Annotated in this window: 86 protein-coding genes and 4 pseudogenes; 48 read left to right on the plus strand and 42 right to left on the minus strand. The window is 53.0% G+C overall.

Annotated elements, in window-relative coordinates; genetic code table 11:
• Positions 1–171 precede the first annotated feature (171 nt).
• Positions 172–1665 carry a CoA-acylating methylmalonate-semialdehyde dehydrogenase gene (gene mmsA / locus ACWKV9_RS23950; RefSeq protein WP_483838587.1) on the minus strand — a complete coding sequence of 498 codons (1494 nt, stop codon included), beginning with the start codon at positions 1663–1665 and terminating at the stop codon, positions 172–174.
• A gap of 69 nt (positions 1666–1734) precedes the next feature.
• On the minus strand, positions 1735–3081 hold the full coding sequence (gene aptA / locus ACWKV9_RS23955) for an omega-aminotransferase AptA (RefSeq protein ID WP_483838588.1): 1347 nt from the start codon (positions 3079–3081) through the stop codon (positions 1735–1737).
• Positions 3082–3220: 139 nt separating this feature from the next.
• On the opposite strand from aptA, the gene ACWKV9_RS23960 reads away from it, so the two are divergent.
• The 9 genes from ACWKV9_RS23960 (at position 3221) to ACWKV9_RS24000 (ending at position 13839) form a co-directional block, all read left to right on the plus strand.
• Positions 3221–4141, plus strand: coding sequence for a LysR family transcriptional regulator (locus tag ACWKV9_RS23960; protein WP_483838589.1), 921 nt, complete (start codon positions 3221–3223; stop codon positions 4139–4141).
• Between the two features lie 234 nt (positions 4142–4375).
• Complete coding sequence (locus ACWKV9_RS23965) at positions 4376–5761, plus strand: uracil-xanthine permease family protein (protein ID WP_483838590.1); 1386 nt, start codon at positions 4376–4378, stop codon at positions 5759–5761.
• Positions 5762–5845: 84 nt separating this feature from the next.
• Positions 5846–6508 carry a TetR/AcrR family transcriptional regulator gene (locus ACWKV9_RS23970; RefSeq protein ID WP_483838591.1) on the plus strand — a complete coding sequence of 221 codons (663 nt, stop codon included), beginning with the start codon at positions 5846–5848 and terminating at the stop codon, positions 6506–6508.
• Between the two features lie 37 nt (positions 6509–6545).
• Complete coding sequence (locus ACWKV9_RS23975; RefSeq protein WP_483838592.1) at positions 6546–7139, plus strand: IMPACT family protein; 594 nt, start codon at positions 6546–6548, stop codon at positions 7137–7139.
• 592 nt (positions 7140–7731) lie between these two features.
• Entirely contained in the window at positions 7732–9300 is a 1569-nt protein-coding gene (locus tag ACWKV9_RS23980) for an ABC transporter ATP-binding protein (RefSeq protein WP_483838593.1), read from the plus strand.
• 11 nt (positions 9301–9311) lie between these two features.
• Positions 9312–10412, plus strand: coding sequence for an ABC transporter permease (locus tag ACWKV9_RS23985; RefSeq protein ID WP_483838594.1), 1101 nt, complete (start codon positions 9312–9314; stop codon positions 10410–10412).
• Complete coding sequence (locus tag ACWKV9_RS23990; protein WP_483838595.1) at positions 10412–11338, plus strand: ABC transporter permease; 927 nt, start codon at positions 10412–10414, stop codon at positions 11336–11338. The genes ACWKV9_RS23985 and ACWKV9_RS23990 overlap by 1 nt, the downstream gene beginning before the upstream one ends.
• A gap of 220 nt (positions 11339–11558) precedes the next feature.
• Entirely contained in the window at positions 11559–12242 is a 684-nt protein-coding gene (locus ACWKV9_RS23995) for an SDR family oxidoreductase (protein ID WP_483838596.1), read from the plus strand.
• 241 nt (positions 12243–12483) lie between these two features.
• Positions 12484–13839 carry an 8-oxoguanine deaminase gene (locus ACWKV9_RS24000; RefSeq protein ID WP_483838597.1) on the plus strand — a complete coding sequence of 452 codons (1356 nt, stop codon included), beginning with the start codon at positions 12484–12486 and terminating at the stop codon, positions 13837–13839.
• A 100-nt stretch (positions 13840–13939) separates the two neighbouring features.
• Here ACWKV9_RS24000 and ACWKV9_RS24005 read toward each other — a convergent pair.
• The 6 genes and pseudogenes from ACWKV9_RS24005 to ACWKV9_RS24030 form a co-directional block, all read right to left on the minus strand.
• Positions 13940–14716: pseudogene (locus tag ACWKV9_RS24005) on the minus strand (calcium:cation antiporter); the annotation flags it as partial.
• A gap of 151 nt (positions 14717–14867) precedes the next feature.
• Positions 14868–16331 (minus strand): hypothetical protein, encoded by a 1464-nt coding sequence (locus ACWKV9_RS24010; RefSeq protein ID WP_483838598.1) that lies wholly within the window; start codon positions 16329–16331, stop codon positions 14868–14870.
• On the minus strand, positions 16324–16887 hold the full coding sequence (locus ACWKV9_RS24015) for a hypothetical protein (RefSeq protein WP_483838599.1): 564 nt from the start codon (positions 16885–16887) through the stop codon (positions 16324–16326). Before ACWKV9_RS24015 ends, ACWKV9_RS24010 begins: the two co-directional genes overlap by 8 nt.
• On the minus strand, positions 16868–19045 hold the full coding sequence (locus ACWKV9_RS24020) for a hypothetical protein (RefSeq protein WP_483838600.1): 2178 nt from the start codon (positions 19043–19045) through the stop codon (positions 16868–16870). The genes ACWKV9_RS24015 and ACWKV9_RS24020 overlap by 20 nt, the downstream gene beginning before the upstream one ends.
• A complete protein-coding gene (locus ACWKV9_RS24025) occupies positions 19045–21168 on the minus strand; it encodes a hypothetical protein (RefSeq protein WP_483838601.1) in 2124 nt (707 codons plus the stop codon). Before ACWKV9_RS24025 ends, ACWKV9_RS24020 begins: the two co-directional genes overlap by 1 nt.
• A 1685-nt stretch (positions 21169–22853) precedes the next feature.
• Positions 22854–23180 carry a hypothetical protein gene (locus tag ACWKV9_RS24030; RefSeq protein WP_483838602.1) on the minus strand — a complete coding sequence of 109 codons (327 nt, stop codon included), beginning with the start codon at positions 23178–23180 and terminating at the stop codon, positions 22854–22856.
• Positions 23181–23374: 194 nt separating this feature from the next.
• Between ACWKV9_RS24030 and ACWKV9_RS24035 the strand changes: the two genes are divergently transcribed.
• Complete coding sequence (locus ACWKV9_RS24035; RefSeq protein WP_483838603.1) at positions 23375–24133, plus strand: histidine phosphatase family protein; 759 nt, start codon at positions 23375–23377, stop codon at positions 24131–24133.
• Between the two features lie 495 nt (positions 24134–24628).
• On the opposite strand, the gene ACWKV9_RS24040 is transcribed toward ACWKV9_RS24035, so the two are convergent.
• Both ACWKV9_RS24040 and ACWKV9_RS24045 read right to left on the minus strand, forming a co-directional pair.
• A complete protein-coding gene (locus tag ACWKV9_RS24040) occupies positions 24629–25294 on the minus strand; it encodes a hypothetical protein (protein ID WP_483838604.1) in 666 nt (221 codons plus the stop codon).
• A 314-nt stretch (positions 25295–25608) separates the two neighbouring features.
• Positions 25609–26169 (minus strand): hypothetical protein, encoded by a 561-nt coding sequence (locus ACWKV9_RS24045; protein WP_483838605.1) that lies wholly within the window; start codon positions 26167–26169, stop codon positions 25609–25611.
• Positions 26170–26621: 452 nt separating this feature from the next.
• Between ACWKV9_RS24045 and ACWKV9_RS24050 the strand changes: the two genes are divergently transcribed.
• Positions 26622–26993, plus strand: coding sequence for a helix-turn-helix domain-containing protein (locus tag ACWKV9_RS24050; protein ID WP_483838606.1), 372 nt, complete (start codon positions 26622–26624; stop codon positions 26991–26993).
• On the opposite strand, the gene ACWKV9_RS24055 is transcribed toward ACWKV9_RS24050, so the two are convergent.
• Entirely contained in the window at positions 26990–27406 is a 417-nt protein-coding gene (locus ACWKV9_RS24055; RefSeq protein WP_483838607.1) for a hypothetical protein, read from the minus strand. The genes ACWKV9_RS24050 and ACWKV9_RS24055 overlap by 4 nt on opposite strands.
• Before the next feature lie 541 nt (positions 27407–27947).
• Positions 27948–28376 carry a hypothetical protein gene (locus ACWKV9_RS24060; RefSeq protein ID WP_483838608.1) on the minus strand — a complete coding sequence of 143 codons (429 nt, stop codon included), beginning with the start codon at positions 28374–28376 and terminating at the stop codon, positions 27948–27950.
• 245 nt (positions 28377–28621) lie between these two features.
• Here ACWKV9_RS24060 and ACWKV9_RS24065 point away from each other — a divergent pair, with 245 nt between their 5' ends.
• From ACWKV9_RS24065 to ACWKV9_RS24105, 9 genes and pseudogenes are all read left to right on the plus strand, one after another.
• Positions 28622–28816 (plus strand): AbrB/MazE/SpoVT family DNA-binding domain-containing protein, encoded by a 195-nt coding sequence (locus ACWKV9_RS24065; RefSeq protein ID WP_483838609.1) that lies wholly within the window; start codon positions 28622–28624, stop codon positions 28814–28816.
• 628 nt (positions 28817–29444) lie between these two features.
• Positions 29445–30065, plus strand: a complete 621-nt coding sequence (locus tag ACWKV9_RS24070) for a hypothetical protein (protein ID WP_483838610.1) — start codon at positions 29445–29447, stop codon at positions 30063–30065.
• Positions 30062–30838 (plus strand): hypothetical protein, encoded by a 777-nt coding sequence (locus ACWKV9_RS24075; RefSeq protein ID WP_483838611.1) that lies wholly within the window; start codon positions 30062–30064, stop codon positions 30836–30838. The genes ACWKV9_RS24070 and ACWKV9_RS24075 overlap by 4 nt, the downstream gene beginning before the upstream one ends.
• A 254-nt stretch (positions 30839–31092) precedes the next feature.
• A complete protein-coding gene (locus ACWKV9_RS24080) occupies positions 31093–31998 on the plus strand; it encodes a DUF6216 family protein (protein ID WP_483838612.1) in 906 nt (301 codons plus the stop codon).
• A 482-nt stretch (positions 31999–32480) separates the two neighbouring features.
• Positions 32481–33407 carry a hypothetical protein gene (locus ACWKV9_RS24085; RefSeq protein ID WP_483838613.1) on the plus strand — a complete coding sequence of 309 codons (927 nt, stop codon included), beginning with the start codon at positions 32481–32483 and terminating at the stop codon, positions 33405–33407.
• Between the two features lie 165 nt (positions 33408–33572).
• Positions 33573–33785: an AbrB/MazE/SpoVT family DNA-binding domain-containing protein gene (locus tag ACWKV9_RS24090; RefSeq protein WP_483838701.1), complete on the plus strand. Its 213-nt coding sequence runs from the start codon at positions 33573–33575 to the stop codon at positions 33783–33785.
• Between the two features lie 58 nt (positions 33786–33843).
• Positions 33844–34638: pseudogene (locus ACWKV9_RS24095) on the plus strand (NYN domain-containing protein).
• Between the two features lie 482 nt (positions 34639–35120).
• Complete coding sequence (locus tag ACWKV9_RS24100; protein WP_483838614.1) at positions 35121–35378, plus strand: HNH endonuclease; 258 nt, start codon at positions 35121–35123, stop codon at positions 35376–35378.
• Between the two features lie 44 nt (positions 35379–35422).
• A complete protein-coding gene (locus ACWKV9_RS24105; RefSeq protein WP_483838615.1) occupies positions 35423–35851 on the plus strand; it encodes a hypothetical protein in 429 nt (142 codons plus the stop codon).
• A gap of 9 nt (positions 35852–35860) precedes the next feature.
• On the opposite strand, the gene ACWKV9_RS24110 is transcribed toward ACWKV9_RS24105, so the two are convergent.
• The gene (locus tag ACWKV9_RS24110; RefSeq protein ID WP_483838616.1) at positions 35861–36061 is read right to left on the minus strand and encodes a hypothetical protein; all 201 of its coding nucleotides are present in this window, start codon (positions 36059–36061) and stop codon (positions 35861–35863) included.
• Between the two features lie 73 nt (positions 36062–36134).
• On the opposite strand from ACWKV9_RS24110, the gene ACWKV9_RS24115 reads away from it, so the two are divergent.
• Entirely contained in the window at positions 36135–36542 is a 408-nt protein-coding gene (locus tag ACWKV9_RS24115) for a hypothetical protein (RefSeq protein ID WP_483838617.1), read from the plus strand.
• Positions 36543–36841: 299 nt separating this feature from the next.
• On the opposite strand, the gene ACWKV9_RS24120 is transcribed toward ACWKV9_RS24115, so the two are convergent.
• Together ACWKV9_RS24120 and ACWKV9_RS24125 are read right to left on the minus strand one after the other, a co-directional pair.
• Positions 36842–38098: a hypothetical protein gene (locus tag ACWKV9_RS24120; protein WP_483838618.1), complete on the minus strand. Its 1257-nt coding sequence runs from the start codon at positions 38096–38098 to the stop codon at positions 36842–36844.
• 425 nt (positions 38099–38523) lie between these two features.
• A complete protein-coding gene (locus tag ACWKV9_RS24125) occupies positions 38524–38910 on the minus strand; it encodes a GFA family protein (RefSeq protein ID WP_483838619.1) in 387 nt (128 codons plus the stop codon).
• Between the two features lie 207 nt (positions 38911–39117).
• Between ACWKV9_RS24125 and ACWKV9_RS24130 the strand changes: the two genes are divergently transcribed.
• Together ACWKV9_RS24130 and ACWKV9_RS24135 are read left to right on the plus strand one after the other, a co-directional pair.
• Positions 39118–40722, plus strand: a complete 1605-nt coding sequence (locus ACWKV9_RS24130) for a hypothetical protein (protein WP_483838620.1) — start codon at positions 39118–39120, stop codon at positions 40720–40722.
• Positions 40719–42245 carry a Dyp-type peroxidase gene (locus ACWKV9_RS24135; protein WP_483838621.1) on the plus strand — a complete coding sequence of 509 codons (1527 nt, stop codon included), beginning with the start codon at positions 40719–40721 and terminating at the stop codon, positions 42243–42245. The genes ACWKV9_RS24130 and ACWKV9_RS24135 overlap by 4 nt, the downstream gene beginning before the upstream one ends.
• A 40-nt stretch (positions 42246–42285) precedes the next feature.
• Here the strand turns inward: ACWKV9_RS24135 and ACWKV9_RS24140 are convergent, their stop codons facing one another.
• The 6 genes from ACWKV9_RS24140 to ACWKV9_RS24165 form a co-directional block, all read right to left on the minus strand.
• Positions 42286–42447, minus strand: a complete 162-nt coding sequence (locus ACWKV9_RS24140; protein WP_483838622.1) for an MbcA/ParS/Xre antitoxin family protein — start codon at positions 42445–42447, stop codon at positions 42286–42288.
• A 188-nt stretch (positions 42448–42635) separates the two neighbouring features.
• The gene (locus ACWKV9_RS24145) at positions 42636–43544 is read right to left on the minus strand and encodes an AraC family transcriptional regulator (protein WP_483838623.1); all 909 of its coding nucleotides are present in this window, start codon (positions 43542–43544) and stop codon (positions 42636–42638) included.
• Between the two features lie 207 nt (positions 43545–43751).
• Positions 43752–43985: a DUF2790 domain-containing protein gene (locus ACWKV9_RS24150; protein ID WP_483838624.1), complete on the minus strand. Its 234-nt coding sequence runs from the start codon at positions 43983–43985 to the stop codon at positions 43752–43754.
• Positions 43985–44590, minus strand: a complete 606-nt coding sequence (gene rclC, locus ACWKV9_RS24155; protein ID WP_483838625.1) for a reactive chlorine resistance membrane protein RclC — start codon at positions 44588–44590, stop codon at positions 43985–43987. Before rclC (ACWKV9_RS24155) ends, ACWKV9_RS24150 begins: the two co-directional genes overlap by 1 nt.
• A 748-nt stretch (positions 44591–45338) precedes the next feature.
• On the minus strand, positions 45339–45950 hold the full coding sequence (gene rclC / locus ACWKV9_RS24160) for a reactive chlorine resistance membrane protein RclC (protein WP_483838626.1): 612 nt from the start codon (positions 45948–45950) through the stop codon (positions 45339–45341).
• A gap of 309 nt (positions 45951–46259) precedes the next feature.
• A complete protein-coding gene (locus tag ACWKV9_RS24165) occupies positions 46260–46979 on the minus strand; it encodes a hypothetical protein (RefSeq protein ID WP_483838627.1) in 720 nt (239 codons plus the stop codon).
• A gap of 591 nt (positions 46980–47570) precedes the next feature.
• Between ACWKV9_RS24165 and ACWKV9_RS24170 the strand changes: the two genes are divergently transcribed.
• Positions 47571–48578: a zinc-binding alcohol dehydrogenase family protein gene (locus tag ACWKV9_RS24170; RefSeq protein WP_483838628.1), complete on the plus strand. Its 1008-nt coding sequence runs from the start codon at positions 47571–47573 to the stop codon at positions 48576–48578.
• A 138-nt stretch (positions 48579–48716) separates the two neighbouring features.
• Here ACWKV9_RS24170 and ACWKV9_RS24175 read toward each other — a convergent pair whose 3' ends face one another.
• From ACWKV9_RS24175 to ACWKV9_RS24200, 6 genes are all read right to left on the minus strand, one after another.
• A complete protein-coding gene (locus tag ACWKV9_RS24175) occupies positions 48717–49088 on the minus strand; it encodes a response regulator transcription factor (RefSeq protein ID WP_483838629.1) in 372 nt (123 codons plus the stop codon).
• 114 nt (positions 49089–49202) lie between these two features.
• Positions 49203–49850, minus strand: coding sequence for a response regulator transcription factor (locus ACWKV9_RS24180; protein WP_483838630.1), 648 nt, complete (start codon positions 49848–49850; stop codon positions 49203–49205).
• Between the two features lie 320 nt (positions 49851–50170).
• The gene (locus tag ACWKV9_RS24185) at positions 50171–50803 is read right to left on the minus strand and encodes a helix-turn-helix domain-containing protein (RefSeq protein ID WP_483838631.1); all 633 of its coding nucleotides are present in this window, start codon (positions 50801–50803) and stop codon (positions 50171–50173) included.
• Positions 50804–50909: 106 nt separating this feature from the next.
• Positions 50910–51551 (minus strand): response regulator transcription factor, encoded by a 642-nt coding sequence (locus ACWKV9_RS24190; RefSeq protein ID WP_483838632.1) that lies wholly within the window; start codon positions 51549–51551, stop codon positions 50910–50912.
• A gap of 91 nt (positions 51552–51642) precedes the next feature.
• Positions 51643–52404 (minus strand): SDR family oxidoreductase, encoded by a 762-nt coding sequence (locus ACWKV9_RS24195; protein ID WP_483838633.1) that lies wholly within the window; start codon positions 52402–52404, stop codon positions 51643–51645.
• A gap of 322 nt (positions 52405–52726) precedes the next feature.
• The gene (locus ACWKV9_RS24200) at positions 52727–53668 is read right to left on the minus strand and encodes a GlxA family transcriptional regulator (RefSeq protein ID WP_483838634.1); all 942 of its coding nucleotides are present in this window, start codon (positions 53666–53668) and stop codon (positions 52727–52729) included.
• Positions 53669–54084: 416 nt separating this feature from the next.
• Between ACWKV9_RS24200 and ACWKV9_RS24205 the strand changes: the two genes are divergently transcribed.
• From ACWKV9_RS24205 to ACWKV9_RS24245, 9 genes are all read left to right on the plus strand, one after another.
• Positions 54085–54939 carry an alpha/beta fold hydrolase gene (locus ACWKV9_RS24205; protein ID WP_483838635.1) on the plus strand — a complete coding sequence of 285 codons (855 nt, stop codon included), beginning with the start codon at positions 54085–54087 and terminating at the stop codon, positions 54937–54939.
• A gap of 275 nt (positions 54940–55214) precedes the next feature.
• On the plus strand, positions 55215–56237 hold the full coding sequence (locus tag ACWKV9_RS24210; RefSeq protein WP_483838636.1) for an alcohol dehydrogenase catalytic domain-containing protein: 1023 nt from the start codon (positions 55215–55217) through the stop codon (positions 56235–56237).
• 177 nt (positions 56238–56414) lie between these two features.
• Positions 56415–56951, plus strand: coding sequence for a carboxymuconolactone decarboxylase family protein (locus tag ACWKV9_RS24215; protein ID WP_483838637.1), 537 nt, complete (start codon positions 56415–56417; stop codon positions 56949–56951).
• Between the two features lie 35 nt (positions 56952–56986).
• Positions 56987–57787: an alpha/beta hydrolase gene (locus ACWKV9_RS24220; RefSeq protein WP_483838638.1), complete on the plus strand. Its 801-nt coding sequence runs from the start codon at positions 56987–56989 to the stop codon at positions 57785–57787.
• 64 nt (positions 57788–57851) lie between these two features.
• Entirely contained in the window at positions 57852–59453 is a 1602-nt protein-coding gene (locus ACWKV9_RS24225; protein ID WP_483838639.1) for a PAS domain-containing sensor histidine kinase, read from the plus strand.
• A gap of 143 nt (positions 59454–59596) precedes the next feature.
• Positions 59597–60049 (plus strand): (2Fe-2S)-binding protein, encoded by a 453-nt coding sequence (locus ACWKV9_RS24230; RefSeq protein WP_483838640.1) that lies wholly within the window; start codon positions 59597–59599, stop codon positions 60047–60049.
• 10 nt (positions 60050–60059) lie between these two features.
• Positions 60060–62258, plus strand: coding sequence for a xanthine dehydrogenase family protein molybdopterin-binding subunit (locus ACWKV9_RS24235; protein WP_483838641.1), 2199 nt, complete (start codon positions 60060–60062; stop codon positions 62256–62258).
• 10 nt (positions 62259–62268) lie between these two features.
• Positions 62269–63486, plus strand: a complete 1218-nt coding sequence (locus tag ACWKV9_RS24240) for a c-type cytochrome (RefSeq protein WP_483838642.1) — start codon at positions 62269–62271, stop codon at positions 63484–63486.
• Positions 63487–63560: 74 nt separating this feature from the next.
• Positions 63561–64535, plus strand: coding sequence for an XdhC family protein (locus ACWKV9_RS24245; RefSeq protein ID WP_483838643.1), 975 nt, complete (start codon positions 63561–63563; stop codon positions 64533–64535).
• A 129-nt stretch (positions 64536–64664) separates the two neighbouring features.
• On the opposite strand, the gene ACWKV9_RS24250 is transcribed toward ACWKV9_RS24245, so the two are convergent.
• From ACWKV9_RS24250 to ACWKV9_RS24265, 4 genes are all read right to left on the minus strand, one after another.
• Positions 64665–65888 (minus strand): MFS transporter, encoded by a 1224-nt coding sequence (locus ACWKV9_RS24250; protein ID WP_483838644.1) that lies wholly within the window; start codon positions 65886–65888, stop codon positions 64665–64667.
• 86 nt (positions 65889–65974) lie between these two features.
• Entirely contained in the window at positions 65975–67378 is a 1404-nt protein-coding gene (locus ACWKV9_RS24255; protein ID WP_483838645.1) for an aldehyde dehydrogenase family protein, read from the minus strand.
• A 230-nt stretch (positions 67379–67608) separates the two neighbouring features.
• Positions 67609–68430 carry an alpha/beta fold hydrolase gene (locus ACWKV9_RS24260; protein ID WP_483838702.1) on the minus strand — a complete coding sequence of 274 codons (822 nt, stop codon included), beginning with the start codon at positions 68428–68430 and terminating at the stop codon, positions 67609–67611.
• Positions 68431–68686: 256 nt separating this feature from the next.
• Positions 68687–69451, minus strand: coding sequence for an alpha/beta fold hydrolase (locus ACWKV9_RS24265; protein WP_483838703.1), 765 nt, complete (start codon positions 69449–69451; stop codon positions 68687–68689).
• A gap of 872 nt (positions 69452–70323) precedes the next feature.
• Between ACWKV9_RS24265 and ACWKV9_RS24270 the strand changes: the two genes are divergently transcribed.
• Positions 70324–70977: a response regulator transcription factor gene (locus tag ACWKV9_RS24270; protein ID WP_483838646.1), complete on the plus strand. Its 654-nt coding sequence runs from the start codon at positions 70324–70326 to the stop codon at positions 70975–70977.
• A gap of 205 nt (positions 70978–71182) precedes the next feature.
• On the plus strand, positions 71183–71767 hold the full coding sequence (locus tag ACWKV9_RS24275) for a hypothetical protein (protein ID WP_483838647.1): 585 nt from the start codon (positions 71183–71185) through the stop codon (positions 71765–71767).
• 212 nt (positions 71768–71979) lie between these two features.
• Here ACWKV9_RS24275 and ACWKV9_RS24280 read toward each other — a convergent pair whose 3' ends face one another.
• Positions 71980–72432: a hypothetical protein gene (locus ACWKV9_RS24280; protein WP_483838648.1), complete on the minus strand. Its 453-nt coding sequence runs from the start codon at positions 72430–72432 to the stop codon at positions 71980–71982.
• 518 nt (positions 72433–72950) lie between these two features.
• Here ACWKV9_RS24280 and ACWKV9_RS24285 point away from each other — a divergent pair.
• Positions 72951–73328, plus strand: a complete 378-nt coding sequence (locus tag ACWKV9_RS24285) for a histone-like nucleoid-structuring protein, MvaT/MvaU family (RefSeq protein ID WP_483838649.1) — start codon at positions 72951–72953, stop codon at positions 73326–73328.
• A gap of 723 nt (positions 73329–74051) precedes the next feature.
• The gene (locus ACWKV9_RS24290) at positions 74052–75347 is read left to right on the plus strand and encodes an OprD family porin (protein ID WP_483838650.1); all 1296 of its coding nucleotides are present in this window, start codon (positions 74052–74054) and stop codon (positions 75345–75347) included.
• Between the two features lie 575 nt (positions 75348–75922).
• Here the strand turns inward: ACWKV9_RS24290 and ACWKV9_RS24295 are convergent.
• Together ACWKV9_RS24295 and ACWKV9_RS24300 are read right to left on the minus strand one after the other, a co-directional pair.
• Complete coding sequence (locus ACWKV9_RS24295) at positions 75923–76999, minus strand: alkene reductase (protein WP_483838651.1); 1077 nt, start codon at positions 76997–76999, stop codon at positions 75923–75925.
• A gap of 27 nt (positions 77000–77026) precedes the next feature.
• Positions 77027–77767: an SDR family oxidoreductase gene (locus tag ACWKV9_RS24300; protein ID WP_483838652.1), complete on the minus strand. Its 741-nt coding sequence runs from the start codon at positions 77765–77767 to the stop codon at positions 77027–77029.
• 49 nt (positions 77768–77816) lie between these two features.
• Here ACWKV9_RS24300 and ACWKV9_RS24305 point away from each other — a divergent pair, with 49 nt between their 5' ends.
• The 7 genes from ACWKV9_RS24305 (at position 77817) to ACWKV9_RS24335 (ending at position 84810) form a co-directional block, all read left to right on the plus strand.
• Positions 77817–78821 (plus strand): LysR family transcriptional regulator, encoded by a 1005-nt coding sequence (locus ACWKV9_RS24305; protein WP_483838653.1) that lies wholly within the window; start codon positions 77817–77819, stop codon positions 78819–78821.
• A 146-nt stretch (positions 78822–78967) separates the two neighbouring features.
• Positions 78968–79228: a hypothetical protein gene (locus tag ACWKV9_RS24310; protein ID WP_483838654.1), complete on the plus strand. Its 261-nt coding sequence runs from the start codon at positions 78968–78970 to the stop codon at positions 79226–79228.
• Positions 79229–79694: 466 nt separating this feature from the next.
• A complete protein-coding gene (locus ACWKV9_RS24315; RefSeq protein WP_483838655.1) occupies positions 79695–79976 on the plus strand; it encodes a hypothetical protein in 282 nt (93 codons plus the stop codon).
• A gap of 575 nt (positions 79977–80551) precedes the next feature.
• The gene (locus tag ACWKV9_RS24320) at positions 80552–82123 is read left to right on the plus strand and encodes a recombinase family protein (RefSeq protein WP_483838656.1); all 1572 of its coding nucleotides are present in this window, start codon (positions 80552–80554) and stop codon (positions 82121–82123) included.
• Positions 82120–83013: a plasmid partitioning protein RepB C-terminal domain-containing protein gene (locus tag ACWKV9_RS24325; protein ID WP_483838657.1), complete on the plus strand. Its 894-nt coding sequence runs from the start codon at positions 82120–82122 to the stop codon at positions 83011–83013. The genes ACWKV9_RS24320 and ACWKV9_RS24325 overlap by 4 nt, the downstream gene beginning before the upstream one ends.
• A gap of 10 nt (positions 83014–83023) precedes the next feature.
• Entirely contained in the window at positions 83024–83998 is a 975-nt protein-coding gene (locus ACWKV9_RS24330; RefSeq protein WP_483838658.1) for a plasmid partitioning protein RepB C-terminal domain-containing protein, read from the plus strand.
• 374 nt (positions 83999–84372) lie between these two features.
• On the plus strand, positions 84373–84810 hold the full coding sequence (locus ACWKV9_RS24335; protein ID WP_483838659.1) for a GFA family protein: 438 nt from the start codon (positions 84373–84375) through the stop codon (positions 84808–84810).
• Positions 84811–84960: 150 nt separating this feature from the next.
• On the opposite strand, the gene ACWKV9_RS24340 is transcribed toward ACWKV9_RS24335, so the two are convergent.
• The 3 genes from ACWKV9_RS24340 to ACWKV9_RS24350 all read right to left on the minus strand — a co-directional run bounded on the left by ACWKV9_RS24340 (position 84961) and on the right by ACWKV9_RS24350 (position 87871).
• Complete coding sequence (locus ACWKV9_RS24340; RefSeq protein WP_483838660.1) at positions 84961–85524, minus strand: TetR/AcrR family transcriptional regulator; 564 nt, start codon at positions 85522–85524, stop codon at positions 84961–84963.
• Positions 85525–85746: 222 nt separating this feature from the next.
• Positions 85747–86448 (minus strand): glutathione S-transferase family protein, encoded by a 702-nt coding sequence (locus tag ACWKV9_RS24345; protein WP_483838661.1) that lies wholly within the window; start codon positions 86446–86448, stop codon positions 85747–85749.
• Positions 86449–86683: 235 nt separating this feature from the next.
• Positions 86684–87871 carry a hypothetical protein gene (locus ACWKV9_RS24350; RefSeq protein WP_483838662.1) on the minus strand — a complete coding sequence of 396 codons (1188 nt, stop codon included), beginning with the start codon at positions 87869–87871 and terminating at the stop codon, positions 86684–86686.
• Positions 87872–88003: 132 nt separating this feature from the next.
• On the opposite strand from ACWKV9_RS24350, the gene ACWKV9_RS24355 reads away from it, so the two are divergent.
• Both ACWKV9_RS24355 and ACWKV9_RS24360 read left to right on the plus strand, forming a co-directional pair.
• On the plus strand, positions 88004–88972 hold the full coding sequence (locus ACWKV9_RS24355; RefSeq protein ID WP_483838663.1) for an endonuclease: 969 nt from the start codon (positions 88004–88006) through the stop codon (positions 88970–88972).
• 144 nt (positions 88973–89116) lie between these two features.
• A complete protein-coding gene (locus ACWKV9_RS24360; RefSeq protein WP_483838664.1) occupies positions 89117–89899 on the plus strand; it encodes a hypothetical protein in 783 nt (260 codons plus the stop codon).
• Between the two features lie 244 nt (positions 89900–90143).
• On the opposite strand, the gene ACWKV9_RS24365 is transcribed toward ACWKV9_RS24360, so the two are convergent.
• Both ACWKV9_RS24365 and ACWKV9_RS24370 read right to left on the minus strand, forming a co-directional pair.
• Positions 90144–90581 (minus strand): methyl-accepting chemotaxis protein, encoded by a 438-nt coding sequence (locus ACWKV9_RS24365; RefSeq protein WP_483838704.1) that lies wholly within the window; start codon positions 90579–90581, stop codon positions 90144–90146.
• A 99-nt stretch (positions 90582–90680) separates the two neighbouring features.
• Positions 90681–91457: pseudogene (locus ACWKV9_RS24370) on the minus strand (PAS domain-containing protein); the annotation flags it as partial.
• Between the two features lie 161 nt (positions 91458–91618).
• On the opposite strand from ACWKV9_RS24370, the gene ACWKV9_RS24375 reads away from it, so the two are divergent.
• Entirely contained in the window at positions 91619–91858 is a 240-nt protein-coding gene (locus tag ACWKV9_RS24375; RefSeq protein ID WP_483838665.1) for a hypothetical protein, read from the plus strand.
• A gap of 452 nt (positions 91859–92310) precedes the next feature.
• On the opposite strand, the gene ACWKV9_RS24380 is transcribed toward ACWKV9_RS24375, so the two are convergent.
• Positions 92311–93591 (minus strand): Y-family DNA polymerase, encoded by a 1281-nt coding sequence (locus ACWKV9_RS24380; protein WP_483838666.1) that lies wholly within the window; start codon positions 93589–93591, stop codon positions 92311–92313.
• Positions 93578–94009, minus strand: a complete 432-nt coding sequence (locus ACWKV9_RS24385) for a LexA family protein (protein WP_483838667.1) — start codon at positions 94007–94009, stop codon at positions 93578–93580. Before ACWKV9_RS24385 ends, ACWKV9_RS24380 begins: the two co-directional genes overlap by 14 nt.
• 98 nt (positions 94010–94107) lie before the next feature.
• Here ACWKV9_RS24385 and ACWKV9_RS24390 point away from each other — a divergent pair, with 98 nt between their 5' ends.
• Positions 94108–94818, plus strand: a complete 711-nt coding sequence (locus tag ACWKV9_RS24390; protein WP_483838668.1) for an SOS response-associated peptidase — start codon at positions 94108–94110, stop codon at positions 94816–94818.
• Between the two features lie 91 nt (positions 94819–94909).
• Here the strand turns inward: ACWKV9_RS24390 and ACWKV9_RS24395 are convergent.
• A pseudogene (locus ACWKV9_RS24395) lies at positions 94910–95181 on the minus strand (hypothetical protein); the annotation flags it as partial.

Raw genomic sequence — 95181 nt, forward strand, 5'->3', positions numbered from 1 at the left:
TCCAACTACTTGATTAACAAGAAGTTTTCCGTTTCGTCTGCGCCGGAAGTGGGGCGAATTATAGACAGATCCTGAGGACCGTCAACAGTTAATTCATTAAATTGTCATATCGGTCAGGAATAGCAATAAAACCGGGGGCCACACTGCACAGTGAGCCCCCCTAGCCACTCTTTATAAACTTGGGAATGCAAACTGCGACGCTTCATGACTCGCCCTTTGCGGCCAGCGCTGGGTAATCGCCTTGCGCCGCGTGTAGAACCGAACTCCATCAGGGCCATAAGCGTGCAGGTCCCCAAACAGGGAGCGCTTCCAACCGCCGAAGCTGTGATATGCCACTGGGACCGGCAGCGGCACGTTTACGCCCACCATCCCGACCTCAATTTCATCGCAGAACAAACGCGCGGACTCGCCGTCACGCGTGAAGATGCACGTACCGTTGCCATACTCATGGTCGTTGATCAGTTGCATCGCCTGCTCAAGGCTGTTGACCCGAACGATGCACAATACCGGTCCGAAGATTTCTTCTTTATAGATACGCATCTCAGCGGTGACGTGATCGAACAGGCAACCGCCAAGGAAGAAGCCGTCTTCATTACCAGGAACGCTAAGCCCGCGCCCGTCCATAACAAGCTTTGCGCCCGCGCTGACGCCATCTTCTATATAGCCGCTGACCTTGTCCCGGTGTTGCCCGGTAACCAGTGGTCCCATGTCCAAACCACATGTGGTGCCCGCGCCAATCTTTAACGCTTTGATTTGCGGGATCAGTTTCGCTACCAAAGCATCAGCAACCTGATCGCCAACACATACTGCGACCGAAATCGCCATGCACCGCTCACCACAGGAACCATAAGCAGCGCCCATCAACGCGCTGACGGCATTATCCAAGTCCGCATCCGGCATCAACACGGCATGATTCTTCGCGCCGCCCAATGCCTGAACACGCTTGCCGCGCGATGTCGCTTCTTTATAGATGTACTCGGCGATGGGCGTGGAGCCGACAAAACTCAGTGCTTTGACTTCCGGCGCCTCGATCAAAGCGTCTACTGCGGCCTTGTCACCATGCACCACGTTCAGCACACCCTTGGGCAAACCCGCTTCGTGCAACAACTGTGCGATCAGCAGGGTGGAGCTTGGGTCACGCTCGGACGGTTTGAGGATGAAGCAGTTTCCACAGGCAATTGCCAGCGGGTACATCCACAACGGCACCATCGCCGGGAAGTTGAACGGGGTAATGCCTGCGACTACGCCCAATGGCTGGAAGTCTGACCATGCATCAATGTTCGGTCCTACATTACGGCTGTATTCGCCCTTCAGGATTTCCGGCGCTGCGCACGCATATTCGACGTTCTCGATTCCGCGCTTCAACTCACCCGCAGCGTCTTCCAGCGTTTTACCGTGCTCTTCGCTGATCAGTTGGGCAATGCGCCCTTCATTCTGCTCAAGCAACTGTTTGAAGCGAAACATCACTTGCGCGCGTTTGGCTGGAGGCGTGTTGCGCCACGCCGGAAACGCCGCTTTTGCGGAGTCGATGGCTTGCTGGATAGTTTCACGACTGGCCAGCGGCACCTTGCGAATCGACTGGCCGGTCGATGGATTGAACACATCGGCGGTGCGACCGTTGTCACTGACTAACTCACCATGAATCAAATGCGGGATGTTGCTCATGAATCAACTCCAAAAAGATGCCAGCAGGCGCGATCAAAGTCGCGCCTGTGTTTAATAAGAAAAGGGGGATCAGTCGACCAGGTTGAGCGCTTCGCCTACAGCATCGAACATGCGGTCCAGATCCTGCGGTTTGCTGTTGAAGGTTGGGCCAAACTGCAGGGTGTCGCCGCCGAAACGTACGTAAAAACCGGCTTTCCACAGTTTCATGGCCGCTTCAAACGGGCGAACAATGGCATCGCCGTCACGGGGAGCAATCTGAATCGCCCCGGCCAAGCCGTAGTTGCGGATATCGATGACGTTCTTGCTGCCCTTCAATCCGTGTAACGAGGCTTCAAAGTGCGGCGACGTTTCCGCCACCTGCTGAACCAAATTTTCACGCTGCAACAGGTCGAGCGCGGCGAGGCCAGCGGCACATGCAACCGGATGCGCCGAGTAGGTGTAACCGTGCGGGAATTCAACCGCGTACTCAGGCGTCGCCTGGTTCATGAACGTGTGATAGATCTCGCTGCTGGCAATCACGGCGCCCATCGGGATCGCGCCATTGGTGACTTGCTTGGCGATACACATCAGGTCCGGCGTCACACCAAAGCTGTCAGCGCCAAACATTGAGCCAGTGCGACCAAAGCCGGTGATAACTTCGTCGAAGATCAACAGAATGTTGTGCTGATCACAGATCTCGCGCAGTCGTTTCAGATAGCCCTGCGGCGGCACAATCACACCGGCCGAACCGGCCATTGGCTCGACGATCACAGCCGCGATGTTGGACGCATCGTGCAGCTCGATCAGCTTGAGCATCTCATCAGCCAACGCAATACCGCCCTGCTCCGGCATGCCACGCGAATAGGCGTTACTGGCCAACAACGTATGCGGCAGATGGTCGACATCCATCAGCTGACCAAACATTTTGCGGTTTCCGTTGACCCCGCCCAGGCTGGTGCCCGCGATGTTTACACCGTGATAACCACGGGCGCGGCCAATCATCTTGGTCTTGGACGCCTGCCCCTTCAAACGCCAGTAAGCGCGGACCATCTTGACCGCGGTATCGGCGCACTCAGAGCCTGAGTCGGTGAAGAACACGTGATTGAGATTGCCCGGCGTCAGATCAGTGATTTTCTCGGCCAGCTGGAACGACAGCGGATGACCGAATTGAAAACCTGGCGAGTAGTCCAGTGTCCCCAACTGCCGTGAGACGGCTTCTTGAATTTCTTTGCGGGTGTGCCCTGCTCCACATGTCCATAACCCGGACAACCCGTCGTAGATCTGCCGGCCCTTATCGTCTGTCAGGTAGCTGCCCGACGCCGCAACGATCAGTCGTGGATCGCGATGAAAATTGCGGTTGGCGGTGTAAGGCATCCAGTGAGCATCGAGCTTCAGCTGGCTGGCCAGGGACATGTCAGAAGTTTCGGGCATATTCATTGGGACTGACCTCACAAAGGGTGTGGGTGGGCTTTCTTTTTAAGATGCAAAAGCAGAGCCGGGTTGCAGCTAAATTGCCACGGGCATAAAGTCTGAAAAATCCTGCTTTTACGATCTTTAGTTGAGTGATGACTAAACTATGAGCACACGCCGTCCCGACCCTCTAGCGCAAGTCAGTGATTTCGATATTCGCCTGCTTCGCATCTTTCGCAGCGTCGTGGAGTCTGGAGGATTCTCGGCTGCCGAAAGCGCCTTGGGCATAGGCCGCTCGGCTATCAGCCAGCAGATGAGCGATCTTGAGCAACGGCTAGGGTTGCGCCTGTGTCAGCGAGGGCGCGCCGGGTTTTCTCTGACAGAAGAAGGTCGTGAGGTTTACCACTCGGCTCTGCAATTGCTCAGTGCATTAGAGAGCTTTCGTACAGAGGTCAACGGCCTGCACCAGCATCTGCGCGGCGAGCTGAACATCGGTCTGACTGACAATCTCGTCACCCTACCCCACATGCGCATTACTCACGCCCTGTCGCAATTGAAAGAACGCGGGCCGGACGTGCATATCAACATCCGCATGATCGCCCCCAATGAAGTCGAGCAAGGCGTGCTCGACGGGCGCCTGCATGTGGGCGTAGTGCCACAGGCCAGCGCGTTGTCGGGGCTTGAATATCAGCCGCTCTACAGCGAACGATCGTTACTGTATTGCGCCGTAGGACACCCGCTTTTTTATGTCGACGATGCGCAATTGGACGACGACCGCTTGGCTGACCAGGAAGCCATCGCGCCGACCTTCCGCTTGCCGACCGAGATTCAAGCCCACTACCAGACTCTCAAATGCACAGCCAGCGCATCCGATCGTGAAGGAATGGCGTTCTTGATTTTGACAGGCCGCTACATCGGCTATCTGCCGGATCATTACGCGACAACCTGGGTGCAGCAAGGCCGACTCCGGGCGTTGAAACCCAAAGATCGATTTTACGACTTGAGCCTGGTGACCGTGACCCGCAAAGGCCGTCGCCCACATTTGGTGCTTGAGAGCTTTTTGGAAACGCTGGCTGCCACGCGATAAGGCTTTATTTCGTATGGCAGGGCTGGTAGCGAAATAAAGAAAACGGCGCAAAAAATATATCTGCATGATTTAAAAAGGGAAATCAGCAATTACAGCGCAACAACCTGATCACTTGGACAGCTTTTTGCAGTACCGATGCTGGATCTAGACTTGCTCAAGCGCTGCGTTGCACACAGCTCAATGCGTAAGGGGCAGTCAGAAGATCCGGCTCACTCCAAAAATCGAGAGTCCACCATGCAGCCCGATCCTTCCAGTAACAGCGAATTGATATACGGCCTCAATGATCGTCCGAAACCATTGCCCGCCACATTGGCCGCTATTCAGCACGTACTTGCGGCTTTCGTTGGCATCATCACGCCGCCGCTGATTATCGGTTCGGCGCTTGGACTTAACGATTACCTGCCGTACCTGATCAGCATGGCGCTGATGGTGTCCGGTGCAGGAACGTTCATCCAGGCGCGCAGGCCGTTTGGCATTGGTGCCGGGATGATTTGTCTGCAGGGCACCAGCTTTGCGTTTCTGGGTGCGGTCTTGTCCGCTGGCTTTATGGTTAAGCAACGCGGTGGCAGCCCGGAAGACATCATGGCGATGATTTTCGGTGTGTGCTTTTTCGGCGCCGTTGTGCAAATCGTGCTCAGCCGATTCATCGGCCAACTGCGTCGGGTCATTACGCCATTGGTGACCGGTATCGTTATTACGCTCATCGGCGTGAGTCTGATCAAAGTTGGGGTGACCGATCTGGGCGGCGGCTTCAATGCACCGGACTTCGGCGAGCCCATCAATCTTGCCCTCGGCGCCTTCGTGCTGGTGGTCATCATCTTGCTCAACCGCTCGAACGCGCCCTGGATTCGCCTTTCGGCGATCATCATCGGGCTGGCAGTGGGATGTCTGGCCGCCTGGTTCAGTGGAAAACTGCTGCCTCAGTCGATCGCGCATGTGGCACTCATCAGCATTCCTACACCGTTCAATTTCGGATTCGCCTTCGACTGGACCGCTTTCTTGCCTGTCGCGCTTATTTATCTGATCAGCAGCATCGAAACTGTGGGCGACCTCACGGCCAACTGCATGCTGTCCCGCGAACCCATTAAAGGACCCGGCTATATCGCGCGCCTAAAAGGCGGCATTCTCGGTGACGGCGTCAGTTGCATGATCGCCGCCACGTTCAGCGCGTTCCCCAACACCACGTTCGCCCAGAACAACGGGGTGATTCAGCTGACTGGCGTCGCCAGTCGCTACGTCGGGCTGTACATCGGCGTGATCCTGTTCATGCTCGGTCTCTTCCCCGTCATCGGCGCGATCCTGCAACAGATCCCTAAACCCGTATTGGGCGGCGCGACATTGGTGATGTTTGGCAGTGTCGCGGCGGCAGGCGTACGGATTCTTGCGCAGTCGCCGCTGGACCGTCGGGGCATGTTGATAATCGCCACCTCGTTTGGCGTTGGCCTGGGAATCGCAGCGCAACCTGCCCTGCTGCATCACCTGCCACAACTCGTACAGAACCTTTTTGATTCGGCCATCACAAGCGGCGGCCTTACTGCCATCGTCATGAGCGTGCTGTTGCCTGAAGCCAAACAGGCCGCGCGCGAAGAAAAGTCTGAGATAGAGGCGTTCGAGCACTAATTTTCCGTCGCGAACGCTTGTCGGATCGTCGCGGGTGCGTTATCTGTTCACACCGTCGCACCCCATGATCCCCTGGAATCGCACATGACCCTCGAAGTCCCTGCACACAATCCCGGCGTCACGAAGCCTGCGAGTCGCATTCGTCAGAAAAACGAAGAAGCGATCATGAAAGCGGCCGAGGACGAATTTGCGCGTCACGGCTTCAAAGGCACCAGCATGAACACCATCGCGCAGAACGCCGGGCTGCCGAAGGCGAATTTGCACTATTACTTCACCAATAAGCTGGGCCTGTACATCGCAGTGCTGAGCAACATCATTGAGCTGTGGGACAGCACGTTCAACAACCTCAAGGTCGAGGACGATCCTGCTCTGGCGTTGACCCACTACATACGCGCCAAGATGGAATTTTCTCGCCGACAACCCCAGGCATCGCGCATCTTTGCGATGGAGATCATCAGTGGCGGGGAGTGTTTGAACGAGTATTTCAGTCAGGACTATCGCGCCTGGTTTCAGGGGCGCGCCGCCGTGTTTCAAGCCTGGATCGATGCGGGAAAGATGGACCCGGTCGACCCGGTTCACCTGATTTTTCTGCTGTGGGGCAGCACTCAGCACTACGCTGACTTCGCCACCCAGATCTGCCAGGTCACAGGCCGCACACGCCTGACTAAGCAGGACATGGAAGCGGCAGGTGACAACCTGATTCGCATCATTCTCAAGGGTTGCGGCCTCACACCTCCTGCGGTTTGAATGCTCAAAAACCTTCGCCTTCAGCCTGGATTTATTAATGCCCTCTACCTTGGTCGGCCCTTGTGAATGGCGAGAAGACATTCGCAAGAGTCGCTTCATCACCCTCGCCGCCCCCATCAATACGCCCGCTGAGGCCCAAGCCTTCATTGAGCAAAACAGCGACCTCAATGCCACGCACAATTGCTGGGCCTGGAAGCTGGGCGATCAATACCGCAGCACGGACGACGGCGAGCCCGGCGGCACCGCAGGGCGCCCGATTCTGGCGGCCATTGAGGCCCAGGATTTTGATCAAGTGGTGGTGTTGGTCATTCGCTGGTACGGCGGCATTCAACTGGGCACCGGCGGCCTGGCGCGCGCTTACGGGGGTGGCGCCAACAAATGTCTGCAACAGGCAGAACGGCTGCCGTTGATCCATCGCGTGGCATTGCATTTTGACTGCAGCTTCAGCGAATTGGCTGTGGTGAAGGTCAGACTTGCCGACATCAGTGCGTTGATTCAGGAAGAGTCTTTCACCGCTAACGGCGTAGAGCTGTCAGTGGCTATAGGCCCGGAGCACATCGACGCCTTGCAGCGACAGCTTGCCGATATCAGTCGCGGCCGAATCGTTGTGCATCGTGATCCAGTCGTTTAACACCATCATCCGACTGTCACACTTGCCCACATCTGCTGTGCATCCGCCTGTGGACAAGCTGAGCACATCCGTCTGCGGGCCTTGTCCTGTATGGCGTTGAGACAGCTGATCAACATTTGATCACTTATGTTATCCACCGGTTAAAAATGCCGAAAAACAGTGAGTTAGCGAGCCTTATCGCCACTTGATACTAACGGTTCTTTAGTTATGCCCATTAATTGGGCTTGCGCACATTAACTGTGGACCAACCTGTGGATAACCCGTGCAAGCCTCCCCGTGGAGCTTGGGATGTCTCGCGCGCCAAGGGCTGGTTGTTTTTTGTACAACGTCAGCGGGTCAAATAAAGTCGTTCTGAACCCGAAGTGCCCTGAACTGGTGCCTGGACCGTACGGCTGCGCTCCTGTAGGAGCGAATTCATTCGGCCAGCATTGTTTCATTCGATACAGCAGTGCCAATTCTCCATCTCTCGCGAATGAATTCGCTCCTACAGGTGACGAGATAGAAGGTCGATCCCTGGAAATCTGGAAAACCTGACCACCTGGCCAAGAAATTGCTAAGTAATCAGGCGATCCAATTCCAATTCGAGTCAGTCATGTCCCCTCCGACCCCCTCTACCCGTCTGCACTTGCGTCACATCACCAAGCGCTACCCCGGCTGCGTCGCGAACGATGCCATCGATCTGATGATTGAGCCCGGTGAAATTCACGCGCTGCTCGGTGAGAACGGCGCAGGCAAAAGCACGCTGATGAAGATCATCTACGGCGTTGTACAGCCCGACGCGGGAGAGATTAGCTGGCAGGGCGAGCGAATCATCATGCGCAATCCCGCCCAAGCCCGGGCGCTGGGCATCGGCATGGTCTTTCAGCATTTCTCGCTGTTCGAAACCCTGACAGTCGCGCAGAACATTGCCTTGGCCCTGGGCGCATCGGCAGGTACGCCAAAGCAGCTTGAGCCGAAAATCCGCGAAGTCTCCCAGCGTTACGGGATGGCCGTGGAACCGCATCGACTGGTGCACAGCTTATCTATCGGGGAGCGGCAAAAAGTCGAGATCATTCGCTGTCTGATGCAGGACATTCGGCTGCTGATCCTCGACGAACCCACCTCAGTACTGACTCCGCAGGAAGCAGACGACCTGTTCGTGACCCTGAGACGACTCGCCGCAGAAGGCTGCAGCATTCTGTTCATCAGCCACAAACTGGGAGAGGTCCGTGCGCTGTGTCACAGCGCAACGGTGCTGCGAGGCGGCAAAGTGTCAGGCCATTGCATCCCTGCGCAGTGCAGCGATCTTCAATTGGCGCAACTGATGGTCGGCGACGCCGAGGGACTGGTGGCGCAGTACCCGAAGGCCAATGGCGGCGCTGCGTTTCTGCGCGTCGAACAGTTGGCCTGGCGTAATCCCGATCCGTTTGGCAGCTCGCTCAAGGACATCAATCTTGAGGTGCGCAGCGGCGAGATCGTTGGCATCGCAGGCGTCGCGGGCAACGGCCAGGATGAGTTGCTGGCCCTGCTCAGTGGCGAGCAAACCTTGAACAAAACCGAGTCCCGGCGCATTCGTTTTGCGGAATTGAATGTGGGCCATCTGCGCCCTGATGCTCGTCGCAAGCAAGGCTTGGCATTTGTCCCGGCTGAGCGGCTAGGGCACGGCGCTGTGCCAGAGATGAGCCTGGCCGATAACGCGCTGCTGACTGCATTTCAGCAAGGACTGGTCAGCAAAGGGCTGATCCAGCGGAGCAAAGTCCAAGCGCTGGCTGAAACCATTATCGAACGCTTCGCCGTGAAGACCCCAAATGCTCAAACGCCCGCCCGCAGCCTGTCGGGAGGCAATCTGCAGAAATTCATCCTTGGTCGAGAAATCCTGCAGGCGCCGAAGTTGTTGGTGGCTGCGCACCCTACCTGGGGCGTGGATGTCGGCGCAGCGGCAGCGATCCATCGCGCGCTCATTGCTCTGCGCGACGCTGGCGCAGCGATTCTGGTGATTTCCGAAGACCTCGATGAGTTGTTCCAGATCAGCGATCGGCTGGGGGCCTTGTGCAGCGGCGAGCTTTCACCGTTGGCACCTACAGCGAGCGTGACTCAGGCGCAAGTCGGCGGCTGGATGGCCGGGCAATTCGAGGGCCAACGCGCCCGCTCCTTTCAACCTGATGCGTCGTCCCACGACTGACGGAGATTTCGATGCTGCTTTCCCTGGAACCGCGCGGACAACAATCGCGCCCTATGTTGTGGTTTTCCCCTTTGCTGGCCGCAGCGCTGACATTGATCTGCGGCTCGCTGTTGTTTTTGCTGTTGGGTCTGGACCCGCTGCTGACACTTCACACTCTATTGATCGCGCCGGTCAGCGACCTTTATGGCGTGTCGGAATTACTGGTGAAAACCCTGCCGATTCTGCTTTGCGCACTGGGGCTGGCGGTGGTGTATCAAGCGCGCATCTGGAACATTGGCGCCGAGGGGCAATTGCTAATGGGCGCCCTGGCGGGGAGCGCCGTGGCGGTCAACATTATCGATATGGAAAGTCGCTGGGCGTTGGTGCTGATTCTGCTGGTGGGAGTGCTGGCGGGCGCAGCATGGGCCGGGCTGACCGCATGGCTGCGCACTCACTTCAACGCCAACGAAATCCTCACCAGCATCATGCTCAATTACATTGCGCTGAACCTGCTGCTGTATTTCGTACATGGCCCGCTGAAAGACCCTGCTGGCATGAACTTCCCTGAGTCAGCCACGTTCGGCGACGCAAGCCGTTTGCCGCTGTTGATGGAAGACGGCCGCGCCCACGTGGGGGTGTATTTCGCGCTGCTTGCGCTGGTTGCGGTCTGGGTGCTGCTGCAACGCAGTTTTGTTGGTTTCCAGATCAAGGTGCTGGGCCTGGATAAACGCGCGGCAGGCTTCGTCGGTTTTCGCGAGAAACGCCTGGTCTGGCTCGCCCTGCTGATCAGCGGGGGCCTTGCGGGGTTGGCTGGCGTGTGCGAAGTCACCGGCCCCATTGGCCAACTGGTGCCGCAGGTGTCGCCCGGCTACGGCTATGCGGCGATCACCGTGGCATTTCTTGGGCGCCTGAACCCCATCGGCATCTTGTTCTCCAGCCTGTTGATGGCGCTGCTTTATCTGGGCGGTGAAAGCGCACAAATGACGTTGAATCTTCCTCAAGCCATCACTCAGTTGTTCCAGGGAATGATGCTGTTCTTCCTGCTGGCTTGCGATGTGCTGATTCTCTACCGCCCGCGCCTCAAGGTGCGCTGGGCTCGTCGCCAAACGGCGCCAATCGCGGGAGCCGTGTGATGGATATCGATCTGTTGAGTAATATTTTCTTCGCCACGGTGCGGTGTGGCACGCCGTTGTTGTTGGTAGCGCTTGGTGAGTTGATGTGTGAGAAGACCGGCGTTCTCAATCTTGGCCAGGAAGGCATGATGCTGTTTGGCGCTGTGATTGGTTTCATCGTCGCCCTGAGTACCGGCAATTTATGGCTGGGCGTGTTGCTGGCTATGCTTGCGGGCATGCTGTTGTCTTCGCTGTTCGCTCTGGTTGCGCTGGTGTTTAACGCTAACCAGGTGGCCACCGGCCTGGCGCTGACGATCTTTGGCGTCGGGCTTTCGAGCTTTATCGGCGCAGCCTGGGTCGGCAAGCCGCTGCAAGGTTTTGAGCCGCTGGCGATTCCTTACTTGAGCGAGATCCCGCTGATAGGTCGGATGCTCTTTGCTCAGGATGTTCTGGTGTATCTGTCCTTCGCCTTGTTCGCTCTGGTGGCGTGGACGCTTCTGAAAAGTCGTGTCGGTTTGATCATTCAGGCTGTGGGAGAAAACCCTGATGCCGCCAGCGCGATGGGTTTGCCCGTGCTGTGGGTGCGCACGCTGGCAGTGTTGTTCGGGGGCGCGATGGCAGGTTTGGCCGGGGCGTATCTGTCGCTGGCCTACACCCCAATGTGGGCCGAGAACATGAGCGCCGGGCGTGGCTGGATAGCATTGGCGCTGGTGGTGTTTGCCAGTTGGCGTGTGTGGCGCTTGCTGCTGGGGGCTTACCTGTTCGGTTTTGCCAGCATTGTGTATCTGGTGGCGCAGGGCATTGGTCTGGCGATCCCCTCCAACCTGCTGGCGATGCTGCCGTATGTCGCGACTATCGTGGTGTTGGTGATGCTTTCACGCAATGCCCTGCGCACACGTTTGTACGCGCCGGTTTCGTTGGGGCAGCCTTGGCAGGCGGGCCATTGATCGCGCCGTTGCCATTGTTACGTGGGAGGGGGCCTGCTCGCGAAGGGGGGCCACATTCGTTACATTGTGTCGCTCGTATTAGCTCCATCGCGAGCAAGCTTCCTTTTACAGCTTCTTCTTAACGCCGACGACCGTTGCGCAGGCCGATCAAATTCCTGCCGATGTGCGCGGTCCACCTCTTAGAAGCTGCATTTCGTTTTCTGCACAGGAGTCACCCTTCATGCCTGCCAACAAAACTGCCCTGATCATTGGCGCGTCCCGAGGCTTGGGTCTGGGTTTGGTGCAACGCTTGACCGAACAAGGCTGGAACGTCATCGCCACGGTTCGTGATCAACAAAAAGCCGAAGAGCTGAAAAAGGTCCCTGGCGTGCGTATCGAGACGCTGGACCTGGATGAACAATCCTCCCTGGAAGTGCTCACCCTCAATTTGAAGGATATGCGGTTCGACCTGTTGTTCGTAAACGCTGGCATCATGGGCCCAGCCCACCAGAGCGCGGCGAAATCCACCGCTGCTGAGCTGGGCCAATTGTTTCTGACCAACGCCGTCGCACCTATTCGTCTGGCCGAGCGCTTCGTCGGACAGATTTCAGAAACCGGCACCATCGCCTTCATGAGCTCGGCGCTTGGCAGCGTCGCCATCCCGGATGCACCGGAAATGGCGCTGTACAAAGCCAGCAAGGCTGCGCTGAATTCGATGACCAATACGTTCTTCACGCAACTGGGCGACAGCAAAATCACCGTGCTGTCGATGCATCCGGGCTGGGTCAGAACTGCCATGGGCGGCGAAGGCGCCGATATCGACGTTCAAACCAGCACCAGCGGGTTAGTCGAACAGCTGGGCGCGTACACAGGCAAGGGCGGGCTTCACTTCATCAACTACCGTGGCGAGACGATTGCCTGGTAGGTCCCCACCGCGTTCTGTGTAGGAGCGCGCTTGCCCGCGATTGCGGCGGGCCAGACCCCACTGATGTTGGATTTGCTGACGTCATCGCGGGCAAGCGCGCTCCTACAGTTGATCCGATTACCATGCGCACTTAATATCCGCACCATCGCCCGGCCTCACTCGATGCCTCGCGACCCTGGATCAGCAGACAGGGCAACACTGAGCTGGCGAACCTGAACCCATTTTTCAGAGGAGCCGGCCAATGCCCGCTATCCGTATCTGGTTAAAAAACCCGCTTGCCGTTTTCACTGCCAATGAACTGGACGCCCGAGGCGGACTGGTCATCGAGGGCGGCATCATCACCGAACTGCTAGCCAGCGGCGAGCAACCCTCAAAGCCCTGCGATCAAACATTCGATGCCCGCGAGCATGTGCTGCTGCCGGGACTGATCAACACGCACCATCATTTCTATCAAACCCTGACCCGTGCCTGGGCACCCGTGGTGAATCAGCCGTTGTTCCCGTGGCTGAAAACTCTGTATCCAGTATGGGCGCGCCTGACTCCGGAAAAGCTCGCGCTGGCCAGCAAAGTTGCGCTCACCGAATTACTGCTGTCGGGCTGCACCACCGCGGCCGACCATCACTATTTATTCCCGGACGGGCTCGAAAACGCCATCGATGTACAGGTGCAAAGCGTGCGCGAACTCGGCATGCGAGCGATGCTCACCCGGGGCTCGATGAGTCTGGGCGAGGACGACGGGGGCTTGCCGCCGCAACAAACAGTGCAGCAGGGCGAGGTCATTCTGGAAGACAGTCAGCGCCTGATCAGCACCTATCACGAGCGCGGCGACGGCGCGCAGATTCAGATTGCACTGGCACCCTGCTCGCCGTTTTCGGTCACGCCCCAGATCATGAAAGAGAGCGCCGATCTGGCCGAGAAACTCGATGTCCGCCTGCACACGCATCTGGCCGAAACTCTGGACGAGGAGGATTTCTGCGTCCAACGCTTCGGTCTGCGCACAGTGGATTATCTGGACAGCGTCGGCTGGCTCGGACCGCGGACCTGGCTGGCCCATGGCATTCACTTCAATCCGGATGAAATTAGCCGATTGGGTCAGGCCGGCACGGGCGTGTGTCATTGCCCCAGTTCTAACATGCGCCTGGCGTCCGGGATCTGCCCGACGCTGGACTTGATTGCGGCGGGCGCGCCGATTGGGCTAGGCGTGGACGGCTCGGCGTCAAATGACGCATCGAACATGATGCTGGAAGCCAAACAAGCGCTGTACCTACAACGCTTGCGCTATGGCGCTGAAAAAATCACGCCTGAGCTGGTTTTGGGATGGGCAACCAAGAGCTCGGCGAAGTTGTTGGGTCGCAGCGACATTGGTGAACTGGCGGTGGGCAAACAGGCGGATCTGGCGATGTTCAAACTGGATGAACTGAGGTTTTCAGGAAGCCATGATCCACTGTCGGCGTTGCTGCTGTGCGGCGCAGACCGCGCGGATCGAGTGATGATCGGCGGTCAGTGGCGGGTGATTGATGGGCAGGTCGAGGGGTTGGATTTGCAGGGGTTGATTGCTGATCATCGGCAGGCTGCGAAGGAATTGATCAGCGGGTAAGGCATTCTGTAGGAGCCAACTTGTTGGCGAGCCAGCATACGATAGCGGTGAGTCAGTCACACCGCATCGCGAACAAGTTCGCTCCTACAGGGGTTCTACGTCACAACCCCAAACACGACAACATGATGAACGTCGCGAACAGCACGAAGTGGGTCATCCCTTCTATCGCGTTGGTTTCGCCGTCGTTCAGGTTGATCGCGCTGACGAGTAAGGTGATGAAAATCATCACCGTTTGCACCGGGGTCATCGCCATTTGAAACGGTTGGCCGGTGTACAGCGCCATGGCTTCCATGACGGGTACGGTCAGAATCACTGTGGACAACGAGGCGCCCAACGCGATGTTAACCACCGACTGCATGCGGTTAGCCAAGGCTGCGCGTAATGCGGTCAGAATCTCCGGCGCCGCTGAAATAGCGGCCACCAGAATTGCCGTCATCACGGGCGGCGCACCGCTCCCCTCCAGACCCAAGTCGACGGTTTTGGACATCACCTCGGCCAGCGCGCCAATCACCACCACACCAAACATCAGGATGCCAATGGACAGCGTGAGATTGACCGGTTTGGCCTCTTGCTCTGGCTGGTCTTTGCGGCGCTTCTTGTCGGGGTAGCTGTAGCTGAAGAAGTAACTGTGGGGGCCGACCTGCATCCGCAGAAACAGGGTATACAACACCACCATCGCGCCGATGGTGAACGCCGAATAGATCTTCCAGTCACCTTCCGGAATGAACTCCGGCACCACCATCGAGACACCCATGGCCGTCAGGATCATCACGCTGTAGGTACGCGCGGAATCATCGTTGTAGGACTGTTCCCCATGCTTGAGCCCGCCCATCAGCGCGGCAAGGCCCAGAATGCCGTTGATGTCGAGCATAATGCTTTTCTAGACACACCAAATTATAGTTTTGCTAAAACGTATGTCTTTCAGTTGGTTACCAAATTTATTGACACTAATGACTTGACACCGAAACGACCGGGATAATCGTGCGGGGCTGTTTAGTACGATGGGGCCATGCGGGTGACTAGAGCAATTATCCTCCGGCCGAAAGGATTTCCGTCCAAAGCCGGTCGATCTCCATCTCGAGTTCAGAAATTTTTGAAGCTAGGTTAAGGTATGGCCTAGCGCGTTCTGCGTAGCGCATGTCAGTCAGGTCTTCGCGAAGAGACTCTAGCTTTGCCTTTGCGTGTAGCTTCTCGCTATAAGGAGACGACGAAGTTATTAAATCGTATTCAGCATTGAAATAATGCCATAAAGAGTTTATGTGAGCATGTCCTGTTAGTGGGATAACCTCCCTGCAAACGTCATCCCGAAGTTCTGGCGTAATGCCGTTACGCGCCCCTGGGTTCTGGGCGAATCTAATAAGCAATCGGGAATGAATCTCACGAGTAATGAACCGATGACGAAACATTGACAAACACGATCTGGTATCGACAAAACCTGCGTCTTGGCACAGCCTATCGAATTCTTTTGTAAGTGATGCTTTCTTGAGATCAGTTCCATCAGCGCCTAAAAAGAACTGATCTGGCTTAGTATAGAAAACACCTCTGGCGGCCAAAAAAATCTGATACTGCTGACGAGCATTAATGTATTTTGAGATAAGCCTTGCATCCCGTAAGTCAACTTTGAATCGTCTAGGGCTGACTGCAAACCGCCTTTTCTTAGTGGGCAAGACCATTTCCTTTGTGGTAAGAATCCCAGAGTTCTCGGCCAAAGGCAAATCATACAGTTCCTCGGTGCGAGCCCCAGTTAACTTAAATGCGCGAACCAGAAACATCCTACGCTCGTAAAGATACCTGTTAGTAGCCGAAAACAATTCAGGATCAGCTAGATACTTGAGCTTGGATGCAGCAGGAAGATTATCCACGTCAGAGCGGCGAAATATCTCGTCCCTAATATCCTGAATCATAGACTCTGAAATAGGCGCCTTATCATTTTGAAATGGCTCTGACACGACAAGCAGCGGATGATACATATATATCCTATTAGTAATAGGATCAATCTTATACTGTATGACAATATTAGCGCCACTACCTTCGATGCCAACGATAGGATTAGGACAAACGACAGAATGCCGTAGGTGCAGCCATTCAAGAAAAAACAATGCGCAGCGCTGGATCCGCCCCACTTGATTCCGATCACGTGCATTCCTTTCTCCCTGTTTATTCTCTGTTTTAGAAACCAAGAGCAAGTCTCTAAAGCGTTCAAACGCGTCAAGATCAAACATATAAAAATCAAGATCTGACATGTAGCAGAAGCGGACAAGGTGAGTAACCAGGGAGGCATCCGTGTTGGATGAGTCTCGGGCTGTGGTTTTAGATGCACGCTCAAGCAACCATGCACTTACCAAATGACAGGGTCGCCCATCAGGCCAACGCATAAGGGAAAAATTGTTGATTCTCATAGGATTTCCGATATGCCCTTCGCCTTGCCATGCCGGCAGAGCGTGCCCTGGAAAAAGCTCACTCTCGTACAACGTATATAATTGCTTAGACAAGATCCTTCCCTCCATCAACAATGGAAAGCAAGGGCTTAGGCGGCACAGCTTTGAAGCCAACTAGAAACATCTGATACTTCGCCCTGGACTCCGACAGCTTATTCTCAAGTTTCAGCTTAAGCTCAGGAGGGAAATCAGGATCTTCACGCAGAAAACCATGCAGAAAATAAAAAATATCTAAATATGCTGTGGTAGCAATATGAGCGTCTAAAAGTGTCCGCCTGGCCTTGTCCTCCCATGACATGATAGGGACTGGTGACAAAACTTTTCTATGGTACAAAGCCTTTCCATAAGCTAGTTCACGCAAGTGCTTTATTGAAGCCCATAGATCCATCGAGGCAGGAATACTCAATGCGCGCCAATCTGGGGAAAGAGCAACAGCCTTTAAAGTGTTATATGAAACTATCTCAAATACTCCTTCCACCTCCAAACTGCAAAACTTGCGCATACTGGCCAAGAAATCCAGTTGTAAAGGAGTGGCTGATACACTTCCATTAGAAAGATCTTCAAGCCATTTATACCTCGATTCAAAATTTCTAACGCTGGAATTTCGCATCAGACACGTCTCCAAACCTAAGCGCGAAATCTATGGCAAGAACTTCACCATCATAGTCATCTAAGCGAACGGTATATGTCGAAATTTCCACCTGATCGCCTCCCAGCATTCCCGACAGATAGTCCATAAACTCATCTTTGGGTATCGTGGAAACGCTAGAAACCTTAAAGCGCTTAAGAACAAATTGATGGACTGCAACAAGCCCACGGTTATCATCCGGAGCAAGTTGGCCTGCTTCAAATGCAATTAACTTATCATCTACACACTCGGCCTCATATCGAACAACTTCAGAGTCAGAAATGTGGTAATCAACGTATTCGTAAACGTGCTCACGGCCAAAATGACCTGCTGCGTATGCAAGCAGATCATGTGTATCAATAATCTCATGCCTATTGAACGTGAGCATGAAAAACTTCCGCATTTCATGGATGCGGACGTACCAAGAACGGCCATGCTTATCCTTCGGTAGACCTATTGCTTCGCAGAACTGATCGAGGCAGGAGTTGACCTTTTGAGACTTAGCTTTACAACCTGGGATCTTGAATCCGGAGCCAAATATGTAAAACAAATCATCCTGATGATCGCTCGTATCGCCATAAAGTGCAGACAACTGACTACCCATTACCTGCAGAAGCTGAATCGCCCTAGCAACCACGCTAGGAATTGGACGGTCGATCATTGGATTGACCCCTAATACGCCAGCTTTGCCATTTTCATGTTCGAGAAATGCTCCGCCTAGAGCAGTATCTGTCGACAGGCAATCTCGCTTGATAGTAGTTAACTCGTTGTCCCGGATTGGCTTTAGCATCGCAATAATCAACGCGCACGCACCGACGAATACATGAACCACCCCCCGATAATGCTTTTGGTGCTGAGGAAAAGTGCTCGGTTTTTTTGCTTGCAACGACACTATATTCAACGCTTTGTCCAAACGACGGGACGGCAGTTCAGGAAATGCCTTTGTCTTCCACAAATGTTGCGTGCTTTCAAAAAACTGCTGCTTATAATGAGCAGAGTTAGAAGTTTTGTATCGCGTGTCAATTTTTAGAAACTCATCCACATAAAAGACAACTGATGAAACTATAGCTTCTCCATACACCAGCACCCATTCCAACGCTTTATCTATGGCCATTAAACCAATTGTGATAGGAATTAGTTTGGTATGCCCTTTAGGTTTGAGCAATGGCATATTTACATTCATCAGCGCCTTAGCATTCAAAGTGATATCAGGCACATCCGAAGGAATTTTCTTATGAGATTGTAGAAAGTTAAGTAGGAGCGCCACAAAGCTGCTGAAATAACCCTTACCAATACCTGACGCGCCAGCATGTTCTATTAACTGGGCATTCTGACTAAAATTACGAGTCGTCCGAGAGCCGCTTACCAAGATAGATGAGTGATATAACGCAGGCTCAAACTGCCGAAGAAATACTCTGAGATTGATAGAGCGAAAACCTGACGCATGAGCCCCCAGTACAGATGCTAGATACTTTCTTGAAATCATGACATCTCCTTCATTGGACACACCTTGAAAGGGTGAATACAAATTTTGAGACTTCAAATAGGCAACCACGTCGTCAACGAACTCTATCGGGAGATCATCCACGTTTAGCAATAAGGAATCAATTGAATAAGGGCCACTTACAAATGTATTAAAATGCAAAACGAGCCTCTGCTTGTATTTCAAAGCCACAGGCCAACTGCCCTCTCCCAGCTCAGCAAGCAGCGCTTCACAGGAACTCATGGTGAGTTGGCGAAACCCATACAGCTGAGGTTCATAAACGGTTTTGTGTAATATCAGCCACGCCGCAAAATTGATCATGAAATAGATGTGTGACACCCACTGAGTAAACCCCATAAAGCGTTCAGTCAAACTACCCATCCGCAGATGAAATGCAGCCTTCTGAATAGTAACTAGAAGAAGTTTGTTTTCCCCGTCACTTAGCCGGCTACCGTCGGGCATATTCCTATCGAACTCAATGGTGACCAGATCTTTTTTTTTCGGGACACTCACTCTCCACTGAGCGCTACCTATCTCACCTTCAACCAGCCAATTCGCAATGTAACACTTGTTGGTTTCATTAGCCTTGAGATTAGAGCGGGCCTGAGCCAGCAACGCTTGAATGTGGGCACTACGATTTTCATCCTTATAACTCATCACATAGTCCCCTTATCATTGGTCTTCTGCGATTCAATTAACCGACGAAACTTAACCGACTCCGCAAGCCCCTGAGTGTAGATACTCTTGTACTGACGAATCGAATCACCAGAAACCCTATCAACAATTACTTGTTCTGCGGAGTTCGCGGCACGCAGGTCTATATTTGCGGTATCAGCCAGCAAATCAGAAAGAGCGCGAAAATCACCTAGACGCAGGCCGGTCTCGCGTTCAATTTTCTCAGCCAAGCCAACTGGGAACTCATCTGCACACTCGCTGATGGCGCTTATTACCCCTATAGACTTAGGGCATGCGAGCACCAAAAGCTCAGACTCCACCAACGCTTCAAGTATGGAAGTTTGATCAGCTACGTAGTGTTTGAATTTTTTCCTAACCACTTCACTAAAGGCATCACCATTTTTTGTATCCCTCAACATTTTTTTAATGAAGTACGTCATCTCTTCATCTGTCGCAAAATCACAACTTTCGCGCATCCATGGACTCTCCGATGTGGAGGTTAGGATTAGCTTCTGATGTAGAATTCTCAGGCGGCGATTTCCCCAACGTCGCAACAGAAACTTTGGCACGTACGACTTACCAGCTGTTTGAACACTATTACCAAGCTTACTTGCCACAGCTTGGATGGTACCTTTTCTCAGGAACTCGAGAATTCCCTGCGTACATCTGATCTTATAAAGACTGAACATTTCGCGACTAACTCCCACCGACGTTAGCCTTTCCGCAAACACATCATACAAAGTAGTACCATAATTTATGGCCATGGTTTTACTGAAATCTCTGCGTGCTCCGATGTATCCTCGAGTAGACATAAGAAATAACTTTCGCCAAGATCCATTTTTACGCTGCTGCAGAAGCTTCCTAATTTTGGAAGTGCAACGAATCACGTCCGTTATAATTTTTGCGCTTAAGGTTGGCAGAGATGCAACCTTTCGAACCCCTGCCCTGGCCTTTCCGACACTGAATATTACTCTTCGAGTATCGGTGTCAGCCCTCAAATAAAACCGCCCTTTTTGTGTGTACAGCATTGCGCTGGTGATCGAAGAGGCATTGAACACCGGATTTTCACTGACAAGAATACTCGCTGCCGCACAGCAGTCTCTTGGTGATAGCACGCCAAGCAAACGCGCAAGTGTTTCACTCGACGTTATTTGCTTGACGGCAAGGTTACCTGCCACATCCCTGATTCTCTCAGTCACTTTCGGATACAGATAGCCGTTACCCAACACGTCCTTAAAAAAAGGCAAGCTCTCTAAGTAGCTAAACGTCACAGTCTCAAACGTCACATCATGTTCGACGCAATATTTAGCGACTGCTATAAACCAGGTTAGCCCTTGCTCTTGGCGCGGATCGGCCAAATGAACACCTTCTATATAAAACTCACCACTGGACAAAACGCGTTCAATTTCTGTCAGCGGTATAGAGTCAGCTAACCGCTGACCAACCGCATGACACTCAAGCATGGTTTCCCAGTATTCTACACAGCACTCGACAACGGTTGACGCGGCAAGCTCGAGATCTTTTTTTAGCTCAAGCAGGTATACATCATCATCCAAATGAAGCCCTTTCTCTATTAAGAACCTCTTAGGCAGCACGTCCTCTACCTGAGTTGGGATGGCAACGCTTTCATTCCTATGCCCTAATGGCGCGGCGTCCTCACTGAAAAAGAACGCACTGGACTTAAGTGAGCATTGCGGAATGAAAGCGTCGCTAGGAACAAACCCATCAGCTTTAAGCTTTACATAGATCGCTCTTATCCGCCCCCATGTTTCTTTGCGGTAAGACCACTTAAAAGCCTCGTTGCTGATGAGAGTTTCATAATGGCTATAGAAAAAGTTTTCCCATTGATCAACTGAGGGAGGAAAGTCCTTGACGCCACTATCTTTAATATATTTGAATATTGACCTCAAACCAGCAAAACGCCCTCCATAGGAATTAACTGCTCCGTTGCGACATAAGCTCCTGATAGCCCTCGCCATTGGTTCGACTGCATTCTCATGCACATATGGGGGGACATTGACTTCGCTGTGTCGCCCGCCGACGATAGTAGCTTCGTCCTCCCAAAAAAAACGGATAACATCTTTATCCAATTCGAAATCGATCATTATAGCTCCAGGCCAGGCACACAGAGTCGCGCGCCACTCAGATAATAGACGCGCCCCCTTCTATTAACGCCTAATAGAAGGTCAGCTGTTATTAAGATATTTACGAAGATGAGAAATCAATCTAGTCGCAGAGCGTTCAACGCAGGCGGTAGCGTAGAGCTAAAAAGTATTTGCTTGTTACAAACCACGTCAGTTTTGCGATACCATTCTAGGATGAGCTTTTGGAGCTCCACCTGTTGGCTGAAATATTTACCATGACGTGGCGCACCCATCAAGCTTCCCCAACGGTATAATCTACAGGTTCTTTAGCCCTTACCAATTGCGAGGCTTTGATTTTATACACATCAGAAGTGCCATTCGGATGGTACCTGCATATTGCATCGGTATTAAGATTAATCGCGCGCATCTCCAGTCATCGAACCAAAGCGTTCGTTTATGATTTCGAATTGGCGATTGCAATACCACGCTAATTGAAAGATCAGCTTTGACTTCCACATTATTACTCATGGCATGAGCCTAGCTCTTGCTGACTCGTCTTCACTCAGTCCGTAACGTTCTTGCAGCTCAGCTTGCATCCACCGGGAAGGGCTTTCATTTAGTTTCCCTGCTTGACACCAATGCATTATGCCCTACCTGATCGTGTTTCTATTTAGACTGACCTTGTCAGGTCACCCCGTCAACAGAGCGTTCAATACTAAAGTGGGAGTGGCCCCTCCAACGCAGGTGGTTATGTTCAGTCCGGCATGGTGTCAATTTATTATTAATTATTGAAGGCCGCTGTTTTCCTCGCTCTTAGCAAATCCCTCGATTCGATGGATTCAAAAAATGCATAGGCAATCTTGTCAAAACCGGGGGTTGGCACCTCCACTGGCGTTGGTCGGACGCCGGCATCTCACGCCGTCAGCGTAAGTGCCCCAACCACCTAGAGTGATAATCTCGCCTCTAGCCCATAAGAACCTGCCATCCGCCTCAAGCTTTCCGTGGGCGAACCATTTTGTATTCTATGTATCCAGCGTAATTAAATATCGAGCCCTTTCAACAGATGTCTTGGGATATTTGATGCGCTACTTAGGTAGCAGCGTGCGGACAGTTGGTAGATGAACAGTTTCAAATTCCTTGAGACACAGATTTCCGCGACTGTTGGGCGTGGGGCACTCCGCGTCCTTTTAAGTTTTCCGCGCTGTGCAGAATTTCCCTTTCAATGACTAAACCTATGTCTCATATATTCCAATGCTACACCGACGACGAAACACATGGCTTGTGCATCCGACTGCCACGCCGAACTCTGACCTCAACCATCAGCCACTACCTGAGTGATGTATTAATATGCCACTTGGAGAGGTATCTAGTCCCCCTCCTCCGCTCGCGATAGGTTTCCGTGGGCTGAGCGGTTTGTCATAGGCTTGCCCGTACCAACCTGGTCGCGTGAAGTGCAATGGAACGTCGGCCAGCAGGCTCGCTTCATTCCCGCTGTTTGGTCAGGCACGGATCTGGGAAGCTACCTTACAAACGAATGGTGCGAGCCGGCGAGCACTGGCAAGGCATTAGTGAAAAACAGCCAGTTTCTCATTGATGGCCATCAACGGCTTCCCGCCTCTAATGCCTCAATCTATGCCGAGATCACGTCTCGCAGCCCTGCGCATTGCTAGGTGTCGCATCTCCACTTCCCTTTCGCTCAGAAACTTTTACCAGTCGCGGGCATATGGCCCATCTGAAAGCCGAGTGGGTACGATGCTTGCGTGAAAAAAGCGCTCTCGCCATGGCTCAGGGATATCAAGCTCTAAAACTATGTTGATACCAGAGTGATGGCGTTTTATCGGGACAGCATCACGAATCGCATTGAGCTCAAGCGGCTTGTCAGTACCGGACGCGCTGTGACGCTCTTGGGGGTCGAGGTCATCTAGGACGGCAAGGAAGTCGAACGCTTTAGGATCAGAGGGAGGGGTGTTGGCAAGCGCCCAGAGTGATCTTCGCCTTTCGCTCTCGAGCTCGTGGAGGTCATTGCGGGTCATTTTAGCTCCCTATGGGTTGGTTTGAAGACGCTGCAGTCATGGCGTGACGCCTTCGGCGTATGGCTGTCGTAAACCAAGCCATCGCAGGCGTCTTGGCCCTGCGGGCTAGCATCCTGCACGCCTGCGCGCTCCGCTTGCCTTGCTGAGTCAGTATGCTATTCCCAGAGACATTTAAGTCCTGCTTTGAGAAGAATATGACCAAGGTCGTCAGGCTCATCAGACATGCACAGAGTGCCGCGAACGCCGGCCTACCTACTAAAGATCCCGACTCCATCCCATTAACGTCAACCGGGCTACTCCAGGCTCAAGCACTTGCGCGCACTATCACCTCAGAGCCAGACCTGATCGTGTCGTCGCCCTTTGAGCGAGCTAAGGCCACAGCGCTGCCAACGGCCACCCTCTTCCCCAATACGCGATTTGAGATCTGGCCTGTCCACGAATTCACCTATCTGAGCCCTGACCGTTTGGTGGGCACGACACAGTCCGACCGTAAACCAAAGGCCGATGCCTATTGGCAGTTGGGTGATATGAAGTTCATCGACGGCCCTGGTGCAGAATCCTTTCTCGATTTGCTGCTCAGGGCGAAAGCAATGCTAGGTCAGCTGGCCACCTCCGAAGCGAGAAATGCATTGGTCTTTAGTCACGGACAGTTCATACGCGCGGTGGCTTGGTTCATCCGCCACGGAGAAGCTGCCGGCACACCAGACAACATGAGGCTATTCCGTGAGCTCGATACCAAGGAGCCATTGCCTAATTGCGCGAGCTACGAGCTGGAGCTGCGGGATGGTCGGTGGAAAGTGGCACACCAGGTCGGTCAGGATGTAAACGTAAAGTTCATCGACCAGTTCTGCACTGAGCAGAGGATGACCTCGGTACCTCCTACGGCCTTGACCAGGGAGCAGCGGGATTCACTTAAGGCCATTCGTGCTGATCGGGATGATAAAGATGAGTAGCGCTTCAGTGCTTCGTGGGTAGCCAGTCATCCCAGCGTGGGGGATTCTCGACGATATCTATCGACATGGTGAGCTCGTCTTCTATTCGCGTGAGGACGGCATCCAAGCCAGGATGCCCTTTTGACGCTCGCAGCTCACTGATCACTCTCAGGAGCTCTTTGCCGCTCGCCAGGCGCATCTGAATGCTGCAGTAAACGGTGTCATCGTCGCCTGATCCCATCTTAGATTCCTCAGTATGACCAAAGCGGGCTTGGCCTTATTGATCAATATCGGAAAGCCTTTTATGGCATGCCCTTGCCAGGGCCGGCTGTCGTGAACCGAGCTTCGGCCTGCGGCCGAAATCTCGGCCCTCCGGGCGTCCATCCGTCATGCCTAGCACGCTCCGCTTGCAGTCAGCCCTTCCTCCCTTGCTCGACATGTCACGCTTGTCACTCGAGCTTGTTGCACAACCGCCATATCAACCGATTGTCCAATGTTGATGCATTGATCGAGTGACTATCGATGCCTTGGTTTTTCACGCCTCACTCGCTTGGAGTAGCCCTCGAGGAGTTTGAAAAGAGCACGCTCTTTTGATGTCGGCTCACTTGTCGACCGTTCACCTGGCTTGCGCCACTCTATCAATCTGTCCCAAATCCGCCATCTCCGCTGCTCAAGCGAATTCGCCGAATCCGTGAGGCTGACGCAAAGCTCGTGTGCCTGCTCAAATGTCAGAAGGCGTGTCTCATTTCCCTTATTGAACAGAATCGCACCGTCGTGAAGCCCCTGAATGCACATTGCATTTGCAGGATAATTAGGGTCTTCACCAGTACCCTCGTATAGCCAACATACACCTACAAAGGCGAATGTCGGGTTCGCGCCATACCATGTATCGTCCGAGAACATCAGCGGAAGACGGGCACCATCATAACGCGTGACTTTTTCAAGCCCCCCGGCCCAAGGCGTTTGAGTCATCTCGAGACCTGTACGTAACAGCGCCATTAGCAGTCCTTGAGCGATAGCATCAGCCTGCCTTGCACTCAATGGGTAATCAGAGCCATCGAACCTCATCATTACAGAGCTGCCATCCTCAGTGAACGCCGAAGCGTTGCTCACTGCCTGGTGCGCATAATGGTCGCGGTGCGGGACGTCGACGTCTGTTACTGGTGTAGCAACTGCTCTCATCGGAAAACTCTCATTAGGTTTCTATACCTAACGGTTTTTCAGTAGGCAAACCTTTAGCGGGAATGAAAATATTTTTATCGCTCCTCGGATTTAGCCAATTCCGAGCCACTTCCACTTCTCAAGGAAGATCCAGCATGCCCAAAGCGATCACCCCGTCAGACACAGCCCAAAGGTTCGCAATGCTCGGTCTGGGCGATTTGCCCGACTACAACGTCATCTCTGTCACGCTGAACATCTAAGTCGAATTGTCCCTTATCGGGAGCCTTCGATCGTGCTGTGGCAGGCTCATTCATATTTGGGTTAACTAGACGATTTCATTTGTGGAATTTTGAGAAACGATTCGATAGTAGTGCCGGCTGCATTGACTGCCAGCTTTCCGGGTCATTCGTCACGCTGATTAACGCCAATGCTTTCCAGAGAAAAAATGCAGCTGCCAGGGCACCTTCTACAAGTGCAAAAACAACTGAATGGTGAATAAACTCACCAGGACTCGTTCTACCAAAAATGTAAGCCACAGGTATCCATGAGACAAAGAAGCCGATCGCAAAGACAAGACAAAATGCAATGGCTGCGTATACCGCAAGCATCATCGGAGCAAGCAGCCGGAGGCTAGTTGCAAACATCTTTTCTCCGCTTTGCTTTTGCAGGCCGTAGATAACACCTATGTTCTTTTCTTTACTTTTTGAGTTTTTGAAAATCCCGTAAAGGGTGATGTTGTCCCCTTCCTCAAGCTCTTCGTAAATTTTGTTAGTGAGCTGGACGTTAGGGATTCTCACACTGTCAATGCTTAGGGTTGCCTTGTATCCGCCGTTCATGGGACAAATAACGTGAACAGAATCGAGCTTTCCAGAAACTTTCAAACAATCAAATTTCATCAATACATTTCCTTTGCGTTTGCACTCAAATTGAGCGCACACAGATCCCAAGTGCGAATCGAACCATCAGCACTATGTGTTTGTTAGATACGTATCGGGCCGGCATGCCCTGATCATTACGAGTTTTGCTACGTCGGGCATATCTCAGCTACGTCAGGCCCGCCGACTGCTGCTACCTCTCCTCGATGAACCCATCAGGGGCCAGATAAACCTGTCTAGATCGCGGTGGCCCGTCGCTGACATCAGCCAGCGACACAATATCAAAAAGCCACGACAGATCAACCACATTTGGGAATATATTCCGTGGAGTGACCTTTAGCGTTGTGGCTTTATCCTCGGCTTTGGGGATTTTTATGCTGACGCGGGATTCACTGGGCGCTGTTCTTCGAATACTTCGAAGTGCTCGCAAGCTGAAAGTCGATGACTTCGCAGACTGCATTGACCCTAAACACGTGAACAACCTCGAAAATGGAAAATCCGGTGTCACGCTGGAAACACTCGAGTCCGTGGCGCACGTTCTCAGCATCAATCCTCTCTCCCTGCTTATCCTCTCCACCAGCCTTAGGGACGGCAGAACTCCCGAAGAGCTATTGACCGAGATAAAGGAGGGCGTCCGCGAGCTAAGGGCGTTAGGCGTAAACGATGGCTTCAGCGGGCAGTTTGAGGATGGCAAGCTTTCGGTACGGCAGCCCGGAACGCAGATTAACCAGCAGAAACTAAAAGCAATAATGGCCTGCAAAGTCGATGGGATGACTCAAAGTGAAGCAGCCAAAAAATTGGGAATTCCCCTATCGACTATCCGCCGGTACTGGGTCAAAGGCTAAAGAGGGTTCACTTCCTGGGGATCCAAAGTTCGAGCCGTTCTGTGTGCCTCAAGGTGCTCAATTTCACGCTTCCACATTGCGATAAACTTTTGAAAGTCGTGTAGGTACGGCCCATCCACAAGCCGCGTGGAGCCAACGCTTGCCTGATTGAAGCGTTCCCGCCATGGTTCAGGAATGCTGGTTTCGCGGATAATCTGCAAGCCATCAGCTCGTGCTTCGACTTCTACAATGCCAGGTAGGTCGCCCACCTCCTCAGCTGTCGTAAGCGTCGCGTTGAGATCGTCCCGATGGTCAATGTCGTCAAGCACATCGAGCACTGGATTTGCTTTTGGATCACCAGGGTTCAACTGGGTTAGCGTCCAAAGAGCCTTTCTTCTCGCTGCCTCACGATCCTTTAGACTGTGCTCGTGCATATGGTTTGCTCTGATTCAGGACGGCCAATGGCAGGTTGAGAATCAGTTAAGTCGAATCCGATTCGGTTGGACAACTCGTGAATACTGCTGGCCGACATTGGAGGCAAATTTTGGATTTCATAAGCTTGCGAATACGCTTCTTGGTATTAGCTTACTCACTAGCTTACTCACTGGCGAGTGGCGGGCAGTGACAGCTGAAGCGTTGAAATCTAGGCACGACGGCGCACTGGTCGAGGGTTTACTGACCAAACTGTTAAGCTGATTTTGGGTCGGGAGTTTCGGATCTAGATCCAATCTTCTTCGCGATGCATGTTCGTTTCCCCTTCTTCGGCTTGACTGAATGCCGTTTCAATTTATTCCTCGCCGTTGTGGACGTCAATCACCTTGGCTGCGCGCGCCTTCCGGGCCGGCTGTCGTGAACCAAGCCGCCTCGCCGAGGCGTCTTGGCCCTGCGGCATCCATCCTTCGCGCCTGCGCGCTCCGCTCGCCATGAGCACAGCCGCGTTCATCAGCGCCTTTGGACAGTTGTATTTCTCAAGGCCTACGTCACATGCCCGACTTCAAATCCGTTGGCCGCGTATCTCTTATGCCACTTCTCGCATGCGCTTACGGCGATGGCATGGCCGTCGATTGCCGTCTCGCCGAACTCCCCAACGTATTCTTCGGGTGCCATATTCCTTAGCCGGGTGAGTTCATCAAAATTCGCTTGAGCGGCTGCGCGGCGCCTGATGATGATCGTCTCGGCGATATCATTGGACGATGGATTGGTGCCGTGCTCCCACATCCACTGCTTCAGCGCAGTGTAGATCTGGAGGTGGCGATGATCGAACCCACCAATATGCTCGTCGATGTCGAAGGGATACCGGTCACTATCGTATTGGTAAAGAATGAAATCCTGCAGCCTGCGGGCTGTTCCGTAGCTGTCGTCGAGAAGAATGTGTCTGTACTGATCATAGGGTGACTGTGACATGCCTGGCTTCCTCTGAGGTCTTACCCGAGTCTAGACAAAGTTGGTGGCACACAAGTCTCATCAACCACGTCAAAAGACTACAAGCCTGCACAATGCAATGCCGGAGGGATCTTTATGGCAATCCCTGCGCAGATGCCACTGGTTCTGTCACCAGCTCAAGAACAAGCGTAGCTGTGAACGCCACACCCCTATCAGGTTGCGCTTAAGATGGAGCGCCTAGCGGACTACTCATTGGAGCCACGAAAATGACTGACGCCCAACGATGGGTTGTGAAATGCCAAGATCCAGGAGACGGTAGCGGGGACGTGATCGTGGACTTGCCGCCAGACCTACTCAACGAGCTAGGTCTAAGCGAGGGCGACGTACTGGCCATTGAAAAGATCGGTGACTCAATAATTCTGAAGCCAGTGTCAGCGTCAGGCCCATCACTCAGGCCGTAGACCAGCTCTGCGCGGTTGGGCCATCCTGTCGATTGCGGCCTGACTCTCCGGTCTGCCTTCGCTGGATCAAAGAAGCACACCACCCTCATTTAGCCCGTGCCTAGACTGGACTCAGATCCTATAACTGCGGCTGTCAGCCTCTATCTCCGCGCACTCGCTAGGTCGAAATCACTCCACACCCAAGTTGACCAAGGTCAGTGATACGTGGCTTCGTCGCGCAAGATTTCGTTGACGGCGTTGGTATGGACGGATCTGTCGCATGGCCACAGAACGGTCTGACAGATAGCCTATTCGATGCTGAGGACGCAATAGCTCAGGATGGCTGGACGCCGCTTATAGAAGCCATCAAGTGGTGTCGGGAGAATCATCCAACTCAAACGCTTCGGCGATATGACTGCGGCAGTTGGCGCGAGGCCATTCACAAATCCAGACTGTTCCAAATTCGTAAGAGCATGGATGCCGGAACTGGAATGACGCTCATCCATTTCCGGAGCCATCCAATCGACGCAGATGATAGTACGATCAAGGTATCGATCTGAGAATTGATGAAGCCGACCCTCAGCAACTCGTTGTTTATTTTTGGACTACGACGTCGTGCTTTCAAGCACTCCTATGAAAGGACTCACTTATGACCAGCCTCTTCGAAGGCCCTTTTTACGATCAGTTGTTAAACCAACATCCTCTGCGATCAGCCACATACTTCAAGCATGGCTCCTCCACGACGCTGTTCCGTGAAAATGACCGCCTCTACAGGCTCACGCGTCAAGGTTGCGGGCACAACTTCATCTCCCAGCAATCAGCTTTGGGCAACCCGCATGTGCCTCATGTAATCGAAGATTTTGGGGCTGTAGCGCCGTCGGATGAAGGTGAGGGGGAGCTTTACTGGTTGGCAGAGATCGAATGGCTGCAAGATCTAGATCCAGCACAACCGCTAACCCAATCGTTGAATGCCATCATTACTGACCTCACTGAAGACGAACCTCAGCTCTACGGTGGAGAACTTGAAGATTTCACCTCCCGCTGTTCTGATCTTGCAAAGACGAGAACCGATCTGCATGGGCTGCTCAGCACATTGATGGCTGCGGCAGCTTTTGCTATGGCGCATCAAGCGATGGCAGATATCAAGCTGGACAATATTATGCTTCGTGCCGCATCGAACGAATTAGTGGTCGCCGATCCAATCTGCGACCATTTTTTTGAGATAAGCGATGTCCAGCGCGCGCAAATGATGATGAGGACTTCAAGTTGAGCCTAGAAACCTTCGGCGAATTGATCGCCGCCGCAACCTATGACTTCTCCACGCTACCCGCTGAGCTGCTTCTGTCGTCTGAAGGTAATTTGCAGACCTTTTATGCGCCCTTTGACCATGTGAACACTGCGGCGAAAATAGCAATTTGTGGCATCACGCCAGGCCTTCAACAGGCTTCTCGTGCATTGGAAAAAGCCAGAGAGCTACTGCTCCAGGGCTCTTCGATTGCTGAAGCTAAGAGGGCCGCCAAAGAGACCGCCAGCTTCGCAGGCCCTATGCGATCTAACCTGATCAATATGCTCGATCACATAGGCGTACATATGTTTTTGGGTATCGACAGCAGCGCCCGCTTGTTTGATACCCATACACAACTGGTGCATTACACTTCTGCACTTCGATATCCCGTCTTTGTGGACGGCAAGAATTATAGTGGAAGCCCCCCGATGCTCAGCCGCGCGAGTTTGCGGCACCAGGTAGAAACCCATCTAGCCCAAGAAATTCAATCCTTGGGCCCACAGTGCCTAATTGTCCCTCTCGGCCCAAAAGTCACCGAAGTCTTTCAGCATCTGCAGGCCAAAGGCTTGGTGAAACCAGAACAATTGTTGGATGGATTGCCACATCCATCGGGTGCGAACGCGGAGCGGATCAGCTACTTTTTGGGAGGAAAGGCACGTGAGAATTTGTCGAGCAAAACCAATCCAGTGATGCTCGACGTCGCCAAACAGCGAATCCTTGCCAAGCTTGCCACCCTCAAGAAAGGTCTACAGAAATAAGGAGTATCCATGCACCTCAGTGCAGAGAATGCTGAATACGGACTGATGGAGCAGTGAGGGCTCCTCGAGCAGGACGGATGGCATAGACGCCATGCTAGCTGGACTTAAGAACTACTGCCCATTAGGGGCAGGCCTGTAATCGGCCAATAGCCACACTCCACAATCTTGAAGCGAGGTAGTCGACCGGCTAGATGCTGTGGAAGCAGTCAGGTCGCGGTAGGATGCCTAGCTTTGCCCTCAAGGAGCGAGCGACTTTGACTGAGCAAACATTTACGTCAGTAATGCATTTCCTTGACGTGCTTTACAAACTTTGGCCTATCGTCGCTGGGGTGGCGGTCGTAGGGATCGTCTGGTACAGAACACGATCACTGTTTTTCCTCTTCCACCAGATCCTGAAATGGCTCGGGCTTGAGGGTAAGTACACAAATGCAGAAGACCAAAAGGTCGCCGACGTATTCCTAGACCTCAACAAATTCAATCTGAAGACCGGCTTTCACCTTAAATCCGCGAAAGCTAAAACGGCTTTGCACGACTGGATGAGGGAGCACGATCTTGAGTTCGCCGACCTGAGGCGAGCTGGCTGGTTTTTCAAAGCCAACCAGCTCAAGTTCGATACCCCGAACATCTGGCAGGCCAGCATCGGCTTTATATTGATCGCCGCGCTGGGACTGGCTTTTCTCACCGGTGCCCAGTTCGTCGATGGAGGCGACTATGCATTGCTGAGAGTCAAGGCCACAAAGACCTGGTTCTGGATTGGCAACAACGAAGCCTACAGCCCTAGGTTCGATTTTCCAGACTGGATACGTGGCGAGCCATGGCGCCTGCAGCAAGGTGACTGCAGGTATGTGGAAGATTCGATTCCACTGCGTAACATCTGGGACAAGGATGTTATATGCCGACTTGTACTGGGACTGAACGATGGATTTATTTCCGAAGCGATAGCATCACAGGCGAAAGCAGCGTGGGTTTTGAGAGTATCCGGTGTTGGGTGTCTTATGCTCATGATATTCGTCGGTTTCTGGCTGGCGGGAGCGAAAGGATTACAAGCAGAGCTGGCGGCGAAGTCTTCCAGCACAGATTCAATCCCAGGCAACAAGGCTGCTTCAGACTCTGAGCCCCTCCAGATCAGCCAATCTCAGCCCGCAACGGAAACGGCGTGACGAGGTCTCAGCCAAGCCATTTTCTTGTGCCATCAGATCAACAGAGGAAACCCGCAGAATGCGATATGCAAATTCAGTGATGACCACTTACTACGATGGTTAAGACGGAGCCGAAGAGGAGCCTTGCGTGGTAGTTATTCGTGACAAGGAGATGGTGATCGAATACCAACGTAAAGGTGGACTCAATGTATCGCGGTGAGCTTGAGGGCGAGCGGTACCATCTTCATTACGTGTCTGAGATTGAGGGCTTCGCCGGAGAGGCCCATCTTAGTCAGCCAGAAGATAGTCTGCTGGATGGCAGCTGGAGCGATCTTTAGAACGGCTCAAGAGTTACAGGCACTTGGGACATCGAACTGAAGGAGTGAGCTCCTCACCATCCGGCACGCGTCAAACCTCATCTACGGGCACCGTCACACGCACGAGCTCCTACAGATCAGGTTCACTCTGGCCTCTTTCCCCTCACCTTCAGGACAAAAACCTGGATGGACAACCCATTACCAAAGATTCGTTTCATAAAACTCGGCGAAGCTGGCCGGTGGGAAGACTTCTGTATCCGAGAAGGATATCTGAGACTGGGCTATCACAGCCCTTTCCACCAAGCCTCGCTAAAAGGCGATTGGGATCAGGTCAAAGCTTTTTGGCTAAACGCTCGTAACAATGACAAAGGTGCCGCCACACGGGACGTCAACCAGATTCGGGACTTCTACGAGGCATCCGAAAACGACATTTGGATAACCTTCCACAAGAAGCGCATGTATTGGTGCCGGGCAGCTGGTGAGGTTGAAGAGCTACCTGAAGACGGCAGCCGGATTCGTCAGGTTATCGGTCAATGGGCGTGCACTGATGAAAGAGGAAGCCCCCTCAGCATTGAGAACCTGGACGGACGCGTAACGAAAGTCCAAGCGTTTCGAGGAACGATCTGCGCGGTATCGATGCAGGACTACTTACTTCGTAAACTTCGGGGTGAAGTGGCACCTGAGATTGCAGAGGTTGAACAGACGTTGACGGCATTGCGCATGCAGGTCTGCGGACTGATAGCAGGTTTATGGTGGAAAGATTTCGAACTGCTGACCGACCTGATCTTTTCCAAAGCTGGCTGGCAACGCTTCTCCGTTTTGGGCGCAACCGAAAAAGACATCGATATCGACGCATATGCGCCAACCACTCAGAGGCGGGCATTCATACAGATAAAGTCGCAGACCAACCGCCACGAGGCAGAGAAGTACATCGATACGTTTAGATCATACGATGATTTCGACGAAATGTTTTTTGTGTACCACACCTCCATCGAAGATCTCAGTGATTTAGCGTGCAAAGACAGCAACATTCATTTATGGGGGATACAGGACATTGCCGCACTCGTGATCAATAGCGGTCTCCTGAGCTGGTTGATCAACAAACGACGCTAGCCGTAGCGCAGGGATTGTCAGCCGGATAGCAAAAGCCCGTTGTTAATGGTTGAGCTAATCGCTGAGAGTCTCGGTTCCTAAGGCACCGAACGTCTGACCGGGTGAGCCATCAAGATTCTGCCCACTACCCAGCGACATGCGCCGGAGAATACATAGAGCCAACCGCTGAAAATCACCATTGAAGACTGGGACGGAGATGGCGCCATCCGCATTCCTGACGCTGCCCTTCAAGAGCTCGGGGTTAATGTCGGGGACTCGGTTTATTTGATCGAAGACTACGTTGGCAACAACAGTTGTTTGATCCCGTCGAAAGCGCCGAAGAGCCCTGACCGCATTGATGAGCTGACTGAAGCTTGGGACAAGCCATCACCCCGGTAGAAGCGCGGAATAATCCACCAATTACGGGTATGGTGGTGCTTTCACTCAAGGATGATCCATGGCTACGCACACCTCGTCCAATGCTCAGAAACACCTCGCAGTCCTTATCGACGCTGACAACGCGCCTGCGGCAATCGTCGAGGGCCTCTTCGAAGAAATCGCCAAGTACGGTGTAGCCAGCGTCAAACGTATCTATGGCGACTGGACTGGCCCGCAGCTGGGCGGGTGGAAAAAAGTCCTGCTCGACCACTCTATCCAACCGATCTAGCAGTTCGCCTACACCAAGGGGAAAAATGCCACCGACAGCTCGTTGATCATCGACGCGATGGACTTGCTGTACACCAGGCGTTTTGACGGGTTCTGTTTGGTTTCAAGCGACAGCGACTTCACAAGATTAGCGTCCCGCCTGCGCGAGGAAGGCCTGACTGTTTACGGCTTCGGCGAGGAGAAAACTCCACGACCCTTCGTGGCCGCCTGCGACAAGTTCGTCTATATCGAACTGCTACGTGACGATGCCGTGACGCCGGCGAACGAAGAGCCTGGATCGGACGCACCCACGAGTACGGACGCCGCTAAGCCTGCAGCCGCAGAAGCACCGAAAAAGCCGAAGGCGCCAGTGGGATTTATCGCGAAGATCTTGGACGACATCGCGGACGAAGATGGCTGGGCACATCTAGGCGCGCTGGGCACGAACATCACGAAGTTACGGCCTGAGTTTGACCCTCGCACGCACGGCTACAAGAAGCTGAGCGACCTGATTAAGGGTAATCCTCACGCTTTCGAACTCCAGGCACGAAGTGCCTCTGGTGGCAGTGCCGCCATGTATGCACGTCATAAGCAGCAGGGCAAATAGCAGCTGTCCAGGAAAAGGATTTCGTGATGAAAAACATATCCGCTACATCTGGCTGGTCTCATGAACTCAGGCCGTGCCTGCGGCCTCCGATCCCTGAAGTTTTCGCTGCCGCGAAGTACCTGGATGCTGCAGTATCTGCGCATATGATCGGCGACTCGGAGTTGGCTGAGCAACTTATACATGCAGCCGACATGGATGAGGTTCGAGCGTGGACTGAGTCGCTTTGGGGGAAGGCTAGCCCTTACGTCAAGCCTCGGACACTGCCCCACTCTCCTCCTGTATTGGACAAGAGTCAGCGTGCCTCGGAGCGAATGCCTGATCGCGCGGAACTGCTCGAGCTCCATCGGCGTGATGGATTCCACTGCAGATTTTGTGGCGTCCCCGTTATCCGAAAAGTAGTTCGTGTCTTCCTTGGGAAACTCTATCCGTCAGCACTACGGTGGGAGAGGACGAACCTGAGCCAACACGCGGCATTTCAGGCCATGTGGGCACAATATGACCACGTCGTGGCGCATGCTCGAGGCGGCGACAACAGCATCGAAAATACAGTCGTCACCTGTGCCCCGTGCAACTTCGCAAAGATGAATTACACGCTGGACGAACTCGGGCTTTCTGACCCTCGGACTCGCCATCCCCTCAAGAGTGACTGGGATGGCTTGGAGCGTGTGCTACAGAGCCCGGCCATTCGATTAGACCGAAGAGTAAAAGCTGCGGTTGAAACGGATCTGAAATTAACCTGATAACCAACGTTCATCGACTTAGCTCTACCCGCGCAAGGAATGCCATGTTCATCAAGTGCCCTAGTTGCTCCAAACCTAACGACCTCAAGCTGGAGGCGGCAGTCAATTGCGGCCATTGCAAAAAGTCCCTGAGCGGCCACACATATGGGCGCGTGAAAAAGTCGGTGGCTGCGGTGGTGATCGCGTTCAGCGCAGGCTCAGTGGTGACGAAGAAAGTAGGTGACCACTACCAGGCCCAGCGATATTCGATTCAGAGCGAATACGCCCTCGTCGATATTTGCCTGAACGGATCACAGCAGGTACTTGGCCGATATCAGTATCAGGGAAAGAAAGAGGATTGCATCTGCGCGCTAAGCGAGGTTCAGAAGAAATTCGGGGTGAAGGATTTCAACGAGCACACGTCACAGTACCTGGCCGCTTTTGATACCGCAGCCAGGAGCTGCAAGGCTAGTCGGACATCGCTAGCCTACTGACAGAGGCTATTAACGTTTCGGTACTGGTGGGTTGTTGCCTCGGCCACCACCAGACGGTTTGCTGTCTTGCTTGCTCGGCCAGTTTGGCTGGGTAGTGTTCGCCGCAGACTCTGCCCTGGCGGCGAACGAGCCTTTAGGGATTTGGCCACCGTGCTGCTTGGCAGTGGCGGAGGCAATACGCGAAGCGTCGGTTTTAGTCATCTTAGACATCGCTCTATCCTTACATTAAGTGATTAAGTCCCCGCTGGGACAACGCGGAAATTAGCGAAGCGAGTGGAGACAAATGGGGACAGAAACACAGAGGCTGCAAGACGAGATCAAAAGGCTGATCAAACAATTAGGTTGGTCGCAAAAGCGCTTCGCTCGAGAGCTTCAGGCAATGGACGATGATGATGCTGACAGGTGGACAGCTGGCGAAGAGGAAACCAGTCGCTATGAAGAGCGTGTGAAAAAACAGCTGACAAGGCAGACAGTGGCACCCGAGCTTTTGCGCAGGTACCTACAGCAGCTTCAGTCACACGAAGCCTTCGCAAACCTCGATGTGATCGTCCCTTACTTCGAAGCCGATACCAGCCTTCCTCAAGAGCTATTGGAAGGAATGAGGAAAATCTCGGCGATGCTTGATGATCAAGACCCAGAAACATCTGTGGTGCATGGGCCTAGCAAGGCAAGCGGTTCGAGACCAAGTTAGCAATGAGGCCTGAGGCAGGCGCTACTCTTGACCGCGTAGCCGTCTGCAACTCTGCTTAGCTAGGCTTGGAGATAATATTGCGAGGGCCGTTCTTCATGATCAGTTGGAACACACGTCAACCAAGCGACTCTCTCGGTCTTGAGGCCACCCGGCATGCCAAGCTGGATTCGACCACGACGTCCAAACGTATCGCACTGCTGGAGTTGCTACAGCAACATCTGACGACCACCTTCCAACCGCACCGGTACGTCCAAAGTCTGGCGCTAAGGCCTTGAGGATATCTACTAATTGCGGCGGGCTCACCCCGATGAGCCATAGCGGGCTTGCGCTTTGGTAATGCCGACTTCGACCATGTACTCGGCGTATTCATCCAGCGATCGCTGTTTCACCTCGTGATTGAGGAAGTCGACCAGAAAAAAAACCGGAAGCAGCAGGTGAGGCTCCGGCACGTTCGATGCCAAAGTCATGCTTTGAGCAGCGCCGTACAGCTTCGCCACCAAGATGATCGCTGCTCGCCCCCCGGGCTGGCTGACTTTGCTGAGAAAGAACACGTGATGATTGTCGGGGGCGGCGTTGAGTATGGCCGTTATCGCCGCGTCTTCGACGATGTGGCTACCCAAGCGGGGAGCCCCTGTCAGTATGCTGGTCTTGACCTGTTGGAAGGCGGGATCGGTCACATAATCTCGACCTAGATAATAGGCCAGCAGGTTGATGCCAATTTTTGCAATCAACCGCTCGACCGCGCCGATGGTCACTGTCATCCCCACTGAAACGATGGGCCCTTCGATGTCCTTGGTCACCTGGACATCGAATGAAATCTGCTCGACGGCGCAAGCGAAAAAATTGAGAGCGTCCTCGATGTTTGTATTCGATGTTTTGAGAACAATACCCCCATTCATGTTCTTGAAGATGGTGGCGTATGGATCCACATCTCCTGTGCGAGTGTCATCATAACGCTCTAGCCAAAGGCCTACTGGGGGGGGGCTGAACTGAAAGCTCGATGCATCCGACTGAGTGAAAGTTTTTCCCGAACGATGCATGGTGATGGCTTCAAACCTCAGCTCATGCTCTGGGCCCCGCTTCCGAATGCAGATCACGTGCGTATGCTGGAACAGAGTCAACAGAGAGGCGACGAAACTGCGCAGCTCATCCACGCTTGCAGCGGCGGACTCAAACTCTTTCTCGCCGATCATCTTTAGCTGTGGCAGGACAATCGGCTTGTGATGCTGCCCGAAGTCAATTTCGTCCGGGTATCCCGATGCATTGGCCATCTGTTTGTGCTTGGCTTGGATGGCTGGTGCCGTGGTGTGCTTACCTCGTTTACGGCCATGCGGCTGCATGAAGGCGCGACCAATTGCAATCGGTGAGCTCCGCAACACCTCTCGCTCCAAACTGCCAAAGACGTCCGTATTGCAATGCCGGCAAACCATATCGACCAACAAGAAGCGATCATCATCCGCCCCAAGGCCTGCGCTGATGACATGTTCGTCAGAGAAGAGGCCAGGCTGATCACAGTAGATGCACAACGGGTTAGAGGCTATCGACAGACTGGTCAAAAGGACTGATTCCTGCAATGCGGCAAATGGGAGAGGCGCTCTAGAAATAGCTCGGCCAATCTAATCACTTTTTGCATCTAGCCGGCAGAAACCATGTCTGATGGTTTTCTACCTCATCATACAACTGATGCCGATAATGGTGGTGCTTGGCACAAGGAGGCTCAATACCAGTATCACGTCAGCCGCGCTCTCTATTTAAAAAGTTGTGGAGTGCGACCCAAGGATACACTTCAACGTGCCCTGATGCGGTACATCCATCCGCATGTTTGAATGCACTGTCCGCGCTTGTTACTGGTTGTCTCGCATTAAAGGTCGTACATGCGTAAGTGTCCAGCCAACACGCATTCCGAACTCGCACATTCGACCAGTGGCACCCACATAGGCACCTAACGGGCGATATGGCCGGGCAACGTTTCTGTTATCGATCAGGCTGCCATTGAGTGTCTGGGAAGATCTTCCCCATCCAGCCACGTTACATCCTGCTTCGTCCAGATGTGATAATTGGGCCTAGAGTTGGGCTCATCGTCCAATGTCGCTACTCGCACGATCAGTGCAGCTGATCCGTGACGCTCAGCTGCAAGGTGAGATCCACAGTGAGAGCGGAAGTGTCGGAGTTTCCCTGGAGATGAATCGAAAGCTTTCAATGCGTCCAAGCCTTGAGTCCATTTGAAATGCTCTCTAAGCACCCCTGCTGTGGTGACATAAGCAGCGGAATGGGTTTTCCGGCAGGTACTACAATGGCAATGGCTAATTGGCATATCAATGCTGGCGATCTCATAACCTACAGCCCCACAAGCGCAGCTTCCTTTCATTTCATTCTCCGGTTTCGACACAGTGCGAAGATTATGGTCGCCATCGTAAAACGATTGTTCGAAAAACCGTTGAGAGGCTAAGTACGACTCAAATGCTGATCAGGCAAATTCCTGCCCATATCCTATAGTTCCTCTGGTCTCGTCCGTTCGATTGGCTGCCCTTGGCCAAGACGAAGTGTGCGGAGCGAACAACAGGAGGTTCATGGAATGAAACTGCTTCGAACGCCCGCAGATATTGGTGCTACGGATTTTTCTCAAGCACAGAACAACAGCTTAGAGCAGCTCGCCAATGGCTGGAGCACGGCCCGCGATGGGAATCTCAATGGCTATACAAATTCACAAGGCGAACGTGTTTTGGGAGCTTGTGAAATCAGTCCCAACTATTTCGACCCGCGCAAAGTTAAGGCTGACGCTTCGGCACCTATACCGTGGAATGGCTTTCCGCGTGCACTCGATCGCTGGCACAAGGTGTTGAGCAATCCTACGCCCGATAAGCAAGCGGAGGCTGAGGCGACTGCTGACGTAGTCATCGAGAATTTCTTCTGGTGGGAGAACGGCAAGGACGGAAAGCCAGCGCCGCGAACCGTCAATGCACACCTCGCCCATCTCCTGGATCCGACGCGAAAGCGTCTCGCGCGCCGAGCGAGGCTCGGTTCGGGATCGGGTACGGAAGTGCCGATCTGCTATCGCCAACAGGACGAATATGTCGAGTGGCATGCCGACAGAGACGATACGGGTAAATTAATCCGCCTCTCATTTACTGCTGAGCCACCCGAGTATTGGACGTACATTGCCGAGAAAGAGCCTGAACTCGTGCTAAAACGTTACCAAGAGCTGGTTGGGCCCCAGGTAGAACGAGATGACTTGTTTTTCCCTGAACCGTTGATGGTCTACGGGGAAGACAAAAAGGGCGTCGGCTCGTGGCTTCAACTCTACAAGAAAGGCCGCTACAACGGCTTTAACAAGTGGAACTCGACCGATGGGGTAGTTCACCTCACCCACTGGGCGAATACGCTCGGCGCCGAGATCAATCTGGCCGCAGTTGCGTCACGGGTGTGTCAGGCCGATATAGACGGGCCAGATCCCGCCTATGACGATGATCCCGCGCTGACTAGAATCGCCTGCGCCGGCTATGGCGCAATCAATAGAAGCAGCGACCCGAGCATAGGCGAGCAGGTCGGTATCCAAATTTCCGCAGGCAATCGAGTATCACTCACGGATCCGATCGGGCTTTACATAGGGCGGGTCGATCTTTCGACACTTGAACGCGAAACATCCGTTGGGAGAGTAAGTGTTGCGGAAAAAGAGGTGTTGACTCTTACCCGTGGCACCAACCAAGCGAACCAACCGCGCAAGCTCCATATAAAGCTCGAAGCCCCCGTCGGGGCCAACTGGGCCCTGGGCGACTGCTTCCTCGATAATCGTCCACTTAAGCGTGGCGGGCAGGTAGCACGTAAAATCACCATGGTGCTCTATGCCGATGTGAAGAACGGCGGCGCGGATCAGACTGTCACTGGCTGCCGCGAAGGCCTTATCTGTCGCAATCCGGATAGTCCGGGTTTCTTTGGCACGTTCGCGGGTGGTGATGGACGCGGTTGCTCCGATCTCACCAAAGATGATTGGTCGGACGAGATTCCGAATGTCGGGACTTCGATATTCTTGAAAGCGAAGCTCACGACCTTTGGTGTCAAGGTGGACAAGCTCAATGGCATTCTCGAGGAACTGCTTCCTGCTCAGACGGAAACCGCCCCTGTCGGAGATGATCTTCTGATCGCGCCGGATATTCCTTCGAATCGGGCCAAGATGCCATGAGTGTCGAGGAGCCGCTTCTTGAAGTCGACGACATTCAGGGCCATCTTCTGACAGGGTTCGGACGGGCATACGAAATGCTTCTCGGCATTCGTTTCAAACCCGAAGACGTGGTGAATGCGAAAGCTGCACTAAGGATAGTAGCCGCCGATGTAACGCCAGGAAGAGCATCTGCTGCTGATAAAGCGCGTCGTCGCACGGTTGCGCTTGCTGGCGGCGTGCCGACGGCTGAAGCTCAGCTCAGCGTCGCGATGGCCTTCTCCAAGGCAGGCATTGCCAAGCTGGGAGAGGATCCGGCGAGGATAGTTGACCCAATCTTCCAAATGGGGGCCGCGCGGAGTGCCGCCGCAATCGGTGATGAAATTGATGCTAATGGAATGCCCGCAAGGTGGCAGTTTGGTAGTACGCCTGAAACTGAACCCGATGTTCTCCTGATCATTGCATCAGCAGACCAAGCGGAAGTGATTTCCACCACCGGCCATTACGTGGCGATGCTTGGAGAGAGTTGCACGATCGTGCTGCGAGAATGTGGACGCAGAATCGAACGCGATGCAGAGCACTTCGGTTTTGTCGACGGTATTTCCCAGCCGGGTATTCGTGGTCGCGTGGATCCCGACACCTATCTAACGCCGCGTGCCTACCCCGCCAGCCATCCACAGGCGCGTATGTGGGCGCGGCCAGGGCAATTGTTGACTTGGCCCGGTCAGTTCATATTCGGTTATCCGGGGCTCGATCCGGACGCGCAGCAACAGCCCGGTGCCATTGTGGGTGAATGTGAGTCGCTGCTCATGAATGGATCGTTGCTAGTGATTCGGCGCTTGAGCCAAGACGTGGGATTGTTCTGGCGTGCGATGGCGAACCTCGCCAATCAGCTGACCGCAAGCACCGGAACGGAGTGGACAAGTGAGCGGGCTGCGTCGCGCTGTGTAGGTCGATGGCGTGACGGCACACCTGTCTCCCTTTCGCCAGACAAGGAGGTTGATGAGATATCAGGAAAATTCTACAGGTTGAATGGATTCAGGTTCTTGACTCCAATTGCGGCAGTCACGCTGAACGACAAAAACGGAGATTATGAATTTCCGGGAGCTGGCGCGGATCCGACAGGGAAAAGTTGCCCGTTTTTTGGACACATCCGCAAGGTCAATCCGCGCGACCAGAGCCATGACTTCGGCGGCGTCGGAAGCACGCTCCGCAGCCAAATGCTGCGGCGGGGCATTCCATTCGGGCCGGATTGGCACGGTGTAGAAGACGGTGCCGATCGCGGGTTAATGTTCATGAGTTACCAGACATCTATTCAGCATGGATTCTTTCGGCTTATGAACGAGTGGGTAGGCGATCCGACGCGGCCTATTGCCGGAGGAATCGATCCGATCATCGGTCGCGCACCACCGGGTGGTCGGCAACTGCAGATGACAGTGGACGGCAAGCAAATTTCGGTGACTCTAGCAGGCGACTTTGTGCTCGCGACCGGTGCGGGGTATTTCTTTACACCCGGCATTCGTTGCATAAATAGATTACTCACTTGATGCCGAGCGAGCGGTGTCCACCAGCCTTTGGTGAAGAGGATTAGAACGACATTCGTTCCATTGCCTGAACAATAATCGCCTCCACTTGGCGCAATCCAGACGTGGTTGAAAGCATCTCAACGGGGCTTCTACCCGAGAGGCGAGACTTTGGTTTGGACAACCAGCGTATGGTATTTTCAGTGTCCCCAAAGTACTCGGCCAACGCAATCGTGTGTGTGTGTGTGTGTGTGTGTGTGTGTGTGTGCGATCCGAGAGAGGTAATCGCTTTCTCCAGCGATCAAACTCTCGCCGATGACTAGCTTGGACTTGAGTGCCTAAGCGATGATCTTACTTTTATGCCTACGGTCTTACAGACAGATTTGCATCGTACCGCTACCTTCATAAGTGTTATTAGGCTGGCTGTTCTCGCCGAATTTGCCCAGGGGCGACACCGTATGTTTCTTTGAATACCTTGCTAAATGCAGCTTGGGACTGATAGCCCACTTGCGCGGCAATGTCGCTCAAGCCGTCTTGAGTACGAGTTACCAATCCATATGCAAGCGCCATACGAACCTTCGTCAAGAGGATCCATGGGGAGCTGCCACTGACCTTGTTAAACGCCCGCATGAAGGTCGCACGCGACATGTTGGCTAATGCTGCAAGCGTATCGACACTCCAATCGTGGGCGGGGTCATTAAGCATGGCTTGCCAAGCAGGGCCAAGGCGTTTGTCCCCCAACAATGCGAAGGTACCTTCAGTCTGAGGTGACTGTTCTAGGTGTGCACGCAGCACCAGCGCGAACAAAGCAGACGTCAGCGCATTCACGATGAACTGACCTCCCATTTGATTTAAATCAGCTTCGCTTCTCAGTAAAGATACGAGTGAATGCAGTGGCGCCGTAGATATCGAAGCATCTCCCGAAATCAGCACGTAATCAGGAAGCGCAGCGAACAATATTGAATCGCGCTGGTAGAGAAAATGTCCACACAACAAATCCAGTTCGCTGCCTTCCCCGAATCGCTGGATTGGCAGTAATCCACCAGAGTCACGGCGCGGTTTTGTAGGTGGTACAGGTCGCCCGTTACTTAGCAAAACATGGCCGCTGCCGCTAGGTAGTACCAGAATGTCGCCTGCGGCGAGTCTTATGCGACGACCGTCGGGTAGCTCCATTGTGCATTGCCCGGCAAGCACAATATGGTAAGGCGCTACGCCTATGGCCTCTTGCAAATGATCAAGAGCCCAGTCTCCTTGAAACTGACAGCGCAAGTTCAGGCTCCCCTGAACATTGGATAGTGTGATAAGCGAATCGATGGCGTTCATATCTTCACGTCAGATGGGAGCTTGAGTTTAGATTACATAATTAATCCCACGTACTCAACCACCCCAATAAGCGTTTATAAGATAAGTCGGCCCATAATCTGCTCAAATATTAGCTCCAACTCAGCCTCCTTAAGCCGCACTGTTAATGGTTTGGAGAAGGACTTGTCTCAACCCAACAAATCCTTCTACTAAAGCGAGGCCAAGGACTCAACCGTTTGAACAGCCACTGCCTTGAATCAGGTAGTCCAAGGTATGAAGCTCACCCTTCGAATCCTTATAGATCAGCTGCATCGGCTCCAGGCCACACATATCAGTGTCGACGGTTTGACTTACTACTTTTGCAATGTCTAACTGAGGTCTCACCGACTGCGACGATGAATCGTCTGCGAACGCGCTAGATACACTCATGATCAAAATTGCAGATACAAATAGCTTTCTCATTACAAATCCTCTGTTTGATTTTTCAAAGATTCATGAATAAGAATTTCTCGTGCCGAGTCGGCAATCATTACTACGCCACCGGCTAGCATCAGTACGTCTTTGAGAACAAGCCTGCCGCCGCCCGAAAGGTAAGGAAAGCCAAAATCAGCGTCACCCAAACTTGCCACCCACGCTTCTGGAGTAGTGATCAAAAACGATAACGTGACCAGTGGTGTCAGGAAAGCTAGTACAGAGCCCACCATTCCAAGCTTGCGTGAGAACGCATAGGACAACACCAGCAGGCCAATGAGTATTTCAACGGTGCCTAAACCGGCAGAAAAGCCATAAGTATTGTTTGCCTGTTGCCACTCACGTTTTGCTGGATCCAGTTGGCCTTCATGTGTCAGGTGCTCTTTGTACTCATGAGGATGTTCATAGAAGAACGACATCACCGGACTATTGGCAACAAAAGGCGTAATGCTGTCAGCTTCGTAAGGCACGAATTTTAGTGCGCCTATCCAGAGAAAGATAATTGCAACACCAATCCTGATAAGATGGATACCAAGTTTGTCGAGGTGGCTCACTTTACTAAGCAGCATATGGATTTTTGAATCGGTAGCAGTCATGGCAATGGCCCTTGAGATTTGATGGGCTCATCTTAAAAAATGATAAATTTCGCGTCGTATGTGATTAGCTCATTTTTTTGTTTGTTCGTCTCATTTCCTTTATGCACGACTTTGTTCCGGACGGTCACTGCGCATGGTCAGACGATCTTGGGGAGCTGTGCCGGATGACCGGAGCTGTGTTCTTGAAGGTGTGACAGGATCGGTGCGAGACAAGCAACTCCTTAAGGTATGTCCAGCTAATGCCCCCCGAATGACCATCGGAGGCAGGAGCAAATTTAGGTACGAGGGGCCTGCGCTCAAGTAGTTCGGGCCGGAGCAGCTTGCTGCTTGGTGCGGTGATTGGCCGAAGATCAAGCGAATGTGCGTTTGGGGTAAGGAGATAGCGAAAGCGGACGTCTGGGCTGTACGCATGGGCGTTGAGAATCAGAGTCTATGCAACACCGTCCCAGGATTTGTTGCACACGATCACCAGGTAAGAACTACGCCGAGCACAACTCGAAAAGAAAAGTTTAGCCGTTACAATTGAATGTGAAGCCAAGAAAAAAACAGCTCCCGCGAATCCGTCCAAGTAGACAGGTGTGATCAACTGTCACGGGAGCTGGAAAAGAGCGACTGTTTCTACCAGATCAAGGATGCGGCCCTGACCTAGTGATTTCGAGCACCTGGCCAGCGTTTTCCGGGTGCTTGATGCGGTACGGCGATAAATTCGTCTGTGCTTCTGATGATATTAGGGGGCAACACCTAGGCCCTAGCCCTGTTCCACTGTTGGCCAATCATGTGCTGGTCTGCTTTGAAGCAACTGGCGAGCGGAATCGGCAATCATGACAACTCCTCCGGCCAGCATCAGAACGTCTTTAAGCACAAGCCTTCCGCCGCCTGACAAGTAGGGAAAGCCGAACTCGCTGTCCCCCATACTCTGTACCCACGCTTCGGGGGTCGTGATGAGAAAGGATAAAGTCACTATCGGAGTTAGAAAAGCTAATACAGATCCAACCATGCCGAGTCTGCGTGAAAACAGATACGACAGCACAAGTAGGCCAATCCCAATTTCGACGGTACCCAAGCCTTTGGAAAAGCTGTAAGTATGATTTTCAGTCTGCCATTCGCGTTTGTTCGGATCGAGCTGCCCTTCATGTGTAAGGTGTTCTTTATACTGATCTGGGTGCGCATAAAACAAAGACATCACCGGATTATTGGCAACAAAGGGCGTTATGCTGTCGGCTTCATAGGGTACGAATTTCAGGGCTCCAATCCATAGAAAGATCACAGCAACACCTAGGCGGATCAGATGAACGCCGATTTTGTCGAGGCTACTGGCCAGCAAAAGTACATCCTGAAGGGCTGATTGAGAGTGCTTCATAATTATCTATGTCCTGTTTGTCTTTAATATAAGAGCTCAACTGCAGTTAGCCAATAAACTCAGTAATGATTAAAATTACTTGCATTATGCCCAGGTCGTAATCGGCGCCCTCCGAGAACGGCGACGTCTTAAGGTGGCCGATTGGGGTAAGCCGAGCGACGGGCAATCAATGTCCTTGGAAGTTTTTATTCATCCATCTTTGGACACGTTGCTGATCTACCTGGATTGCTGCCCTTTCCACAGCGCCTGCGTACCTACCATGTCGCGGTTACTACACGGGGGGCCACATGCCCGTTGGTGAAAAAGAAGTTACTCGAAATGGAACGATGAGAGCTCAACACCGACGATCAGTGGCTCAGGCAGCGCCACGTTGTCGGAAGTCCGAGGGTAGATTCGGAAGCGTGTTGGCATCTTGATGCCCTGTACCTCAACGTAATCACTGAGGTAACGCGCTGCCGCATTTCGACCTTGGATATCCACCTCGTAATCATGACGGCGCAGCAACCCATCAGTGTCGAAGTAAAAGATCTGTACTTGACTGTGGGTGGCAATATTGGACGCAAATTCAACCCGCAAACGGCGCAGAGGCAGACCGTCTATGATCCAAGGCTCGATTTCCTTGGCACGAACGCCTGGCAATCTCAGCAGAAAGGGCGACCTTAAATAGGTCGACATCGTGTATCCCGCAAAATACGCCAACTGAGGCCTTGACCATGGCGTTTCCATTTCGAAGCCGGCGAAGGAAGCACGAGGGTGATTCAGGAATTCCACCAAAGCTTCATTCTCGTCGCGAATTTCGACTCTGGAAGGCGTATAGATCGAATGTTCCTGGGTTGGCGCAAACGGGCCGTGGGACACGTGCTGCTCGTGCAATTGAACTGTTACCCGAGACTTGGTCAGTACGTCGTCGCATTGCTTAAGCGACCACAACCCGCCAGTGTGGTAGAGGTCTGCGGACACTTGCCGAAAGGCATTGAATTTGTCCATTCCGCCTGCGGCATTAATGACTAAATCGATTAGATCGCTCATTTGAATATCCTTTGCTGATGGGTGCAAGCCAGCGATCTAGGAATATCCAGAAAGCTGTCATTTCTAAGATGCTAGTCAGGATTGCAGTATCCACGCAGATGGTTATTGAATACGTTCCATAGGGAATGAGAGCCATCTTGTGCAAAGAAGGAGGACGTTACTAGCTATACCGTAGCACAGGTATACTGAAGTATGGGATGACCTAGCAAAGGCGTTTAGGGCGATAAAAATTGCGTAAAACCGGCGCGTGTCAACACAGAAGCCATGCTACGTATCGGTCTAACAACAACGAGAGAGTCATGATTTGTCAACTTTCTAATAAATTACCCAGCCGGTATTGCCACCCATAGGAACACAGGTTTCTCAACTTAAACAATGTCCGGAATAGCGGACATAAATGTCGTTTAATTTATTATCTACGTAATGCAGCATGCAAATTAACGGAGCGATGCGTGGATGGCATGAACCTCGTAATTTATAGCATCAATTCATTACGCGACTTTCATCCCCTCGGTAAACCTCGCAAGTCCCCGCCCCACGCCCGTTTGACAATTCTGAGCAGCACAAAAACCACTCCCCAAGGTTAATGCCATGAAAGCTATCGTTTACGATCAACCGGGCCTGCCTATTGACAGCGCCAAGTCTCTGTATGAAATCGACCTACCGAAGCCGCAGCCTGGCCCGAGGGATCTGTTAGTAAAAATCCAGGCGATATCGGTCAATCCAGTTGATAGCAAGCTACGCCAGGCCATGCCCACCGCCGCACCGCGTATCCTCGGATGGGACGCCGCCGGCACCGTGGAGGCTGTAGGTGCAGACGTGACCCTCTTCCAGGTAGGCGACCAAGTTTGGTATGCAGGGGACATCACTCGGCCTGGTAGCTACTCTGAATATGGATTGGTGGATGAGCGCATTGCAGGCCATCGGCCTTCATCAATCTCAGTAGCCGATGCCGCCTCTTTACCCCTTACCAGTATTACCGCCTGGGAGCTGCTGTTTGATCGCTTGAGCATCCAGGAAGGTGCAGGAAAAGGTGAGACCCTGCTGATCATTGGAGCAGGCGGTGGCGTAGGGTCGATTCTGGTTCAACTGGCACGCAGATTAACGATGTTGACTGTCATCGGTACCGCATCACGACCAGAGACGAGAGACTGGGTTAGCGGACTTGGAGCTCATCACGTGATTAACCACAAGGAACCATTGTTGGCGCAACTTAATGACCTTGGGCACAAAGAGGTCGATCACGTGATCAGCCTGACTCATACGGAAACCTACTACGACCAGATAGTTGCCCTACTCAAACCTGAAGGCAATTTCGCACTCATCGACGACCCCGCAACGCTCGATGCGATGCCACTAAAGCGCAAGTCCATCTCTCTGCACTGGGAGTTTATGTTCACCCGCTCCATGTACCGCACGCAGGCGATGCTCAAACAGCACCAACTGCTAGAAAGGATGGCGGAGCTGGTCGATTCCGGAGTATTGGTCACCACTACCGGATCACACCTGGGAGTGATAAGCGCAGAAAACCTTCGGCGAGCCCATGCCTTGATCGAAAGCAACACTGCCAAGGGGAAGGTTGTTTTGGAAGGATTCTAGAAAACTATCGCAATCAGAGGCTGGCCATGCCCTGCAGATTTCTGCAGGGTGACAAGCTAGCAATCAGGGCGACCGTATGCATTTCTCAGGCGGTCAACGTGGCAAACGGAGGCACTGGCAGCTGCGGCTATCTACAATTCAGCCTTTGAGCACGATTTGTTCAATGCATTCGATGATCGCTTGGGCATTGTAGGGCTTAGCCAAAAAGCAAACAGCGCCAGCGGCTACGGCTCGTGTGCTTACAGACTCTTTAGGATATGCAGTAATGAAGATGGTAGGAATGTTACGCCCATCTTGAGCAAGCATCCGCTGCAATTCTAACCCATCAATTCCAGGCATTTGCACATCGGATATCAAACAATCAGTTTCATCGATTTCCGAGGACGCGAGAAAATCTTCTGCGCAGGAGAACATAAAAGGCCTGTAGCCTAATGAGCGCACTAGGCTGCCAAGGGCCATCCGACAGGATGTATCGTCATCGACAATAGAAATGTGGGGAGCATTATTCACGTTATATGTCCTAGACTCACGACGACACGGATTATTATGCAGCGTGCGCCCGTCGTTGACTCCCACTATAACGGATGTTTCTACGCAGAAAAATAATACCCAAGTATGTACACTTCATTTTGTGAGCAGAGCGAGAGATTCGGCCATCCGAACAAGCTCAGCGAACGACTTCGCATGCATTTTCCTCATAACATTGCCACGATGAATTTTTACCGTAATTTCACTGAGGCCTAATTGCTTCGCGGTTTCTTTATTCATTAGGCCCCGAGTAGCGCAGACCATAATCTCTCTCTCGCGCTTGGTCAGCAGCTGATAGCAACTATGTACTACTGCATCTGAGTACAACGCCGCACGACGTACAGCGTCAGTCCTGAGTGCAACTGATACCGCGTCTACGAGATCCTGATCCCGAAACGGTTTCACTATGAAGTCCAATGCCCCCGCTTTCATAGCCTTAACAGACATAGGGATATCCCCGTGCCCAGTCATAAAAATAACAGGGATGGCGATATGGGACTCGATTAATTTTTGCTGGAGATCTAGCCCACTAGCTCCTTCAAGCCGCACGTCCAAAAGTAAGCAGCATGGGGCATCTGGATCTCCCCGCTGTAGAAACTCGGTAGCCGAAGCGAAAGTCTCAACAGAAATGCCCACAGAGCGGAATAAACACTCTAGCGAATCGCGAATAGACAACTCATCATCCACCACAAATACTACTGGCGGATTGTCATCGCTCCTGGGGGGATGAGGCGGGTGATTCATGAGTGCTCCTGCTTGGAAATTCTAAAAGCCAGCAATCCACGCGCCGATGATTTAGCGCGAAAACGTCTGATTGGGCCTCAAGAATGTAAGGTGGCGGTAGTCGGCTGGGTGGGATGACTTCATTTAGGAGTAAGTCAAAAAGCGTAGCCCCATACAGGGAATACTGATGAGCCGCTCCGATTATTCTGACGAATAGAGGAGGATTTTTGGCGCTGGCACTTCATTGGAACGGTATGCTGGAGCATGCTCGTATTTGATACGAATCCATTAAGATATTAGAGTAGGGCTGAAGACTCCGCTGCTATGCATCCACCAGCCGACTAATCCAAAACTTTATGTTCATCGCTGACAGTCACAGAGCAATGCTTTGTCTGCCATTGACGTGGGCTAATGCCCTTGGATTGTCTGAACACACGGGTAAAATATGATTGATCCGAGAAGCCGCATTCTTGGGCAACACGACTGATGGGAAAACTTTTCGCCCTCAACAATTCTTCGGCTTTAAGCATTCTTTCTCGTTGAAGCCAGTCATGCGGAGCAAGCCCGGTGGCGTTTTTAAATGCTCGGGAAAAATGACTTCTAGAAATCGCGCACTCATTTGCTATCTGATCAATAGAACAGCTCTGAGTCATAAGACTCATCATCAGTTTTTTTGCCTTTTTAACTCGCCAAGAGGCGAGACTCGGGGGGGCACGCTTCGGCGGACAGCCATTAGACGTCTCAGGAGGAGATTTAAAAGCTTCAACTTCTCGTCCGAGAGACTTAGAGATGACTGGCAGTTCGCCGGCTTCACCTAGAGAACTGGCAGGAATGCACGCAGGAGGTTTGGAGGAATAAACTAATTCTAACAGGGTTCCAGAGCTACCCACTTCATTCGTCGTGGGAGAAATTCTCCCGAATCTAAAACCCATTATTGAGTCGAACGGGGTTAACTTTACTTTAGATAACTCCATCGCGCGACAACCTCTTCAACTGAAAAATTTACTCTTATTTGGTTTCATTATTCAGGGCGCCGATGTGGCAATCGTTAGTGAAAACACTGCGACTACTGCGTGTTAATCACGAAATCTCCAATTGATGCCCAGCACGAACTACATCGGCAATTGTACTCACATGCATTTTGCGCATCATATTTGCCCGGTGTAGCTTGACAGTTATTTCGCTCACATCCAGATCGCTCGCAATTTGCTTATTCAAAGAACCATTGACGACGCCACCCATGACTTGGCGCTCTCTTGGAGTCAGACACTCGAATCGCTTCCGCAGAGAATCAACCGCACGCTGTTTTTCAACATGATCCTCATGAATGGCAATCGCGTCATGCACAGCATCAATCAATTCTTGAGACCTGAAAGGCTTTGTCAGGAAGTTAACCGCCCCGGCCTTCATAGCCCGCACTGACATCGGAATATCACCGTAGCCGGTAATGAAGATGATCGGCATATGATTTCCGGACTGTGAAAGTCGATGCTGCAAATCAAAACCACTGTACCCCTGTAGCCGAACGTCGAGAACAAGACACCCCGCCGCCTTAGCTAGAGGATGGGCGAGCATCTCGTCTGGGCCAGAGAATTCGTGGACATTGTGACCAACTGACCTCAGCAAGCTTGCAACGGCTCGACACACGACTTCGTCATCGTCCACCACAAAGACGACCGGGGCGCTCATCAGTGAAGGCATCGAAGAGGTGAAACTTGGCATTCCAAACTCCTTAAGCGTGCAGTCCGTGAAGTACGAAACTGAGCATATGTCTCAAACGCCACGGACTTGCAAACGTGAAATCTAATCCCGATTAGCCCACTGGTATCGGGTTGTCGACCAACGACAGATTGAAGCCATGGATCAGTGCATGCTCTTGGGATCCAGGGTTATCTCGCAATGGACGAATCGCATCTACCATAACCTCAGGCACATCAGTGGCTAGCCCTATCATGGTCTCGGCAATGAAAGCATCAAGTGGCATCGCACGCGGGTCATCGCCTTTATGAACGAGGTCTGTATTGACCCATGGTGGCGCGATCTCTTGCACCGTTACCGATGTATCGCGCAACGTGAAGCGCTGAGAAAGAGAGTAAGAGTGCAGCGCGGCTTTAGTAGCTGAGTAGACCGCATTACCCGCAAGCGGGACGAAGGCCAGTACGGACGTGTTATTAATAATCACCGCACGAGGCTGCGACTTCAAATGCTCGATCAGCGCCGACGTCAGGCGGATGGGCCCCATGAGATTCGTCGTCAGAGTACCCATCATCGTCTCATCGTCGATGTGGCCAGCGGCGTCGTCGAACGGCATTATTCCAGCGTTGTTCACTAGCACATTGAGCGTCGGGTACTTGCTGATAAGCGTCTGCGAGACCTTGATGATACTGGCAGGATCGTTGATATCCAGTTCGAGCCCCTCCATCCCTGGATTTGCCGCCGTGACCTCATCTAGCAGCGCCTTACGACGACCTGCAATGATGACCTTATTACCTAACTTATGAAAAGCTTCAGCTAAACCTCGTCCAATACCAGAGGCCCCGCCAGTGATAAAGATTGTATTGTTGGTCATCTGCATGGATTAAATCCTATAGTGGATAGCTCAAGAACATACGTAGTTACTTGCTAGCCAAACCAGCTTCATTAGTCTGCCGCGCACGCCTTAACCGTCATCCAAAGATGAGAGATAATTTGGCTAGGTGCTACAATCAATAAATTCGGCGTAGTTAACTTTGTACCAGCGTCACGCTATGGTCAATTCATACCTTAGGTTAGGTAGCCACCAATACATAGTGGCGCAGCACAACTACGTGTGCGCCTCCGAGCGGACGCGACTTCTTACGTTCTGATGAACAAAGCCTGATCGCAGCTACGTATCCTTGACTTGAAGACACATTGAGCTATTCACGCGCATCGCGCCTGAGCGACTGAGGGGAAATTCCCAGCTTGCGGATAAACACCTCTCGCAAATGGCGCCTGTCTCTAAACCCCGTCTCCCTCGCAATAATTTCGAGCGGATGGTGCCCACGTTGAATCATGTTCCTTGCGGTCTCAAGCCGAAGCTGTTCCACAGCTTTCGCCGGCGATAAGCCAGTCTCCGAAAGGAATATCCGCCTGAACTGGCGCTCACTCAGATGGACAACCTTAGCCAAAACATCTGAGCTCAGATCACTGGAGAGATGGGCTCTAGCATGCTCAAGTGCAACCTGGATGCGGTCAGACTTAGGCGCTATCTTGAGCATTTCCGAATGCTGGGACTGCCCCCCAGATCTACGGTGATACATGACCAGGACACGAGCAACTTTGTTGGCAATTTCGTGGCCCAAATCTTTCTCGACCATGCCAAGAACCAAATCCATCGCTGACGAGAGCCCGGCTGACGTCCAGATAGCCCCATCGTCGATGAAGATACGGTCAGGCTCTACACGCGTGTTGGGAAAGCGCTCTTTTAGGATACTTGCATACGCCCAATGAGTCGTGACACGCCTACCCTCAAGCAACCCAGCCTCTGCGAGCACAAATGCGCCGGTGCACATTCCTCCGACCCGTTGCGCACGACCGGCGGCGGCCCGCACAAATGACAGCTCTTCACGGGTACTGTCACGGGCCAAAGGATCAACTATCCCGGACACCATCCAGGTGTCCGCCTGTGAGTCAGAAGTGGCTTGTTCGGTATGGACGGAAGCACCAATCGAAGACGTGATCACACCTCCAGGCAGCGAGTAGTTGGTGACTCTGTAGACCTGCTCCTTGGCTACGACATTCGCGAATTCGAACACTGACTGAGTCCCCAGTGCCATCACCTGGAACCCTTCCGTCAAGAAGTAACCGATTCTGTGCATTTGCCCTCCAGCGGCCGTCATGTCCGGAAACACGACCGTAAATGTCGTTTCAATTCTAGTCAACGCGATGCACGATGACCCTACGAAATTGAAATGGGGACGGGCGAGGCGACGAAAGGGATGGCACTTCATCGGGGGATGATCTGCGCGATATCCTAGACCAACTAGAATCAGAAAGTCACGTTAAAACGCCAACTTTACTGCATGGAACCAGCCGGCAAGTGTCGTGATTACTTGCGAGCTAAATAAAAAATCATGCATAAGGCATGTCCTACATTAAATAAGCACCAGAGTCCTATTCACCCTGCCTACCTGCTAGCTTTAATAAAAGTCTTAAGATCAACTCAGAGTGGCTTTGACCTCTCCGCTTTGACCTATCGGTCTATCAAGTGTTTTATAACAAAGAGCAAGCCGCTATGACTGAACAATCTTTAAGTCTTAATGCACCCACCAGGTACGTTGAGCTAAATGGTAGGACTCTCGCTTATAGGACATTTGGACACGGAGAGCCGCTATTACTCTGTGTAAGATTTAGAGGAACGATGGAGTCGTGGGATCCGGTATTCCTCGACAGTCTCGTGCATCAGGGCTTCCAGGTAACTGTATTCGACTACAGTGGTTTGGGCCGCTCAACCGGCGAGAAAAGTTATAACCCTGCTTCATTGGCCAAGGACATCATCGAACTGATCACAGCTTTGAAGCTAGGGAAAGTGATCCTTGGCGGCTGGTCGGTTGGGGGAATTGCAGCACAAATCGTCCTCGCACAGGCGCCGCAAATCGTAAGTCACTTGGTTCTGATCGCCACGACGCCTCCAGGCAAGCTGGTCAAGCCGGGCGAACAGCTTTTTTATGACTTGGCTAAACGTGAAAACGATTTCGAGGATTTCGTCAGCCTGTTTTTTGAGCCCGCATCCGCTTCAAGCAGAGCAGCGGCAGAGCGGTCGTGGAGTCGGATCAAGTCGAGAGCGAATGATGCGAGTCCAGAGGTTCCTCATGAATGGGCGGGAGCACAGCTGGGAGATGGCCCAAAGAATCCAGTATTCCCGGTAGACGCCATACTCCACGTGCTTAAAACAACCGCCATTCCAGTACTGCATCTTGGCGCCGATCACGACATCGTTTTCCCAGTGGAGAACTGGTACGCCCTGAGCGATCAGTTGCCAACTCTCCACATAGTTACTTTCCCGAGCTCTGGACACGGGCCTCAGCTGCAGTATCCCCGTACTGCAGCCAAGCATATCGCAGCCTTCATCCATGCTTTGGATGAGTGACTGCTAAGAAACCGGGCCACCGTTCGAGCAACCGTGCCGCTGGCCTGCTGAACTTTCTGTACGACTGCAACGGACTGCTGCTTCAGCGCGACTGCGCGGGAGATCCACAGTGGAAAACCATTGCATGACATACGGAAAATTGCAGACCAAATCCCGGGCTCTCGGCTGCACTCGCGACGCTCATACCCTCCCTTACAAGCGAAGAAAACTCACGCTCAATGTAGCCCGAGCGGGTGCTGGCTATCCGCTCCTAACACAAAATATTTAGGTGACTTATGACATCCCGTACGACTTACAGAGCAGTTGTGGCAACAGCACCCGGTCAACTCGAACTGGTAGAACGGCCAATCCCAACGCCGGCCCCGGGCCAGGTTCGGATTGAAGTCGAGGCCTGTGGGGTCTGCCACTCTGACAGCGCAACTGTCGAAGGTTTCGCAGGTGTCCCTTATCCTCGGGTGCCTGGGCATGAGGTGGTCGGTCGCATTGACGCACTAGGTGAAGGTGTTCACGGATGGAAGGTGGGCCAACGGGTAGGCGTGGGTTTTCTCGCTGGTGAAGACGGCACGTGCCCGTCTTGCCGACGAGGTGACGCAGTAACTTGCCAAAATCCAGTTATCACTGGCATGACCACTGATGGTGGCTACGCCGAAATCATGCTCGCAGAGGCGCGCGGGCTGGTTCAGGTACCAGAGGATCTGGATGCAGCTGAAGCGGCTCCTCTTCTGTGTGCCGGCCTCACAACCTTCAATGCACTGCGCAATTCAGGCGCGCAAGCAGGTGACGTGGTTGCTATCCACGGACTAGGCGGCCTTGGCCACTTGGGTGTGCAGTTCGCTCGCAAAATGGGTTTCCACACCGTAGCTATCGCCCGTGGCGCAAATAAGGCTGAATTAGCGCTCTCGCTGGGCGCGCATAGATACATTGACGCCACCACTGAAGACGTCGCAGCCGTGTTGCGCTCCATGGGCGGCGCGCGGGTAGTGCTGGGCACAGCACCGACCGCACAGGGAATGTCGCAAACAATCCCAGGACTGTCGCCACGTGGCCAGCTGGTCGTGGTTGCCGTACCAAACGAACCCATTACCGTGAACGCCACAGACTTGATCTTTGGCGCAAGGTCAGTCGCCGGTGCTCTCACGGGCACAGTTGCAGACAACGAGCAAACTCTTGCATTCGCAAGCCTCCAGGATATTCGCCCGCTAATTGAGACTTTCACGCTCGACCAAGCGCAGGAAGCATACGACCGAATGATGAGGGCTGACGTCCGGCTGCGTGCTGTTCTGGTCATGAAACCGTAGTCACAACGGATAACCTGGATTGAGGCTGTAGGCGTCCCAAGGCAATGGCCCTGGGCGTCTAGCGATCCGGATCATTCCTAAGAAGCTCGGGCGGCTGTTCCACCATTCTGCTCAAGCCCAACTAAGGCGCGGGCAGATCGTTCTCACCTGACGACATTCATAATTGGAGATACATTGATGGCACATTTCACTTCAGTTCCAGCAGACCAGGCAACTGGCGCGACTGCAGAAATCTACGCAAGCATCAAAAAGTCGTTGGGCAAAGTGCCGAATGCCTACGCCGCACTCGCAACACTGGCACCTGCTGCGCTCCAAGCAATGCTAGCCGCCGACAAAGTACTTTCCGGCGGCCCTTTGACCAAACCAGATCAAGAAACAATCAAGCTGGTGATCAGTGAGCTCGCTGGCTGTGATTACTGTGTGGCTGCTCACAGCATGGTTGGCAAAATGGTCGGGCTGTCTCCTGAGGCTATGCATCGCATCCGCGAAGGCCAAGCTACTGGGGACACTAAGCGGGACGCCCTCGTAGCTTTCGTACATTACTTGGCGCTTAACCCTGGGACGCTGCCTGAGTCGCAGGTGAAGGCGCTTCAGGAAGCAGGCTACACCGGCGAAGAAATCGTTCACGTTGGGCTAGCGATCTCAGTGATCACCTTCACCAACGTGTTCAATCGCATCAACGACACTACGGTCGACTTCCCAAAGCCCGAGTAACTGCCTGAGAGGCGTCAGGCCCAAGGACTTACGTCATGAGTACGCTCCAAAACCTGCTTTCGATGGATCCGAGCCTCGAAGCTGCATGCAGGGCGTTTGCTATCCCGGACAGAGTGCGCGCCACTCCGCCAGAACTTGAGTTTCTCGCCCGCGCGAAACGATCAACACTCAAGGTGAATGCGGAACATGTCGTGTATTGGACGCTCGGGAAAGGGCCACGCGTACTGCTTGTGCATGGCTGGTGTAGCCGAGGCTCGCACCTCATGGGTTTTGTCGAACCACTGCTCGCGGCAGGCTTCTCTGTGGCCCTGTTTGACGCGCCGGGTCACGGAGATTCAGAAGGGGTGGTTTCTAGCATGATTCATGCTGGAAGGGCAGCGTTGGCGTTGGCTGAGGTGCTCGGCGATTTCCACAGCGTGATTAGCCATTCAGGTGGATCGACTGCGGCACTCTGGGCGCTAGCCAATGGACTGTCTGTAAACAAAAGCGTGCATATCTGTGGCCCATCCTCAATGAAAAACATTGTGATCGGCATCTCGCACGCCTGTGGGCTCGAAAGAATAAAAGCAGAGGCATTTCAGAGCTGGATAGAGGCCTTTACGAGAACAGGCTTGGACTCTGCAGACTTTCCGGCGCTGACCGCTAGGCTTCGTCATAAAGGGCTGATCGTTCATGACGCCGGTGACCGAGTCGTAAACCTCTCCCAGTCTGAAGCCTTGCACGGAGCTTGGTTGAGCTCAGAGCTACTAATCACAGAGGGGCTTGGGCATCGCAGAATACTCAGCGATCTTAAGACAATAACCACCATCGTCGGGTTTCTTGAAATTGCGATTTAACGTGAATACCCACTTTGAGCAAAGTGGAGCCCCAACAAGTCAACAGCATACTAAGGGTGGCCACATGACCCCACCAATCACTCTCGCTGAGGCTGAAGTCTTCGAACGTTTTCACGACGCAGTCTTCGTGCGCGACATGGAAGGAAACATCCATTTCTGGAACTCCGCTTCAGCCGCTCTATACGGATGGCCGTCGCACACAGCGTTGGGAGCTAATGCTCGCACGTTGCTCCAATGCCGACATGAAAAAGAAAACTACGACTCGGTGGATTCCATGCTGCTGGCGAACGGGTATTGGGAAGGGGAACTTTCTCGATTAACCGGAACGGGCTCCCGCCGTTTGGTCAACGCGCGCTGGTCACTGCGCAGGGATGCTGCTGGCAACCCGATAGGTGTTTTGGAAACGGGCTATGACATCTCGTCGGCAAAAGCGACAGAGCAGCATCTCAAGGCCAGTGAGTATCGCTACCGCAATCTGTTCCAAGCCATGGCCGCTTCGTTTTGGGAGCTCGATTTTACAGCAGTAGGCCCCAAGATCCGTGCGCTGCTCGATGCTGGCGTACGCGATCTCGAAGCACATTTTTTGGCGCACCCTGAAGTCGTGCGCGACTTCATGCGAAACACCCAAGTCGTAGATTTAAACGATCACAGCGTCAGGTTGTTTGGACGTGGTGATCGTACTGAGATGCTAGGGACAATTGATCGCTACTGGCCGGATGAAAGCATTCAGGTTTACGCCCGGTGCGTCGTTAAATCACTTGCCGGACTGCCAAACAATATTGAAGTCACGCGCCTCAGAACGCTCGAAGAAAAGGAGTTCGAATGCCTGTTCACAGCTTGTTTTTCCAAGGAAAACATTGCTCGCGGCGTGATTCTAATTGGCATCATTGATCTGTCGGAATTGGTCGCAGCACGTCACGCCGTAGAGGTGATGCAGACGGAACTCGCACACGCTGCAAGGATTTCAATTCTCGGAGAGCTAAGCGCTTCGATCACTCATGAAATTAATCAACCGCTCACATCGATTTCCACCTACGCACAAGCAGCCCTGCGATGGTTGAAACGGCCAGAACCTGACCTGCGCGAGGTAGAGAACGCGCTACTGCAAATTGTCGATGAAGCTCAGCGTACCGACGATGTGATCTCGCGCATTCGTAGCATGGCGCTCCGCCGGCCGGCACAAGAGTCCGATTTGGCGATAAACGAGGTGGTTCAGGATTCTCTACAGTTCACGAGCCATGAACTCAGAAGACATTCGGTGCGGCTGACTACAGATTTGGCTGCGTCACTCCCTTTGGTTCGTGCCGATCGAGTTTTGATGCAGCAAGTGATAGTCAACTTGGTCATGAACGCAGCCCAAGCAATGGCCTTTGCTGGCTCGTCAATACGGGAGTTGGTGATCAAAAGTGAAAGCTTGAGCTCCGACGAGGTCAGGCTTGAGGTCTGGGACAGCGGCCCAGGCATTGCACAGGGGCTGGAGGGGAAATTATTTGAAAGCTTTTTCACTACTAAAGCCACAGGCATGGGCATGGGGTTACCGATATGTCGCTCGATCGTAGAAGCGGCAGGCGGTCTGATTCAGCTTGCAAACCGGGAGGATGGTAAGCGTGGGGCAAAAGTCATGTTCACGTTGCCCACACTGCCTAAGTTGCCAATTTTGGGATAATCCCCATGCGCTTTTTCAAAAGCTTAAACACATAAATACAAGCCCTGATCTACGCAGGGCAATCGAGTAAACCGAGCCTTGCGCACATGCTTAGGATAGTCGTCCAACATGCGCGTCAACCGTGATGAGCTGCAGAGGTTGCGATGCAAAAATTGACAATTAATGGCGCAGAGCATGAGCTGGATGTCCCCGATGACATACCCCTGCTCTGGGTGCTGCGCGATGTGATGGGTCTGACTGGAACCAAATATGGCTGTGGTATCGCTCAGTGTGGCGTGTGCACAGTGCATCTTGACGGCCATGCAATACGTTCTTGTGTATTGCCAGTCAGTGCAGTGGCTGGTCGGAAGATAACCACTATCGAGGGCATTGCTGAACAGCCTATCGGACAGGCCGTTCAGCAAGCTTGGCTGGAACATGAGGTCGTGCAATGTGGCTATTGCCAGTCAGGACAGATCATGTCCGCTGTAGCACTCCTGACTGAGCACCCCAAGGCTAACGATGAGCAAATCGTCGATGCCATGTCGGGCAACTTGTGCCGGTGCGCTACGTATACACGCATAAGAGCAGCCATCAAAAGCGTCAGCCAGGCCTGAGGGAATAATCATGTCCGACATTCATTCATCTCCAGCGGTGCTCTCACGTCGTGGATTGCTCAAAGGTGGAGCAGTTTTAGGTGGCCTGGTGGTCAGCGCCTACCTACCCCCGATGGTTTCCCGGAGCTTTGCGGCTGGCATCGTTAAGGGTGCCAATCTGGGCGACAACGCTGAGAAAGGTTACGGCGCATTTGTTCGTATCGATAATACCGGCGCAGTCACGGTCATCTCACCCAAGATCGAAATGGGGCAAGGTATTCAGACCGGTATCGCAATGATGGTCGCCGAAGAGCTTGAAGTCCCCTTAAGCCAGGTCACCATCGCCGAGGCCCCGCCCAACGCCGCTCTCTACACCGATCCACTCCTAACCTTCCAGGCCACAGGTGGCTCAACATCAACCCGTTATAGTTGGGAGCCATTGCGCAAGGCTGGGGCCGGGGCGCGCATCGTGTTGATTCAAGCAGCTGCATTGCGCTGGAATGTTGCGCCGAGCCAATGCCGCGCCGAGAACGGGAAAGTGCTGGGCCCAAAAAACCAAAGTGCCGGGTACGGTGAGCTCGTCGACGCTGCTGCGTCAATTCCACTTCCACTTCCGGCCGATATTCCACTTAAGCCCATCAGTGAGTTCAAATTGCTGGGGAAACCAGCGCGGCGTCTAGACACTCCCAATAAGGTCAATGGGAGCGCCAAGTTCACCATTGATCTACAGCTGCCTGGCATGCTCATCGCTTCAACCCGCACATGTCCTGTCTCAGGCGGCAAGCTGCGGGATCTTAAGAATGAGGCGGTTGCACGGGCGGTCTCCGGAGTTCGAGACATAGTACGTCTGGACAATGCTGTCGCTGTCACGGCCACAAATTTCTGGGCATGTCAGCAAGCTCTCAATGCGCTGGAAATCGAGTGGGATATGGGGCCTCACTCCGGTCTCAATTCGGCTCAACTGGATAAATCCCTTTTCGAAGCAAGTGCTGGGGATGGTGTTTTTGCGCACAAAGCAGGTGATATTGCCACCGCCCTGAAAAATGCGTCGAGCCGGTTCGAAGCGATCTATGAGCAGCCCTTCTTATCTCACTCCCCGCTTGAGCCGATGACGTGCGTTGCCCACGTCCGAGCTGACGAATGCGAGTTGTGGGTTGGCTGTCAGGCGCCTGGACTTGCACAGATGGGAGCCGCAAAGGTTTGTGGATTACCCATCGAAAAAGTCGTGATTCATAACCAATTGATCGGTGGTGGTTTTGGCCGACGTCTCGAATCTGATTTCATCTTTCAAGCTGTGGATATCGCCCGCAAGCTCAGCTATCCGATCAAATTAGTCTGGAGCCGCGAAGAGGATATGACGCACGATCGCTATCGCCCGCACTACGTCGATCGCCTGAGTGCTGCACTCGACAAAGACATGCGTCCAGTGGGATGGGAACATCGTATTGCCGGCGCATCGGTCGTGGCCGCATACCTCGGGGGGCTACCTGCAGATGGGGTTGACTTCGACGCCGTTGAGGTCGCGAAAGATCCGATCTACACATTGGCAAATCTTCAAGTTCGCTACATACGGCACGATCCAGAGGTCATTCCAGTTTCTTGGTGGAGAGGCGTTGGGCCTCTGCGCAGCACGTATGCAGTGGAGTGTTTTATCGATGAACTGGCTCACAACGCCAAAGTCGATCCTGTGAAATATCGACTTGGCTTGATGCAGTCGCAACCACGTGCGCAAGCCGTGTTGAACAAAGCTGCGCAGCTCACGGACTGGGACAAATCCCTGCCTCCTGGATCTGGGCGCGGCGTGGCGGTAACGGCAGTGTTTGGTAGCTTTGTTGCCACGATTGTGGAGTTGGAAAAACAAGGTGAAAAAGGTCTGCGAATCAAACGTCTTGTGACCGTTATCGACTGCGGGTTTGCGAACAACCCAACATCCGTGGCTGCACAAATGGAAGGTGGCACCCTGTTTGGTTTATCTGCAGCGTTGTTCAACGAGATCCTCATCGAAAACGGGCAGGTTCAGCAAACCAACTTCCATCAGTATCGACAAATCCGCATGAGCGATGCGCCTCCTGTAGAGGTGCACATCGTCGACAGCGTTGAGAGTCCTGGAGGTGTGGGCGAGACCGGAGCAGTTCCAGTAGCAGCAGCGCTGGTCAATGCCCTTTATGCAGCAACAGGCGTGCGCGAACGCCGCCTACCACTCAGCCGCTCGGGCTACTTCACTGTCTAAGGAGTGCATCATGAAAATTCTCCATTATGCACTCGCGCTCGTTGCCAGTTGCTTGACCCTCAGCGCTTATGCGACCGAAACGGCACCAGTGAGCAAGGGTGAATATCTGACACGTGCCGCCGACTGCGTGGCCTGTCATGTCGTACCCGGCGGAAAGCCTTTCGCAGGGGGGCTCGAGTTCAAGCTGCCGTTTGGCAGTATTTACTCACCCAATATCACGCCGGACAAAGAAACCGGGATCGGTAACTGGACTGACGACGAGTTCGTCAGTGCCTTGCAAAAAGGTGTAGGCAAGGATGGTAAACACTACTATCCAGCGTTCCCGTATACGTCCTATACCCTAATGTCGCGCGAAGATATTTTAGCTATCAAGGGATACCTGTTCAGCCTTGAGCCGGTGAAGCAACTACCCCCAGAGAACAAGCTTTCTTTTCCCTTCAATCAGCGTTGGGGAATGATGTTCTGGAACGCATTTTTTGCGCCCAATGAGCGATTCTTGCCCGACAGTAAGCAATCTGCCGAATGGAATAGAGGCGCCTACCTAGTTCAAGGCCCGGGCCATTGCGGAGAGTGTCACACCCCACGAAACCTCTTCCAAGCGATGAGTTCGGACAGGTCATTGGCGGGAGCAGAGCTGGGAAACTGGCAAGCGTACAACATCAGCTCTGACGTTCAACGTGGCATAGGAGCGTGGCCAGAAGACGCAATTGTCGCTTACCTCTCCAAAGGCTATGCGGCTGGTTTCGGTGGCGCAGGAGGACCGATGGCAGATGCTGTGGAACACAGCCTGCGATATCTCAATCCAGAAGACCTCAAAGCCATTGCGGCCTATCTCAAAAGCAGTCCAGCACGAGCAGAGGGGGTTGCAAGGCCGCCTCTAGTGATCAATGACGCCCCTCTGCAAAAAGGCTTGGGACTTAAGTTATTCAATGACACCTGCGTAGCTTGTCACCAGCTCGATGGCAGCGGTAGACAATCACCGGCTGGAGGCCTGGCTGGGTTGAAGACTGTAAATGACCCCACGGGTAGAAACCTGATCGCAAGCTTGCTGGAGGGCCACACGCCCAACGCAGTAAGGGCAGATCAGCGAATGCCCGAATTTACCGGCAGCTATAACGACGAGGAACTCGCGGCTGTGAGTACTTTTGTACTTCGGCGGTTTGGTCAGTCTCAAGGGCAGGTCAAGTCAGAAGATGTAGCTAAAAGCCGCGCCAGCGCCCTGCATTAATTCAGGGCTAAACGGAGCTCCCCTGGCGGCTGGCTGCCGGGGAGTTCTGCCCCCGTCGACGTAATGAGAAATACATGGAACATCTTGATTTGCAGGTCATTAAGCAGGGGCTGCAATGGCTTGAGAGTGGGCATCAGATCTGGTTGTGTACTGTACTCGCAACATTTGGGTCTGCGCCGAGGGGGCCAGGCTCCATGTTGGTGGCAGTCCCGTCAGGCGAAAATTGCGGGTCACTATCAGGCGGGTGTGTCGAAGACGATTTTCTTGATCGCCTCAAACTCGGTCAATTTTCCGCGCACAATCAGATAGTCCGATATGGCGATGGTGGTCTGGCGCCCACTATGGCACTCCCATGTGGAGGGGTGCTGGATGTGCTGGTTGAGCGCTTTGAGCCCAAACAAAGTTCTTTAGATCATTTTCGCAGTCTTGAAACAGCCCTAGCGGGCCGAGGTCGATTGAGCAGAATCGTCAATCTTGAATCGGGAGAGCGAACGACTAGGCCCCATGGCCCTACGGGATGTTGTGTAACCCGATCAAGCGAGGACGTAACAATCATCGTAGGCCCTGTGAGACGGTTGATTGTCGCAGGACTTTCACCTGTAGCGGAGTTTTGCGCAGAATTTGCGCTGGCCCTCGGGTATGAAATCATCGTTTGCGATCCGCATCCAGAGCGATTGATCAAAGCGTCAGCATCGTTACCTAGTGCCAAGCTCATCGAGGTATTACCTGCCGTCTTCATTGCCCAAGGCGGCTGCCACGCGGCAACAGCTGTCGTTGCCCTCACCCACGATCCTAGACTGGACGACTTAACGCTGATGGAGTCAGTCAGGACTGATGCCTTCTACATAGGCGCTATGGGCTCTTCGAAGACCAGCCTGAAACGCATGGAGCGGCTGGAAAGAATCGCCGGGCTAACGACGCAGGACATGCAGAGAATTCGCGCTCCTATTGGTCTGCATTTGGGCAGCAAGACTCCTGCAGAAATAGCCATTTCAGTTATGGCGGACATTCTGCGAGTAGGGAACGGGATTGATCGGGCCGCTTTGTAAATAGAATGATCAGCAAAAATCGCTGCCCCTACTTACCATCAAAGGAAAAATGTCAGGATCGCCCCTGTTGATTGTGCAGAGTGTGGTCTCAAAATTGAAAAGGGTATCCAGGCGTGCTGCACTGTCCAGTTAATGATCTGCCCGATGGGCAATGGTGAGCCCCATGACCGCGAGCAGGATCAACCCTATGACTGAGCCGCCGAACACCTGAGCTGTCTTGATAATTTCGACTCCGCTCGCGGTTTCGTACCCGGCTAAGATCGAAGGCACGCCCATACCTAAATAGCAGCAGACGAAAGCGACGGAAAGCACACCTGCCAGCTGATGAGGCAAAGCTCTAGCAACCACCATCCGTATTCCGCCCTGGAATCCGGCTCCAAACCCCGCCCCTGCGACCAGAACGCCGAAGAAAAAACAAGTGATGGAGTTCACTTGTAAAGATCCAAGCATTAGCGACATCCCAGCCAGCAGACCAAAACTTCCGGCGTAAGTTTGGGTAGCTGCTGGGCGCGACCTGAGGGTCAGGATCGCCACCACACCGCTCCCCGAAAACGTTGCCAACGCCAGTCCTCCCACCAACGAAGCAGACAGGTTAAACACACTTTTGATTAGCCCTGGGCCCAGAGAAGCGCAAAATCCTGCAAGCGCCCAGCCCGCGAAAAAAACTGCAGACGCTACTAGCATTGCGGGACGGACTTGAGAGGGCACTCCGAATTGAGGGATCAACGAGCGGAGGGCACCTGGTCGAGTCGGTGTCGTTTCTTTCATGGCCAGAAGACACCCGAGTTGAAGAACAAATAATCCCCCCAGCAGGGCAAAAACTGTATGCGTCGGAAAAGGCAAAAACTGGACGATTACGCTACCCAGCAATGCTCCCACTGCACTGCCACTCACCGGGGCAATGGCGTTAGCAATTTCACCGCGCGGCTTATCGATATCAATCAAACCCGCACCTACCGCTGCAACAGCCGCCCCCGTGGAGAGACCTTGGAGAACACGTCCACTAATCAAATCTGCTAGCCCATCTGCGGCTCCCATTAGGTACATCGCGACTATTTGCATTATCGTCGCAATGAGCAAGACCGAGCGCCGGCCAACATAGTCGGATACTCGTCCGCAGACCAGTAATGAGGCCAAGACTGAAAGTGCGTATACGCCGAAGATGAAGGTGATTGTCACCGACGAAAAGTGCCAATCCGCCTGATAGATCGGATAAACCGGCGTTGGAATGCTTGAGCCTGCCAAAAAAGATAATGTAATAGACGCCATCAGGTAGAAACGGAGCCTGTGTAAGAGCGGCAACTCCTGGCGGAATGAGACCTCGACTAAGGGCTCGATTGAGCTATTTGCCATGTCGGCCTCGGCGGACGTGAGTAGTTAATTGGAAGCAGGGGAACAGAAAGATCGGCCCGCCTGCTGAAAAAGGAATGCCCACGCCATTAATCCAACGCTACGTTGACGATTCGTCGCTGTGTGAAGTCTTCCATACCCTGAACGCCGTTTTGCAAGCCTATTCCAGACTCCTTGGCCCCACCAAAAGCAACATCAAATGGCAAAGACATGTGGCGGTTGACCCAAACGGTGCCGGATTCTATTCGCGCTGCGATATCGATTCCTCGCTTCACGTCGGCAGTCCATATAGAGCCTCCCAATCCATACTCACTGGCATTGGCGCGATCGACAACGCTGTCGAGGTCGTCATAACCCAGCACAGGGAGAATCGGCCCGAACTGTTCTTCTCTGACCAATTGAGCATCGTCACTCAGGTCACGAACGATGGCGGGTGTGATGAAATATCCACCGCCTTCGACTACGTCCCCGCCAACCACGATTGTCCCTTCTTTGCGGGTAACCTCGATCAACGCTAAGACCTTCTCAAATTGCATGCGATTTTGCAGCGGCCCAATTTGGTGGACAGGATCCAGGCCGTTGCCAAGCCGCGCCTCTTTCGCCTGATCAGCCAGCAGCTGTACTACTCGATCAAGCATGGGACGAGGTGCATACACGCGCTTCGTGGCGTAGCAAACCTGCCCGGCATTAATCATCGCGGCCTGAAAGATCTTCGGGATCACCGATTCCAGATCAGCGTCGTCCAATATGATCGCAACGTCGTTCCCGCCCAGCTCAAGCGTGAAGCGCTTTAGAGACTCTGCGGCCCCTGCTAATACCTTCTTTCCTGTCGCGGTGGATCCCGTGAAGCTTACATGGGCCACACTCGGATGACGGGTCAGCAAGCCACCGAGATCGTTCTGATCGGCCAAGGTCTGGAACACGCCCGCTGGCAGAATGTCGGCGGCGATTTCTCCGATCAGTAGCGTCGACAAAGGGGTTGTAGGTGCAGGTTTAGCGATCACTGTATTACCTGTGATCAAGGCAGGGCCGAGTTTGAAAGAGAGCAAGGTGATGGGACGGTTCCACGGCATGATCGCGGCCACAACGCCTTGGGGATAATGCTGCTCGATGATGCGTTCGACATCACTTTGACGCACAACCCTTGATGCAAGGGACTGATCAGCAAAATAACGCAGAGCTGCAACCGTAATAGCAACTTCGCGCCTGCATTCGGCCAATGGCCCGCCCCTCTCGCGGTTTAGCACCGCAGCCATTTCTTCCGTGCGTGATTCAATTGCATTGGCGAAATCATGCAGATAAACACGGCGTCCCGCATAGCCCAGGCGTGCCCATGATTTACCCGCTTTGGAAGATGCAGCGATAGCTTCCAGCGCAAGTGCTTCATCTGCCCTAGGAGCGGAATCGAATACACTTCCGGTTGAGGGGTCGATGACATCAATGCGCCCGACTCCTTGCACCTTACGTCCGTCAATCAGTAAGGAATAACTCATAGCGCCCACCTGCCTAGTTGAACCAATCACTCTTATGTAAATCAACGGGGGCAGGCCAACAAGCTATACGATGGACTAGGTACGGCGATTTAGTCTTCTTTGAGGGGCTAACGAATTAACGCGACATCTCTATCCAAAGAGGCGTGAATCGAAAATGAACAGGCACATGCCATTGCCGGCTCTAGGTTAAGTTTGAGCCCCTCAATACATGTGAGTGAAGGGCTCAACAATCAGCCTTCGATGAAAGCCAGGAGATCTTCATTGATGATCTCAGGGTGGGTTGTGCACATCCCGTGCGGGTAGCCTTTGTAGACTTTCAATGTGCCGTGTTTCAGGAGCTTTATCGAGAGCATGGCGGAGTCTGCAATTGGGACGATTTGGTCGTCGTCGCCGTGCAGAACAAAGACAGGAATTGTGATTTTTTGGAGATCCTGGGTGAAGTCGGTTTCCGAGAACGCCTTAATGCAATCGTAGTGCGCTTTAGCGCCTCCCATCATGCCTTGGCGCCACCAGTTTTCTTTCACCCCTTCAGATACTTTCGCGCCTTCACGGTTATAGCCGTAAAACGGGATAGGTACGTCTTTGTAAAACTGTGCCCTGTTCGCGGCAAGCGCCGAGCGGAACCCATCAAATACCTCGATAGGCAGGCCTCCTGGATTGGATGCGGACTTGACCATGATGGGAGGGACGGCGCCGATCAGCACCGCTTTGGCAACCCGGCCAGTACCATGTTGAGCGACGTAACGCGCGACTTCCCCGCCGCCTGTGGAGTGGCCGATGTGTACCGCATCCTTCAAGTCCAGGTGAACCACCAGTGCGGCCACGTCGGCTGCGTAGGTGTCCATATCGTTCCCGGTGGAAGTTTGAGTTGAACGACCATGCCCACGACGGTCATGGGCAATAACTCGGTACCCCTTGGAAACAAAAAACAGCATTTGCGCGTCCCAGTCATCAGCGCTGAGCGGCCACCCGTGGTGAAACACGATTGGCTTACCAGTACCCCAATCTTTGTAGAAGATTTCAGTGCCGTCGGCGGTAGTGAAACTTGTCATCCCATCATGTCCTTTCTTTGGAGACGCTGCAGTCGCAGCTTGAACGGCGTTCCCGCCAATTGCCATTGCTGACAAAGAGCCTACGGCTAATGCTGTAGCGCCAACCTTGAGCACCTGCCGGCGGGAACTTGAGGTGGTTTCATTTGCGTCAGACATATTGATTACCTCTTTCGGTATTGCACGAAAATCAGATTCGGGGGTTGCCAAGGCAGATGCCGGTACCACCAAGGTCACCTCATTGCGTGATCACGCCGCATCAATGAGCGTTTGCGGCTGCTTCGATTATCTTGGCGACCGCATCAGGATTTGAAATCATGACCACGTGCGATGCGCCTTTTACGACGACTGTTTGCTTTGCCTTGGCGCGGTCTGCCATGAACTTCATCGCTGCTGGAGGGATGTTCAGGTCTTTGTCGCCGTATATCCACCACGAAGGGATGTCCTTCCAAGCGGGAGCTGTTGCTGCTTCGTTCAGCGCTTCCTCAGTCACCGGACGCTGAGTTGCCGCCATCAAACGTGCCTCAGCGAGCGGAACGTCTGCTGCGAATTGAGCGGGGAATTTATCTTGCTGGATATAGAGATCCTTACCTCCACCCTCTAGCGCTACAGGACTAGCCAGAGCAGGGCCGAGCGTGGCTCCCGGAAATTTTCCGGTGAGCGCTACTGCACTTTCCCCAGCGTCCGGTGCAAAAGCCGCGACGTACACAAGCGCTTTGACGTTTGCCTGGCCGTAAGCAGCCTCGCTGATTACAGGGCCACCGTATGAATGCCCTACAAGCACCACAGGGCCCTTGATGCTGCTTACTAAACCGGAAACCGACTGAGCATCACTCTTGACGCTGCGCAACGGATTAGCTGCAGCAATTGCCGTGTAGCCGTCCTTCTCCAAAATTTTGATGACGCCATTCCAACTGCTGGAGCCGGCGAAAGCGCCATGCACCAAAACGACGGTAGCTTTATTGGTGTCTGCCCACGCTGAAGCGGAAGCATAAGTTGCGGCAACCATCACCAATATTTTCATAAGCTCAAGTGACTTAGTCATACACGCTCCCTTTTACTAATTGTTGATGAATAAAGAATCACACGAGACGCCAACGGACTCGCTATCCGAATTAAAGGCTCCAAATGCTAAGGAGAAGTACGCAGCGCTCATCTAGATGCCAATAATTTAATGCTTAAGTGGCGGAGGCTTAGATACCCAACAGTTTGTAAAATGGCGCTTTGAGACCCTCGCCTTCAAATCTCAACGCTACTTCTGGATGGTCGTCCTCACACACACGTATTGAGAGCAATGCGTTGTTGGATAACAAATTTTCGAAGGCTGGCTGAAAGATCTGCTCAACGCTATCTCGCATCGAATCCGAAGTGCTCCATTCGCAACTGATTACCCAAAGGCCGAGACGAGGCTCTTCAGCATGTAGCTGGCAGTACACGCAGCCATCAGAGCTTTTCATCTTCGCAACTGAGTCTTGCATTAGTTGCCCACAGGTAGAGGAAAACCGCCGTTGGGCATGAATCAACACGACCTTTTTTGCAGGGTGAGCGTGCATTTGAATCCCCATTTGATGGCCGGCTCGGAATGGAGGTTGGGCCGAATTGAGCAGTGCATGGATGTGGGTGGGGCGTGATCGTATGATCTGGCGTTGAAGTGACGGGCGCTATAGTCGGTTCGGATATTCAACCCAAACCTTCGTATGTGGTCTCGCAAGCACAGCCTCGGTCAAAGAGAATTGGAGTTGATGTGCTCCTTCGTCCGGAGCTGGTCTGCGGCTCCACAATTTGGTAGACACAAGCACGGACATGGGCTAATTGAAAACTGAGGGTGCATTAGCGTGTTCGACTCCGCACATGCTTTCCCGTTGGTTGCCATTGCGGACAGTGACGGACTTCATCATGAGCCTTTCAATTTCAGAGACATTTACGATCCCGCCCCCTCCGACTGTCTTGGTGGTCGATGATGACAAGGTGCTGCGGCAAGCAATCAGCAGCCTGCTCAGATCAGTCGGCCATTCAGTTGAAGAATTCGAAAATCCGATGGCGATGCTCGCTCACCCAGTCACTAAGTCAGCCGCGTGTGTAATTCTGGATGTCAGACTTCAAGGCTATAACGGTCTCGACGTGCACTTACGGATGTCGGAATCGGGTATCGATGTACCCGTGGTATTCATCACAGGGCATGGCGATATACCAATGTCTGTCAGAGCGATGAAAGCAGGTGCAGTTGATTTTCTACCCAAGCCTTTCAGGAACCAAGATCTCTTGGACGCAGTTCAAAGAGCTGTGGCGTTATACCAAGAGGGTTTTAAGACGCGTCGCCACCTCCAATGTCTCGAGGCTCGCCTGAGTAGTCTTACTCCAAGGGAAAATCAGGTGATGTTAGGGGTCATCAACGGGCTGATGAACAAACAGATTGCGGGCAAACTTGGAATCAGTGAGATCTCTGTAAAAATGCATAGAGCGTCAGTGATGCGGAAAATGTCAGTGGAACGGGTCGCCGACCTAGTTAGAGCTGGGCAGATGCTAGGGCTATCCAAAAGTGTAATTTGACCTGATACCGATGGCTGCTCTCTTCAACTCTGATGCAAATCGTTGGGGTTGGCGCGGCCGGGCCCACTGCCTTCGATCCACAGCTACCCAAACCTACGTATAGGTAACCTGTATTTAAGTAGGAGTGAGGTTGTTTATGAACAGAATTATCATTCGGCCTATAAGCGGTTCATCGATGTCCAATTGATTACGAAGGCAGCTGGCCATGCACAGCCATAAATCAAGGCAGGAAACTTTTATTCACGCATCCTTGGCGGCTCAGCACTTTCCGGCTGATTCAGCGGCCCGGTGTCAGCGTGTCGCTCTTGCCGCATTGCTGCAAGATCATCTGCGAATCACGATCGAACTGCACGAGTACGTGCAAAGCCTAGAGATGCGGTTGCGGAGCGTCAGCTTCATCGACGTGCGTCAGTTGTTTCATCGTATAGCCGCGCGCACGGAGCAGTGCTCCAATTTTCTGGATGCGCGGATTCATGACCTTGTTCCAGTCTTTGGCCCGCACTCAGCCGTCGCCAGAAAATTAGGGCAATCTAACCCTTGGTATGATCTGAGCTTTGCGGACTGCACCGACCACATTAGCGCACGCGCGCAATCCCTGAACGGATTCGCAGCGCAGGTCGAAGGGTTTATGGATCGCGCAGTGGCAAATGGCGATTACAACAGTTTGCATGTAATGACCGATTGCGTTCACCAAATCAGTCAGCTGGTTGCCTTGATCCAAATTCACCTCCCTGTGGATTCATCAGCTCCGTCAGCACCTCCGCTGCCATCTCTGGAAAACCCTCGCTAAATCATGTTATCGCCTGCCCAGTCCAGCTAAAAGGCCATTTGATCAGGTCGATAACCCAAAGCCGTTAGCCTCGCTTATAGCTTGCGGGTCATCACTGCCAAGGCCGATGGAATACGGGCGAAATATTACGGCCTGGTGCATGAGGGTTCCATTTCACCTTTTACGTATGGACTCGCTCTTAACCAGCTTGGAACGTTGCCAGTGAGCAATCATTAAATCCCAACCGCTTTTCGCAAGACATCAAGTGCTACCCCTGGGCCCAAACGTCTAACGAGACCAAGTATTTTCCCTATCAATGGCAGGTCATCTTCGAGGTAAGGGAGATACAAGGAAGCTCCCGTTTTGACGCCAAAATGATCGTATAGGTGGGCTAGGAGATTAGTGGCATGTAAGACCTCCTTACCGACGCTATGGAATTGTACGAAACTCACCACGGCGTTAGTGGCCATCACAGATCCGAGCGTCTCGGTAGCGCGGTTACGATCGCCTCGCCACCAAACGATCACCCTGGCGTCCTCAGGCTCATTTTCATCGCTTGGATCAGGGAGGATCAATGTGCCGTCATGAAGAGACCTTGCAGCTCGAAATCCAAGCATCTCTTCTGACTGGTACAGCGGGCTAAGCCTGGCGATGAAATCGACGATGGGTTGTCCGGGGTAAGTCATGGTCTAGATTGCTCCTCAGCAACGACTGATGATTGATAGACAATCGACATAGCTGCCATCGATGTCCTTGTAAACCCTTCACTGGCAAATGCTATTGCTGTTTTCAAGGGCTTAATCTAACCGAGCGCACCTCAGCTATTCCCGTGCAGTCAAAGCAGGTACGGGAAAGACCAGCGCTGCAGGTTTTCATCTTAAATTGAGTTACCTCATAGACTGGCATACGGCTTGTATTTTCTCCTTTTCGATAGCGTACGCTTGATCGACTCCAAGCCTTTGGTCAGCGCACTGAGCATGGGGATATTTCCCAATGAACACGGTTTCTGATGTCATTGCTCCCTATCCCGCAGATGCGGCCAGCCTCCAGGCAAGTGGGTGATAATGGCGCCCCAAAGCAACACTGATTGAGCCAACAAATGTACCTTTCCCGGCATCTGCTGAACCTATAAAAAACCTATTAACACCGCGTGCGCTTATAACGAAGTCCCTTTAGAATACTGAAAACCACAGGAGAAGATTCAATGTCCAAGCTTGCAGAGTTTCGCCAACTAGAACGTCACCTTGCTGATCAACTCGCTGCTCTGGAAGCGATGAAAGGCGACAAAGGACTTGAGAAAGAAATCGAATTCGAAGGAAAACTGCGCGATCTTTTGGGTGAGTACGGTAAAAGCCTTAGGGATGTCATTTCGATCCTAGAGCCCCAAGCGTCTAACAAAGGGTTCAAAGGTGCCAAGGTTGCAACCGAAGAAAAGGCGACTCGCAAGCCTCGCGCTCTGAAGACTTATAAAAACCCGCATACCGGTGAAGTTGTGGAAACGAAGGGTGGGAATCACAAACAACTAAAAACCTGGAAAGCAGAACACGGCGCGGATGAGGTTGAGTCGTGGCTTCAGCAGTAAGATAATCTCACTCACAGCTACGCTGATGGTCAGCCATCGGCGTTCGCCTCCTTGGCTCGGCTTTGAATGGTCGCGCAAAAGTGCCGGCCTGATCACTCTCATTCCCAGAGGGCGCGGAAAGAGATACTGACCTTCGCGCTGATTGATCGATCCAGGGCAATCCTCAGCTCTTCTATTTGAAGCTGAGTAAAAGCAATGACGAATACCCGGCCCACTCGATTTTTCGGCCAGTTCGGCTTAGCTTGGGTTCCCCGGGGCACTTGGATTGGAAATTTGATCGGCGATGACACCAAAAACTCTGTGACCCTCAACTGCTCTACAAGACATACAGTTTCGCTAAGCTCAAACTGCTCCCTCAGCGGAAACTTAAGCCGCTTGCAATTACTTCTCTAAAAACTGATATATCAATCATCTGGCAAAAGACTATTTCTGCCCGCAAACCTAAACCATTGCTACTGCGAATATCACTCCTATGCCCGTAAGCGAAGACTTGGATCGGACAATCTAGCGTTTACACTGGGATAAAAAAAGATAATCTCTGATATACACCTTCTCCTTGGCGCTAATAAACATAACCCCTTAAGTATCTATACAAAGGTGCTATAGACGATTTATCGACTGACCGTCATTATTTCATTCGAAATTTCCAATTTTCAGCATGCCCGTGAACTCATGTGGCCGAAATTTTTGCGCCTTTTATTTTCCCACCACAGGAGCTCGTACATGCTTATCTCCCCAATCCGACAGCAAGCCATAGTCGGGCTCAGCACAATGTCCCTTTGCGCAGGCTTTTTAGCCACTGCTCAGGCCGATGGTTTTATTGAGGATAGTAAGGCGAGCATTGAGTCGCGCACCATGTACTTCAATCGGGACTTCCGTGATGGCAGTACCACCAACCCACAGGGAGCCTCAAAGCGGGATGAAACCGCTCAGGGCTTTATCCTGAACTTCCAGTCGGGTTATACGCAGGGCTTGGTTGGTTTTGGTGTCGATGCGCTGGGCATGGCAGGTTTCCAGCTCGACTCTAGCCCAAGCCGCAGCGGGACAGGCTTGCTTCCATCCAGCGGTAGCAACCCCAGGGGGGCGCAGGATCAATACGCAAAATTTGGTGCTGCCGCGAAAATTCGTGTTGCCAAAACCGTCCTGAAATACGGTGCCATGATGCCGGATGTTCCGATGCTCAAATACAACGACGGCCGCCTTCTTCCCACGATGTTCAACGGGGGGATGCTGACGTCGGAAGACCTACATAACTTCAAGTTCATGGTTTCACGTTTGGATCACTACACCGCACGAGACTCCACTGACTCACAGGACATACGACTCAACTGCAAGAACAAGCGCTACACCTGTGACACCACTGGCAACCACTTCGACATGTACGGCATGGATTACAAGCTCACTCCGAACGTCACGGTGCAATACCATTACGCAACGCTTGAAAACGTGTACCACCAGCAATTTGTCGGTCTGATCGGTTCCGAAAAGGTCGGGCCAGGAGTCGCATCGGGAGACATCCGTCTTTTCAAAAGCGACGACGACGGGTCAGCTCGTGCAAGCTCAATCGACAACAAAGCTTTCAGCACAATGTTCGGCTATTCGCTCTCTGGGCATAAGCTCAGCATCGGATGGCAGACCATGATCGGCGATACATCCATGCCTTACCTGGATGGCACAAATCCTTATCTGGTCAACTACATTCAGGTCAACGACTTCGCTGCTGCCCAGGAACGCTCTTGGCAAGCCCGGTACGATTACGACTTCAAGGCTTTAGGGCTGAGCGGGCTAACGTTCATGACCCGTTACGTTAACGGCGACAATATCAAAGTATCCGGCACTGACGCCGAAGGTAAGGAATGGGAGCGTGACAGCGAGTTCAAATACGTCGTCCAGGCTGGCACCTTCAAAGACGTCAGCCTGAGAGTTCGCAATGCAACCTTTCGCAGCAACTACGAAAAATTTGCCCGCGATGTCGACGAGACCCGTGTAATCCTAAGCTACAACTTTTCGGCGCTTTAACCTTAGGCGCAGGGTGGGTAGGTGAGTGACGGATAACGCCTTCCAAACTATCGTATTGGCACCGTTAAAAGCCTTGCACCCGCTCTCAGAACACGATGCTCCCATATGATGATTGGAGTATCGCGCACACCAGCTGATACCCCCTAAGGTGGATGGTGAAGCTGGCCACTAATCGGCCCTTGTATCACAAACCCGTGCTGGTACCGCAAACGGCTAACGAAGCCTCGTTCATCACCGGTGACGAGGTTGTGGTCGACGGTTGTCTGTTTCAATTCTGATCAGTACGTCATCCAAGGCCATCAGCAGACATGTTGATGGCCTCTCTGTATGAGACAGAGCGTATTTGCAAAAGAATAACCAGTCCCGACAAATACGGTGGCTGTGGGGCATTATTAATTGCTAGCGATAGTCACTCAGTTCGGAACATTCAAGGACGATACTGATAATTATTTGAGAGCAAATAGGTTCTGCCCAGCCGGCGAGTCCGCCAATATATGCCGAAAAATCGGCTCGCTGCGCTATTCTCGAATTTCCCCCCTCCCAGCGTTGCAGCTGTTCCCTCAAAGATTCTCGCTTCAGGTCAACGCCGGATAGTCCGTGTAGCCCAGTTCGCCTTGAGAGAACCAAGTACTCATCTCGCTATCGGCAACGGGGAGTTGCTTAGCAAACCGTGACGACAAATCAGGATTTGCAATGTAAGGCCGCCCAAAGGCTATCGCATCTGCAAGCCCGCTTTGGATGTGTGCTTGAGCACGCGCAAAGTCGTAATCGGAATTCAGAATCAGCACTCCGTCGAATGCTTTTCGGATTACTTGTGCCAACGGTGGGCGTTCGGATTTGCCGAATGTTCCATCCGCAGGGGGTTCACGTATTTCCAAGTGCCCAATTCCGATAGCCGACAAAACTTGAGCGGCGTGAACAAAAAGCGGTTCAGGGTCACTGTCACGCACGCCTTGCTCATAACTGCTAGGTGTTAACCGAACGCCAGTGCGATCAGCTCCGATGACCTCGGACACTGCTTGCGTTACCTCTTTCAGCAGGCGGACACGATTGAGGATTGATCCGCCATATGCGTCGGTGCGAAAGTTTCCGCTGTCACGCAAAAACTGATCAATCAGATACCCATTAGCAGCATGGATCTGGACACCGTCGAAACCGGCCTTCATTGCGTTGCGGGTAGCATGTCGGAAGTCCACAAGCAGTGCCGGAATCTCCTCTATTGGCAACGCGCGTGCCGGGGCATAAGGCTGCTTGCCAGCGTATGTATGGGCCTGACCCGGCGCAGTGGTTACGGATGCTGAAATGGGTTGTCCGCCGCCGAGGAAGCTCGGATGCACCACTCTACCCATATGCCACAGTTGAGCGATGATTTGGCCACCAGCCGCATGCACGGCGTCGGTAACCTTGCGCCATCCATCGACCTGCTCGTCTAACCAGATCCCAGTCGCATACGGCCAGCCGAGACCTTGCTTACTGATCCCAATCGCCTCAGAGATGATAAGTCCGGCATCCGCTCTCTGACGGTAATACTCAATCATTATCTCGGTCGGTAGATGGTCTTGCGTACCCCGCGCTCGGGTCATGGGAGCCATCAGGATGCGTTGTGGCAATTGCAATGCGCCCATGCGCAGCGGATCAAATAATGTCGTCACGTTAAATGCTCTCTGATTGGGGATGGATCACACCAGGCGGGCGCCGCCATCAATATTGAGCACCGCCCCATTCATGAATGTGTTGACCATGAGGAAGACCGCTGCAGAGCCCGCCTCTTCGGATGTACCCAAGCGATGCAGCGGCAGTGTCTGCTCAAGCGACGCAACGAACGCATCACGACCCTCTCCCAATGCTTTACTCAAAATCGGGGTGTTGATCGGGCCAGGCGACAGCGTGTTCACTCGGATTGGCGCGAGCTCCAACGCCAGGCCTCTGGCCAGTGCTTCCATTGCAGCGGAGGCGGACGCCAATACCGCTGTCCCATAAGCGTTGGGGCGATCGGCGAGTGAACCGGAGATGAAAGTGATGGATCCATCTTTCGATATTTTGTCGCCCAAGGCACGAATGGCGTACAGGCTTGCCCAAACACGCTCCTCAAATGCCCTGCGCAGATAGTCAATTTCAGACGCCATAACCGTGCCGGCAACGAAGGTACCCGCCAACAAGACAAGGTGATCAACTACCGGAATATCCGACAGTGCTGCCTCCACAGCCTCACGGCGAGTTACGTCAGCTGCTCGCCATCCATCCAGCCCGTTCTCTTTTGCCGCTTGCTCGGCGCGGGTAGCGTTGGAGCCAATCACAATTACGGAGGCCCCTGCTGCTTTCGCCTGGATGGCAGTGGACAATCCGATGCCTGATGTGCCGCCAAATATGACTACAGTGCGGCCATTGAGGGCAGATGGTAGTGGCTGAGTGCGTGTCATGATTTATCTCCTTGTGAACACCTGATTAGCGTTCGATATGAGGAGACTAATGCTTGCAGCATGGATTGATAATTGGGCAGAAAGTCGCTTTACTAATGCCATGAAGGAACAAATCGGTTTAGATCGTCTTACCGGCCTCATCGCGTTTGCGCGCGCCGCATCTCTGGGCAGCTATACAGCTGCAGCTAGAGCGCTGTCCGTTTCCCCTTCGGCTATCAGCAAAAGTGTGCAACGGCTTGAAGATCACTTTGGCCTTAGGTTATTTACTCGAACAACCCGCTCTCTGGTTTTGACGCCGGAAGGGCGGGATCTTTATGAGCGTGCGCAGCGAATTTTGCGCGAGGTTGACGAAATCGACCAAGCGGCAGTTGCCTCCCGTGCCGAACCGTCTGGCGTGTTGAAGGTCACTGCCCCTTTGCCAATCGGCCTGAATATTCTGGCGGCGGCACTGCCTAGGTTCCGCGCGCTATATCCTAAGCTTGCGATTGATCTACGACTGGGCGATGAGTTTTCCGACATCATTGAGCAAGGGATCGATGTGGCTATCCGGGTTGGTAATCTTGCCGACTCGCGACTGGTCTCACGTCCCCTGGGGCCACATCGTATAGGCGCATTTGCATCGCCCGATTACCTCGAACGCAAAGGCAGGCCTGTTGAGCTGGCGGATCTAGCACATCATGAATGTGTGAATTTTAGATACCAGAGCTCTGGTCAAAGCTTGAGGTGGCCCTACCAGATTGGTGAAACACAGTTGGAGTTATCACCAGACGCAGCTCTCACTGTCGATGTCAGCGACGCAGTGGCTGCCATTCTTGCAGCTGGAGGCGGCATTGGCATTTCACCCCACTACGTTGCTGCGCCTTACGTAGTAAGAGGCCAACTCGTACCGATCCTCCCTCAGTTCACCGTCGAGCGATTTATGATCACGGCGTTGTGGCCAGAAAGCCGTAGAGGAAGCCCGAATGTGAAAGCTTTCGTCGCCTTCTTGACTGAGCTTTTTCCGTCGGAGACACCGTGGGATGAGGCAGTAGAGATGGCGTCAGCGAGACCCTGAACCATCCGAGCATTTCGCCCACGGTCAGAAGTCGTACGTATCTACGGTTAACGCCACCTTGGCTGGACGAACTGGCGCAAAACGCGATTTTGATTCCGTCAGTCCTCACTCGCTTTTTTCGAGGCAGGGATTCGATCATCAAAGTCGTGCAGAACGTAGGCGGGGTGTATGAAGCTCATTCGATGGTGTTTCATGCGACATTCGCAGACAAGGAACTGATCGAATATAAGGCACAGGCCTTTGGCGGGGTGGCCGTCCCCGGAATCGTAATACTCAGCAGGAACAAGGCAGGCGACATCTTCAACGTGGGGGTGCCCCACGGCCATTTGAAGGCGGTTAACAAGCTGTCTGCTGCATTGAAGGAACATCTGCGTTCAGAGCTGGACGCTGAGTATTTCCTACCTTGAATGTGCAGTTCGGACATGCAGTTTTCAGAGGCCGGTGGCATCAAGCTGACGTAGGGGACACATATTCGTAGCCTTACTCGCCAAGATGGCAGGCAATAAATAAACAGCCAAAGCGGATTCTTGCTATCAAAAACATTTCAGCATCCTGCCAGTAGCCTCCTAGACAATGGTTGTCATCCGTAACCTCTGAAGCACTTTCTTCAGCTCAGTTGACGGCCTTATCTCGACCGACAGCTCGATGCTACAAAACGGCCATTACTCTCGAAAGCAAGTAAGACTATCGCTATACATCGCCAACCATCTAGTTCTAAATTAACTTCAGTGATGAGCGCTGTACCACTGAGCGGCCAGTGATCGTTGCCGGTGACCCCATCCGCTTAACGGCCATCTTCGTACCCAATCTTGGCCTACTCTTAAAATCATGGATGGGAAACTCGTTCTATCCCTGCACATAAGGAGATGTGTCATGCCGCGTCATTTTGATGCCTATAGCTACTGCGAAACCCTTAGCCAAAGCACCGTGCTCAGCGATCAAGTTATCGGCTGGACAGGCAGATGGTCGATGCTCGGAAGCTTCGTGGTTTGCTCTCAATGTCTTGCCATGCAACAGGTACAAGACGCGACCGTACCTTTTGTTCATCAGCCAGGTTGCAAGGCGGTGAGGGAAAATCAACACCCATGGCATGAGCTAGCCAACCTCCTCACACATATACCACCGCTGAGCGCTTCAAAATCGTTGAAGCCTTAAGCCTCTGAACACCGCGCTAACCGCGCCTACCAGTTATTCATATGCTAAGGTCGATCCTGAGTGCCGGGGATGCGGATGCAATCTTTGGTTTACGCTCTGCTTCAGCGGCGAAAAGCGTGGTCAAGAGTCAGGCGCCCAAATCGCATCCGCCGAAGCCATACGCGCACTGCGCGCCACATCTACAATTCCAAATCGTGCGCAAGGTAGTCCTCGCTGCCTTCGTCAAAGAACTCGACCGACTGCATTGTTGCCATTGAAAAGTGCCGCCTTAGATGAGTTCCAAAGCGTGATCGAATCTTAGTGCAGTCATCGCGATGACCTGCCTCACTATCGATGCTGTGCGCACGCTTAGCGGCCCTCAACGCCGCTGTTCCAGTTACGCCGATCTGAGACGCGTGCATTCTCATCGGCCCATTGTTTCCCCTCTGCTACCTGCACTGCTTTTCTAACCTTGGTGCGACAAAACAAGTTCCGGTTCGAATCTTACCGTCGCGGCGTCACGTCATTGCTACGTCACAAAACGTCATTAGGCTGGCGGGATTGGGACAGTTTTTTCTATTCTAGAGGATTCCGTCTTGCCGTCTCCAATTACGTCCACAGATTTTCAGATCTGCTCTGGCAGCCCCGTCCCGGCTGCGGAGTATGTGCGTATGTCAACTGACCACCAGCGCTACTCAACCGAAAACCAGTCAGCCGCCATCCATGCATACGCTGTCAGCCATGGGATGGAGATCGTTGCTACATACCGCGATGAGGGTAAAAGCGGTCTAGATATCGGGGGTCGGGATGCCCTGAGCAGGTTGATAAATGACGTCCAAGCTGGAGCCATCCAATTCCAAGTCATCCTTGTCTATGACGTAAGTCGCTGGGGACGATTTCAAAATACCGATGAAAGTGCTCATTACGAATACCTTTGCACCAAAACCGGTGTTCAGGTTGTGTACTGTGCAGAGCCCTTCGACAACGACGGTTCACCACTCGCAACTATCTATAAAGGCATCAAACGGTCGATGGCGGGCGAATACAGCCGCGAATTGTCCCAAAAGGTTTTCGCTGGGCAATGCCGCCTCGTCGAAAAAGGCTTTCACCAAGGAGGGCCTGCAGGCTATGGACTTAGGCGCGCATTGATAGATGACCAAAGCGCGTTCAAGGGGGTGCTTGCACGGGGTGAGTATAAAAGCATCCAAACTGACAGAGTCATCCTGATTCCAGGCCCAGAAGCTGAAATCGAAGTCGTGCAACGTATCTATCAGCAATTCCGCAATGAGCGCATGAGCGAACTTCAGATTGCTGACGCGTTAAACGCTGACGGCGTGATGACCGACTTTGATCGCCCCTGGAGCCGAGGAAGCGTGCATCAGGTTTTGACCAACGAAAAATACATTGGCAACAACGTTTACAACCGAACCTCCTCAAAATTACGTAAGGGTATTGTCCGTAACGCGCCGGACAAATGGGTTCGTTGCGACGGTGCATTCCAAGGCATCGTGTCGCTGGCTGTCTTTGCAGATGTACGCGAAATTATCCTAGAGCGCTCTCGGAAGCTGGACGACGCGCAGCTTTTAGAAATGCTACGCAGTCTATTGAAACGCGCCGGATCGCTCTCCGGCATGCTTATCAATGAGCAGTGCGACATGCCCTCCAGTACTGCCTACACAAGCCGCTTCGGTGGCCTTCTACGTGCCTACACGCTAATAGGCTACACGCCAGACCGAGACTATCAATTCTTAGAGATCAATCGCTCCCTAAGAGCCATGCATCCTAAAGTCCTTGAGGACGTAGTCGAGCACTTCGAGCAGGTAGGCGCGGACGTAGAGCCGAACAATGGTAATGATCTGCTGACCGTCAATGGTGAATGGACGGCATCGGTAGTTATTGCGCGGTGTGATCCTACCCGTGCTGGCAGCCTTAGGTGGAAACTTAGATTCGATGTCAGCCTAAAGCCTGACATCACCATCGCAGTGCGCATGGAAGAAGGTAATTCAGAAGTACGGGACTTCTACCTAATTCCCTGGATAGACATGGGCACATGGCCGCAAAGAATGGCTGAAGAAAACAGCCCGCTGATTGACAGTTACCGCTTCAAAACTCTGGACGTACTTGACGGGCTAGCAGCTCGTTGTTTGTTGAAGGAGGTATGTAAATGAACATCCCCTCGGTGGCACGAGAGCGTGTGACGCTGATTCTCATAGATGAAATCCAAATCCTTAATCCCCGGTCGAGGAACAAGAAAGTCCACGCCGACCTCATCGACAATATCAAAACGGTTGGCCTCAAGCGCCCGATCACTGTAAGCAAGAAAGCCGATGCTCAGGGAAACCTAAAGTACGACCTTGTTTGCGGACAAGGTCGTCTTGAGGCTTTCCTCGCTCTGGAAGCTTCGGAAATTCCGGCGTTTGTCATTGATGCGGTTGAAGAAGACTGTCTGGTCATGAGCTTGGTGGAAAACGTGGCTCGGCGGCAGCATCGCCCTATAGATTTGATGAACGAGATCGGAAGTCTGAAGGCTCGCGGGAAGACCGACAGTGATATTGCCAAGATAATCGGCACCACAGCATCTTGGGTCACCATGATTGTTGGCTTGCTTGAACGTGGCGAAGAGAAACTACTGACAGCAGTAGAAACAGGGCTAATCCCTCTCAGCATAGCAACGGATATTGCACGGAGCTCTGAAAGCAATATTCAACACATACTCACCGAAGCTTACGAACGGGGCATTAAGGGGAGGCGAAATACCCAGCTGCGCCATCTCCTAGAAATGCGAGCCAGAAAAGACAAACTGGTGCGAGGAAACTCGTCCAGTAGCATCCAAAGCAAGCGAAAAAAAATGACCCCATCGGAACTAAGACGGCTATTTGAAAAAGAGGCCGAGCGGCAGCGCCTCATGGTCAAAAAAGCGTCCTATACCCACGACCGAGTTGTCTTTGCCATTGAGGCCCTTAAGGAGCTGCTTTCGGTTCGGGATTTCGAAAGCCTCCTCTATTCCGAGCAGTTGAATTCTTTACCGAAACTGATTCAGCTTAGGCTGACAAAGTAAGGGGATAGCAATGGCTGACCAAGCACCCACACCTAGCAAACCAAGCCCCGCTACCGTGCCTAAAAATGCGTTTTTAGATGCCTGCATTCGCGTCAAGGTAGCCGATGTTCTGCCCCTGAAAGCCTTGCGACCAGGTGTCAAAGAAAGCCAAAAATATCAGCAAATTGTAGCGTCGATCCAGGATGTTGGATTAGTTGAGCCGCCCGTGGTGACCCTTGCGCCAGGTAGAGGTGGACATTACTTTTTGCTGGACGGGCATTTACGTGTTGAGGCACTAAAGGAGCTAGGAGAGCTGGAGGTCGATTGTTTAGTGGCGACTGAGGATGACACCTACTCCTACAACAAACGTATCAACAGGCTCTCAGCCGTCCAAAGCAATAGGATGATTGTTCGGGCAATGGAGCGCGGTGTATCTGCCGAACGACTGGGTAAGGCCCTCGGATTATCACCAGAAACGATCAAACATAGATTTCGTCTTCTTAATGGCATCTGTAGTGAGGTCATCGGGCTTCTCGGTGACACAAATTGCCCAGCCGCTGTGTTTATTCTTCTTCGGCAAATGAAGCCCCTAAGACAAATGGAAGCTGCCGAATTGATGCTTGGGAACAGAAACCTGTCGGTCATGTTCGCCCGAGCCCTTCTGGCTGCTACCCAGCCAGATCAATTATCGCTACAAGCAAAAAAAATCAACGATCAGAACGTTTCCGCAGAGTCGATTGCCCGCTTGGAGCGAGAGCTGGCCGCCCTACAAATGCAAATCAAAACAGTCGAAGACGACTACGGCCCTGACGTACTGCACCTGACCGTGATCAAGGGCTACTTGTCCAAGCTTTTGGCAAACGCTTCCGTTGTGAGGTGGCTGGCCAGACACCAGCCTGAGTATCTGAAAGAATTTCAATTAATTGCCGAGCTCACAGAGCTACCGTGGGGGTTGGATGAACCAGAAGCCCCACGACTTGAGCTTGTGACAAACTCCAGAAAATAACCACTCAATTGAACAGTGCTCGAACAGCCTAAGGTTGTGACGGCGTTCGGCCAATGCGTTAGTCAGGACGGACGATGTCTGTTGTTCGAGCCAAGCGACCGATGCGCGACAGACCCACTGCAATTGCTTTGCCCGACTCTGCCGCCTATGCCAGCCTGTGATCCGCAGGTTTGTCTGCAAACCATCAAGTCTTAATCTGCGGCCTAGTCATAATTAAGCGTGGGAACTCACCTCCTGTAGTCCGAGGGGTCTCTCAATAGCGATCAAGAGGCGTGGGACACTTGATGCAACATTGATAAGCTTTGTTCGGCACACATTGCTCAGGCCTGCTACTGCGGCCTCCCGAATATCCGACATCCTTAGTGATCATAGCCATGAACAACGAACCAACTGAATATGTGGGCTCCTGCCATTGCGGCACCGTGCGTTTTCAGGTGAACCTGACGGAAGGGCTAAAGACGGCGCGCCGCTGTGATTGCTCTTACTGCCGAATGAGGGGAGCCGTTGCCGTCACGGCGACCCTGGAAAACTTCAGGGTCGCTTCAGGAGCGCACGCACTCACGCTTTATCAATTCAACACACATACCGCCAAGCATTACTTTTGTTCCAAGTGCGGAATCTACACCCATCACCAGCGTCGATCTGATCCCAGTCAACTCGGGATTAACGCTGCATGCCTGGACGGTGTGAGCCCTTTTGATTTTGAGGAAATACCTGTCAATGACGGGCGGAACCATCCCTCAGACCATGTGAGGAAGGCAGGCAGCGAGATTGTTGGCGTCTTGCGCTTTGTGCGATCAACGTGCGAGTAAAGAGGGAGCGATTTATTTCCATCTGCTCGCGTACGGTGATGGGAAAAAGACCAACGGACAGCATGGTAAAGCCTGACAGAATTCATCTGGTCTAAATGCCGGACATTAAAAAACGTAGGTACACAGCGCCCTTTCCATTTGCGAACTCAGTCAGGCCGGTAGAGGCCCAGATACCCGGTACGCCTTGATCAAAGTGTCGAAAAGCGAAATGTCAGATCGGCTTCTTGCCATGAGTTGAGCTCCGGCCACTGCAGAAAAGATTGCGCGAGCTCGCACCTCACTCTCCTTTGGTTTTGAAACCTTCGCGGCTACCAGAAGCTTTTTAATCCAGGCGACATTTACCTCAGCAAACGCCTGGATCTCTTGAGTCATCTCCGTTGGCAAATTATCGGTTTCCGCGCCGACGAAACTACCCAGGCAGAGCCGGTTATCCGCCTCAAGCGAGCGGCGGAATATCTCAGGGAAACGGTGTAGTGCTTGCAGGGGATCCGGTGTTTCCTGGGAGATAATTTCCAATGCCGCCGCTCCGTCTTCCCAATATCGCTTAGCGACAGCAACCCCCAGATCTGCCTTGCTTGGGAAATGGTAGTAGATACTCGCGGCTTTTATACCCACGGCTTGGGCAAGGTCACGGAAGTTCAGGCCGTTATAACCCTGTGACTGGGCGATGTTTCTGGCCGCTGTCAAAATGGCCTCTTTAGCGTTAATACTCATGGTGATGCCTTAGTCCGGAACGTCCGTAATGGTATGGATCCATCCTAAAGGAAAAACCTACCATTTGTTAGGTAGCGCATTCCTCAGGTTTACTGCCGTCAAGCCGGGCTCAGGAATAGATGTGCCAAGCCACTGCATAGTCGAGTATGGAAAGCCTGACCAATATAAAGCCGTCGGGATCGCGACATTGCTCTCCCGACGGCTTTAGTCAACTACCCGAAGTTACTTGGGCAGCGAGTCCAACTCAGGAATACCGCTGCTGCGATCGGCATAGGCTGCTTTGAAGGCAGGCCGTGTCTGCCAGCGTTTCCAGTAAGCGTCCAGGAACTCAAAACGTTCGTCCAGCGGGGTCGCATTGACCGGGAACTTGGAAAACGCGATTGCCGTGGCCAATGTGATGTCCGAGAAGGTAGGTGCATCTCCACCGAGCAGCCATTCACGACCATCGGACAGGTGACCATTGACCAGTGCTGCGTGGGCCAACGCCTCTTTGCGGCAATATTCTCCCCAAGCTTCGTTTTTGGTCAGTTCGAGCTTGAATCCAAGGCCGGTGTGCAGGACATGAAACGCCGTAACGATTCGGTACAGGATGTGCACCCAGATGCGATTGTCCCACATGTTATCGAGTCCCTGCTCCAGCGCACTTTCTCCCATGATCTTGCGGCCCGGATACGACTGATCCAGATATCGCGCGATGGCCGCCGTTTCGGAAATGAAGCTACCGTCCGCGAGTTTCAACGTGGGCGTTTCACCCCATGGATTCATGTTCAGATGCTGCCAGCCGCGCTGCTCCCCTTTTGGCGCCATGTCATAGACGGTCTCGTTGAACTGATCGGCGATGCCTTTTTCGTGCATGAACAGGCGCAGTCGCTGTGGGTTGGGGAACGCTGACGGCGAAGTAAAGAGCTGAAGTTTAGTGGTCATGATCGATCCTGGAGGTTGGCGAAGGACTTGACTAACTGTTGTTAGGTAGCCAGACCATATTGTGGTTGGTGCCAATCGTCAACACCTATCAAACATTTGTTAGGTTTAATTATGAGACCTTCAGAAGCGCATCAATCACAAGAGGCGGACGGCGTGTTGCCGCCATGCTCCGAGGAGTTCTGATTGGTGATGAGAAAAATGAAGATTATGCGAGCACGGCTTGCGATCAATACGCTTACGCATCGTCCCACCAGTCGCCGGGATCATCGGGCACGCCATGTATTGTTCTTGAGTAGCTGCTCTGATCAACCGGTATCGTCATTGTGAATACCGGGGCTCCTTGTCGGCTGAGCGGATTCAACACGCTTACCTGCCGCTGAGCCCAGGTAACCCAAAGCCCCAACGCTTGCTGTGATTGCTCATCTTTGGGCGCAGTCTCGATCACCGCACTAATGAACGTCTGAAGCCGCTCTGCTCTTTCCCAGTCGAGAGCATTTGCTACCAAATTCGACCTGAGCTCTTTGGCACGACGCGCTAGCTCTTCCTTCTCTTCGCTTTCCCGCGCCCGCCTCGCCCATTCATGCTCTTGCGCTTCCCATTTCTCTCGGTAAGCTTTCACGGAGACCGCGATTCTCGGTAGCGTATCGATTATCTGGCCCAGTTTTTCTTCCAGTCGCCCGGTCTTCGTATCGCTCCAGTTTTTGCGTTCTCTCAGCTCCGTGCTAGCAACGATGTGCAGGCTTAACTCACCTGTTGGATGCCATGAATATCGAGGTTCTAGGTTTGAAAAATCAGGCATCCACGGCTGGCCGGGTTTCGAGGCTCGCGGCGGGGGCCTAGGTATTTCCATCCGAGTGATCCGCTCCTTAATATTTATCAGGAGCTTCTCACCGCCAACGATTATCTGCGTTTCCGCTGAGTGAACGCTCCACTCATAACCCAGCAGCTTGGACTCCTTTAACAGCGTGTCGTACAGAAGAGCGCAGCGGACAATCTGTTCTTTGGATACTCTGCCATCGAGGAAGTCGCCTGGCTTCAGGGAGGAGTAACCGTTGACGACCTTGGCTTTGCAGGCCGCATTGATCCAGCGCGTTACAAGCGGGTGTGGATCAACAAGCGAAGATGGCATCGCGATTTGACGACTCGGCAAAGGTCTCATCTTGGCAGGCAGTTTTGAAAGCGTCTCTGGATCAAGTACACGAAATTCGATGACGTCCGTGGACACAGGAGGCTTGGGTTTCTTTGGCCGCTTGGATTCGGGTTTGGCCCAGTGGCCCCGGGTCGGTAGGGTTATGCCTGCCCGACGACAGGCTTTGGCCAGTCCCACATCAGATACCCCAATCTGGCGTGCCAAGAGGAGTACGGGAGTTTCCCAGACGAGGCGGAACATCTCCTGCGGACTGAATTGTTTGGTGATGTACATGGCGGGCAGGTCTCGTCTTCTGTTGGAAGAGGATTCAACAATAGTCGAGCACCGATGACGCGGCTGCAGGATGCACTCGCTTAGCCGGAGATGCCCGTATACTGCGCCGCTTAATTTGCCACTGCCGTCACCATGAAAAAAATACTGCTTGCTTTAGCGTTGTCTTTATCTTCAATCCTCGCCGCCCACGCCACCCCGCCCGCCACGTTTACCGAAGCTAAAATCGTCGCCAAACAAAAGGTCTATCTGGATCAAGCCAGCAGCTCAATGGGTGAGCTTTACTGCGGCTGCAAGTGGACGTGGGTAGGAAAATCAGGAGGTCGCATCGACGCTGGATCTTGCGGTCTTCAGGCCAGGAAACAAGAAAATCGATCTGAGCGCACGGAGTGGGAACACATCGTTCCGGCCTGGACATTTGGGCATCAGCGCCAATGCTGGCAGAACGGCGGTCGCGAGCATTGCGTGGATGACGATCCGGTATTCCGTGCGATGGAAGCTGACCTCTTCAACCTGTACCCCTCAGTAGGTGAGGTTAATGGCGATCGCAGCAACTTCAACTATGGAATGGCCTCTGGTATCGCTCCGCAATACGGCCAATGCAAGACCAAAGTCGATTTCGATCAGCGTGCCGCCGAGCCGCGCGACGAAGTGAAGGGTTTGGTAGCGAGGACGACGTTCTACATGTTTGATCGATACAACTTGAACATGTCGCGTCAGCAGCAACAGTTGCTGATGGCATGGGACAAGCAGTTCCCGGTGACGGCCTGGGAGCTGGAACGGAACAGGCGCATTTCCGCGATCATGGGTCATGCTAACCCGTTCGTGATCGGAGAGCGTTCATGGGCTTCGGGTTATAAGCCATCTGGCGACGGTGTTGTAAGCACCCTCCCCCCACGCGCTGTGAAGCCTGTGCCCGCCGAGCCTCAGGTGATCAGCTCAGCTTCCGCTGGAGCCATCATCGGGAACAAAAACACCCACGTTTATCACCTACCAACAGGCTGCCCGAGCTACGACAAAGTGTCGTCCAAAAACCAGATTTCATTCGGCTCAGAATCTGAGGCGACGGCAGCAGGATATCGAAAAGCGGGTAATTGCAGATAAGGTGCCAACCAGCGCTTGATCGCGCTGCTTTCGAAAGGGACTGACTCGCCATGATGCTCAGTCGGCCTCCTGATCAACCTGCAGTAAGTAGCCGCTTTAACACCCCCGATGGTGAGCCATTTATAATTCCAGAGGAACGTCCCGATGGCCTTACAGAGCAAAATATTCATTGGTTGGGACGTTGGTGGCTGGAATTGCGACTACAACCCGAAAAGCCGTGACGCACTGGTGATTCTGGATTCCGAGCGCAAAATAATGGGCCAACCATGGCGGGGAAATCTGAGGTCTACGATCAACGAGTCGGCTAGTACCCAAGACTTTGTACGCAACCTATTGGCGTTGTGCCGCATCGAGATCCTTAAACCTGAAGCCTTGAAAACCACCTTGGCGATCGACACACCATTGGGATTTTCCAAACCGCTGATTGATTTGCTCACATCAGACAAAACTGCGCCAAGCATTGGTCTGGCGTCTGAAAATCCCTATTTGCATCGGCAGACCGAGCACTTTCTATTCAAGATGGGCTTGTCTCCGCTCTCCCCTATCAAGGACATGATTGGAAGTCAGGCTACCAAGGGTATGCACGTACTCAGACGGTTCGCACCAACTCAGGAAACTTGCGGTGTATGGACTGACGGACAACTGCTTCAGGCAATTGAAGCCTATCCATCAGCCTGCAAACGGTCGCATTGCGTTGACGAGCTCAGAACCCCGTTTTATGAAGACTTGTTGGTGGAGGATCATGTCGTGAGGAAGTTCGTTTCGGGTCTGGAGCACGTAGATCTTCAAGACGCTCTTACCTGCGCCTTGTTAGGCTGGTTATTCAAGTACGAACCCGATTCGCTGGCCCAGCCCTTGCCGGAGATCGATCCAGTAGAAGGCTGGATTTTTGTACCCAAAGATGGTTTGCGCTGGCCGAACGTCTAGAAGCGTTCCCCGTCGAGATCGGTACTTGATAGACGTACTTTCCCGGATAGCGACCTCCTAAAAACACTACTAGGTCAGCCGTTGGGAAATGTCACAACTGAGTCATCGACCTTGAACCGCCTACATCAGTGCACTAACTCCAACCTAAGTAGAGCCAGCGATCCCGGCCTTACATTGAAGGGAGCACTTAGCCTTCAAAATAGACACCATGACGTCGCCAAGGCCCTAGCCGCCTGACCAATCATTACACCATCTGGGTAGCAAACCTGCCCACGGCATCGACCACCTTCTTGGCACCATCCTGAATTTCGACAATAACGTGTCCTGCCTGAGTCGCAAGTTCCAGCCCCTGCTCCGCTTGGGACTTGCTGTTGGCCATCTCACCCACGGTTTCATCGACCAGCTTTTGGTTCTGCAAGACGACAGAGGCAATCTGCTCCGTGGCCGTGCTGGTACGTCCCGCCAACTGTCGAACCTCATCTGCAACCACCGCAAAGCCCCGACCTTGTTCACCTGCTCGGGCGGCCTCAATTGCCGCATTCAATGCCAACAAGTTGGTTTGCTGAGCGATACTGCTGATCGTCTGAATGATAGAGCTGATAAGCACTGACTGCTTCCCGAGCGCCTCTACCCCCCCGGATGCAGCTTGCATATCTACCGCAATTTTGCGCATGGTATGCATTGTGTCGTTGACTACGACTGCTCCGCGTTGAGCAGTCACATCAGTTTGTTGAGAAATCTCAAAAGCAGTCTGTGCTGCTTCGCTGACCTCCTGTTCACGTGCCACCTGATCAGTGACCACCGTTGCAAATTTGACGACTTTGCAAAGGGTTCCTTCGGTGTCATAGACCGGGTTGTATGTCGCTTCCAGCCAGACGGTGTGGCCGCGACTATCTACGCGCTCAAAACGGCCGGCGACAAACTCTCCCCTGTTCAGGGTCGACCAGAAGTCTTTGTATTTCTGAGAAGACGTTTCTTCTGGCTTGCAGAAAATACGGTGATGGCTGCCCTTCGCTTGGCCCGAGTTGTAGCCCATCGCCTGCAAGAACTGATCGTTTGCTTTGAGCACATGACCCGAGAGGTCGAACTCGATTACCGCAGTCGAACGGAGTAAGGCATCAATGAAGGAGGTGTTTTCCGAAGCCTGTTCCAAACGGGAAGTGATGTTGGTTGCGTAGCAGGTCACATGGCTTAAATTGCCGGAAGCATCGGCGATAGGTTGCCAATGCGCATGCAGCCACACCAAGGAGCCATCTGCGTGTAAATAACGGTACTCATCGGTAATGGATCTTCCTGCGGCGACTGCTGCCCGGAAATTCCGAAAGCACGGTAATTTGGATACGTACAGGGGTACGATTTCATCCATGGCACGACCATGCAGCTGCTCCTGGCTGTAGCCCAAAGCCTCTGCAAAATTATCGTTGCATGCAATGATTTTGAATGTCGAATCAATGCTGAGCGTTAACATTTCACGGCTCAGGCCATCGCGTATCTGACGAAGCTCCAAGAGCTCGGCCGCTTGGGAAGCAAGCTGGTTCTTAAGTTTGGTGCTAAACATGGACAGCGGCCTCTTCGGTTATAGAGAGGCTATCGGCGGGGATCGGAGCAAATTTAGACTAGCCGACGGGCGTGATTTGCAGCTCCTCTGCTATGGATTTATGGGTAGTTAAATCCGGCGTCAACGCCTGGCTTTAGACTGAGACGGCTTATGGGAGTCCAATGAAACCGAACCTTCCTACACAAGAGTTCAGCAAGATGCTTAAGGGAAGTGCATCAACATTGAGCTCCTGCTCGACAAGCCTTTTAAGCATTGCCGTTCGACTGGCCGCAAGCGGAAACAATGAAGAGGCATTAAAAATTATTGCCTTGGCTCAAGAGCTGAACGGAGCCGAAGATGTTCTTCGAGGTATTGTGCAGGAAGCAACCGACGGCAAGATTGTCCGGTTGAGCAGCCACTGAATTACCCACATACGTTCGATCCGATTCCTCTAACCATAAAAATCCATGTTCGAATGACGGCAAACGCTTAGGCAGGAACGGCATCGTCTCTGGTCGCGTCGGCTATTTCGCTGAGGCGCAACTCGCCCTGCTGAAAATTCTGGATCATTCGATGTATAGCTTGTGAATCAGGTGAGTTCCCAGCTGCCTCAAGCCGTTCCGCTATACGTAGCAGTTCCACGCACGACCACTTCAGGTCTGAGCTAATGCCGTACAGCTGACGACGGATTTGAGTGTTCATATCAGGTGCCATGTTTTAGGTAGTCTCTGAAGTAGATAGCCAAAGTGCATGCCGGGCTGCCAGCTAATGACCAAGCGGCATTAGATGTCCTAAAGCGCGGTGTGGAACGGGCTGCTGAATCCTTCGAGCGGTCTGAGTATTTTCATATTGAACGTAGCCTGTATGGGCTGGCTCATTTCGCTTTGACCGTCCAAAGCTGATCGATCTTCGTGGTGAAACTGCTACTCATAAGATCTCGTCGCATCCCCCATGCTGGTGCTGTTGGGACGCTGGCCGCACGAAGCGTTCCCCGTCCCCATCGTCCGTTGATTTCGTCTAGCACACTCATGACTTTGTCAGCAGCCGCAGGCTGCGAATGCGCGAATAAGTCATCCGTAAACTCACCAGGCTGGCGGAGATCCATGAGCAGCACTTCTGCCTTGCTATATTTGAACCCTGGCCTGAATAACCGATTTACTGCCTCCGTCGCCGCCTTAGTCATCAGCCGGACGTCGTTGGTTGGATATGGCAGTTCGACCAATGCACCGTTGGCGTACTTCGCTTCTTCGGGGTTGAACATCCCGGTTCGGATGCTTACTCGGATTTTTTTGCACAGTGAGTTTTGTGCCCGAAGCTTCTCTGCAGCGCGCTGCACATATGTGGCCACCGCCTCTTTGATTGGCTCAACATCCGTCAGTCGATTCCCAAACATACGGCTGCAGCAAATTTCCTGCTTCGGCGGCTCGGCCTCGCCCAGTTCGAGGCAAGGTGTGCCAGCGAGTTCGCGGGCCGTCTTTTCAATCACCACGCTAAACTTGTCCCTGAGCATCCTGGCGTCAGCTTGGGCTAAGTCCATTGCGCTCCTAATCCCCATCACTTCCAAGTGTGCTTTCATACGCTTACCGACACCCCAGACCTCCCCCACATCGGTGTTGCGAAGCGTCCAGCTGCGGTTGAATTCATCACGAAGATCGACCACTCCACCCGTCTCATCGATAAAACGCTTGGCCGTATGGTTTGCCAGTTTCGCTAAGGTTTTCGTCGGGGCGATTCCAACACCGACAGGGATGCCTGTGCGCTTTTGAATGGCGGCGCGGATGGTGCGACCGAAGGCGGTCAGGTCACCGGGAATCCCAGTCAGATCGGCAAAAGCCTCATCGATGCTATAGACCTCTAGCGCAGGCACCATAGATTCAATGATCGTCATCACACGTTCGCTCATGTCGCCATAGAGCGCGTAGTTGCTACTAAACGCCACAACGCCATTACGGCGCAGATGGTCTTTGATCTGAAAGTATGGCGCGCCCATTTTCACGAATTCCTTCGCGTCGTAACTGCGAGCGATTACACAACCATCGTTATTCGAAAGCACAACAATGGGCATCTTGGCGAGGTCAGGCCGGAAGACGCGTTCACAGCTTGCGTAGAAGCTGTTGCAGTCAATCAGCGCGAATACCGGCTCAGGCTTTGTCATGGTCGCGAACGCTATATTTGACTACACCCCATATGGTGAGCTCATCACCTTCCATCACATGCCGGGAAGGATATTTCGGATTCTCGGATTTGAGGATGACATCGTTCCCTAGCTTGTGGAGGCGCTTGCATACCGGTTCGGTGTTGAGTGCGGCTATGACGATATCGCCATGCACCGCATCCAGGCTGCGATCGACGATCACCAGATCCCCGCAGTAAATCCCGGCCCCTTGCATGCTGTCGCCCTCGATCTTGACCAGGTACACATGCGGAGCACGGATATCGAATAGCTCATCTAGCGAGATGTGTTTTTCGATGTGATCCGCTGCCGGCGACGGGAAACCTGCAGGTACGAGGAACGAGTAAAGGGGTAGCTTCTGACCGCCCGAGGACAGTGGGCCGAGGATGGTGACACTCATGTGCGGGCCTTGATATGGTTAGCTGTATGTATATACAGTTAACGATTTTGGCTGAGTGTGGTCAATCTCATATCTAGGAAATTTCGACGGGTGGAATCATGTGCGGACGCTACTCGATCTACGAATCGATGGATCACTACCTCAAGGAGCTTGCGCCAAAGCAGTTGGTGATCAATGGCTACGACCTCTGGCCTATAGAGCGCTACAACGTCGCGCCGACGACGCGTGTAGAAATCATTCGACCGACGGAGGAAGGACTACGCGTCGATAAGGTGAAATGGGGGTGGTCGCCGTTCTGGGCCAAGGGGAAACGACCAGACCCAATAAACGCCCGAGTTGAGACAGTTATGTCCGGCAAGTTTTTCAAGCAGCTCTGGCCGAATGGAAGAGTCTTGGCACCGGCGAACGGTTGGTATGAGTGGGTCAAAGATCCCGTTGATCCCAAGAAAAAGCAGCCCTACTTTATTACCCTAAAAGAGCAGATTCCGATGTTCTTCGCTGGCCTCGCTGAAGTGCACCTCGATCTCGAACCGGATGAGCGCGACGGGTTTGTCATCATCACGGCAGCAAGTGATCAGGGCATGGTTGATATCCATGATCGCAAACCTTTGGTGTTGTCGCCGGAGCACGCGAGGGAATGGGTAGATCCTGAAACGACTCCAGAACGGGCGCGAGAACTAGCCCTGGAGTGCTTTCGGCCAACAGAAGAATTTCAATGGTTTGAGGTTGGCAAGGATGTCGGCAACGTGCGCAATCAAGGGCCGCACTTGATCGAACCTTTGTCGATGGCTTCAGACATTGAAGATTGAAAGCTAACAAATCTATATGAACAAATCCGTATTCAGCTAGCTGCTACGAGGATCTAGTTCCAATTTGCCGCTTGGCCACGCTTCGAGTCATCTAACCCCTATCGTCTGAACCGATATCGCCGTCTCCATCGTTAGAGAGGTCGTCATTCTGACCGGCATCAGAACGGTCATCGTTTTCGCCAGCATCCGAGCGGTCATCATTCTGACCAGCGTCGGAACGGTCATCGTTCTCGCCGGCATCCGAACGGTCGTCATCCTGACCAGCATCGGAACGGTCATCGTTTTCGCCAGCATCCGAGCGGTCATCATTCTGACCAGCGTCGGAACGGTCATCGTTCTCGCCGGCATCCGAACGGTCGTCAT

The sequence above is a fragment of the Pseudomonas corni genome (assembly GCF_057128765.1).

Coding starts and splice junctions, on each gene's coding strand:
- ACWKV9_RS24315 (WP_483838655.1), top strand. CDS start 79,695: ATGCCGCGTCATTTTGATGCCTATAGCTACTGCGAAACCCTTAGCCAA.
- ACWKV9_RS24205 (WP_483838635.1), top strand. CDS start 54,085: ATGACTGAACAATCTTTAAGTCTTAATGCACCCACCAGGTACGTTGAG.
- ACWKV9_RS24105 (WP_483838615.1), top strand. CDS start 35,423: ATGTTCATCAAGTGCCCTAGTTGCTCCAAACCTAACGACCTCAAGCTG.
- ACWKV9_RS24240 (WP_483838642.1), top strand. CDS start 62,269: ATGAAAATTCTCCATTATGCACTCGCGCTCGTTGCCAGTTGCTTGACC.
- ACWKV9_RS23970 (WP_483838591.1), top strand. CDS start 5,846: ATGACCCTCGAAGTCCCTGCACACAATCCCGGCGTCACGAAGCCTGCG.
- ACWKV9_RS24290 (WP_483838650.1), top strand. CDS start 74,052: ATGCTTATCTCCCCAATCCGACAGCAAGCCATAGTCGGGCTCAGCACA.
- ACWKV9_RS24345 (WP_483838661.1), bottom strand. CDS start 86,448: ATGACCACTAAACTTCAGCTCTTTACTTCGCCGTCAGCGTTCCCCAAC.
- ACWKV9_RS24170 (WP_483838628.1), top strand. CDS start 47,571: ATGAAAGCTATCGTTTACGATCAACCGGGCCTGCCTATTGACAGCGCC.
- ACWKV9_RS23985 (WP_483838594.1), top strand. CDS start 9,312: ATGCTGCTTTCCCTGGAACCGCGCGGACAACAATCGCGCCCTATGTTG.
- rclC (WP_483838625.1), bottom strand. CDS start 44,590: ATGACTGCTACCGATTCAAAAATCCATATGCTGCTTAGTAAAGTGAGC.
- ACWKV9_RS23980 (WP_483838593.1), top strand. CDS start 7,732: ATGTCCCCTCCGACCCCCTCTACCCGTCTGCACTTGCGTCACATCACC.
- ACWKV9_RS24040 (WP_483838604.1), bottom strand. CDS start 25,294: ATGAGAGCAGTTGCTACACCAGTAACAGACGTCGACGTCCCGCACCGC.
- ACWKV9_RS24250 (WP_483838644.1), bottom strand. CDS start 65,888: ATGGCAAATAGCTCAATCGAGCCCTTAGTCGAGGTCTCATTCCGCCAG.
- ACWKV9_RS23975 (WP_483838592.1), top strand. CDS start 6,546: ATGCCCTCTACCTTGGTCGGCCCTTGTGAATGGCGAGAAGACATTCGC.
- ACWKV9_RS24340 (WP_483838660.1), bottom strand. CDS start 85,524: ATGAGTATTAACGCTAAAGAGGCCATTTTGACAGCGGCCAGAAACATC.
- ACWKV9_RS24110 (WP_483838616.1), bottom strand. CDS start 36,061: ATGTCTAAGATGACTAAAACCGACGCTTCGCGTATTGCCTCCGCCACT.
- ACWKV9_RS24100 (WP_483838614.1), top strand. CDS start 35,121: ATGTGGGCACAATATGACCACGTCGTGGCGCATGCTCGAGGCGGCGAC.
- ACWKV9_RS24380 (WP_483838666.1), bottom strand. CDS start 93,591: ATGACAAAGCCTGAGCCGGTATTCGCGCTGATTGACTGCAACAGCTTC.
- ACWKV9_RS24015 (WP_483838599.1), bottom strand. CDS start 16,887: ATGCGAAATTCCAGCGTTAGAAATTTTGAATCGAGGTATAAATGGCTT.
- rclC (WP_483838626.1), bottom strand. CDS start 45,950: ATGAAGCACTCTCAATCAGCCCTTCAGGATGTACTTTTGCTGGCCAGT.
- ACWKV9_RS23990 (WP_483838595.1), top strand. CDS start 10,412: ATGGATATCGATCTGTTGAGTAATATTTTCTTCGCCACGGTGCGGTGT.
- ACWKV9_RS24215 (WP_483838637.1), top strand. CDS start 56,415: ATGGCACATTTCACTTCAGTTCCAGCAGACCAGGCAACTGGCGCGACT.
- ACWKV9_RS24165 (WP_483838627.1), bottom strand. CDS start 46,979: ATGAGCGATCTAATCGATTTAGTCATTAATGCCGCAGGCGGAATGGAC.
- ACWKV9_RS24185 (WP_483838631.1), bottom strand. CDS start 50,803: ATGGAGTTATCTAAAGTAAAGTTAACCCCGTTCGACTCAATAATGGGT.
- ACWKV9_RS23960 (WP_483838589.1), top strand. CDS start 3,221: ATGAGCACACGCCGTCCCGACCCTCTAGCGCAAGTCAGTGATTTCGAT.
- ACWKV9_RS24065 (WP_483838609.1), top strand. CDS start 28,622: ATGACTGACGCCCAACGATGGGTTGTGAAATGCCAAGATCCAGGAGAC.
- ACWKV9_RS24230 (WP_483838640.1), top strand. CDS start 59,597: ATGCAAAAATTGACAATTAATGGCGCAGAGCATGAGCTGGATGTCCCC.
- ACWKV9_RS24030 (WP_483838602.1), bottom strand. CDS start 23,180: ATGACCCGCAATGACCTCCACGAGCTCGAGAGCGAAAGGCGAAGATCA.
- ACWKV9_RS24270 (WP_483838646.1), top strand. CDS start 70,324: ATGAGCCTTTCAATTTCAGAGACATTTACGATCCCGCCCCCTCCGACT.
- ACWKV9_RS24365 (WP_483838704.1), bottom strand. CDS start 90,581: ATGCATACCATGCGCAAAATTGCGGTAGATATGCAAGCTGCATCCGGG.
- ACWKV9_RS24180 (WP_483838630.1), bottom strand. CDS start 49,850: ATGAATCACCCGCCTCATCCCCCCAGGAGCGATGACAATCCGCCAGTA.
- mmsA (WP_483838587.1), bottom strand. CDS start 1,665: ATGAGCAACATCCCGCATTTGATTCATGGTGAGTTAGTCAGTGACAAC.
- ACWKV9_RS23965 (WP_483838590.1), top strand. CDS start 4,376: ATGCAGCCCGATCCTTCCAGTAACAGCGAATTGATATACGGCCTCAAT.
- ACWKV9_RS24135 (WP_483838621.1), top strand. CDS start 40,719: ATGAGTGTCGAGGAGCCGCTTCTTGAAGTCGACGACATTCAGGGCCAT.
- ACWKV9_RS24260 (WP_483838702.1), bottom strand. CDS start 68,430: ATGACAAGTTTCACTACCGCCGACGGCACTGAAATCTTCTACAAAGAT.
- ACWKV9_RS24305 (WP_483838653.1), top strand. CDS start 77,817: ATGCTTGCAGCATGGATTGATAATTGGGCAGAAAGTCGCTTTACTAAT.
- ACWKV9_RS24210 (WP_483838636.1), top strand. CDS start 55,215: ATGACATCCCGTACGACTTACAGAGCAGTTGTGGCAACAGCACCCGGT.
- ACWKV9_RS24300 (WP_483838652.1), bottom strand. CDS start 77,767: ATGACACGCACTCAGCCACTACCATCTGCCCTCAATGGCCGCACTGTA.
- ACWKV9_RS24225 (WP_483838639.1), top strand. CDS start 57,852: ATGACCCCACCAATCACTCTCGCTGAGGCTGAAGTCTTCGAACGTTTT.
- ACWKV9_RS24000 (WP_483838597.1), top strand. CDS start 12,484: ATGCCCGCTATCCGTATCTGGTTAAAAAACCCGCTTGCCGTTTTCACT.
- ACWKV9_RS23995 (WP_483838596.1), top strand. CDS start 11,559: ATGCCTGCCAACAAAACTGCCCTGATCATTGGCGCGTCCCGAGGCTTG.
- ACWKV9_RS24115 (WP_483838617.1), top strand. CDS start 36,135: ATGGGGACAGAAACACAGAGGCTGCAAGACGAGATCAAAAGGCTGATC.
- ACWKV9_RS24385 (WP_483838667.1), bottom strand. CDS start 94,009: ATGAGTGTCACCATCCTCGGCCCACTGTCCTCGGGCGGTCAGAAGCTA.
- ACWKV9_RS24350 (WP_483838662.1), bottom strand. CDS start 87,871: ATGTACATCACCAAACAATTCAGTCCGCAGGAGATGTTCCGCCTCGTC.
- ACWKV9_RS24390 (WP_483838668.1), top strand. CDS start 94,108: ATGTGCGGACGCTACTCGATCTACGAATCGATGGATCACTACCTCAAG.
- ACWKV9_RS24195 (WP_483838633.1), bottom strand. CDS start 52,404: ATGCAGATGACCAACAATACAATCTTTATCACTGGCGGGGCCTCTGGT.
- ACWKV9_RS24125 (WP_483838619.1), bottom strand. CDS start 38,910: ATGAAAGGAAGCTGCGCTTGTGGGGCTGTAGGTTATGAGATCGCCAGC.
- ACWKV9_RS24045 (WP_483838605.1), bottom strand. CDS start 26,169: ATGAAATTTGATTGTTTGAAAGTTTCTGGAAAGCTCGATTCTGTTCAC.
- ACWKV9_RS24275 (WP_483838647.1), top strand. CDS start 71,183: ATGCACAGCCATAAATCAAGGCAGGAAACTTTTATTCACGCATCCTTG.
- ACWKV9_RS24255 (WP_483838645.1), bottom strand. CDS start 67,378: ATGAGTTATTCCTTACTGATTGACGGACGTAAGGTGCAAGGAGTCGGG.
- ACWKV9_RS24235 (WP_483838641.1), top strand. CDS start 60,060: ATGTCCGACATTCATTCATCTCCAGCGGTGCTCTCACGTCGTGGATTG.
- ACWKV9_RS24035 (WP_483838603.1), top strand. CDS start 23,375: ATGACCAAGGTCGTCAGGCTCATCAGACATGCACAGAGTGCCGCGAAC.
- ACWKV9_RS24200 (WP_483838634.1), bottom strand. CDS start 53,668: ATGCACAGAATCGGTTACTTCTTGACGGAAGGGTTCCAGGTGATGGCA.
- ACWKV9_RS24060 (WP_483838608.1), bottom strand. CDS start 28,376: ATGTCACAGTCACCCTATGATCAGTACAGACACATTCTTCTCGACGAC.
- ACWKV9_RS24055 (WP_483838607.1), bottom strand. CDS start 27,406: ATGCACGAGCACAGTCTAAAGGATCGTGAGGCAGCGAGAAGAAAGGCT.
- ACWKV9_RS24085 (WP_483838613.1), top strand. CDS start 32,481: ATGGACAACCCATTACCAAAGATTCGTTTCATAAAACTCGGCGAAGCT.
- ACWKV9_RS24130 (WP_483838620.1), top strand. CDS start 39,118: ATGAAACTGCTTCGAACGCCCGCAGATATTGGTGCTACGGATTTTTCT.
- ACWKV9_RS24265 (WP_483838703.1), bottom strand. CDS start 69,451: ATGAAAATATTGGTGATGGTTGCCGCAACTTATGCTTCCGCTTCAGCG.
- ACWKV9_RS24335 (WP_483838659.1), top strand. CDS start 84,373: ATGAACAACGAACCAACTGAATATGTGGGCTCCTGCCATTGCGGCACC.
- ACWKV9_RS24280 (WP_483838648.1), bottom strand. CDS start 72,432: ATGACTTACCCCGGACAACCCATCGTCGATTTCATCGCCAGGCTTAGC.
- aptA (WP_483838588.1), bottom strand. CDS start 3,081: ATGAATATGCCCGAAACTTCTGACATGTCCCTGGCCAGCCAGCTGAAG.
- ACWKV9_RS24355 (WP_483838663.1), top strand. CDS start 88,004: ATGAAAAAAATACTGCTTGCTTTAGCGTTGTCTTTATCTTCAATCCTC.
- ACWKV9_RS24145 (WP_483838623.1), bottom strand. CDS start 43,544: ATGAACGCCATCGATTCGCTTATCACACTATCCAATGTTCAGGGGAGC.
- ACWKV9_RS24330 (WP_483838658.1), top strand. CDS start 83,024: ATGGCTGACCAAGCACCCACACCTAGCAAACCAAGCCCCGCTACCGTG.
- ACWKV9_RS24325 (WP_483838657.1), top strand. CDS start 82,120: ATGAACATCCCCTCGGTGGCACGAGAGCGTGTGACGCTGATTCTCATA.
- ACWKV9_RS24360 (WP_483838664.1), top strand. CDS start 89,117: ATGGCCTTACAGAGCAAAATATTCATTGGTTGGGACGTTGGTGGCTGG.
- ACWKV9_RS24020 (WP_483838600.1), bottom strand. CDS start 19,045: ATGAGTTATAAGGATGAAAATCGTAGTGCCCACATTCAAGCGTTGCTG.
- ACWKV9_RS24375 (WP_483838665.1), top strand. CDS start 91,619: ATGAAACCGAACCTTCCTACACAAGAGTTCAGCAAGATGCTTAAGGGA.
- ACWKV9_RS24245 (WP_483838643.1), top strand. CDS start 63,561: ATGGAACATCTTGATTTGCAGGTCATTAAGCAGGGGCTGCAATGGCTT.
- ACWKV9_RS24190 (WP_483838632.1), bottom strand. CDS start 51,551: ATGCCAAGTTTCACCTCTTCGATGCCTTCACTGATGAGCGCCCCGGTC.
- ACWKV9_RS24070 (WP_483838610.1), top strand. CDS start 29,445: ATGACCAGCCTCTTCGAAGGCCCTTTTTACGATCAGTTGTTAAACCAA.
- ACWKV9_RS24220 (WP_483838638.1), top strand. CDS start 56,987: ATGAGTACGCTCCAAAACCTGCTTTCGATGGATCCGAGCCTCGAAGCT.
- ACWKV9_RS24150 (WP_483838624.1), bottom strand. CDS start 43,985: ATGAGAAAGCTATTTGTATCTGCAATTTTGATCATGAGTGTATCTAGC.
- ACWKV9_RS24285 (WP_483838649.1), top strand. CDS start 72,951: ATGTCCAAGCTTGCAGAGTTTCGCCAACTAGAACGTCACCTTGCTGAT.
- ACWKV9_RS24025 (WP_483838601.1), bottom strand. CDS start 21,168: ATGATCGATTTCGAATTGGATAAAGATGTTATCCGTTTTTTTTGGGAG.